Origin of the sequence: Pseudomonas sp. 1928-m (assembly GCF_029269135.1) — a bacterium.
Lineage (GTDB): Bacteria > Pseudomonadota > Gammaproteobacteria > Pseudomonadales > Pseudomonadaceae > Aquipseudomonas.
Map to the genome: position 1 here is coordinate 1 of NZ_JARIXO010000001.1, position 113,031 is coordinate 113,031.

General features: G+C 61.1%; 104 protein-coding genes (1 of these 104 only partly in view). 48 read left to right on the forward strand and 56 right to left on the reverse strand.

Annotated features, from left to right (window positions below):
• From P3C18_RS00005 to P3C18_RS00050, 10 genes are all read left to right on the forward strand, one after another.
• Positions 1 to 227: hypothetical protein (locus P3C18_RS00005; protein ID WP_275959838.1), on the forward strand; the 227-nt coding region annotated here is incomplete at its 5' end.
• Between the two features lie 682 nt (positions 228 to 909).
• Positions 910 to 1,332 (forward strand): VOC family protein, encoded by a 423-nt coding sequence (locus P3C18_RS00010; RefSeq protein ID WP_275959839.1) that lies wholly within the window; start codon positions 910 to 912, stop codon positions 1,330 to 1,332.
• Between the two features lie 131 nt (positions 1,333 to 1,463).
• Positions 1,464 to 1,721, forward strand: a complete 258-nt coding sequence (locus P3C18_RS00015; protein WP_275959840.1) for a type II toxin-antitoxin system Phd/YefM family antitoxin — start codon at positions 1,464 to 1,466, stop codon at positions 1,719 to 1,721.
• Complete coding sequence (locus P3C18_RS00020) at positions 1,709 to 2,011, forward strand: type II toxin-antitoxin system RelE/ParE family toxin (protein ID WP_275959841.1); 303 nt, start codon at positions 1,709 to 1,711, stop codon at positions 2,009 to 2,011. The genes P3C18_RS00015 and P3C18_RS00020 overlap by 13 nt, the downstream gene beginning before the upstream one ends.
• Before the next feature lie 73 nt (positions 2,012 to 2,084).
• Entirely contained in the window at positions 2,085 to 2,570 is a 486-nt protein-coding gene (locus P3C18_RS00025; protein WP_275959842.1) for a hypothetical protein, read from the forward strand.
• 261 nt (positions 2,571 to 2,831) lie between these two features.
• Positions 2,832 to 3,608, forward strand: a complete 777-nt coding sequence (locus P3C18_RS00030) for a Crp/Fnr family transcriptional regulator (RefSeq protein ID WP_275959843.1) — start codon at positions 2,832 to 2,834, stop codon at positions 3,606 to 3,608.
• A gap of 76 nt (positions 3,609 to 3,684) precedes the next feature.
• A complete protein-coding gene (locus P3C18_RS00035; protein WP_275959844.1) occupies positions 3,685 to 4,089 on the forward strand; it encodes a DUF1801 domain-containing protein in 405 nt (134 codons plus the stop codon).
• 55 nt (positions 4,090 to 4,144) lie between these two features.
• Positions 4,145 to 4,594, forward strand: a complete 450-nt coding sequence (locus tag P3C18_RS00040) for an NUDIX domain-containing protein (RefSeq protein WP_275959845.1) — start codon at positions 4,145 to 4,147, stop codon at positions 4,592 to 4,594.
• Between the two features lie 237 nt (positions 4,595 to 4,831).
• The gene (locus P3C18_RS00045) at positions 4,832 to 7,036 is read left to right on the forward strand and encodes an OsmC domain/YcaO domain-containing protein (protein WP_275959846.1); all 2,205 of its coding nucleotides are present in this window, start codon (positions 4,832 to 4,834) and stop codon (positions 7,034 to 7,036) included.
• A 129-nt stretch (positions 7,037 to 7,165) separates the two neighbouring features.
• Entirely contained in the window at positions 7,166 to 7,552 is a 387-nt protein-coding gene (locus P3C18_RS00050; RefSeq protein WP_275959847.1) for a hypothetical protein, read from the forward strand.
• 121 nt (positions 7,553 to 7,673) lie between these two features.
• Here the strand turns inward: P3C18_RS00050 and P3C18_RS00055 are convergent, their stop codons facing one another.
• The 9 genes from P3C18_RS00055 to P3C18_RS00095 form a co-directional block, all read right to left on the reverse strand.
• The gene (locus tag P3C18_RS00055; RefSeq protein ID WP_275959848.1) at positions 7,674 to 8,612 is read right to left on the reverse strand and encodes a sensor domain-containing diguanylate cyclase; all 939 of its coding nucleotides are present in this window, start codon (positions 8,610 to 8,612) and stop codon (positions 7,674 to 7,676) included.
• 143 nt (positions 8,613 to 8,755) lie between these two features.
• Positions 8,756 to 9,649 (reverse strand): ABC transporter permease subunit, encoded by an 894-nt coding sequence (locus P3C18_RS00060; RefSeq protein WP_275959849.1) that lies wholly within the window; start codon positions 9,647 to 9,649, stop codon positions 8,756 to 8,758.
• A gap of 82 nt (positions 9,650 to 9,731) precedes the next feature.
• Positions 9,732 to 10,613: an ABC transporter permease subunit gene (locus tag P3C18_RS00065; RefSeq protein WP_275961549.1), complete on the reverse strand. Its 882-nt coding sequence runs from the start codon at positions 10,611 to 10,613 to the stop codon at positions 9,732 to 9,734.
• 26 nt (positions 10,614 to 10,639) lie between these two features.
• Complete coding sequence (gene potA / locus P3C18_RS00070; protein WP_275959850.1) at positions 10,640 to 11,782, reverse strand: polyamine ABC transporter ATP-binding protein; 1,143 nt, start codon at positions 11,780 to 11,782, stop codon at positions 10,640 to 10,642.
• A gap of 113 nt (positions 11,783 to 11,895) precedes the next feature.
• Complete coding sequence (locus P3C18_RS00075) at positions 11,896 to 12,987, reverse strand: polyamine ABC transporter substrate-binding protein (RefSeq protein WP_275959851.1); 1,092 nt, start codon at positions 12,985 to 12,987, stop codon at positions 11,896 to 11,898.
• Positions 12,988 to 13,055: 68 nt separating this feature from the next.
• The gene (locus P3C18_RS00080) at positions 13,056 to 14,153 is read right to left on the reverse strand and encodes an extracellular solute-binding protein (RefSeq protein ID WP_275959852.1); all 1,098 of its coding nucleotides are present in this window, start codon (positions 14,151 to 14,153) and stop codon (positions 13,056 to 13,058) included.
• 157 nt (positions 14,154 to 14,310) lie between these two features.
• Positions 14,311 to 15,684: an aspartate aminotransferase family protein gene (locus P3C18_RS00085; RefSeq protein ID WP_275959853.1), complete on the reverse strand. Its 1,374-nt coding sequence runs from the start codon at positions 15,682 to 15,684 to the stop codon at positions 14,311 to 14,313.
• Between the two features lie 97 nt (positions 15,685 to 15,781).
• A complete protein-coding gene (locus P3C18_RS00090; protein WP_275959854.1) occupies positions 15,782 to 17,140 on the reverse strand; it encodes a glutamine synthetase family protein in 1,359 nt (452 codons plus the stop codon).
• Between the two features lie 43 nt (positions 17,141 to 17,183).
• Complete coding sequence (locus P3C18_RS00095) at positions 17,184 to 17,936, reverse strand: gamma-glutamyl-gamma-aminobutyrate hydrolase family protein (RefSeq protein ID WP_275959855.1); 753 nt, start codon at positions 17,934 to 17,936, stop codon at positions 17,184 to 17,186.
• A gap of 276 nt (positions 17,937 to 18,212) precedes the next feature.
• On the opposite strand from P3C18_RS00095, the gene P3C18_RS00100 reads away from it, so the two are divergent.
• Entirely contained in the window at positions 18,213 to 19,589 is a 1,377-nt protein-coding gene (locus P3C18_RS00100) for a glutamine synthetase family protein (RefSeq protein WP_275959856.1), read from the forward strand.
• A 150-nt stretch (positions 19,590 to 19,739) separates the two neighbouring features.
• Complete coding sequence (locus P3C18_RS00105) at positions 19,740 to 20,798, forward strand: polyamine ABC transporter substrate-binding protein (protein WP_275959857.1); 1,059 nt, start codon at positions 19,740 to 19,742, stop codon at positions 20,796 to 20,798.
• A gap of 138 nt (positions 20,799 to 20,936) precedes the next feature.
• Here the strand turns inward: P3C18_RS00105 and P3C18_RS00110 are convergent, their stop codons facing one another.
• Positions 20,937 to 22,301: a CYTH domain-containing protein gene (locus P3C18_RS00110; protein WP_275959858.1), complete on the reverse strand. Its 1,365-nt coding sequence runs from the start codon at positions 22,299 to 22,301 to the stop codon at positions 20,937 to 20,939.
• A gap of 112 nt (positions 22,302 to 22,413) precedes the next feature.
• Here P3C18_RS00110 and P3C18_RS00115 point away from each other — a divergent pair, with 112 nt between their 5' ends.
• The 4 genes from P3C18_RS00115 (at position 22,414) to argA (ending at position 27,041) form a co-directional block, all read left to right on the forward strand.
• On the forward strand, positions 22,414 to 23,091 hold the full coding sequence (locus P3C18_RS00115) for a TIGR00153 family protein (protein WP_275959859.1): 678 nt from the start codon (positions 22,414 to 22,416) through the stop codon (positions 23,089 to 23,091).
• Positions 23,092 to 23,130: 39 nt separating this feature from the next.
• Positions 23,131 to 24,393, forward strand: coding sequence for an inorganic phosphate transporter (locus tag P3C18_RS00120; protein ID WP_275959860.1), 1,263 nt, complete (start codon positions 23,131 to 23,133; stop codon positions 24,391 to 24,393).
• 67 nt (positions 24,394 to 24,460) lie between these two features.
• Positions 24,461 to 25,639 (forward strand): acetylornithine deacetylase, encoded by a 1,179-nt coding sequence (gene argE / locus P3C18_RS00125; protein ID WP_275959861.1) that lies wholly within the window; start codon positions 24,461 to 24,463, stop codon positions 25,637 to 25,639.
• Positions 25,640 to 25,742: 103 nt separating this feature from the next.
• Positions 25,743 to 27,041, forward strand: a complete 1,299-nt coding sequence (gene argA, locus P3C18_RS00130) for an amino-acid N-acetyltransferase (RefSeq protein WP_275959862.1) — start codon at positions 25,743 to 25,745, stop codon at positions 27,039 to 27,041.
• A gap of 139 nt (positions 27,042 to 27,180) precedes the next feature.
• Here the strand turns inward: argA and P3C18_RS00135 are convergent, their stop codons facing one another.
• From P3C18_RS00135 to trpB, 3 genes are all read right to left on the reverse strand, one after another.
• On the reverse strand, positions 27,181 to 27,813 hold the full coding sequence (locus P3C18_RS00135) for a TetR/AcrR family transcriptional regulator (RefSeq protein ID WP_275959863.1): 633 nt from the start codon (positions 27,811 to 27,813) through the stop codon (positions 27,181 to 27,183).
• Between the two features lie 213 nt (positions 27,814 to 28,026).
• Positions 28,027 to 28,836, reverse strand: coding sequence for a tryptophan synthase subunit alpha (gene trpA, locus P3C18_RS00140; RefSeq protein ID WP_275959864.1), 810 nt, complete (start codon positions 28,834 to 28,836; stop codon positions 28,027 to 28,029).
• The gene (trpB, locus tag P3C18_RS00145; protein WP_275959865.1) at positions 28,836 to 30,050 is read right to left on the reverse strand and encodes a tryptophan synthase subunit beta; all 1,215 of its coding nucleotides are present in this window, start codon (positions 30,048 to 30,050) and stop codon (positions 28,836 to 28,838) included. Before trpB ends, trpA begins: the two co-directional genes overlap by 1 nt.
• A 153-nt stretch (positions 30,051 to 30,203) precedes the next feature.
• Here trpB and P3C18_RS00150 point away from each other — a divergent pair, with 153 nt between their 5' ends.
• The 4 genes from P3C18_RS00150 to P3C18_RS00165 all read left to right on the forward strand — a co-directional run bounded on the left by P3C18_RS00150 (position 30,204) and on the right by P3C18_RS00165 (position 33,031).
• Positions 30,204 to 31,091, forward strand: coding sequence for a LysR family transcriptional regulator (locus P3C18_RS00150; protein WP_275959866.1), 888 nt, complete (start codon positions 30,204 to 30,206; stop codon positions 31,089 to 31,091).
• 66 nt (positions 31,092 to 31,157) lie between these two features.
• Positions 31,158 to 31,373, forward strand: a complete 216-nt coding sequence (locus P3C18_RS00155; protein ID WP_275959867.1) for a dodecin — start codon at positions 31,158 to 31,160, stop codon at positions 31,371 to 31,373.
• 149 nt (positions 31,374 to 31,522) lie between these two features.
• On the forward strand, positions 31,523 to 32,518 hold the full coding sequence (locus tag P3C18_RS00160) for an LLM class flavin-dependent oxidoreductase (RefSeq protein ID WP_275959868.1): 996 nt from the start codon (positions 31,523 to 31,525) through the stop codon (positions 32,516 to 32,518).
• Positions 32,519 to 32,599: 81 nt separating this feature from the next.
• The gene (locus P3C18_RS00165) at positions 32,600 to 33,031 is read left to right on the forward strand and encodes an OsmC family protein (RefSeq protein WP_275959869.1); all 432 of its coding nucleotides are present in this window, start codon (positions 32,600 to 32,602) and stop codon (positions 33,029 to 33,031) included.
• 244 nt (positions 33,032 to 33,275) lie between these two features.
• Here P3C18_RS00165 and P3C18_RS00170 read toward each other — a convergent pair whose 3' ends face one another.
• Positions 33,276 to 33,695 carry a hypothetical protein gene (locus P3C18_RS00170; RefSeq protein ID WP_275959870.1) on the reverse strand — a complete coding sequence of 140 codons (420 nt, stop codon included), beginning with the start codon at positions 33,693 to 33,695 and terminating at the stop codon, positions 33,276 to 33,278.
• Between the two features lie 108 nt (positions 33,696 to 33,803).
• Here P3C18_RS00170 and P3C18_RS00175 point away from each other — a divergent pair, with 108 nt between their 5' ends.
• Both P3C18_RS00175 and P3C18_RS00180 read left to right on the forward strand, forming a co-directional pair.
• On the forward strand, positions 33,804 to 34,856 hold the full coding sequence (locus P3C18_RS00175) for an aminopeptidase (RefSeq protein WP_275959872.1): 1,053 nt from the start codon (positions 33,804 to 33,806) through the stop codon (positions 34,854 to 34,856).
• Between the two features lie 64 nt (positions 34,857 to 34,920).
• Entirely contained in the window at positions 34,921 to 35,151 is a 231-nt protein-coding gene (locus P3C18_RS00180) for a DUF1161 domain-containing protein (protein WP_275959874.1), read from the forward strand.
• A 168-nt stretch (positions 35,152 to 35,319) separates the two neighbouring features.
• Here the strand turns inward: P3C18_RS00180 and P3C18_RS00185 are convergent, their stop codons facing one another.
• Together P3C18_RS00185 and P3C18_RS00190 are read right to left on the reverse strand one after the other, a co-directional pair.
• Entirely contained in the window at positions 35,320 to 35,967 is a 648-nt protein-coding gene (locus P3C18_RS00185) for an HAD family hydrolase (protein ID WP_275961550.1), read from the reverse strand.
• Positions 35,968 to 35,981: 14 nt separating this feature from the next.
• The gene (locus P3C18_RS00190; protein ID WP_275959875.1) at positions 35,982 to 36,524 is read right to left on the reverse strand and encodes a gamma carbonic anhydrase family protein; all 543 of its coding nucleotides are present in this window, start codon (positions 36,522 to 36,524) and stop codon (positions 35,982 to 35,984) included.
• 172 nt (positions 36,525 to 36,696) lie between these two features.
• Between P3C18_RS00190 and prlC the strand changes: the two genes are divergently transcribed.
• Together prlC and P3C18_RS00200 are read left to right on the forward strand one after the other, a co-directional pair.
• A complete protein-coding gene (gene prlC, locus P3C18_RS00195) occupies positions 36,697 to 38,745 on the forward strand; it encodes an oligopeptidase A (RefSeq protein ID WP_275959876.1) in 2,049 nt (682 codons plus the stop codon).
• The gene (locus P3C18_RS00200; protein ID WP_275959877.1) at positions 38,742 to 39,020 is read left to right on the forward strand and encodes a YheV family putative zinc ribbon protein; all 279 of its coding nucleotides are present in this window, start codon (positions 38,742 to 38,744) and stop codon (positions 39,018 to 39,020) included. Before prlC ends, P3C18_RS00200 begins: the two co-directional genes overlap by 4 nt.
• A 45-nt stretch (positions 39,021 to 39,065) precedes the next feature.
• Here the strand turns inward: P3C18_RS00200 and P3C18_RS00205 are convergent, their stop codons facing one another.
• From P3C18_RS00205 to recC, 4 genes are all read right to left on the reverse strand, one after another.
• Positions 39,066 to 39,830: a transporter substrate-binding domain-containing protein gene (locus P3C18_RS00205; protein ID WP_275959878.1), complete on the reverse strand. Its 765-nt coding sequence runs from the start codon at positions 39,828 to 39,830 to the stop codon at positions 39,066 to 39,068.
• 79 nt (positions 39,831 to 39,909) lie between these two features.
• A complete protein-coding gene (gene recD, locus P3C18_RS00210) occupies positions 39,910 to 41,736 on the reverse strand; it encodes an exodeoxyribonuclease V subunit alpha (RefSeq protein ID WP_275961551.1) in 1,827 nt (608 codons plus the stop codon).
• Positions 41,737 to 41,910: 174 nt separating this feature from the next.
• Positions 41,911 to 45,456: an exodeoxyribonuclease V subunit beta gene (recB, locus tag P3C18_RS00215; RefSeq protein ID WP_275959879.1), complete on the reverse strand. Its 3,546-nt coding sequence runs from the start codon at positions 45,454 to 45,456 to the stop codon at positions 41,911 to 41,913.
• Entirely contained in the window at positions 45,453 to 48,707 is a 3,255-nt protein-coding gene (gene recC / locus P3C18_RS00220) for an exodeoxyribonuclease V subunit gamma (RefSeq protein WP_275959880.1), read from the reverse strand. The genes recB and recC overlap by 4 nt, the downstream gene beginning before the upstream one ends.
• A 207-nt stretch (positions 48,708 to 48,914) precedes the next feature.
• Between recC and P3C18_RS00225 the strand changes: the two genes are divergently transcribed.
• The 4 genes from P3C18_RS00225 (at position 48,915) to P3C18_RS00240 (ending at position 53,542) form a co-directional block, all read left to right on the forward strand.
• The gene (locus tag P3C18_RS00225) at positions 48,915 to 50,561 is read left to right on the forward strand and encodes a Na/Pi cotransporter family protein (protein ID WP_275959881.1); all 1,647 of its coding nucleotides are present in this window, start codon (positions 48,915 to 48,917) and stop codon (positions 50,559 to 50,561) included.
• A 152-nt stretch (positions 50,562 to 50,713) separates the two neighbouring features.
• The gene (locus tag P3C18_RS00230) at positions 50,714 to 51,703 is read left to right on the forward strand and encodes a hypothetical protein (RefSeq protein WP_275959882.1); all 990 of its coding nucleotides are present in this window, start codon (positions 50,714 to 50,716) and stop codon (positions 51,701 to 51,703) included.
• A 1-nt stretch (position 51,704) separates the two neighbouring features.
• A complete protein-coding gene (locus tag P3C18_RS00235) occupies positions 51,705 to 52,955 on the forward strand; it encodes a peptidyl-prolyl cis-trans isomerase (protein ID WP_275959883.1) in 1,251 nt (416 codons plus the stop codon).
• Positions 52,952 to 53,542, forward strand: coding sequence for a hypothetical protein (locus tag P3C18_RS00240; protein ID WP_275959884.1), 591 nt, complete (start codon positions 52,952 to 52,954; stop codon positions 53,540 to 53,542). Before P3C18_RS00235 ends, P3C18_RS00240 begins: the two co-directional genes overlap by 4 nt.
• A gap of 117 nt (positions 53,543 to 53,659) precedes the next feature.
• On the opposite strand, the gene P3C18_RS00245 is transcribed toward P3C18_RS00240, so the two are convergent.
• From P3C18_RS00245 to P3C18_RS00285, 9 genes are all read right to left on the reverse strand, one after another.
• Positions 53,660 to 54,685: a hypothetical protein gene (locus P3C18_RS00245; protein ID WP_275959885.1), complete on the reverse strand. Its 1,026-nt coding sequence runs from the start codon at positions 54,683 to 54,685 to the stop codon at positions 53,660 to 53,662.
• Between the two features lie 491 nt (positions 54,686 to 55,176).
• The gene (locus tag P3C18_RS00250; protein ID WP_275959886.1) at positions 55,177 to 55,779 is read right to left on the reverse strand and encodes a hypothetical protein; all 603 of its coding nucleotides are present in this window, start codon (positions 55,777 to 55,779) and stop codon (positions 55,177 to 55,179) included.
• 91 nt (positions 55,780 to 55,870) lie between these two features.
• Positions 55,871 to 56,947, reverse strand: a complete 1,077-nt coding sequence (locus P3C18_RS00255) for a hypothetical protein (protein ID WP_275959887.1) — start codon at positions 56,945 to 56,947, stop codon at positions 55,871 to 55,873.
• 3 nt (positions 56,948 to 56,950) lie between these two features.
• Positions 56,951 to 60,763 (reverse strand): toxin VasX, encoded by a 3,813-nt coding sequence (locus P3C18_RS00260; protein ID WP_275959888.1) that lies wholly within the window; start codon positions 60,761 to 60,763, stop codon positions 56,951 to 56,953.
• Positions 60,760 to 61,563, reverse strand: a complete 804-nt coding sequence (locus tag P3C18_RS00265) for a DUF4123 domain-containing protein (RefSeq protein WP_275959889.1) — start codon at positions 61,561 to 61,563, stop codon at positions 60,760 to 60,762. Before P3C18_RS00265 ends, P3C18_RS00260 begins: the two co-directional genes overlap by 4 nt.
• Positions 61,560 to 63,641 carry a type VI secretion system tip protein TssI/VgrG gene (gene tssI, locus P3C18_RS00270; RefSeq protein ID WP_275959890.1) on the reverse strand — a complete coding sequence of 694 codons (2,082 nt, stop codon included), beginning with the start codon at positions 63,639 to 63,641 and terminating at the stop codon, positions 61,560 to 61,562. Before tssI ends, P3C18_RS00265 begins: the two co-directional genes overlap by 4 nt.
• 189 nt (positions 63,642 to 63,830) lie before the next feature.
• Positions 63,831 to 64,349 (reverse strand): Hcp family type VI secretion system effector, encoded by a 519-nt coding sequence (locus P3C18_RS00275; protein ID WP_108490538.1) that lies wholly within the window; start codon positions 64,347 to 64,349, stop codon positions 63,831 to 63,833.
• Between the two features lie 303 nt (positions 64,350 to 64,652).
• The gene (locus tag P3C18_RS00280) at positions 64,653 to 67,211 is read right to left on the reverse strand and encodes a TRAP transporter permease (RefSeq protein WP_275959891.1); all 2,559 of its coding nucleotides are present in this window, start codon (positions 67,209 to 67,211) and stop codon (positions 64,653 to 64,655) included.
• Between the two features lie 181 nt (positions 67,212 to 67,392).
• On the reverse strand, positions 67,393 to 68,364 hold the full coding sequence (locus tag P3C18_RS00285) for a TAXI family TRAP transporter solute-binding subunit (RefSeq protein ID WP_275959892.1): 972 nt from the start codon (positions 68,362 to 68,364) through the stop codon (positions 67,393 to 67,395).
• 182 nt (positions 68,365 to 68,546) lie between these two features.
• Here P3C18_RS00285 and P3C18_RS00290 point away from each other — a divergent pair, with 182 nt between their 5' ends.
• Both P3C18_RS00290 and P3C18_RS00295 read left to right on the forward strand, forming a co-directional pair.
• Positions 68,547 to 69,572, forward strand: coding sequence for an AraC family transcriptional regulator (locus P3C18_RS00290; RefSeq protein WP_275959893.1), 1,026 nt, complete (start codon positions 68,547 to 68,549; stop codon positions 69,570 to 69,572).
• Between the two features lie 23 nt (positions 69,573 to 69,595).
• Entirely contained in the window at positions 69,596 to 70,465 is an 870-nt protein-coding gene (locus P3C18_RS00295; protein ID WP_275959894.1) for a DUF5677 domain-containing protein, read from the forward strand.
• Positions 70,466 to 70,563: 98 nt separating this feature from the next.
• Here the strand turns inward: P3C18_RS00295 and P3C18_RS00300 are convergent, their stop codons facing one another.
• Positions 70,564 to 71,514 (reverse strand): SDR family oxidoreductase, encoded by a 951-nt coding sequence (locus P3C18_RS00300; protein ID WP_275959895.1) that lies wholly within the window; start codon positions 71,512 to 71,514, stop codon positions 70,564 to 70,566.
• A 206-nt stretch (positions 71,515 to 71,720) separates the two neighbouring features.
• Between P3C18_RS00300 and P3C18_RS00305 the strand changes: the two genes are divergently transcribed.
• Together P3C18_RS00305 and P3C18_RS00310 are read left to right on the forward strand one after the other, a co-directional pair.
• A complete protein-coding gene (locus P3C18_RS00305) occupies positions 71,721 to 72,068 on the forward strand; it encodes a VOC family protein (RefSeq protein ID WP_275959896.1) in 348 nt (115 codons plus the stop codon).
• A gap of 13 nt (positions 72,069 to 72,081) precedes the next feature.
• Positions 72,082 to 73,095 (forward strand): DUF5924 family protein, encoded by a 1,014-nt coding sequence (locus P3C18_RS00310; RefSeq protein ID WP_275959897.1) that lies wholly within the window; start codon positions 72,082 to 72,084, stop codon positions 73,093 to 73,095.
• Between the two features lie 108 nt (positions 73,096 to 73,203).
• On the opposite strand, the gene P3C18_RS00315 is transcribed toward P3C18_RS00310, so the two are convergent.
• The 7 genes from P3C18_RS00315 to P3C18_RS00345 all read right to left on the reverse strand — a co-directional run bounded on the left by P3C18_RS00315 (position 73,204) and on the right by P3C18_RS00345 (position 80,756).
• Positions 73,204 to 74,433 carry a spore maturation protein gene (locus P3C18_RS00315; protein WP_275959898.1) on the reverse strand — a complete coding sequence of 410 codons (1,230 nt, stop codon included), beginning with the start codon at positions 74,431 to 74,433 and terminating at the stop codon, positions 73,204 to 73,206.
• Between the two features lie 359 nt (positions 74,434 to 74,792).
• Positions 74,793 to 76,166 carry an exosortase Q gene (xrtQ, locus tag P3C18_RS00320; protein ID WP_275959899.1) on the reverse strand — a complete coding sequence of 458 codons (1,374 nt, stop codon included), beginning with the start codon at positions 76,164 to 76,166 and terminating at the stop codon, positions 74,793 to 74,795.
• Between the two features lie 3 nt (positions 76,167 to 76,169).
• A complete protein-coding gene (locus tag P3C18_RS00325) occupies positions 76,170 to 78,194 on the reverse strand; it encodes a VIT domain-containing protein (protein ID WP_275959900.1) in 2,025 nt (674 codons plus the stop codon).
• A 345-nt stretch (positions 78,195 to 78,539) separates the two neighbouring features.
• Entirely contained in the window at positions 78,540 to 78,998 is a 459-nt protein-coding gene (locus P3C18_RS00330; protein WP_275959901.1) for an inhibitor of vertebrate lysozyme family protein, read from the reverse strand.
• A 10-nt stretch (positions 78,999 to 79,008) separates the two neighbouring features.
• Positions 79,009 to 79,173, reverse strand: a complete 165-nt coding sequence (locus P3C18_RS00335; protein ID WP_090379030.1) for a DUF1328 domain-containing protein — start codon at positions 79,171 to 79,173, stop codon at positions 79,009 to 79,011.
• 78 nt (positions 79,174 to 79,251) lie between these two features.
• Positions 79,252 to 79,686 (reverse strand): PA2169 family four-helix-bundle protein, encoded by a 435-nt coding sequence (locus tag P3C18_RS00340; protein WP_275959902.1) that lies wholly within the window; start codon positions 79,684 to 79,686, stop codon positions 79,252 to 79,254.
• A 233-nt stretch (positions 79,687 to 79,919) separates the two neighbouring features.
• A complete protein-coding gene (locus tag P3C18_RS00345; protein ID WP_275959903.1) occupies positions 79,920 to 80,756 on the reverse strand; it encodes a BON domain-containing protein in 837 nt (278 codons plus the stop codon).
• A 252-nt stretch (positions 80,757 to 81,008) separates the two neighbouring features.
• On the opposite strand from P3C18_RS00345, the gene algB reads away from it, so the two are divergent.
• The 3 genes from algB to P3C18_RS00360 all read left to right on the forward strand — a co-directional run bounded on the left by algB (position 81,009) and on the right by P3C18_RS00360 (position 84,628).
• Complete coding sequence (algB, locus tag P3C18_RS00350) at positions 81,009 to 82,361, forward strand: sigma-54-dependent response regulator transcription factor AlgB (protein WP_275959905.1); 1,353 nt, start codon at positions 81,009 to 81,011, stop codon at positions 82,359 to 82,361.
• Positions 82,358 to 84,133, forward strand: a complete 1,776-nt coding sequence (locus P3C18_RS00355) for a KinB sensor domain-containing domain (protein ID WP_275959906.1) — start codon at positions 82,358 to 82,360, stop codon at positions 84,131 to 84,133. The genes algB and P3C18_RS00355 overlap by 4 nt, the downstream gene beginning before the upstream one ends.
• A 90-nt stretch (positions 84,134 to 84,223) precedes the next feature.
• Entirely contained in the window at positions 84,224 to 84,628 is a 405-nt protein-coding gene (locus P3C18_RS00360) for a DUF1330 domain-containing protein (protein WP_275959907.1), read from the forward strand.
• A gap of 8 nt (positions 84,629 to 84,636) precedes the next feature.
• Here P3C18_RS00360 and P3C18_RS00365 read toward each other — a convergent pair whose 3' ends face one another.
• Together P3C18_RS00365 and P3C18_RS00370 are read right to left on the reverse strand one after the other, a co-directional pair.
• On the reverse strand, positions 84,637 to 85,413 hold the full coding sequence (locus P3C18_RS00365; RefSeq protein ID WP_275959908.1) for an N-acetylmuramoyl-L-alanine amidase: 777 nt from the start codon (positions 85,411 to 85,413) through the stop codon (positions 84,637 to 84,639).
• The gene (locus P3C18_RS00370; protein ID WP_275959909.1) at positions 85,410 to 86,003 is read right to left on the reverse strand and encodes a MarC family protein; all 594 of its coding nucleotides are present in this window, start codon (positions 86,001 to 86,003) and stop codon (positions 85,410 to 85,412) included. Before P3C18_RS00370 ends, P3C18_RS00365 begins: the two co-directional genes overlap by 4 nt.
• Before the next feature lie 181 nt (positions 86,004 to 86,184).
• On the opposite strand from P3C18_RS00370, the gene P3C18_RS00375 reads away from it, so the two are divergent.
• Positions 86,185 to 87,603 (forward strand): DASH family cryptochrome, encoded by a 1,419-nt coding sequence (locus P3C18_RS00375; RefSeq protein WP_275959910.1) that lies wholly within the window; start codon positions 86,185 to 86,187, stop codon positions 87,601 to 87,603.
• A 6-nt stretch (positions 87,604 to 87,609) separates the two neighbouring features.
• Here the strand turns inward: P3C18_RS00375 and P3C18_RS00380 are convergent, their stop codons facing one another.
• The 5 genes from P3C18_RS00380 to P3C18_RS00400 form a co-directional block, all read right to left on the reverse strand.
• On the reverse strand, positions 87,610 to 89,481 hold the full coding sequence (locus P3C18_RS00380) for a diguanylate cyclase (protein ID WP_275959911.1): 1,872 nt from the start codon (positions 89,479 to 89,481) through the stop codon (positions 87,610 to 87,612).
• A gap of 15 nt (positions 89,482 to 89,496) precedes the next feature.
• Complete coding sequence (locus P3C18_RS00385; protein ID WP_275959912.1) at positions 89,497 to 90,360, reverse strand: endonuclease/exonuclease/phosphatase family protein; 864 nt, start codon at positions 90,358 to 90,360, stop codon at positions 89,497 to 89,499.
• Positions 90,361 to 90,383: 23 nt separating this feature from the next.
• Positions 90,384 to 91,013: a thiol:disulfide interchange protein DsbA/DsbL gene (locus P3C18_RS00390; protein WP_275959913.1), complete on the reverse strand. Its 630-nt coding sequence runs from the start codon at positions 91,011 to 91,013 to the stop codon at positions 90,384 to 90,386.
• Positions 91,014 to 91,166: 153 nt separating this feature from the next.
• Positions 91,167 to 91,772 carry a c-type cytochrome gene (locus P3C18_RS00395; RefSeq protein ID WP_275959914.1) on the reverse strand — a complete coding sequence of 202 codons (606 nt, stop codon included), beginning with the start codon at positions 91,770 to 91,772 and terminating at the stop codon, positions 91,167 to 91,169.
• Between the two features lie 46 nt (positions 91,773 to 91,818).
• Entirely contained in the window at positions 91,819 to 92,109 is a 291-nt protein-coding gene (locus P3C18_RS00400) for a c-type cytochrome (protein ID WP_275959915.1), read from the reverse strand.
• A 247-nt stretch (positions 92,110 to 92,356) separates the two neighbouring features.
• On the opposite strand from P3C18_RS00400, the gene yihA reads away from it, so the two are divergent.
• Positions 92,357 to 93,010, forward strand: a complete 654-nt coding sequence (gene yihA, locus P3C18_RS00405; protein ID WP_275959916.1) for a ribosome biogenesis GTP-binding protein YihA/YsxC — start codon at positions 92,357 to 92,359, stop codon at positions 93,008 to 93,010.
• A 405-nt stretch (positions 93,011 to 93,415) separates the two neighbouring features.
• On the opposite strand, the gene polA is transcribed toward yihA, so the two are convergent.
• Positions 93,416 to 96,262, reverse strand: coding sequence for a DNA polymerase I (polA, locus tag P3C18_RS00410; protein ID WP_275959917.1), 2,847 nt, complete (start codon positions 96,260 to 96,262; stop codon positions 93,416 to 93,418).
• Positions 96,263 to 96,336: 74 nt separating this feature from the next.
• Here polA and P3C18_RS00415 point away from each other — a divergent pair, with 74 nt between their 5' ends.
• Together P3C18_RS00415 and P3C18_RS00420 are read left to right on the forward strand one after the other, a co-directional pair.
• Positions 96,337 to 96,621 (forward strand): DUF2782 domain-containing protein, encoded by a 285-nt coding sequence (locus P3C18_RS00415; protein WP_275959918.1) that lies wholly within the window; start codon positions 96,337 to 96,339, stop codon positions 96,619 to 96,621.
• A 15-nt stretch (positions 96,622 to 96,636) separates the two neighbouring features.
• Positions 96,637 to 97,587: a homoserine kinase gene (locus P3C18_RS00420; protein WP_275959919.1), complete on the forward strand. Its 951-nt coding sequence runs from the start codon at positions 96,637 to 96,639 to the stop codon at positions 97,585 to 97,587.
• Between the two features lie 15 nt (positions 97,588 to 97,602).
• On the opposite strand, the gene znuA is transcribed toward P3C18_RS00420, so the two are convergent.
• Complete coding sequence (gene znuA / locus P3C18_RS00425) at positions 97,603 to 98,553, reverse strand: zinc ABC transporter substrate-binding protein ZnuA (RefSeq protein WP_275961552.1); 951 nt, start codon at positions 98,551 to 98,553, stop codon at positions 97,603 to 97,605.
• Positions 98,554 to 98,646: 93 nt separating this feature from the next.
• On the opposite strand from znuA, the gene P3C18_RS00430 reads away from it, so the two are divergent.
• The 7 genes from P3C18_RS00430 (at position 98,647) to P3C18_RS00460 (ending at position 104,588) form a co-directional block, all read left to right on the forward strand.
• Complete coding sequence (locus tag P3C18_RS00430) at positions 98,647 to 99,132, forward strand: Fur family transcriptional regulator (RefSeq protein ID WP_275959920.1); 486 nt, start codon at positions 98,647 to 98,649, stop codon at positions 99,130 to 99,132.
• Positions 99,129 to 99,935: a zinc ABC transporter ATP-binding protein ZnuC gene (gene znuC / locus P3C18_RS00435; RefSeq protein WP_275959921.1), complete on the forward strand. Its 807-nt coding sequence runs from the start codon at positions 99,129 to 99,131 to the stop codon at positions 99,933 to 99,935. The genes P3C18_RS00430 and znuC overlap by 4 nt, the downstream gene beginning before the upstream one ends.
• Positions 99,928 to 100,716, forward strand: a complete 789-nt coding sequence (znuB, locus tag P3C18_RS00440) for a zinc ABC transporter permease subunit ZnuB (protein WP_275959922.1) — start codon at positions 99,928 to 99,930, stop codon at positions 100,714 to 100,716. Before znuC ends, znuB begins: the two co-directional genes overlap by 8 nt.
• A 282-nt stretch (positions 100,717 to 100,998) precedes the next feature.
• Positions 100,999 to 101,853: a PA5502 family lipoprotein gene (locus P3C18_RS00445; protein WP_275959923.1), complete on the forward strand. Its 855-nt coding sequence runs from the start codon at positions 100,999 to 101,001 to the stop codon at positions 101,851 to 101,853.
• A 201-nt stretch (positions 101,854 to 102,054) separates the two neighbouring features.
• Positions 102,055 to 103,062, forward strand: coding sequence for a methionine ABC transporter ATP-binding protein (locus P3C18_RS00450; RefSeq protein WP_275959924.1), 1,008 nt, complete (start codon positions 102,055 to 102,057; stop codon positions 103,060 to 103,062).
• Positions 103,062 to 103,739 carry a methionine ABC transporter permease gene (locus tag P3C18_RS00455; RefSeq protein WP_090254404.1) on the forward strand — a complete coding sequence of 226 codons (678 nt, stop codon included), beginning with the start codon at positions 103,062 to 103,064 and terminating at the stop codon, positions 103,737 to 103,739. The genes P3C18_RS00450 and P3C18_RS00455 overlap by 1 nt, the downstream gene beginning before the upstream one ends.
• Positions 103,740 to 103,817: 78 nt before the next feature.
• Positions 103,818 to 104,588 carry a MetQ/NlpA family ABC transporter substrate-binding protein gene (locus P3C18_RS00460; protein ID WP_275959925.1) on the forward strand — a complete coding sequence of 257 codons (771 nt, stop codon included), beginning with the start codon at positions 103,818 to 103,820 and terminating at the stop codon, positions 104,586 to 104,588.
• A gap of 55 nt (positions 104,589 to 104,643) precedes the next feature.
• On the opposite strand, the gene P3C18_RS00465 is transcribed toward P3C18_RS00460, so the two are convergent.
• On the reverse strand, positions 104,644 to 105,513 hold the full coding sequence (locus tag P3C18_RS00465; RefSeq protein WP_275959926.1) for a LysR substrate-binding domain-containing protein: 870 nt from the start codon (positions 105,511 to 105,513) through the stop codon (positions 104,644 to 104,646).
• A 110-nt stretch (positions 105,514 to 105,623) separates the two neighbouring features.
• On the opposite strand from P3C18_RS00465, the gene P3C18_RS00470 reads away from it, so the two are divergent.
• A complete protein-coding gene (locus P3C18_RS00470) occupies positions 105,624 to 106,049 on the forward strand; it encodes a VOC family protein (protein ID WP_275959927.1) in 426 nt (141 codons plus the stop codon).
• Between the two features lie 44 nt (positions 106,050 to 106,093).
• Here P3C18_RS00470 and P3C18_RS00475 read toward each other — a convergent pair whose 3' ends face one another.
• The 6 genes from P3C18_RS00475 to P3C18_RS00500 all read right to left on the reverse strand — a co-directional run bounded on the left by P3C18_RS00475 (position 106,094) and on the right by P3C18_RS00500 (position 110,772).
• The gene (locus P3C18_RS00475; RefSeq protein WP_275959928.1) at positions 106,094 to 106,618 is read right to left on the reverse strand and encodes a transposase; all 525 of its coding nucleotides are present in this window, start codon (positions 106,616 to 106,618) and stop codon (positions 106,094 to 106,096) included.
• Positions 106,619 to 106,701: 83 nt separating this feature from the next.
• On the reverse strand, positions 106,702 to 107,337 hold the full coding sequence (locus P3C18_RS00480) for an SCO family protein (RefSeq protein WP_275959929.1): 636 nt from the start codon (positions 107,335 to 107,337) through the stop codon (positions 106,702 to 106,704).
• 160 nt (positions 107,338 to 107,497) lie between these two features.
• Positions 107,498 to 108,391 (reverse strand): heme o synthase, encoded by an 894-nt coding sequence (cyoE, locus tag P3C18_RS00485; RefSeq protein WP_275959930.1) that lies wholly within the window; start codon positions 108,389 to 108,391, stop codon positions 107,498 to 107,500.
• A gap of 24 nt (positions 108,392 to 108,415) precedes the next feature.
• Positions 108,416 to 109,456 (reverse strand): COX15/CtaA family protein, encoded by a 1,041-nt coding sequence (locus tag P3C18_RS00490; RefSeq protein ID WP_275959931.1) that lies wholly within the window; start codon positions 109,454 to 109,456, stop codon positions 108,416 to 108,418.
• A 25-nt stretch (positions 109,457 to 109,481) separates the two neighbouring features.
• A complete protein-coding gene (locus P3C18_RS00495) occupies positions 109,482 to 110,066 on the reverse strand; it encodes a hypothetical protein (RefSeq protein ID WP_275959932.1) in 585 nt (194 codons plus the stop codon).
• Positions 110,041 to 110,772 carry an SURF1 family protein gene (locus tag P3C18_RS00500; protein WP_275959933.1) on the reverse strand — a complete coding sequence of 244 codons (732 nt, stop codon included), beginning with the start codon at positions 110,770 to 110,772 and terminating at the stop codon, positions 110,041 to 110,043. The genes P3C18_RS00495 and P3C18_RS00500 overlap by 26 nt, the downstream gene beginning before the upstream one ends.
• An 88-nt stretch (positions 110,773 to 110,860) precedes the next feature.
• On the opposite strand from P3C18_RS00500, the gene P3C18_RS00505 reads away from it, so the two are divergent.
• Complete coding sequence (locus P3C18_RS00505; RefSeq protein ID WP_275959934.1) at positions 110,861 to 111,064, forward strand: twin transmembrane helix small protein; 204 nt, start codon at positions 110,861 to 110,863, stop codon at positions 111,062 to 111,064.
• 5 nt (positions 111,065 to 111,069) lie between these two features.
• On the opposite strand, the gene P3C18_RS00510 is transcribed toward P3C18_RS00505, so the two are convergent.
• The 3 genes in view from P3C18_RS00510 to ctaD are tightly spaced (at most 12 nt apart) and all read right to left on the reverse strand, a layout consistent with a single transcriptional unit that may run on beyond the window.
• Positions 111,070 to 111,966: a cytochrome c oxidase subunit 3 gene (locus tag P3C18_RS00510; protein ID WP_275959935.1), complete on the reverse strand. Its 897-nt coding sequence runs from the start codon at positions 111,964 to 111,966 to the stop codon at positions 111,070 to 111,072.
• Between the two features lie 12 nt (positions 111,967 to 111,978).
• Complete coding sequence (locus P3C18_RS00515) at positions 111,979 to 112,545, reverse strand: cytochrome c oxidase assembly protein (RefSeq protein ID WP_275959936.1); 567 nt, start codon at positions 112,543 to 112,545, stop codon at positions 111,979 to 111,981.
• A protein-coding gene (ctaD, locus tag P3C18_RS00520) for a cytochrome c oxidase subunit I (RefSeq protein WP_275959937.1) crosses the window boundary here: on the reverse strand, positions 112,538 to 113,031 show its 3' portion. Its footprint extends 1,147 nt past the window's final position; 494 of the gene's 1,641 nt are visible here — the last part of the coding sequence; the start codon falls outside the window, past its right edge — the gene reads right to left on this strand; its stop codon occupies positions 112,538 to 112,540. Before ctaD ends, P3C18_RS00515 begins: the two co-directional genes overlap by 8 nt.

The window sequence follows — 113,031 nt, forward strand, 5'->3', positions numbered from 1 at the left end:
CTATATGCCACCCTGAATTTTGCGCATCAATAGTAACTTACGAATTATTCGACACCAGCAACATCCAGGATCAAAATATTAAAAAACACGCCAAGGGCGATATTGAGAAAAAAGTTTTCACTCTCACTAACACCAATAATGAGTGGCGCATTAAAACAGGCATGGGAAATCCATATATTCTTAGCGAGGTATACAACAAAAAAATTGCCATGCGAAGCGGCCTCTAACAATGCGCTCAAATCGCTCACTTCGTTCGCTGGGACGGGCTAAAGCCCGCCCCTTACCTTAATCGTTAGGCAACACACTAATCTATGAATCACTGAAATGAATTCACCTTTCATTAAAAATTCTATTTTTTGCGCAATAATTTTTGCACATATAGCCTTTAGCTTCCATTTCAACTGGCCTATAGCAAACATATACAAAAGCATTAAATACAAATATGATCAAGTATATGAGGGCACAGTAATCTCCACAAAGGTGCATGGTGGTACCCTCAGGAGCTGCTCAAGAATTAAAGTAAGTTACAGGTATGAAATAAATGAAATTCCATATTTTTCAAGTGATTTATGGAATAAGAGCACATGCAAGAACGAAGAGAGTAGTAGAGAATTTCTCTCACTGACTGAAAACCAAAAAGTAAGTGTCTACAGTAGCGAGAAAAATCCAGACCATTCGGTTTTGAAGGTCGTGACCCCTAGTATCTGGCAATGGTTTATACCTGTTTTTTTTACAGCTTTCACAACCTGGGTATTTCCGCCGGTTCTACCTAGATTTCGCAGGTCATAAAGTATTTATGCTTGAACGCCTAACTAGTGGTTCAAATCGTTCGCTTCGCTCACTAGGACGGGCTAAAGCCCGCCCCTTAACCAAACGTTAGACGCTGCACAGCCACCGCAGGGAGCCCTCATGTATTCGCATATATTTTTTGGTGTCACTGACTTTGAGCGTGCTTTAGTTTTCTATAACTCTTTAATGTCTTGCTTGGGCTTAGAAACTCGTTTTTGTGATCGAAATAGGCCTTGGGCCGGCTGGCATAGCGCTGGCGGCACTCAACCCCTCTTCCTTATAGGAAAACCATACAATGAAAAACCGCATAGTTGTGGCAACGGCAGCATGGTGGCTTTTCAAGCAAAAAACCGTGCAATAGTTGATGCCGCCCATAAAACAGCGCTAATCAATGGTGGTATTTGCGAGGGTAAACCAGGCTTGCGCCCTGAGTATCATGAAAATTATTACGGCGCATACTTCAGAGATCCTGATGGCAACAAAATCTGCATTGCTTGTCACACACCTGAAGGCGAAGTTAATGTCCTAGTAAGCAACGTCTAACAATGCGCTCAAAGCGCTCACTCCGTTCGCGGGGACCGGCGAAGCCGGCCCCTTAACCAAACGTAGCCTTGCTTGCCTCATTTTGGGAGTGACACTATAGTATCACTCCCGCATAGACTATGGGTGCCACCATGAAAGTTGAGCTCGTTACCAATCTCAAGCGCCAAGCCACGAAAATCCTCGCAGATCTGCATGTTTCAAAGGAGCCGGTACTGATCACCGAGCATGGCCAGCCATCTGCGTATCTCGTCGATGTACAGGATTACGAGTTTATGCAACGCCGACTGGCACTGCTTGAAGCGCTCTCGCGTGGAGAGCGCGCTGTACTTGAAGGGAGAACGTACACCCAAAGTGAGGCCATGGAGAAAATGAGCAAATGGCTGAAGTAATCTGGACGGAGCCCGCCCTCCAAGAGCTGGAAGCCATCGCTGAGTACATTGCCCTAGATAATCCCACAGCAGCAAATCAGTTAGTCAGCGCTGTTTTCGAAAAAACCAAACGTCTGGAAAGCTTTCCCCAATCAGGTCGAACTCCGCCAGAACTTCCAAACTCCGTTTATAGAGAGCTAGTGACACCACCCTGCCGGGTTCTTTATCGTGAAGACGGCAACCATGTTTTCATCCTCTTTGTTATGAGAGAAGAGCGGCAGCTTCGCGCTTATATGTTTGAGAATAGCTAACCGCTTTTTTCGCTCACTGGGACGAGCTAATGCCCGCCCCTCAGCTTAATCGCTATACCTGAAAGGAAACCCCATGAAACTTATACTTCTTGGAAATGCCGGCTCAGGAAAGAGCACACTTTCAAAAAAACTTATTGCTAGAGAGCCGGCAGCACGCTTATCACTTGATGAGGTTGCATTTCATAACGGCGCAGAGCGCCGCCCGCTCGAAGAAAGCATTGCTGATGTTGAAAAGTTTATACAGTCACATAATCACTGGATAATTGAAGGCTGTTATGCCGACATAATCGAGGCTGTCGTACATGAATGCGATGAGCTCATATTTCTGAACCCAGGAATAGATACCTGTATTGCCCACTGTCGCTCAAGGCCTTGGGAACCTGAGAAATTCAACTCCCGCCAAGAGCAAGATGAAAATCTAGACAATCTGATCGACTGGGTTAAATCATATGAAAGTCGAGTAGATGAGTACGGCCTTAGTCGACACAGGCGTCTGTATGATTCATATAGCGGAAAGAAGCGTGAACTGAAACACACCACGCAGTATGAAACGCTATAAAAAATATTTTGAACCGTTCACTCCGCTCACTGCAACTGGCCAGGCCCCTCTCCTCTGCAAGCGCTTTACTTTCAACTATTGCATAGCGCAACGGCCAACTCCCGCCACGCCGAACTGCTAAGGTCACGCATGGGCTCGTCTCATGTGGGCTAGCAGAGCCCAAGCCTTTGTGGGCTGCTGCACTGAATCCACAGGGTCAACACGTACGCTCAGGCCGCTTTGAGCGAGTAACCGCCACCGATTCAGTTGCAGAGCACCGAAATGTCCGCCAAACCCCAGCCCGAACCCCAGCAGAATCATCTGCTGGCAGCCTTGTCGCCCGAGGTGCAATCCCGGTTGTTCCCGCACCTGGAACTGGTGCCATTGCCGTTGCGCGCAGTGTTGTATGAATCCCGCCGGCCGATGCGTCACGTTTACTTCCCGACGGACTCCATCGTCTCGCTGCAGTACGTGATGGAGAACGGGGCGTCGACCGCCATCCTGGTGGTGGGCAATGAGGGGTTGCTCGGCATCAGCCTGCTGATGGGCGGGGAAAGCACGCCGAGCCGTTCGCTGGTGCAGAGCGCCGGCTACGCCTATCGGCTCCCCAGGCAGCGGGTGAAAGAGGAGTTCAACCGGCATGGCCAGCTGTTGATGCTGATGCTGCGTTATACCCAGGCGCTGATTACGCAGGTCTCGCAGACGGCGGTCTGCAACCGGCATCACTCGATCGACCAGCAGCTCTGCCGCTGGTTGCTGCTCTCCATGGATCGCCTGTCACACAACCACTTGACCATGACCCAGGAATTTATCGGCAATATGCTCGGCGTTCGCCGCGAGGGCGTCACCCAGGCCGCGTTGAAGTTGCAGCAACTCGGCGTGATTTCATATTCACGCGGCTTGATCAAAGTACTTGATCGGCCAAAACTGGAAGCGCTGACTTGCGAGTGCTATTCGGTGGTCAAAAAGGAAACAGACCTGCTACTTGATTACATACCGCAGCGCCAAATCATCACCGATACCGACGCCATTCCCACTGCAACGCTGCCCACGCTGTAGCACTGCGCTGATCACAGCCGCCAAGCGCCGGGGAAACGCAGCCTCTACCGCTTATTGGCATGCCATACGACTACCTATGAACCCAGAGATTCAGGCCAGATTTGATAGTTACCCTATAGCGGCTAAGCAGCAGCTTGAGCGGGTACGCGCGCTGATTCTGGCCATTGCCGCTGAGTACAAGCTGGGCGACGTCGAGGAGACGCTGAAGTGGGCCGAGGCCAGTTATTCAGTCAAGGGCGGTTCGCCGATTCGCATCGACTGGAAAGCCAAACAGCCGGATGCGATCAAGGTGTTCTTCCATTGCCAGACGCGCCTGGTGGCCACCTTCAGGGAAATCTACCGCGATGCGTTCGTCTATGAGGGCAACAGAGCTGTAGTGATCCCTCTGGATAGCGATATTGAGCAGGTGCCGCTCCGGCATTGCCTGCTGCTGGCGCTGCAGTATCAGAGCCTGAAACACTTGCCACTGCTGGGCGCATAGGCTGACTGGCCGCCTATCAACCGCCCAATTCCTCTTCAATAAATCCGAGACAAACATGGACGTCAGAAAATCCGCACGCTTATTGATCGTCGATGCCGATGGCCGGCTGCTGCTGTTTAACTACAAGGACGAGCATCAAGCCCCCTTTTGGGCGACCGCTGGCGGCGAGTTGAAGGCGGGTGAAGATTACCGGGCTGCAGCCGCCCGCGAGCTGTATGAGGAAACTGGGCTCAGGCTGGAAATCGGCGCGTTATTGAAAGAGCGCGATGAGGTTTACGCCGTAGCCCGTTCGGTGCCGGCCAGATGGCTTGAGCAGTACTTCCTGGTGGAGTGCCCGGCCAATACACCGGTGTTTGCCGCCGACTGGACGGAGGAAGAGCAGAGCACGATTCAGCAGTGGCAATGGTGGGCTCTGGCGCATCTGCAGCAAGCGCCGCCGTCACTCTTGAAACCCGAATGGCTACCCGAACTATTGCAGGCCGTACTACTTGCTCGTCAGCCCTAGCAGGCTGTTGAAAAACTACCTGCGTTGCCATTGCGGCGTTAAAAACAGGCCGGGACACGACGTCTCAAAATGCTCATTTACAACTCGTAAACTCCGCTTTTTCGCCTGCTTTTGCCTTGCACTGGCTGCCACGCCAACGTTTTCCAACGGCCTGCTAAACCCGCGCCGCGCAAGACTTCCCGCTGAAAACCCGGATAATGGCCGCCATTCGTTTAGCCCGTATTCTGGTAATCCCGCATGGAAATCAAGGTCAAGTTTCTCGACAACCTCCGACTTGAAGCCAAGTTCGATGACTTCACGGTGGTGGCTGACCAGCCCATCCGCTACAAGGGCGATGGCTCGGCGCCGGGGCCGTTCGATTACTTTCTGGCCTCTTCGGCGCTGTGTGCGGCGTACTTTGTGAAGCTGTATTGCGACACGCGCAGTATCCCCACTGACAACATCCGCCTGTCGCAGAACAACATCGTTGACCCGGAAAACCGCTACCAGCAGATCTTCAAGATTCAGGTCGAGTTGCCGGCGGATATCTCCGAGAAGGACCGCCTGGGCATTCTGCGCTCCATCGACCGCTGCACGGTGAAGAAGGTGGTGCAGGCCGGGCCGGAGTTCGTAATCGAGGAGGTGGAAAACCTCGATGCCGATGCCCAGGCGCTGCTGATGCCTGCACTGACTGCCGGCGAGGGCACGCGCATTCTCGGTAAGGACCTGCCGCTGGAGCAGACCATCGCCAATATGTCGGGGATTATGGCCAAGCTCGGCATGAAGATTGAGATCGCCTCGTGGCGCAATATCGTGCCCAACGTATGGTCGCTGCATATCCGCGATGCGCATTCGCCGATGTGTTTTACCAACGGCAAGGGCGCAACCAAGGAAGGCGCACTGGCCTCGGCGCTGGGCGAGTTTATCGAGCGGCTGAACTGCAACTTCTTCTACAACGATCAGTTCTGGGGCGAAGAGATCGCGGGGGCTGCGTTCGTGCATTACCCGGACGAGCGCTGGTTTAAACCGGGGCCCAAGGACGCGCTGCCGGCGGAGATTCTCGACGACTACTGCCTGGCGATTTACAACCCGGACGACGAGCTGCGCGGTTCGCACCTGTACGACACCAACTCCGGCAACACGCTGCGCGGCATCTGCTCGCTGCCCTTTGTGCGTCAGTCCGATGGCGAGGTGGTGTACTTCCCCTCCAACCTGATCGAGAACCTGTTCTTAAGCAACGGCATGAGCGCCGGCAACACCCTGGCCGAAGCCCAGGTGCAGTGCCTGTCGGAGATTTTCGAGCGCGCGGTCAAACGCGTAATCCTCGAAGGCGAGCTGTGCCTGCCTGATGTGCCGCAGGAGGTGCTGGCCAAGTACCCGGCCATTCTCGCCGGCATTCAGGGCTTGGAAGCTCAGGGCTTCCCGGTGCTGGTAAAAGATGCGTCCCTGGGCGGCGAATTCCCAGTGATGTGCGTAACCCTGATGAATCCACGCACTGGCGGCGTGTTCGCCTCGTTCGGCGCGCACCCAAGCTTTGACGTGGCGCTGGAGCGCAGCCTGACTGAGCTGCTGCAAGGCCGCAGCTTCGAGGGTTTGAATGACCTGCCGCCGCCAACCTTTGAAAGCCAGGCGCTGATGGAGCCAAACAACTTCGTCGAGCATTTCATCGATTCCAGCGGCGTGGTGTCGTGGCGCTTCTTCAGCGCCAAGGCCGATTACGAATTCGTCGAGTGGGACTTCTCTGGTCAGGGCGCAGACTCGAACGAGCAGGAGGCCGCAACCCTGTTCGGCATCCTCGAAGAGCTGGGCAAAGAAGCCTATATGGCGGTGTATGAGCACCTGGGCGCCACGGCCTGCCGCATCCTGGTGCCGGGTTACTCCGAAATTTATCCGGTCGAAGACCTGATCTGGGATAACACCAACAAGGCACTGCTGTTCCGCGCGGACATCCTCAACCTGCACAGCCTGAATGATCGCGGCTTGAAATCCCTGCTGCGCAACCTGGAAAACAGCGATGTCGACGATTACACCGATATCACCACGCTGATCGGCGTCGAGTTCGACGACAACACAGTGTGGGGCCAGCTGACGATTCTTGAGCTGAAGCTGCTGATCCACCTGGCGCTGAAGAAGTACGACGACGCCAAGGAGCTGACCGAGGCCTTTCTGCAGTACAACGACAACACTGTCGAGCGCGGCCTGTTCTATCAGGCGTTGAACGCAGCGTTGGAAGTGCAGTTGGACGATGAATTGGAGATGAGCGACTTCGAGCCAAACTTGCGCCGTATGTTTGGCAATGAGCGGATGGATGCGGTGCTGGGCTCGCTAGACGGCAGCGTGCGCTTCCACGGCCTGACGCCGACCAATATGCAGCTGGAGGGGCTGGACCGCCATCTGCGCTTGATTGAGAGCTACAAGAAGCTGCACGCGGCACGGGCCAAAGTGGCCGCTGTATCGGGTTGAGCGCAGAAGATACCCGCGAGTACGACTGCAACACTGAACGGCTATATCGCTATGTTTAAGCAGCCTCCGGCTCACTGAACCACCTACGCTGAACGCCACGCACACCAACCACAACACACGAGGGAACGTATGAACTTTGTACTAGGCAACTTCAAATGGCTGATGCTGGTGTCCGGCGTGCTCACCGCCAGCATGTTCTACGGCCTGTTCGCGCCGCAGGCTGCGCTTGAATCGATGTTTGGGGCGTCGTTTACCGGCCAGCTGGAGTCCATCGTGATTCGCAGCTGGTCAGCACTGGTTGGCCTGATGGGCGTGATCCTGATTTATGGCGCGCTGAACGAAAACCACCGAGCCTTCTGCGCCGCCATCGCGGCAACGAGCAAGGCGATTTTCGTCACCCTGGTGCTGATTTATGGCCAGGCGTTTCTGAGCAAGGCCGCTGCAGCGATCATCATGGATATCCTGGTGATCAGCGCCACGCTGATCTTCCTGCTGGCGCTACGGATCAAGCGCTAGAGCGCTTAGCGTCATGTAATCCTGAAATGTCTGAGCACTGTAGGGTGGATGACGCTGTTTTCATCCACCACGATTGTGCGGCTGGTGGATGGGTAAAGCGTCATCCACCCTACGCTCTGGCTTATGGCGCTGCGGCCAGCACCGCGCAGTTGCGGCCCTGGTGTTTGGCTTTGTAGAGCAGGCGGTCCACTGTTTCGAGAAAGGCCTGGGGCTGATCGAGCGGGCCGGGGGTCAGGGTGCCGACGCCGAGGCTTAAGGTCAGCAGGGGGCTGACCTGAGAGTGGGCGTGCTGGATGTTCTGCTCGCGAATCAGCTGGCGGCAGCGCTCGGCGACCTGGGCGGCGGCCTGGGCATCGGTTTCCGGCAGCAGCAGAACAAACTCTTCACCGCCATAGCGGGCCATCAGATCACGCGGGCGCACGGCTGCGCCGCTCAATGCCTGGCCGACACTTTTCAGACAATCGTCGCCCTGGATATGGCCGTAGTGGTCGTTGTATTCCTTGAAATAGTCGATATCCAGCAGGATCAGTGACAGTGGCTGACCGGTGCGCTGGGCGTTGCTCCACTCCACCTGCAGGCGGCTGTCGAACATGCGCCGGTTGGCCACGCCGGTGAGACCGTCGAGGTAGGACAGTTCTTCGAGCTGTTGCTGCAATTGCAGCAGCTGCTGCTCGGTCTGCTTGCGCTGGCTGATATCAAACATAAAGCCGATCAGCGACTCGACTTCGCCAGCCTCATTGCGCAGTACGTGCACCACATCGCGAATCCACACGTAGTCGCCATCGCGGGTCAGGGCGCGGTAGTCGGCTTCATGGTCGGTGCCGGCTTGGGACTGCGACACGCAGAAAGCCACGACGCTGTCGCGGTCTTCGGGGTGCATGCGCTCGGCCCAGTCGTTGGCGCTGACCCAGCTGGCCTGCGGCCAACCGAGCAGGGTTTCGATCTGCGGGCCGATATAGGCGAAGGTCATGCTGGCCCAGTCGATCTTCCAGGGGATGGCCTTGGTCGACTCCAGCAGGGTCTTGTACACCGCGCTATCGGTAATCATCGAGTTAGGCATGGCGAGCAATCCGGGCGAGGTATAGCGCAGGTTGTAACCAAGATCGGCAACCGACGCAACCGCAGGGCGGATGACTGGCCAGTACTGCCGCAGAATGCACAAGGGCCGCTAATGCGGCCCTTGTGGGTTACGCCGAGGTGCGATCAGGCATGCACCTGGGATGGGTCACGACGGCTGTCCGGGCCGTTCATCAGCGCGGCACCGGTGGTTTCATCCATGGCCTGCTGCAGGGCTTTCTTGCGCTTCTCTTCGGCGCGGTGGGCGAAGAACCACACCAGGAAGGTGGCGAAGGACACCGCCAACAGGATCAGACTAGCCACCGCGTTGATTTCCGGCTTCACGCCCAGACGCACGGCAGAGAAGACTTCCATCGGCAGAGTGGTCGAACCCGGCCCGGAAACGAAGCTGGCGAGTACCAGGTCGTCCAGCGACAGGGCGAAGGACATCATGCCGCCGGCTGCCAGCGAAGGCGCAATCATCGGAATGGTGATCAGGAAGAACACCTTCCACGGTTTGGCACCCAGGTCCATGGCCGCTTCTTCGATGGACAGGTCCAGCTCACGCAGCCGCGACGACACCACCACCGCCACATAGGCAGAACAGAAAGTGGTGTGGGCGATCCAGATGGTCAGCACACCACGCTCGGCAGGCCAGCCGATCAGCTGGGCCATGGCCACGAACAGCAGCAACAGCGACAGACCGGTGATCACCTCGGGCATTACCAGCGGCGCGGTGACCAGGCCACCGAACAGCGTGCGGCCCTTGAAGCGGGTAACGCGGGTCAGCACGAAGGCGGCCATGGTGCCCAGCGCTACGGCGGCAATCGCGGTGTAGCAGGCGATTTCCAGCGAGCGCATCACCGAGTTCATCAGCTGGGTGTTGTCGAGCAGGCCGACGTACCACTTCACCGACCAGCCACCCCACACCGTTACCAGCCGCGAGGCGTTGAACGAGTAGATGACCAGAATCAGCATCGGCAGGTAGATAAAGGTCAGGCCGGCCCACAGCATAAAGTTGGAGAAACTGAAACGCTTCATGGTCGACCCTCCATCTCTTTGGCCCGATTCTGGGTGGAAAGCCGGTTAAACAGAATGATGGAGGCTATGCCAGGGAACTGCTTCATGGCCGACCCTCCATTTCTTTAGCCTGGTTGCGGTTAAACAGAATGATGGGGACGATCAGGATCGCCAGCATCACCACAGCCAGAGCGGAGGCAACAGGCCAGTCGCGGTTGTTGAAGAACTCCTGCCACAGCACCTTGCCGATCATCAGAGTTTCCGGGCCGCCGAGCAGTTCTGGAATCACGAACTCACCCACCACCGGGATAAACACCAGCATGCAGCCGGCGATGATGCCGTTCTTGGCCAGCGGCACGGTGATTTTCCAGAAGCTGTTGTAGGTGCTCGAACCCAGGTCCGCGGCCGCTTCCAGCAGGCTCTGGTCGTGTTTAACCAGGTTGGCGAACAGCGGCAGGATCATAAAGGGCAGGTACGAATAGACGATACCGATGTACACCGCCAGGTTGGTGTTGAGGATCTGCAGCGGCTCGTTGATCAGCCCCAGCCACATGAGGAAGCCATTGAGCAGGCCATTGTTGCTGAGGATGCCCATCCAGGCATACACGCGGATCAGGATCGCCGTCCAGGTCGGCATCATGATCAGCAGCAACAGCACCATCTGCTTGTCCTTGTCGGCACGGGCGATGGCGTAGGCCATCGGGAAGCCGATAACCAGGCAGAGCAGCGTGCTGATCGTGGCCATCTTCAGCGAGCCCATATAGGCCGCCAGGTACAGCGCATCCTCACTGAGGAAGATGTAGTTGCCCAGGTTGAGCACCAGGGTGAATTTGTTTTCCACCCAGGTGTACACGTCGGTGTACGGCGGGATGGCCACGTCGGCTTCGGCGAAGCTGATCTTCAGAACGATGAAGAACGGCAACATAAAGAACAGGAACAACCAGAGGAACGGCACCCCGATAACCAGGTGCCGGCCCGTGGGCATGCGGCGGCTGATGCTTCGGATAATGTTCATGAGCGCAATGCCACCCCGCTATCGTCCTCCCACCAGACGAACACTTCATCGTCCCAGGTAGGCCGAGCGCCACGCCGTTCGGCGTTGGCAACGAAGGATTGCACCACCTTGCCGCTTGGCAGCAGCACGTGGAATACCGAGTGGCCGCCAAGGTAGGCGATGTCATGCACGGTGCCGCGCGACCAGTTGTGCTCGCAGGTTGGCTGCTCGGTGGTGACCAGCAGTTTTTCCGGGCGAATGGCGTAGGTGATGCTCTTGTCCTGCACCGAGGTGCTGACGCCGTGGCCGACGAAAATATTGCGTTCCAGGTCCGGGCTGGCGATCAGCGCATGGCCTTCCATGTCCTCGACCACCTGGCCTTCGAACAGGTTGACGTTGCCGATAAATTCGCAGACCAGGCGGCTGGTCGGGGTTTCGTAGATGTCCACTGGGCTGCCGATCTGGGCAATCCAGCCCAGGTGCATGATGGCGATGCGCTGGGCCATGGTCATGGCCTCTTCCTGGTCGTGGGTCACCATCACGCAGGTCACGCCGACGCGTTCGATGATCTCGACAAGCTCAAGCTGCATCTGCGAACGCAGCTTCTTGTCCAGAGCACCCATGGGTTCGTCGAGCAGCAGCAGTTTCGGCCGTTTGGCCAGCGAGCGAGCCAGGGCCACGCGCTGACGCTGACCACCGGAAAGCTGATGCGGCTTGCGCTTGGCGTACTGGGTCATGTGCACCAGCTTGAGCATTTCTTCGACGCGGGCGTCGATTTCGGCTTTCGGCAGTTTGTCTTGCTTGAGGCCGAAGGCGATGTTGTCAGCCACGCTCATGTGCGGGAACAGCGCGTAGGACTGGAACATCATGTTGATCGGCCGCTCGTAGGGCGGCAGGTCGGTGATGTCTTCACCGTCGAGCAGGATGCGCCCTTCGGTCGGACGCTCGAAGCCGGCGAGCATGCGCAGCAGGGTCGATTTACCCGAGCCGGAGCCGCCGAGCAGGGCGAAGATTTCACCCTTGTTGATGGTCAGCGAAACGTCTTCGACAGCAATCGTTTCGTCGAATTTCTTGGTCACGCGCTCGATCTTGACCAGCACCTCTTTCGGTTGCTGATCACCCTCGAGAACCTTTTTATAGGCACTGGAAGCAACTGCCATTACCAAAACTCCCGCAAAGAATGGGTCGTGGACCCGAATATAATCTGCCGCGCGTGGCGCAGCGGGCCGTACGGTCAGGCCAGGCCTGCCGTACGCTGTGTTGCAGTTTCCGCTTAGCGACCCGACTTGATCTTCGACCAGGCGCGCGTCATCGCACGCTGGATCGTCGGTGGCAGCTCAGCAGAGATGTAGAGTTTGTCCAACACGGCCTGCTCTGGATAAACCGAAGGGTCGTTACGCACCTCCTGGTCCATCAACTCACCCGCCTTGAGGTTAGGGTTGGCGTAACCGACATAGTCGCTGACCTTGGCAATCACCGCCGGGTCGAGCAGGTAGTTGATAAAGGCGTGCGCTTCCTTGACGTTCTTCGCATCGGCTGGAATGGCCATCAGGTCAAACCACAGGTTGGCGCCTTCCTCGGGGATGCTGTAGGCAATTTCGATGCCCTTGCCCGCTTCCTCGGCGCGAGCGGCCGCCTGGAATACGTCGCCGGAGTAGCCGAACGCCACACAGATGTCGCCGTTGGCCAGGTCGCCGATGTACTTCGAGGAGTGGAAGTAGGTGACGTAAGGACGCACGGCCATCAGCTTGGCCTCGGCCTTCTTGTAGTCTTCTGGATCGGTGCTGCGCGGGTCGAGGCCCAGGTAGTTGAGTACGGCAGGAAACATCTCATCGGGCGAGTCCATAAAGGCCACGCCGCAGGCGTTGAGCTTCTTCAGGTTCTCTGGCTCGAAGAGCGTGGCCCAGGAGTCGATTTCGTCGATCCCGAGCACTTCCTTGACCTTGGCCACGTTGTAGCCAATGCCGTTGGTGCCCCACAGGTACGGCACCGAATACAGGTTACCGGGGTCGTTGACATCCAGCTGCTTGAGCAAAGCCGGGTCAAGGTTTTCCCAGTTCGGCAGCAGGCTGCGGTCGAGCTTCTGGAACGCGCCCGCCTTGATCTGCTTGCCGAGGAAATGGTTGGACGGCACCACGATGTCGTAGCCGGAACGGCCCGCCAGCAGTTTGCCTTCCAGGGTTTCGTTGGAGTCGAACACGTCGTACATGGCTTTGATGCCAGTAGCCTTCTGGAAATCGGCCAGGGTGGTTTCGCCGATATAGTCAGACCAGTTGTAGACATTGACCACAGGCTCAGCGGCTTGCACGGCGCTGATGCTGACGGCGGCGGCCAGCAGGCCGGCCAGAAGTGGAGTACGACGCATAGGAGCTTCCTTATTGTTGTGGGTGAATGCGGCGGAGCAACCCGCCGCACACCATTAGGGCTATGGCATTACTTACCCGATTTGATCTTGGTCCAGCTGCGGTTCATCGCGCGCTGCGCGTTAGCTGGCAGATCCGGGAAGGTGTAGATCTTGGCCATGGTGGCCGCGTCCGGGTAGATGCCCGGATCGTTACGCAGTGCTTCGTCAACCAGCGGGGTGGCCGCGGCGTTGCCGTTAGGGAACTGCACGAAGTTGGTGATGTTGGCCATGACGTCTGGCTTCATCAGGTAGTTGAGGAACACGTGAGCGGCTTCGACGTTTTTCGCATCAGCTGGGATGGCCATCATGTCGAAGAAGCTGCCAGCACCTTCTTTCGGGATGCTGTAGGAGATGTTCACGCCGTTCTTGGCTTCTTCAGCACGGGACTTGGACTGATACAGGTCGCCCGAGTAGCCGATGGCCACGCAGATGTTGCCATTGGCCAGGTCGCCGATGTACTTGGAGCTGTGGAAGTAGGAGGTCGAGGAACGGATCGAGAGGAACAGTTCTTCGGCTTTCTTCAGCTCGCCGGCATCGGTGCTGTCGGGCTTGAAGCCCAGGTAGTTGAGCGCTGCCGGGATGATTTCGGTCGGCGAATCAAGGAAGGACACGCCGCAGTCTTTCAGCTTGGCGATGTTTTCCGGCTTGAACACCAGGTCCCAGGAATTGACCGGAGCGTCTTCGCCCAGTGCCGCCTTGACCTTGTCGACGTTGTAACCGATACCGATGGTGCCCCACATGTAGGGAATCGAGTACTGGCTACCCGGATCGCTTGGGTCGAGCGCCTTGAGCAGACCCTTGTCGAGGTTTTCCCAGTTTGGCAGCTTGGATTTGTCCAGCTTCTGGAACACACCGGCCTTGATCTGCTTGGCCAGGAACGGGTTGGACGGCACGACGATGTCATAACCGGAGCTGCCAGCCAGCAGCTTGGCTTCCAGGGTTTCGTTGCTGTCAAAGACGTCGTAGACGACCTTGATGCCGGTTTCCTTCTGGAAGTTGTCGAGGGTGTCTTCTGCGATGTAGTCGGACCAGTTGTAAACGTGCAGGACCTTGTTATCCGCGTGCGCGGCACTCACTACAGCCCCAGCAAGGGACAACGCGAGAAGGGTTTTGCCGAATGTGTTCATGCGTACAGCTCCTGTTGTTGTAGTCGTTTCCGGAAGATGCGCAGCCATCTGCAGCACCTTCCGGCGAGCCTGACCTACGCACTGGCGCAGTCTGGCAAGGTCACCCTCGGTTGACAACTTTCAGACGTAAGCATCTGAAACCAAAGATTATTAAACCTTAAACCAGCACCTCTGCAGCGGTCAGGTCGAGGCATTTACGGGCCTTTTCCAGCAGTTCGTCGATCTCCGCATGGCTAATTACCAGCGGCGGCGAAATGATCATGGTGTCGCCCACGGCGCGCATGATCAGACCGTTAGTAAAGCAGTGCTTGCGGCATACCATGCCCACGCTGACATCGGCGGCGAAACGCGTGCGGCTGGCCTTGTCCTGCACCAATTCAATGGCGCCCAACATGCCAACGCCGCGCACTTCACCGACCAGCGGGTGATCGGCCAGCTCACGTAGACGCTTTTGCAAATACGGTGCCGTTTCTGCCTTGACCCGCTCAACAATCTTTTCTTCGCGCAGGATGCGCAGGTTCTCCAGGGCCACCGCAGCGGCCACCGGATGCCCGGAATAGGTAAAGCCGTGGTTGAAGTCGCCGCCCTGGTTGAGCACCTCGACGATATCGTCGCGCACGATCAGCCCGCCCATCGGGATGTAGCCGCTGGTCAGGCCCTTGGCGATGGTCATCATGTGCGGGGTGTTGCCGAAGTAATCGCTGCCGAACCATTCGCCGGTACGGCCGAAACCGCAGATCACTTCATCGGCAATAAACAGAATGTCGTACTTGGCGAGGATTTCGCGGATGCGCGGCCAGTAGCTGTCCGGCGGGATGATCACCCCGCCTGCGCCCTGGATCGGCTCGGCAATAAAGGCGGCCACGTTCTCTTCGCCGACTTCAAGGATCTTCTGCTCCAGCTGGTCGGCGGCCCAGATACCGAACGCTTCGGGGCTCATATCGCCGCCCTCACCGAACCAGTACGGCTGCGGGATATGCACGATGCCGGGAATCGGCAGATCGCCCTGCTCGTGCATGTACTTCATGCCGCCCAGGCTAGCGCCGGCCACGGTGGAGCCGTGGTAGCCGTTGACCCGGCTGATGATGACCTTCTTGTTTGGCTGACCTTTGACCGCCCAGTAATGGCGCACCATGCGCAGCATGGTGTCGTTGCCTTCCGAGCCCGAACCGGTGAAAAACACATGGTTCATCCCTGTCGGGGCCAGCTCAGAAATCGCCTTGGCCAGCTCCAGCGCCGGCGGCGTGGCGGTCTGGAAGAACATGTTGTAGTAGGGCAGCTCTTGCATCTGTTTCGCGGCGGCGTCTGCCAGTTCCTTGCGACCATAGCCGATTGCCACACACCAGAGCCCGGCCATGGCATCGAGGATCTTGTTGCCCTCGCTGTCCCACAGGTACACGCCGTCGGCCTTGGTGATGATGCGCGGCCCATTTTCCGCCAGCTGTTTGAAATCGCTGAACGGCGCGAGGTGGTGATCACGGCTCATGGCCTGCCACTCGCGGGTTTTCGGGTTGGTCACTTGACTGTTCATAACAACACCTTGATTACACCGGCTACGTGTTGCCGCAGCCGCAGAAAATTCTTGGCAGTGGCTGGCGCAGGGATCACCCGCGCCAGCCGCCTGAGGATTACACCGACAGCAGCAGGAACTCACGCTCCCAAGAGCTGATGACCCGCTTGTAGTTCTCGTGCTCGGCGCGTTTTACCGCGACATAGCCGCGCATAAACTTGTCGCCCAGGTACTTCTCCGCTTCCTTACAGGCTTCCATGCGCTCCAGCGCGTGCTCGATGGTGATCGGCAGACGCAGGTTGCGGCGCTCGTAGCCACGGCCTTTGACCGGGACGCTTGGCTGCAGGCCATCGACCATGCCCATATAACCGCACAGCAGGGAGGCGGCGAGTACCAGGTAAGGGTTGGCGTCGGCACCGGCCAGGCGGTTTTCCACGCGGCGGTTCTGCGGCGTGGCTTCCGGTACGCGCAGGCCCACGGTGCGGTTCTCTTCGCCCCACTCGACGTTCACCGGCGCCGAGGTGTCCGGCAGGAAGCGGCGGAACGAGTTGACGTTCGGCGCGAACAGCGGCAACAGCTCGGGGATGTACTTCTGCAAGCCGCCGATGTGCTGCATAAACAGTTCGCTCATGCTGCCGTCGGCATTGGAGAACAGATTCTGCCCGGTCTTGATGTCCACCACGCTCTGGTGGATGTGCATCGCGCTGCCCGGCTGATCGGTGATCGGCTTGGCCATAAAGGTGGCGGCCACGTCGTGCTTGAGCGCCGCTTCACGCATGGTGCGCTTGAACACGGTGATCTGGTCGGCCAGGTGCAGGGCCTCGCCATGGCGGAAGTTGATTTCCATCTGCGCAGGGCCGTCTTCGTGGATCAGCGTGTCGAGGTCCAGGCCCTGGATTTCGCACCAGTCGTAGACGTCTTCAAACAGCGGATCGAATTCGTTGGCGGCATCGATGGAGAACGACTGACGGCCCACTTCCGGACGCCCGGAACGGCCCATCGGCGCGACCAGGGGGAAATCCGGGTCGCTGTTGCGCTTGGTCAGGTAGAACTCCATTTCCGGCGCGACGATTGGCTTCCAGCCCTTGTCAGCGTAGAGCTTGAGCACATTCTTGAGAATGTTGCGTGGCGACAGCTCGATCGGGTTGCCCTGCTTGTCGAAGGTGTCGTGGATCACCATCGCAGTCGGCTCAATGGCCCAAGGCACGAGGAACACGGCGTTCTCGTCCGGGCGGCAGAACATGTCGATGTCCGCCTCGTCGAGCAGGTCGTAATAGATGTCGTCCTCGACGTAGTCGCCGGTTACGGTCTGCAGCAGCACACTCTCGGGGAGGCGCATGCCTTTCTCGTCGAGGAACTTGTTGGTCGGCGAAATCTTGCCACGGGCAATGCCGGTAAGATCGCTGATCAGGCATTCAACTTCGGTGATTTTGCGTTCTTTCAGCCAGCTCGAAAGCTGGTCTAATTTGGTGCTCATAGAGACCTCAGGGTTGGTTAGAGCCGACCTATATATAGTCGGCTCAGCGTTGCCCCGCCGTCTTCCTGCAAGCCTCACCAAAGGCCTGGAAGATGGCGAGATAATTCGGGTTGGATCGTACCTGCCATTCAGGGTGCCATTGCACCCCCAATGCGAAGCTTTTGGCACCTTCGACGGAGAAGGCTTCGATCAACCCGTCAGGCGCCAGTGCTTCTACGCGAAGGCCCGGCGCCAGACGCTGAACGCCCTGGCCATGAATGGAATTGATAAGAAACTCGTCCGGCAAGCCGATGCCGGCGAGCAGCCCGCCCGGCTGCACATGCAGCGCGTGACGCAGGCCATATTGCTGATCCGCCGGCAGCCCTTCAGGCTCGCGGTGATCCATATAGCCTTCGACCTCCTGCACCTTCTGATGCAGAGTGCCGCCAAAAGCTACGTTCATCTCCTGAAAGCCACGGCAAATGCCGAGCACCGGGATACCGGCGGCAATTGCTGCTTTAATCAAGGGAAGGGTTGTACTGTCACGCGCCGGGTCATGGGCGGTGCCGGGTTCGCTGGCATCGCCAGCATAGTGGTGCGGTTCAACGTTGGATGGCGAGCCGGTAAACACCAGGCCATCGAGGTGCTGCAGCAGGTAAGCCTGATCAAGCTGCTCGCCCAGTGCGGGAATGATCACTGGCATACCGCCAACCACCTGAACGATGGCCTGCAAGTATTTATCGCCTGCGGTGTGGTAGATGTTGTGCCCGATCTGCTTGGTGCAGGCACTAACGCCGATAATCGGCTGGCGCGACATGAGACACCCGTTTTATTGCTGTTATGGGTTTCGACCGAGCTTAGCCTTGTTCATTTTTTTTCACAATAGTCATGTAAAAAATTGAACACACCCGACTGAGCACCCCGGCAGACAAGGCCTCCAGCAGGGCTGCATTGCCCTGTAATGCCCTAAAACTGGCCATCGAGCCCCCTTTTGGGGCAAAATGCGCCTCTCTTGACAGCATCTGGTGTTTAAGATTGACTCACACCCGTGCAGTTGCATGATTGATATTTTTAACAAAAAAGGTGTTGCATCATGTCGGTACCCCCGCGTGCCGTTCAGCTTAACGAAGCGAACGCGTTCCTTAAGAAACATCCTGAGGTCCTGTTCGTCGACCTTCTGATCGCAGATATGAATGGTGTGGTGCGCGGCAAGCGTATCGAGCGTGCGAGCCTGCATAAGGTTTACGAACGCGGCATTAATCTCCCGGCTTCTCTGTTCGCCCTGGATATCAACGGCTCGACGGTGGAAAGCACCGGCCTGGGTCTGGATATCGGCGACGCCGACCGGGTCTGCTTTCCCATCCCCAACACCCTGAGCAATGAGCCCTGGCAGAAGCGCCCAACCGCGCAACTGTTGATGACCATGCATGAAATGGAAGGCGAGCCGTTCTTCGCCGACCCACGGGAAGTGTTGCGCCAGGTGGTTGCGAAGTTCGACGAACTGGGCCTTACCATTTGCGCAGCCTTTGAAATCGAGTTCTACCTGATCGACCAGGCCAACGTGAACGGCCGTCCACAGCCGCCGCTGTCGCCACTGTCGGGCAAGCGCCCACAGTCGACCCAGGTGTACCTGATCGACGACCTCGACGAATATGCCGAGTGCCTGCAGGACATCCTCGAAGGCGCCAAGGAGCAGGGCATCCCTGCCGACGCCATCGTCAAGGAAAGCGCCCCGGCGCAGTTCGAGGTCAACCTGCACCACGTCGCCGACCCGATCAAGGCCTGCGACCACGCGCTGCTGCTCAAGCGCCTGATCAAGAACATCGCCTACGACCATGAGATGGACACCACCTTCATGGCCAAGCCCTACCCCAACCAGGCGGGTAACGGCTTGCACGTACACATCTCGATTCTCGACAAGCAGGGCAACAACATCTTCGCCTGCGACGACCCGGTACAGAATGACGCCCTGCGCCACGCCATCGGCGGTGTGCTGGAAACCATGCCGGCCTCGATGGCCTTCCTCTGCCCGAACGTCAACTCTTACCGTCGTTTCGGCGCGCAGTACTACGTGCCGAACTCGCCGTGCTGGGGCATCGACAACCGCACCGTCGCACTGCGCGTACCGAATGACACGGCCGATGCCGTGCGCATCGAACACCGCGTTGCCGGCGCCGATGCCAACCCCTATCTGCTGATGTCGGCCGTGCTGGCAGGCGTGCACCACGGCCTGACCAACAAAATCGAGCCAAGCGCACCGGTGGAAGGCAACTCCTACGAGCAGAACGAACAAAGCCTGCCGAACAACCTGCGCGATGCCCTGCGCGAGCTGGACGACAGTGAAGTGCTGGCGCGTTATATCGACCCGAAATACATCGATATCTTCGTCGCCTGTAAGGAAAGCGAGTTGGCCGAGTTTGAAAACTCGATCTCCGACCTCGAATACAACTGGTACTTGCACACGGTTTGATGCAACACCCAAACGCCGGCCTTTGAGCCGGCGTTTTCTATTTCACACGTTGCGTAGCACCTGCCCTTTTATTCACGCCTCGGCGCGATGACGGGCAACCTGCGCCGCGAATTCCTGCTGACGCGACATCAACCTATTCAGGAGATCTCCATGCCTCGCCTGCTTGCCTCACTGCTGCTTGCCCTGACGCCGCTGCTGGCCAGCGCCGAAGAGGTGATTCGCGTCTACAACTGGAACGATTACATCGCCCCGCAGGTGCTCAAGGATTTCGAGGCGCAAACCGGCATCCGCGTCGACTACCAGACCTACAGCACCGCCGAAGAACTCGAAGCCGTGCTGGCCAGCGGCGAGGCCATCGATGTCGCCGTGCCGTCGCATGACGCCCTGCCGGCGATGATCAAGAACGGCACCCTGCAGCCGCTGGATTTCAACCTGCTACCCAACCGCAAGCACCTCGACAAGCAGCTGCTCAGCACCCTGGTCGCCCTCGACCCGGCCAACCGCCATGCACTGCCCTACCTGTGGGGCGCCGTAGGCCTGGCGATCAACACACCACAGGCCGAAGCCGCCTTTGGCGGGCCGTTGCCCAATAGCTGGAGCCTGCTGTTCGATGCCGAGCAGAGTTCGCGCCTGGCCACTTGCGGCATCAGCGTGCTGGACGCTCCTGACGAGACCCTGACCCTGCTGCTCAACTACCAGGGCCGGAGCCTGGCGCGCAGCGCACCTAGCCGCATCGAACGCTCCAGCCAGGTGCTGCATGACCTGCGGCCGAACCTGCGCTACGTCGACAGCGAGCGTTATATCGACGACCTCAACCAGGGCAAGCTGTGCGTGGCCATGGCCTGGGTCGGTGATGCACTGGCCGCCGCCGATGCGGGTCAACCCGTGCGTTTTTTAGTGCCGGATGAAGGCTCGATCCTGTTTATCGACAATCTGGTAATCCCCAGCAGCGCCAAGCGCGTCGACCTGGCACACCGCTTTATCGACTACCTGATGCAGCCCAAGGTTGCCGCGCTGATCACTGCGGAAACCCTGTACCCCAGCGGCAACGCCGATTCCCGCGAGTTTCTCGACGAAGCCCTGCGCAACCAGCCAGACCTCTACCCGGACCGCGACACCAAACGCCGCCTGCACCCGCTGGAAACCCTGCCAGAAAAGCACAGCGCGACCCGCGATGCCGTATGGACGCGTTTTCGTGATGGCAGTTGAGTGATGTGGAAGGAGCCCGGATGTAATCCGGGCTAGCAACTGTAGGAGCCAGCTTGCTGGCGATCAGCGGATCAACAGCATCGCCAGCTAGGACTAGGCGCCCCTGACTCCTACAAAAAGCCTACAGCGCCGTGGCAGTTACTTGACCAGCTGACGCCAGGCCTTTAACGAACCGATGGTCAGCAACTGCGCCTTGCGCGCAGCCAGTACTTCCGGGTCGATGGGCTGATTGGCCAGTTCCGCCAGCTTGTTCAGTTCACCGTACAGACGGTCGACTTCCGCCACGTCCAGCACCTCGCGGGCCAGATGCAGCCAGACCAACAGGCGCTCGATGCGCGGCAGCTGTTCGGCCAAATCTTCCGGCTGCTGCTGATAACGACGCAGTTGCAGGGCCGCGCCTTCTTCGGCAATCAGCGTCGGCAGCCAGTTGCCCAGCGGCGCAGCGCCCTGGCGATTGCCACGGTTATTGCGCTCCGCAGTCCAGCTGCGGGCCAATAGCCAGCGCGACAGGTTCAGCGAGAACAACCCCCAGCGATTGCCCTGCAGTTCGGCGGCGAACAACGCCGGGGCGTTCTTGCGCAGGCTGTCATCGTCCTGCCCTGCCAGCACGCGCGGGCGCCACTCCAGCAGCAAGGCATCCAGCAATTCACGCAAGGCATGGCTGCTGGCACGCGGCGCGGCCTGACCAAGGCTGCTGAGCAGCGCACGCAGACCGATCAGTTGCTCCAGCCAGTCGACCAGCAAACGCCAGTGACCATTGAAGCGGTACTGCTCGGCCAGACGCTGGCTGCTGCCCAGCAGGTGCCAGGCCAGTGCCGCGACACTGTCATCCAGGCTGGTTTCCGCGCTCAGGCTCGGCGCCGGCAGGCTCAGGCTGTAGCTGCCGGCATCGAACAGGCGGTAACCGCGCTCGGCCTTGCTGATATCACAAGGCATCAGCGCCAGGTCGGCGGCCAACTCGGCGGCCAGTTCCAGCAGCGCCTCAGGCTCACCCTGACGCAGCTCCAGCTCCAGCTCGCAGATTTCTTCTTCGCCTTCGCCAGCAATCACCTTGCCCAGGTCCAGCGCGGCCTCGATTACCACGCGGGCCTTGCCGCGACCCCAGGCGATTTCCGCCTTCTCGCGGATAAAGTCGGTGGTGAAGATCGGCACCAGCTGCTTCTTGTCCAGGTCGGCCAGGGTCGCCGGCCAGCAGCTGTCATCGAGTTTTTTCAGGTCCAGCTTGGCCTTGGCCAGGTTCCAGTCCCACTCATTGCGCTCGGACAAACCGGCCACGCTTTGCCCACGGGTTTTCAGGGTCTGGATAAACTGCTCGCCATCACGGCGCACGCGCAGGGCCACCTTGGCGGCGGCCAGATCGCGCTCGGGGGTATCGAAGTACTGATTGAACAGTTCGCGCTGCTCCCAACCACTCTTGTTGCGTTTCTTCAGCAACGGGTGATCACGCAGGGCGGCCAGGGTTGCACGGCTAACCCGCAGTTTAATTTCGGTTTCTTTGTTCATGATGGTGGGGATCAACGCCTACTATGAAATTGTGACAGTCCGATTACCTGCGCTGGCGAGCCTGCGGACTGATCCGTATACTTGCCGCCTTCTTAACGCCGGGGTTCACCCTATGCCAGTCAATCCATTTGCCAGCCTGTTTGGCCGCTCACCGATTGGGCCGATGCAAAAACATTTTGCCAAAGCCCACGAGTGCGCAGCCAATCTGGTGCCCTTCTTCGAAGCCGTGATGGTGGAAGATTGGGCCAAGGTGGAACAGGTACAACAGGAAATGGCTAGCCTCGAACATGAGGCCGACAAGCTCAAGAAAAGCGTGCGCCTGCACCTGCCCAAGAGCCTGTTCCTGCCCGTACCGCGCTCGGATCTGCTTGAGCTGCTGAGTGTACAGGACAAAGTCGCCAACCGCGCCAAGGACATCGCTGGGCTGATGCTCGGCCGTGAAATGGCCATTCCGCAAGCTCTGCAGCCGCTAATGCGGGCCTTTGTGCAGCGTACCGTGGATGCCAGCACGCAAGCGCTGAAAGCCATGAACGAGCTCGACGAGCTGCTGGAAACCGGCTTTGGCGGCCGTGAAGCAGCGCTGGTCGAATCCATGGTCATGGAGCTGGAACAGATCGAACGCGACACCGACAAGATGCAAATCGAGGTCCGTCGTGCGCTGTTCAAACTGGAGAAGGACCTTCCCCCTGTCGATGTGATGTTCCTCTACAAGATCATCGAATGGATCGGCGACGTAGCCGATCGTGCCGAACGTGTCGGCAACCGACTGGAACAACTGCTGGCGCGCTAAGCGCCAGTGTCCTTTCTGGAATCTACGGATTAATTATTTATGTCTCTGATTGCGGACTACGGCCTCGTATTGCTGCTGCTTGCCTGTCTCTTCGGCTTTTTCATGGCCTGGGGCGTAGGCGCCAATGACGTGGCCAACGCCATGGGCACCTCGGTGGGCTCACGCGCACTGACCATCAAACAGGCGATCCTGATCGCCATGGTCTTCGAGTTTGCCGGCGCCTACCTGGCCGGTGGCCAAGTCACCGAAACCATCAAGAGCGGCATCGTCGATGCGTCGATGATCACCCCGGACCTGATGGTCCTGGGCATGATGTCGGCGCTGCTGGCAGCCGGCACCTGGCTGCTAGTAGCTTCTACCAAGGGCTGGCCGGTTTCCACCACCCACTCCATCGTCGGCGCGGTCATCGGCTTTGCGGCCGTCGGCGTGTCCATGGACGCGGTGCACTGGGGCGGCGTTGGCCCCATCGTGGCCAGCTGGGTAGTCTCCCCGGTGCTGTCCGGCATCGTCGCCTTCGGTCTGTTTGTCAGCGTACAGAAGCTGATCATCGACACCGACAACCCGTTCCAAAACGCCAAGCGCTTTGTACCGCTGTATATGTTTGCCACCGGTTTTATGGTCAGCGTCATGACCCTGACCAAGGGCCTCAAGCATATCGGCCTGAACCTCTCCAGCTCGGAAGGTTTCTTCCTTTCTCTGGGCGTCGGCGGCCTGATCATGCTGCTGGGTATCGTCCTGCTTAGCCGGATCAAGATCGACGTCGAAGCGGACAAGGATTTCCACTACGCCAGCGTGGAGAAGGTCTTCGCCGTGCTGATGATCTTCACCGCCTGCGCCATGGCCTTTGCCCACGGCTCCAACGACGTGGCCAACGCCGTCGGCCCACTGGCAGCGATTGTCGGAGTGATCCAGTCCGGCGGCGAAGCCGTCGGCGCCAAAGCCGCCCTGCCTGCCTGGGTGCTGCTGCTCGGCGCCGTGGGTATCGTCATCGGTCTGGCCACCTACGGCTACAAGGTGATCGCCACCATCGGCAAGGAAATCACCGAGCTGACCCCAAGCCGTGGTTTTGCCGCTGAACTGGCCACCGCCACCACTGTGGTTGGCGCTTCGGCCATCGGCCTGCCGGTGTCCACCACCCACACCCTGGTCGGTGCGGTACTCGGTGTCGGCCTGGCGCGCGGTATCGGCGCGCTGAACCTGGGCGTGATCGGCAAGATCTTTATGTCCTGGCTGATCACCCTGCCCGTGGGTGCTGCGCTGTCGATTTTCTTCTTCTATATCCTGCGCGGCGTTTTCCTCTAAACACCCGTAGCGGTTTTATCTGCGCAAGCGATGGCCCTATGATGGGCCTCGCTTGCGGAGATGACCGATGCCCCTGCCTTCCTTCAAAGAACAGTTCGCCGCCCTGATCGCCGCCCCGTCGGTGAGCTGCACTCAGGCGCATTGGGACCAGTCCAACCGCGCGGTGATCGAACTGCTGTCGAGCTGGCTCGGCGACCTCGGTTTCGCCTGCGATGTGCAGCAAGTCGCCCCCGGCAAATTCAACCTGCTCGCCAGCTATGGCAGCGGCCCAGGCGGCCTGGTGCTGGCAGGACACAGCGACACCGTGCCCTTTGACGCAGCGCTGTGGCAGACCGACCCGCTCAAGCTCAGCGAAGTCGATGGCCGCTGGGTGGGCCTCGGCAGTTGCGATATGAAGGGCTTTTTCGCCCTGATCATCGAAGCCGTACAACCCTTGCTGGAGCAGCGTTTCCAGCAGCCGCTGCTGATTCTCGCCACCTGCGATGAAGAAAGCTCGATGTCCGGCGCACGCGCCCTGGCGCAAGCCGGACGGCCGCTGGGCCGCGCGGCAGTGATTGGCGAGCCGACTGGCCTCAAGCCCATCCGCCTGCACAAGGGCATCATGATGGAGCGCATCGATATTCTCGGGCAAAGCGGCCATTCCTCCGACCCGAGCCTCGGCCACAGCGCCCTGGAAGCCATGCAGGACGTGATGTTTGAGCTGCGCGGCCTGCGTGCGCAGTGGCAGCGTGAGTACAACAATCCTCAATTCAGCGTGCCCAAACCGACCCTGAATTTTGGCTGCATCCATGGCGGCGACAACCCCAACCGCATCTGCGGCCAATGCTCGCTGGAATTCGACCTGCGCCCGTTGCCGGGCATGCAGCCGGAAACCCTGCGCGCAGCGATCCGCCAGAAGCTGCAGCCGCTGGCCGAGCAGCATCAGGTGCAGATCGATTACGCCCCTCTGTTCCCCAGCGTGCCGCCCTTCGAGCAGAACGCCGACAGTGAGCTGGTGCGCATTGCCGAACGTCTGACCGGGCATACGGCCGCCGCAGTGGCATTTGCCACCGAAGCGCCTTATCTTCAGCAGCTTGGCTGCGAAACCCTGGTGCTCGGCCCCGGCGATATCGACTGCGCCCACCAACCGGGGGAGTACCTGGAAATGTCACGTTTGCAGCCTACTGTGCGTCTGCTGCAACAGCTGATCCAGCATTACTGCCTACAAGCCAAACAACCTGAGTCATCCGGAGGAGAGAACGCGTGAAGCTGCCCCAACTGCGACGATAAAACCGCTGCTCTCGGCTGCCGCCTGGCGCAACTCTGCGCCGTTCCCATGCGTTCCGTCTTCGACACAGGTTCTTCAAACAATGCACGATCACGTCAACTGGCTCCGCCACGCTTCGCCCTATATCAATGCCCATCGTGACTGCACCTTTGTGGTGATGCTGCCGGGCGAGGGCGTTGCCCACCCGAATTTCGGCAATATCGTCCACGACCTGGTGCTGCTGCACAGCCTCGGCGTGCGCCTGGTGCTGGTGCATGGCTCGCGCCCGCAGATCGAGGCGCGCCTGGCCAGCAACGGCCTGACCCCGCGCTTTCACCGCGACCTGCGGATCACCGACAGCCCGACCCTGGAGTGCGTGATCGACGCCGTCGGCCAGCTGCGTATCGCCATCGAAGCGCGCCTGTCGATGGACATGGCGCGCTCGCCGATGCAGGGCTCGCGCCTGCGCATCACCAGCGGCAACTTTGTCACCGCGCGGCCGATTGGCGTGGTCGATGGCGTCGACTATCACCACACCGGCGAAGTGCGGCGCATCGACCGCAAGGGCATCAACCGTCAGCTGGATGAGCGCAGCATCGTGCTGCTGTCGCCGCTGGGTTATTCGCCCACCGGGGAGATTTTCAACCTAGCCTGCGAAGACGTCGCCACCCGCGCCGCCATCGACCTGGACGCCGACAAGCTACTGCTGTTCGGCGCCGAATGCGGCCTGCTCGACGAAGCCGGCAAGCTGGTGCGCGAACTGCGCCCACAACAGGTACCGGCGCACTTGCAGCGCCTGGGCAGCAGCTACCAGGGCGAACTGCTCGACGCCGCCGCCGAGGCCTGCAAGGCCGGGGTACGTCGCAGCCATATCGTCAGTTATGCGGAAGATGGGGCGCTGCTTAGCGAACTGTTCACTCGCACCGGCAACGGCACCCTGGTGGCCCAGGAGCAGTTCGAATCGCTGCGCGAAGCGACCATCGAGGATGTCGGCGGGCTGATGGAGCTGATCACCCCGCTGGAAGACCAGGGCATTCTGGTGCGCCGCTCGCGTGAGGTGCTGGAGCGCGAGATCGAGCAGTTCAGCATTGTTGAACGTGAAGGGCTGATCATCGCCTGCGCCGCGCTGTACCAGATTGCCGACTCGGATTTCGGTGAGCTGGCGTGCCTGGCGGTGAACCCGGCCTACCGGCATGGCGGCCGTGGTGATGAGCTGCTCGAACGCATCGAAGAACGCGCGCGCGCCCAAGGCCTGAAAACCCTATTCGTGCTCACCACGCGCACCGCCCACTGGTTCCGCGAACGCGGCTTTATGCCCAGCAGCGTCGACCGCCTGCCGGCCGCCCGCGCCTCGCTGTACAACTACCAGCGCAACTCGCAGGTGTTTGAAAAGGCGCTGTGAATCCAGCGGTACATAACCATTGTGCCAACCCACCCGTAGCCCGGATAAGCCCTAGCGCAATCCGGGAAACATAACGCCGCCAAAACCATGCCCCGGACTGCGCTGCGCTTGTCCGGGCTACTCCTCATCAGCGGGTGCTTTACTGGCTGCGTTTCGGTAGATGGGGCGGCAGATACAAACCCAGATAAGCATCAAACACGCGCATGCCTTCCTCGGCCATACGCGGGGTGATTTCGCCGTGCAGCTGCACCGAGCGCGCATACACCCTGTCGCCCAGCTCCATGGCCAGGGCGAATACATCGACATCATCCGGCAGTTGCGGCAGCGGGAAGTGGCGGTCGAACAACTGCTGCATTAGCTGGCCCAGCTCGATGTCGTGCTGCCTATCCGCCTGGGTCACTTCCGCCAGGCCATGCTGCGCCAGGATTAACTGCCGTGCGGCGGCATCAGCGGCATAGATCGCCAGCATGCGCTGCTCGACCAACTGCGACAGATCGCGCCAGTCACGCAGCTGCGTATGCTCAATCGGCTCCTGCAGGCAGGCGCGAAACGCACTGTGGATATCCGCCGTCAGCCCTTCCAGCAAAGCCGGCACGCTGGCGAAGAAGTGATAGACCGAAGACGGTGGAATCTGCGCGCGCTCAGCCACGCTGTAGATCGACAGACTGGCTACGCCTTGCTCGGCGAGCAATTCACGGGCAGCTGCCAGAATACCGGCAATGCGGCTTTGGCTACTGGCGCGGGGTTTGCGAGCAACAGGCGGACGTGACATGGCGAGACTCGGAGCAAGGAAATAGGGCGGATGACATTTCGCCGCCTACCCTACACCGAACCCGTAGCCCGGATAAAATCCGGGAAGGGTTTTACTGGCACTAAATGCTGCGGATTGCACCCGGGCTACCAGGAACGTAGGGTGGATGACGCTTTTTTCATCCACCAATGCACTGGTGGATGGGTGAAGCGTCATCCACCCTACAAGCCCGCGTTAACCACGCGCGCCGCGCACTCCTTCAGCCAGCGCCGCACACAGGCTCAGCACGCCATCCACCGCCTGCTCGTCGCTTGTTGCGTTGGCAATCTGGTCGATCAGCGCCGAGCCGACTACCACGCCTTCGGCCAGACGGGCGATAGTCGCGGCATGCTCCGGGGTGCGGATACCGAAGCCGATGCACAGCGGCAGATCGGTGTGGCGACGCAGACGGACAACCGCCTGCTCGACATGATCCAGGGTGGCCGAGCCAGCACCGGTCACACCGGCCACCGAGACGTAGTAGACGAAGCCGGAGCTGCCGTTAAGCACTTTGGGCAGACGCTTGTCGTCGGTGGTCGGGGTGGTCAGGCGGATAAAGTCCAGGCCCGCGACCTGCGCCGGGTCGCAGAGGTCGACGTTATGCTCTGGCGGCAGATCGACGACGATCAGGCCATCGACGCCAGAGGCCTTGGCCTCGGCAATAAAGCGCTCGACGCCGTACTTGTGGATCGGGTTGAAGTAACCCATCAGCACCAACGGCGTGGCCTGCTCACCTTCACGGAACTCACGGACCATCTGCAGGGTTTTCGCCAGGTCCTGACCGCCGTCCAGAGCGCGAATGTTCGCCAATTGGATCGCCGGGCCATCGGCCATCGGATCGGTAAACGGCATGCCCAGCTCGATCACATCGGCGCCAGCCGCCGGCAGGCCCTTGAGGATGGCCAGGGAGGCGTCATAGTTCGGGTCGCCAGCGGTGACGAAGGTCACCAGGGCGGCGCGGTTCTGCTGTTTCAGTTCGGCAAAGCGGGTTTGCAGGCGGCTCATCAGTGTTTCTCCTGCGAAGTGTTTTCCATGTGGTGCATAACGGTCTGCATATCCTTGTCGCCACGGCCGGACAGGTTGATCACCATCAGGTGCTCCTTGGGCAGGGTTGGCGCGCGCTTAAAGGCTTCGGCCAGGGCATGGGCACTTTCCAGGGCTGGGATAATGCCCTCCTGACGGCAGCAGGTGTGGAAGGCGGCCAGGGCTTCGTCGTCGGTTACCGAGGTGTATTCAACCCGGCCAACGTCGTGCAACCAGGCGTGCTCAGGGCCGATGCCGGGGTAATCCAGGCCGGCGGAAATCGAGTGGGCGTCGATGATCTGGCCGTCGTCGTTCTGCAGCAGGAAGGTGCGGTTGCCGTGCAGCACGCCCGGTACACCGCCGTTGAGGCTGGCGGCGTGCTTGCCGGTTTCGATGCCGTAGCCGGCCGCTTCAACGCCGACGATTTGCACATCCTTGTCATCAAGGAAGGGGTGGAACAGGCCGATGGCGTTGGAGCCGCCGCCGATGCAGGCCACCAGGCTGTCGGGCAGACGGCCTTCCTGGGCGAGGATCTGCTCGCGGGTTTCCTTGCCGATCACCGCCTGGAAGTCGCGCACCATCGCCGGGTACGGGTGCGGACCGGCCACGGTGCCGATCATGTAGAAGGTGTTGTGCACGTTGGTCACCCAGTCGCGCAGCGCTTCGTTCATCGCATCCTTGAGCGTGCCGGTGCCGGCGACCACCGGAATTACGGTGGCGCCCAGCAGCTTCATGCGGAACACGTTGGCCTGCTGGCGATCGATGTCGGTGGTGCCCATAAAGATCACGCATTCCATGCCGAAACGCGCCGCAACAGTGGCTGTAGCCACGCCATGCATGCCGGCACCGGTCTCGGCGATGATGCGTTTCTTGCCCATGCGCTTGGCCAGCAGGGCCTGGCCGATGCAGTTGTTGATCTTGTGCGCACCGGTGTGGTTGAGCTCTTCACGCTTGAAGTAGATCTTCGCGCCGCCGCACATCTCGGTCAGGCGCTCGGCGAAATACAGCGGGCTCGGCCGGCCGACGAAATCGCGCTGAAAGTAGGCCAGTTCTTTCTGGAACTCGGGGTCGAGCTTGGCCTTCTCGTACTCGTCGGCCAGGTCGTGGATCAGCGGCATCAGGGTTTCGGCAACATATTGGCCACCGAACGAGCCGAACAGGCCGTTGGCGTCAGGGCCAGTGCGCAAGGAAGTCATGGCGTTCTCCACAGCAAGATAAAAAGGGTAGGAGCGGGCCATGCCCGCGAATCGCGCCCATGGGGCGCTCCTACAGCAATGAGCACAGGATAAAGCTGTGGCACGCCCGGCAAAAGCGATAAGATCGCCGCAACCTGTCAGGAAAAATCACAGATGAGCCAGGACCTTCCACCGCTTAACGCTCTGCGCGCCTTCGAAGCGGCCGCGCGGCTGAACAGCATCAGCCAGGCCGCCAATGAACTGCACGTCACCCATGGCGCGGTCAGTCGGCAGGTGCGTGCCCTGGAGGAACACCTGGGTGTGGCGCTGTTCAGCAAGGAAGGTCGCGGCCTTAAACTCACAGATTCGGGCATTCGCTTGCGCGATGTCAGCGCCGATCTATTCAGCCGCCTGCGCAGCACCTGCGCCGAGCTGCAACAGGGCAAGGCCGATGCGCCCTTCGTTCTGGCCTGTCCGGGTAGCCTGCTGGCACGCTGGTTTATCCCGCGCCTGGACCGGCTCAACCGCGAGCTGCCGGAACTGCGCCTGCAGTTGTCCGCCAGCGAAGGCGAGCTGGACCCGCGCCGCAGCGGCGTGGACGCCACCCTGTGGTTCGCCGAACCGCCCTGGCCGGCGGATATGCAGGTCTATGAATTAACTGTGGAGCGCATCGGCCCGGTGCTTAGCCCGCGTTATGCGCAGTTCGCCGAATTGCATCAGGCCCCTGCCGCCGCGCTGCTCGGTGAACCCTTGCTGCATACCAGCTCGCGCCCGCAGGCCTGGCCCAGTTGGGCCAGCAGCAATGCCTTGGATGCCAGCGCGCTAAAGCTCGGCCAGGGCTTTGAGCATCTGTATTACCTGCTGGAAGCCGCTGCCGCTGGCCTGGGTGTGGCCATTGCACCGCAACAACTGGTGGCCGACGATCTGGCCGCCGGTCGCCTGGTCGCGCCCTGGGGCTTTGTCGAAACCTCGGCTCGCCTGGCCCTGTGGGTGCCGGCACGCCGCCTGGACAAGCGCGCCGAGCAATTGGCCAAGTGGCTGCACCACGAGCTGGAAGGCTAAGCGACTGAGCGGGCAGAACTGCGGCGACTCAACTAGCGTTGAATCATCAACCTGTGGAGAACGCCCATGTCTGATCATCACACCTACAAGAAAATCGAAATCGTCGGCTCCTCGAAAGTCAGCATCGAAGATGCCATCGAAAATGCCCTGGCCGAATGCGCCAAGTCGGTACGCAACCTCGACTGGTTCGAGGTGGTGGAAACCCGCGGGCATATCGTTGATGGCAAGGTCGGCCATTATCAGGTCACCCTGAAAATCGGTTTCCGCCTGAGCAGTAGCTGACCCACACCACGGGCCGTCGCTTGCGCACGGCCCGGTTATCGCCGCTGGACCACCTGCCCCTTGGAATCTGCAGAACAAGCCCCACTATCTAACTCAGGTATTGGCGCTTTGTTGCGCCCGAACAAGCGGATAACCAACAGGTAGGCTCGATGAGCGCACTCGCACAGAGCAAGTTTTCCACCCTCGATCTCGCCCCGGTGCGTGACGACGGCAACGCCGCCCAGGCCCTGCATAACTCCCTGGCGCTGGCGCAGCATGTCGAGCGCCTGGGGTTTGAGCGCTTCTGGGTGGCCGAACACCACAATATGGATGGCATCGCCAGCTCGGCCACCGCCGTGCTGCTGGGTTATCTGGCCGCCGGTACGTCGAAGATTCGCCTGGGCTCTGGCGGAGTGATGCTGCCCAACCATGCGCCGCTGGTGATTGCCGAGCAGTTCGGCACCCTGGCCACGCTCTATCCCGGCCGTATCGAGCTGGGTCTGGGCCGCGCACCGGGTGCCGATCACTTCACCGCCCAGGCGCTGCGCCGCGACCGGATTGGCAACGCCGATGACTTCCCCGCAGATGTCGAAGAACTGCAACGCTACCTCGGCCCGCGCACGCCGGATCAGCGGGTGATCGCCATGCCTGGCACTGACACCAATGTGCCGATCTGGCTGCTCGGCTCCAGCCTGTTCAGCGCCCAACTGGCGGGCGAAAAGGGCCTGCCCTACGCCTTCGCCTCACACTTCGCGCCGCGCTATATGCATGAAGCGATTCGCGTCTACCGCAATCACTTCAAGCCCTCGGCAGTGCTCGACAAACCCTACGTGATGCTCGGCGTACCACTGATTGCCGCCGACAGCGATGAACAGGCCGACTACCTGGCCACCTCGGCCTACCAGCGCATCCTCGCGCTGATTCGCGGCCAGAGCCTGGTGCAGAAACCGCCCGTTACCAGCATGCAGGGCCTGTGGTTGCCGCATGAGAAAGAGGCGGTGAGCAGCTTCCTCGGCATGGCGATGATCGGCGGCCCGGACAAAGTCCGCGCGCGTCTGGAGCTGTTGCTGGAACAGACCGGCGCCGATGAGCTGATCTTCACCTGCGACCTGTATGACTTTGCCGACCGTCTGCATGCGTTCGAGCTGGTCACGCAACTGCGTTAACCGACTGCCGGGACTTATTTTTCGAACTTGTGCCGCCCCAGCCTGCTCTCAACCTTGTAACCCACGCACTGGAGTACTCGGATGAAGAAGACAGCCTCAGCTCATTGGCAGGGTGGCATCAAGGACGGCAAAGGTACGATCTCGACCCAGAGCGGCGCCCTGGCAAACGCGCCCTATGGTTTCAATACCCGCTTCGAAGGGCAGCCGGGCACCAACCCGGAAGAACTGCTCGGCGCCGCCCACGCCGGTTGTTTCTCCATGGCCCTGTCCAAGGAACTTGGCGAAGCCGGGATGACTGCCGAGAGCATTGAAACCAGCGCCGAAGTGACTCTCGATAAACAAGATGGCGGCTTTGCCATCACCGCCGTGCACCTGACGCTCAAGGCACGCATCCCCGGCGCCGACCGTGCGGCCTTCGAGAAGGCCGTGGCAATTGCCAAGAACGGCTGCCCGGTGTCCAAGGTGCTGAACGCCGAGATCACCCTGGAAGCGGTGCTCGATAGCAGCCTCTAATTCAGAACCTGCTCACGATCTAGCGAGCTAGAGCACTGCAAGGCGCTACGTTAGTAACAGCCTCCGGCTGGTCAAAACAGGCGAGGAAGCGGACTGGGCTCGCACACGAGTGTACTGTTGTACATGAGCATTACTCGTTTCACTCGCCCCTTCGGGGGCGCGCTGAAGCGCGTTAGCCGTAAGCGGCTTCCGAGCCTGTTTTTAACGCAGCAGGGCCGACGCGCAGCAGATCGTGGGCAGGTTCTTAGAAGGTGCCGCAGCGCAGTACCTTACCCCGCGCCAGCACATTGCGCTGCTCATCGTAGAGCCAGGCCTGCGCCTTCATTAGCAAGGGCCTGGCTTCCAGCCGGTAGCGCTGGCCGGCGACAAAGTTGTCATGCCGCACGCGAATTTCGCAGGTCACCTGGCGGGGCTCATAGGCGCCATCCAGGCCACCGCCGCTGTTCACTTCAAACTGAAAGCTTGCCAGCAACTCATGGGCCCCGGCGGGCACCTGAAAGTAGCGGCCATCGCTCAAACGCTGACCATCGAGCCGATCCGCCATCAGCAGCGTGCCGCCGCTACTGCGCAGCTCAACCCAAGCCTGGTTTGGGTCAGGCGCTGGTACGGGTGATGCGCAGGCACTGAGCACCAGCACAGCACCCAGCAAAGCCAGAGAACGCATGGGAACCTCCACAAATCACAACAACCCTTAGCCTACGCCGATCCCGTGCTGGAGGCAGCAGCGCTGATGCGCTAGCGTGGCAGCCTGTTTACTCACGGGGACTGATCCATGTTCGACGCCCTGCTCTGGCGCTGGGTTCCACTGGCCGCTGCGCTGCTGCTGAGCGGTTGCAGCACCCTGGACTACTACAGCCATCTGGCTGGCGGGCATCTGCAACTGCTGCAGGCGCGCGAGCCGATTGCCGAGCTGCTGGAGAACCCGGCGGCCGACCCTGAACTCAAGCAGCGCCTGGCCCTGGCTCAGCAGGCACGGGATTTCGCCAGCGCCCAGCTGGCCCTGCCCGACAACGGCAGCTACCGCCTGTATGCCAATATTCAGCGGCCCTTTGTGGTGTGGAATGTGTTCGCCACCCCGGAGTTTTCCCTGTCGCCTGAGCTGCACTGCTTTCCGATTGCGGGCTGCGTGGCTTATCGCGGCTTCTACAGCCAAGATCGGGCGCGGGGCGCTGCGGCACTGCTCAAGCAGCAAAGCCTGGATACCTATCTGGGCGGCGTCGAGGCCTATTCCACCCTCGGCTGGTTCGATGACCCGATTCTCAACACCATGCTGCGCTGGAGTGACGAGCGCCTGGTGGCGGTGATCTTCCACGAACTGGCGCACCAGCAGCTGTATGTGGCGGACGACACCGCGTTCAATGAGTCTTTCGCCAGCTTTGTCGAACGCGAAGGCCTGCGCCAATGGCGCGCCAAGCAGGGCCTGCAGCCCAACGACCCGCAAGGCGAACAGCAGCGTGAGCAATTTATTGCCCTGGTGCTGGCCAGCCGGGCGCGGCTGCAGCAGCTCTACGCCAGCGACCTGCCGCCCACGCAGATGCGCAGTCGCAAGCAGGCCGAGATCGCCCGCCTGCGCGCCGAATACCATGCGCTAAGCGCGCGCGAGTGGGGCGACAACGGACGTTACGACGACTGGATCAACGCGCCGATAAACAACGCCAAGCTGCTGCCGTTTGGCCTCTATGATCAATGGGTGTCGGCCTTCGCCGCGCTATTCGAGCAGGTTGAGCGCGACTGGCCACGCTTCTATCAGCGTGTCGCCGCCTTGGGCAAACTGCCCGAGGTAGAACGGCATCAGGCACTGGCCGACTTATCTTCAGGCTCTTAGAACTTACGTACCTAAAAACCACTCCAACCCCTGTAGTTTCTGTTCACGCAAAAGGAGCGATGCAATGAACAAATTCACCCTGGCCGTGCTGCTTGGTCTACTTAGCACCAGCGTATTGGCCGCACCCAAGCCCTGCGAAGAGCTGCGCGCGGAGATTGAAGTGAAAATCCAGGCCGCCGGCGTTGCCAGCTACACCCTGGAAATCGTGCCCAACGCAGAAGCCCAGGATCCCAATATGGTGGTCGGCAGCTGCGACGGCGGCACCAAGAAGATCATCTATCAGAAAAATGGCTGACTCGCGGATGGGTGACGTCTGCGGCTAACCCATACGGTCTGTAAAAGACCGGAATGCAGCCCGGATAAGCGCAGCATCATCCGGGGTGCCGTGATCCCGGATTGCGCCAAGGCTTATCCGGGCTACAGGGGGTTCGTAAAAGCGCTGGGAACGCCGCCCATCACCGATTTAGCCCACAAACGCCTGGTGCAACTCGGCCAGGCTGTGGAAGTGATAGGTCGGCGCCTCGGCCTGCAACTCAGCAAAGCTGCCAAAGCCATAACCCACCGCTGCCGCATCCAGGCCATTGCGCCTGGCGCCGATCAGGTCGTGCTTGCGATCACCGATCATCAGCGTCGCCTCTGGCGCAAGCTGTTCCTTTTCCAGCAGATGAGCGATCAGCTCGACCTTGTCGGTGCGCGTGCCATCCAGCTCGCTGCCGTAGATCACCTTGAAGTGCCGGGCAAAGCCGAAATACCGGGCAATCTGCTCGGCAAACACCGTCGGCTTGCTGGTGGCGATATACAGCGTGCGCTGCTGGTTCTGCAGCAGCTGCAACAGCTCACCCACACCGTCGAACAGCTGATTCTCATACAGCCCCACTTCACGAAAACGCTCGCGATAATGATTCACCGCCTGCCAGGCCGTGGCCTCGTCGAACTGGTAGGTCTGCATAAAACACTGCAAAAGCGGCGGGCCGATAAAGTGCTCAAGCGCCTGCAGGTCAGGCTCATCAATGCCCAATTTGGCCAGCGCATGCTGCACCGAACGGGTAATCCCCTCACGCGGGTCGGTGAGGGTGCCATCGAGGTCAAACAGGATGGTCGAGTAATGCAAAGCCGCTTGAGTCATCAGCTGCCGTAACCTTCCATCAGGTGCTGATCCTTCAGCCGTACATAGTTGTCGGCGCTGTAACGGAAGTAGCTACGCTCCTTCTCGCTCAGCTCGCGAGCTTGTTTGGCCGGGCTGCCGACGTACAGATAGCCACTTTGCAGATGGCTACCCGGCGGCACCAGGCTGCCGGCGCCAAGCATCACTTCGTCATCGATCACCACGCCATCCATGATGATGCTGCCCATGCCGATCAGTACCCGGTTGCCAATGTTGCAGCCGTGCAGGGTGACGTTATGGCCGATGGTCACATCGTCGCCGATATTCAGCGGGTAGCCGCGCGGGTTGAAGGGCCCGGCGTGGGTAATGTGCAGCACGCTGCCATCCTGAATGCTGCTGCGCTCGCCAATGCGGATGCTGTGCATGTCGCCACGGATCACCACCAGCGGCCAGACCGAGCTGTCCGCGCCGATTTCCACATCGCCGAGCACCACGGCTGAGGCATCGACAAAGGCCCGTGAACCGAGCAATGGGGTGAACTGTTGGTAAGTACGAATCGCCACGATAGAAACCTCTTAGGCTGCGTCTGGCCTTGATTGTAATTAAGATGGCACCCATGTTCAGGATATGCGCGCTGTTTTGTCGATGGCGGTATCCACTCAAGCCTGCCCCTGGGAGCCTTTTGCGCCCGCCGGGGTCACAGCTGCAAACCCATTTCGTTACAGGTGACCTGTCGTGACTGCCAACAATCCACTGCTGCAAGCCTTCGATCTGCCGTCCTATGCCGCCATCCGTCCGGAGCATGTCGAGCCGGCGGTGGACAGCATTCTTGCCGACAACCGCGCGGCCATGAGCCGGCTACTGGAGCAACAGTCTGGCACACCGAGCTGGGATGGCCTGGTGCTCGCGCTGGATGAGCTGGGCGCACGCCTGGGTCAGGCCTGGAGCCCGGTCAGCCACCTGAATGCCGTGTGTAACAGCCCCGAGCTGCGCGCCGCCTACGAGGCCTGCCTGCCGAAGCTGTCCGAGTACTGGACCGAAATCGGCCAGAATCAGCCGCTGTTCCAGGCCTATCAGGCGCTGGCCGAAAGTCCCGCAGCCGCAGGTTTCGACGTGGCGCAGAAGACCATTCTCGAACACGCCCTGCGCGACTTCCGCCTGTCCGGCATCGACCTGCCAGCCGAGCAGCAGAAGCGCTACGGCGAAATCCAGATGAAGCTCTCCGAGCTGGCCAGCAAGTTCTCCAACCAATTGCTCGATGCCACCCAGGCCTGGACCAAGCACGTCACCGACGAGGCCGCGCTGGATGGCCTGACCGACTCGGCCAAGGCGCAAATGAAGCAGGCTGCCGAAGCCAAGGGCCTGGACGGCTGGCTGATCAGCCTGGAATTCCCCAGCTACTTCGCGGTGATGACCTACGCCAACGACCGCGCCCTGCGCGAAGAGCTGTATGCCGCCTACTGCACCCGCGCCTCCGATCAAGGGCCGAATGCCGGGAAAAACGACAATGGCCCGGTGATGCTGGAAATCCTCGCCCTGCGTCAGGAGCTGGCCAAACTACTGGGCTTCGGCAACTACGCCGAGCTGAGCCTGGCCAGCAAGATGGCCGAGACCACCGATCAGGTGCTGCACTTCCTGCGAGACCTCGGCACACGCGGCAAACCCTTTGCCGAGCAGGACCTGCGCGAGCTGCAAGCCTTCGCCGCCGAACAGGGCTGCAACGATCTGCAAAGCTGGGATGTGGGCTACTACAGCGAGAAACTGCGCGAGCAGCGCTACAGCATTTCCCAGGAAATCCTCCGCGCCTACTTCCCCATCGACAAGGTGCTCAGCGGCCTGTTCGCCATCGTCGAAAAGCTTTACGGCATCCAGATCGAGGAATTGAGCGGCTTCGACAGCTGGCACTCTGATGTGCGCCTGTTCGAAATCAAGGAGAACGGCGCGCACGTCGGGCGCTTCTTCTTCGACCTCTACGCCCGCGCCAACAAGCGCGGCGGCGCCTGGATGGATGGCGCGCGTGACAAGCGTCGTTCAGCCCAGGGTGAACTGATCAGCCCGGTGGCCAACCTAGTGTGCAACTTCACTCCAGCCGTCGGCGGCAAGCCAGCGCTGCTGACCCACGATGAAGTCACCACCCTGTTCCACGAATTTGGCCACGGCCTGCATCACCTGCTGACCCGCGTCGAACATGCCGGCGCGTCCGGCATCAACGGCGTGGCCTGGGATGCGGTCGAGCTGCCAAGCCAGTTTATGGAGAACTGGTGCTGGGAGCCGGAGGGCCTGGCGCTGATCTCCGGCCATTTTGAGACCGGCGAGCCGCTGCCGCAGGACCTGCTGGACAAGATGCTGGCGGCGAAGAACTTCCAGTCCGGGCTGATGATGGTGCGGCAGATCGAGTTCAGCCTGTTCGACTTCGAACTGCACGCCACCCACGGCGACGGCCGAAGCGTGCTCGACGTACTCGAAGGCATCCGCCAGGAAGTCTCGGTGCTGCGCCCGCCGGCCTACAACCGCTTCCCCAACAGCTTCGCGCATATCTTCGCCGGCGGTTACGCGGCCGGTTATTACAGCTACAAGTGGGCCGAAGTGCTGAGCGCCGATGCCTTCTCCAAGTTTGAGGAAGAAGGCGTATTCAACAGTTCCACCGGCCGCGCCTTCCGTGAGGCGATCCTGGCCCGTGGCGGTTCGCAGGAACCGATGGTGCTGTTTGTCGACTTCCGTGGCCGCCCGCCCTCCATCGACGCCCTGCTGCGCCACCTCGGTCTGAGCCAGGAGGCCGCATGACAGATGCACCTGTAAATATCAGCGCAAAACGCTTTATCGCCGGGGCGGTGTGCCCGGCGTGCAGCGAAATGGACAAGATCCAGATGTGGAATGTCGACAACGTGCCGCACCGCGAATGCGTCGCCTGCGGCTACGCCGACACCCTGGATGAACGCGGTAACTCGGTGCCGCGCGAGCTGCCCACGCGGGTCAATATCAGCGCGCTAAAACCCAAGGTCGCCGACCCCAAGGTGCAAGTTGTGCAGTTCTTCCCCAATCCAAAGCTGAAAAAATAGCGAGTGGCCGCCAGGGATGTCAGGTCATAAAGCCGCTACGCCAGCTCAAGGCGTAGCGCTTTCGCCCTGCTGCTGATGCCGATCAAGCAGACGTTGGTAATCGCCACTGGCACGCAATTGCGCCAAGCCCTGATTGAACTGCGCAATGATCACCGCCGCCTGCGGATGGCTGCGCGGCACGATCAGGTGCAAGGTACTGCTGCTGATCGCACTGTTGGAGCGGCGAAAGCGTTCGCTAGGCACTCCGGTCAATTGCAGCGCGGTTTCACCCAGGCGCCGATCGGAGATAAAGAAATCATCGCGATCCATCAATAGCAGGCGTGCGCACTCATTCAGCCCGGTCGGGGAGTGCCGGTTTAACTGCCCATCATCAAGCAACTGCTGAATGATCGGCGGTGGCTGCCAACCGAGTGGATAGCACAGGCGGCGGCCCTGCATACTCGATACATCGTCGACCTCGATCACCTCACCAGCACGGCTGAAAATATGCTGTTCGGCGATAAACAGCGGCTCCGAGTAGAGAAATACCTCTTCGCGCTGTGGGGTGCGTACGTAAGGGAAAGTCGCGTCGTACTGCCCGCGCAGGGTTTTCAGGTAGCCGCGGTTCCATGGCTGCCAATCCAGGCTGCTGTCGATACTGCTGCGCTGCAATGCCGCGCGCACCACCTGCGTCAGCATGCCACCTGCAGGCAGCGCCCTACCGGTAAAGGGCGCGTAGTCATCGCCAGTAACCAGACGCAACGGCGCCGCCAGGGCGCTGGTGCAGAGCGCTAGGCTTAAGAACAGACAGATAAGTGTTCGTGCAGGCATCAACCTGACCTTAGCGCGGGACGCGCAACGCAGAGCAGCAGTGATCCTGACTCCAGTGTAGGCGGCACTATGCGCATAACTAGTCAAATAACCCTAGCTGGCCATTGGTCGCGGTGGGGGCATGTACCTGTGCGGCTGCATATGTTGTGGCCAACCGCTCAGCCAACCCCGCTGCCCGTTCCGCGCGGGTGGCCACGGCTTCACCGAGGCGGGCGGGTAGGGCCCAGATTTCCACCTTGTGTTTGGCGCGGGTGATGCCGGTGTAGAACAGGCTGCGACTGAGCAGTGGGCTGGGTTGTTCGGGCAGCACCAGCAGCACTTCGGCGAATTCCGAGCCCTGGCTTTTATGTACGGTCATGGCGAAGGCGCTGTCGTGGCTGGGCAAGCGCGCCGGGGCGAAGGGGCGGTAGCCTTCTTCACCCTCAAAAAACACTCGCAGGCCGTACTCAGTGTGTAGGCAGAGGCCGATATCGCCATTGAACAGACCCAAGGCGTAGTCGTTCTGCCGCACCATAATCGGCCGACCAACGTACCAGCGCTCGCGGCTGGCAACATGACTGCGGCGCTTGATCCGTGCCTCCAAGGCCTCGTTGATCCCGGCCACGCCCCAGGCACCTTCACGCTGGGCGCAAAGCGCGCGGAAGGTATTGAACGCGGCGAAAGCCGCTGCAGGGTCGGCGCTTTTGGCGGCGTTGATATAGGGCGCATAGCCTTGATCCAGACGCTCCAGCAGCTCGTTGGGCGTTGGTTGGGCCGTCCAATCCAAATCGCTGCGGTCTTCCTTGAGCAGGTTGAGGGTACCGCTGACATCGCCACCGTTGATCCGGCGCGCCAGCTCGCCGATGCCGCTGTCGCCGGCAAAGCGGTGGCTATGAGTCAGTAGCACCACGGCGTCGCCGAGCTGTGAACTGGGCTCGCTGACCGGCACCTGCTGGCCGGTGATGCGTTGTAGCTCGCTGGCGGCCTGGGCATCGAAACCACGGCCCTCGCAGAGTTCGGCGAATACAGCACCGGCTTCCACGGCGCACAGCTGGTCCTTGTCGCCGAGCAGAATCAGCCGCGCAGTGGGCGGCAGGGCATCGAGCAGCTTGGCCATCAGCGCCAGGTCGACCATCGAGGCTTCGTCCACCACCAGCACATCCAGCGCCAGCGGGTTGGCCGCGTGATGGCGCACCTGCGGGCTGTCGCCCCGGCTGCCGAGCAGGCGGTGCAAGGTGCGCGCCTCATCGGGCAGCGCGGCTTTGATCGCCTCGCTGACCGGCAATTCGGCTTTGGCATTACGAATGGCCTCAGCCATCCGTGCCGCCGCCTTGCCGGTGGGTGCGGCCAGGCCAATGGCCAAGTGCTCGCAACCGGGCTGCTCTAATAACGCGGCGAGCAGACGCACCACAGTGGTGGTTTTGCCGGTGCCGGGGCCGCCGGAGATCACTGCCAGCTTACGCCGCACCGCCTGAGCGGCGGCCAGGCGCTGCCAGTCGGGTTGCTGCTGGTTAAAGGCAAACAACCGGGTCAGGCTTTCACTGAGCTGGGCCTCATCCACTTCGGGCAGGTCGGCGGCACGTTGCAGCAACTGCTCGGCCAACTGGCGCTCATAGGCTTGATAACGCGCCAGATAGAGGCGGCCGTGCACAAGAATCAGTGGGGTGAAATCACCGTCGCCACCCACCAGGCTTGAGGCCTCAAGCTGAGCCTGCCATTCAGCCAACGCCGGCACGTTAAACGCGTGCTCGGGCCAGGGCCGCTGCCCGGCCAATCGCGCCAGTGGCAGGCAGACATCGCCCTTATCCAGGGCCGTGCAGAGCAGCGCCGCCGAGGCCAGCACCACGGGTGAGGCCGCCGGATCAAGGCGCTGCAAGCTGTCGACCAGCGCGCGTTCCAATGGGCCAAGGGGTAGATCAGACAGCATGGCGATACCCCTGTAGGAGCGGGCCATGCCCGCGATGTTTTTGCGCCGCCACATTTTCGCGGGCATGGCCCGCTCCTACGCAAGATCCATAGCCCGTAGCCCGGATGCAATCCGGGGAATGCGTGAGGCGGCACGATGACCTTTCCCGGATTGCATCCGGGTTACGAAGCGGCATCATCGGCCCTCCGCAAACAAGGTATCCAGCGCATCGAGCAGCCTATCGCTCGGCCGCGAGAAATACACCCCGGCGCTCGGCATGCCGCGCAGAAACAGGTAATAGACACCGCCCAACTGTTCATTGTCGAAGTCGTCCAGACGCTGACGCAGAAAGCGTCGCAACGCCACCAGGTAGATCAGATATTGCAGGTAGTAATGCTCGGCGGCCAGGGCCTGCAGCAGGCGTTCGCCGCCGTAGTAACCAGCATCCGGGCCGAGCCAGTTGGATTTGTAGTCGGCGATATACCAGCGCCCATCGTGCTCGAAGGTCAGGTCAATAAAGCCCTTGAGAAAGCCCTTGAGGCTGTCGAACTCCAGCCGCGCTGCCGCCTCGCGCATCGGCTCGGCCAGGCCATGAGCCGGGTCGCAGAGAATCGCGCGCAGGCGCTGCACATCCAGCCCGGCCAGGGGGAAGGTAAAGCCCAGCTCAGGCAAACGCCGCGCCGGGTTGAGGCCGGCGAGGGTCAGACCCTGGCCATCCAGATCGGCGTCGATCACCTGTTGCAGATGCTCAAGCGCCACGGCCTGCCAGTCGCTGCTGATACCGTGGCCGCTTAGCCCCGGTTCGATCAGTTCATTCAGCGCAGCTTTACCGCGCGCCCAGTCTTCCAGAATGGCATGCAGACAGGTACCGGCCCGCGCGCCGCGGGGAAAGGCAAAGAAGCCGCTGCCCGGTTCGCTGGCATCCGGCAGCACCAGGCCGTCGCGATCCGGCGCTTCCATATGCATACCGGCGGCCAGCCCGGAGAAGCTGCCGATACGCCAGGCGCTGTGCAGGCTGCGCTGCAGCGTGGCGAGTTGCTGCGGGGCCGGGGCGCGCTGCTCGCCGGCGGCACTGGCCTCGCTTTCACGCAACGGTTGAATGGCCATCTGGCCTTGGCTGCTGGCGATCAACTGTTCGACTTCCGCACGCAAACCCTGCGGACTGAGATTTTGCAGATGGACAGCAAGCTCGGCCAGGGCATCCTCACCGGGCAATTGGCGACCGTGCAGCAGCCAGGCCAGGGCGCTGCTATGCAGGCCGCTGTCAGCGAGGGTGCCGTCCTTTTTCGGCTTGCAGTCCACCGGCCCCCAGTGCAGCCACAGGCGATCCCGGGCGCGGGTCAGGGCCACATAGGTCAGCCGCAGTTTTTCGGCGAAGCGTTCGTGACGGGCGCGCTCACGGTGTGTGTCGAGCTGCTCGCTGCCCAGGTCCAGCAGTGGTGTGCCGTCGTCAGCGTGGCAGCTGATGTCCTCATGCTGGCGCAGCAGCGCGCCGTCCCACAGGTAGGGGCAGAACACCAGCGGGTATTCCAGGCCCTTGGAGGTGTGGATGGTGACAATCTGCACCCGCTCGGCATCGCTTTCCAGGCGCAGCAGGGCGTCCTCGCCGTGGGCCTCGGCGCTGCGCTGGGCATTAAACCAGGCGAGCAATTGCTCCAGGCCGGGGCGTTGCAGGCTTTCGGTTTGCAACAGCTCGGCCAGGTGCAGCAGGTTGGTCAGGCGCCGCTCGCCGTCGACCAGCGCCAGCAGCCGCTGAGCCACTTGCTGCTCATCCAGCCAGGCGCGGAAAGCGCGCATAAAGCCCTGCTGCTGCCAGAGTTGGTGGTAGCGTTCGGCGGCTTCACGCTCGCGGTCCCAGGCCTGGGCATCTTCGCTGCAGGCGGCCAGATCGGCGGCGCTACGACCCAGCAAACGGCTGGCCAGGGCATAACGCAACGCACCCTCGCGGCCCGGTTCGGCGTAGGCGGCGAGCACGGCGGACAGCTCATCGGCCTCCTCGCTATGCCAGACGTTCTCCTTGCCGCGGCGCACACTGGGCACGCCACGGGCGGACAGCTCGGCGGCCACTTCGCCGGCCTGGCGGTGACTGGCGACCAGCACGGCGATATCACCACCTTTGAGCGGTGTGCGCGTGCTGTTCTCCTCGAAATATGCCTGACCTTGACTGCTGGCGCTCAGCACCGCCGCAATGCGCCGCGCCGTGTCGCGAGCGACTAACGCCCCCGCTTCGCCCTTGCCCAGGTAGTCGTTATCCAACCAGACCAAGGCCAGCGGTGCGTCGGTTTCATCCTCAGCAGGCGGCAGCACCAGCTGCGCCCGCGCCTTGTTGCTGGCCCCGACCTGCTGGTAATCCAAGCCTTTCTCGGCAAAGGGCATGGGCCGGCCGAACAGCTGATTCAGCGCGGCGATCAGCTCAGGCGTGGAGCGGTGGTTGGTGGCCAGGCTGTACTGGCGCGCGGCTTCACTGCGGGCCTTGAGGTAGGTCGCCAGATCCGCACCACGGAAGGCGTAGATGGCCTGCTTGGGGTCGCCGACAAAACACAGGTCGCCGGCGTCCTGATAAATACGGTGAAACACCCGGTACTGCACCGGATCGGTGTCCTGAAACTCGTCGATCAGCGCCACCGGGTATTGCGTGCGCAAGGTGCTAGCCAGGTGTTCACCACCCTCTCCCTGCAGCGCCTGCTGCAGCTTGTTAAGCAGGTCATCGAAGGCCAGCAACCGCTGCGCCGCCTTGCGCGCCGGCAGTTGCTCGTTGAGCTGGCCGATCAGGCGTACCTGCAGGTCGATCAGGCGCTGCTCGGCCTCGGGCTGTGCCGCATCCAGGGCATCGCAGAGTTCCTGCAGCGCGGCGGCCAGCGGATTGGCCGGGGCTTCGCAGCCCTTCTTGCTGGCCTTGTTAAGCCCCTCGCGAGCCAGGCGGCGGTGCGCTTCGGTCTTGCTGAACAGCGCCGCGGCATCACTGAAATAACCATCCAGCTCGGCTTGCCAGACGCCCAGCTTGGCCGGGTTGCACATATTGCTCTTGAAGCCGTCGAAGGCCTTTAGCTGCGCCAGCCAGGTGGCGCTTTCGCTTAGCCAGCAGCGCTGTGCCTGCTGCCAGGCGGCGCGCAGGGCGCTCATCTCACTGCGCGTGCCCGGCTGCGGTTCGATGCGCAGATACGGCTTGCCCAGGTGATTGCGCAAACGCTGGCGCAGCACCTGCGGGGTGATCTTCTGCTGCACCAGAAACGCCGCCCATTCCGGCTCGGCGGCGGCCAGCTCATGCCGCCAGAGGTCGGCGAGCAGGGCGTCGATAATCTCGCGGTCGTCATGGGTCAGTTCGTTGTCGAAATCGCCACCGGCCTCGAACGCAGCGTCCTGCAAAGCACGCTGGCAGAAGCCGTGGATGGTGAAAATCGCCGCCTCATCGAAGCCATGCACGGCCAAGAGCAAACGCCGATGGCTGGCCGGGCCCGGATACTGGGCATGCAGATCATTGAGCAACTTATCGCCGCCCGGGCCGTTGTCATACACCGCCAGCAGCTCGGCCAGGCGCTTGCGAATGCGCTCGCGCAGCTCGGCGGTGGCAGCGGTGGTAAAGGTCACCACCAGAATCTGACTGACGCTGAGCTGCTTCTGCAGCAACAGGCGGGCGTACAGCGCGGTCAGGGTCCAGGTCTTGCCAGTACCGGCACTGGCCTCAATCAGCGAGCGGCCGGTGAAGCTGTCGTGCAGCAGGTTAAGGCTGGCGCTGCTCATGCTCCGTCCTCTTCACTGCCTTGCAGGGCATCCAGCGCTGGGCCGTAAAGCTGCTCGGCGAGGGCTTCGAAGCGCTCGTCCAACGCCTCACGGTCGCGGAAGGCCAGGGCATTCCAGGGGTCCTGACCTTCGCCGGTCATAAAGTCATTGCCTTGCCACATCAACCGCGCTTCGCTGCGGGCGGCGTCAATAGGCTCCTTGCGCCCGGGGTTGCGCCATTTGCGAGCAAAACCGTGGCTGCATTTGGCGAACAGCGGCAGCGGCTCGCACAGCGCGCTTTTGTAGGCTTCGAGCCAGGGCTGCAGCAGCTCACGGGCACTGGCCAGCGGGCCCAGACGCCATTCGCTTTTCGGCGAGAGCAGGCGACTATCGCGGCTGATCTCGGGGGTGGCAGCGCAGTTAAGCAGCAGATGGCGCAGCCAGAAGGGCGCCAGCTCCCAGGCGCCGAGATCCCGCAGGCGGTAGTCGAACAGCCCGGCACTGGTCACGCCATCCAGCCAGCCGTGGATGCGTACGCCGGCCAGCTGCAGATCCACCAACAGCGGTTGCGGTGCATCCTCCGGACGTTCGTCGAACAGCGTCGGCGCAAAGGCGCGGATCGGCCCGCGAATCTGCCCCCAGTGCGCCTGACCCAGCTCGCCCACCGGCAGCCAGCCAGAGGCCGCCGCTACGGCGCGCTCCTGGCGTTCGCTCCAGCCGTTCTCGATGGCCTGCAACGCCAACTGGCGCAGACCGTGCTGGCTGGTCCACTCGACGCTGAACGGCTCGTCGCCGGCCAGGGTTTCTTCGGTCTGCGCCAGGCGCAGGCCGAGGCGCTGTTCCAGCAGGTAGCGCGCCGGGTGTTTAAAACAGTGAATCAGTTGGCTGGGTTCGATGTTCAGCCAATCTTGATCCGGTGCATCCAACGGACTGGCAAAGGGCGCGGGTGCTTGCACCGCCTGACTCAAGCGCTGCGCAGCGTAGAACCAGGGCGCGGCAAAGCCGGCATGGCGGTTGCCGGCGAAGTTGCCGGGGGCGAAGGGCTGCAAGGGGTGGTGATGGGTGATATGGGCGCTGGCCGGGCCGTTGTCATCTATCGCCGTGAGGTCGACCACATCCAGCAATTCGCTGACCAACACCGACGGCGGCAGCTCGGCATTGCTGCGCGGGTCGCGGCCGACGTAGCTGAGGTACAGGCCGCCACGCGCCGAGAGCAGGGTTTCCAGCAGCAGATAGCGGTCATCCAGACGGCGTGCGCGGTCGCCACGGCGGGGCTTCTGGCTGATCAGGTCAAAGCCCGCTGCCGGGGTGCGGCGCGGCAAGGCGCCATCATCCAGGCCAAGCAGGCAGACCAGACGGAACGGCAGGCTACGCATCGGCACCATGGTGCAGAAGGTCACCGCACCAGTGAGAAAACCCGAGGCGGCGCTGCCCTGTTCCAAGGCAGCGGTAAGTTGCTGGCGGATCAGCGCCAGCTCGATTGGTCGCTCAACACCCGAGGCATCGCCCTGTTCCTTGAGCGCCGCGCAGGCCTTGGACAGCAGCAACAGGGTCTCGCCGGCCTCGCGCTCATCAAACAGCTGATCGATCAGCCCTTGCAGGCTCTCGGCCCATTCGCCCAGGGCGCGTGGCCGTTGCAGGCTCTGCGCCAGCGCGGCCAAGCGCTCGACAAAACCGGCCAGGCGCCCGAGCAGTTGCGCGCGGCCGCCTTCCAGCGCATCCAGCGGCCAGCTATCGCCCAGCAGCGGGGCTTGCAGGCCGGCCAGCTGCGGCGGCGCGGCAAAGCCCAACAGCAGGCGATCCAGGCCCTGGCGCCAGGTAAAGGCCGCATCCGCCGGCAGGCCCAGTTGCTCACGGTGCGTTGCATCGCGGCCCCAGCGCACGCCGGCGTCACGCAACCAGTCGCGCAGCAGCGGTAAGTCTTCTGCCTCAATACCGACGCGACGGGCGATGGCGGGCTGTTCCAGCCAGGCGAGAATTTCCTCGGCGGCAAAGCGGCTATCCGGCAGCGCCAGCAGGTTGAGGAAGGCTTCCAGCAGGGGGATTTCCGCGCGCAGGCTGCGGTCGGCAAGGCTGAAAGGAATGCGCGGTACGCCTTCACGCGGGGCGAACACCGCTTCGATATAGGGCGCATAACGCTCGATATCCGGGGTCAGCACCACCACCTGATCCGGGGTCAGGCTAGGCTCGGCGGCAAAGCGCGCGAGCAGCTGGTCATGCAGAATTTCCACCTCGCGCAGCGGCGAGTGGGCGACGTGCAGCTCCAGCGAACGGTCGTCTTCGCGCAGCAGCAAACGCTCATCAGCAGTGCGGGTGCGCAGGCGCAGGATGTCGTTCTGCAATGCCTGCAGCAGGCTGGCGTCGTGCAGGTCAGCATCTTCGGAATACAGGCCGATTTCCTGACTGCCCTCGCTGGAAGCAAGGCTGAACAGGCTGTCGAAAAAGTCGCGGCCCTGCTTGCCCAGGCTGGCCAGCAGCGGATGGCCAACATCCAGATACCAGTCTTCGGGGCTGGCTTCGGGTTGCCGCACCAGTTCGCGGATATCGCGAATTTCCCCCCAGGCTTCACGGCATGGGTTAAGGGCGAAAACAATCACCTGGGTATGCCGCGCCAGGCCTTCGAGCACACGCATGTGGTGTGGCGGCAGCGAGCTGATACCGAACACCAGCATGCGTTCGGGCAGGCCGGCGATGGGCTCGGCTTGGTAGAGGCGGGCCAGCAGTTCTTCAAGCAAACGCGCGCGATGTGGATGGCCGTCTTTGGTCAGCTCGCGCCAGAGCAGCGCTTGCCAGGCTTCATCCGGGCCGAGATCGAGCAAGTCGTTGCGCTCCCAGCTGGCCAACCAGTCGTCGCGATACAGCAGGTATTGGTCGAATACGTCGGCGATCTTAACGGCTAATGACAGCCTTCTGCGTTCATCGCCACCGTCCAGATAATGCGCCAGACGCGGCGCTTCGACCAGGTGGGCCGGTTCGCACAGCCAGTCATACAGGCGCCAGCTCAGGCTGCTGGGACTGAACGCCGATTGCTCCGGCAGCTGGCCCAAAGCCAGGCGCGACAAGTCCCAGACAAACTTGGCCGGCAGCTGCACCTCCAGCTGCATGGCGATGCCCTGCTTGCGCGCCAGCTCCAGGGTCAACCAACGGCCCATGCCCTGGCTCGGCACCACCACCAACGCCGGCGCAAAAGGCTCACGCATCGGCGTGGCGAGCAGGGTGGTGGCCAGCTCGCCAAGGGTTTCCAGGTCAGGGGCGTGGTAGAGAGTGAGCATCAGCGGGCATCCGTTCAGTAGCGAGCAAGGTTATCAGCTCACGCAGCCTGGCGGGATTACGCGACAGTCTGTGTCGCGCGCTGGCGCGGATGGCCAACCCCAGCTAAAGCTAATTACAGGGCCTGCGCTTCTACAAGATGGGCCTTTATAACAAGTAAAAACCACGCGTCACGCTGCAACCGGGCTGACGCGCCAGGGAGCAGCACCATGCTCACCCTGCTTAATCTTCTGTCTGCCGTCGCCTTGCTGATCTGGGGCACCCATATCGTCCGTACCGGCATCCTGCGGGTGTATGGCTCGCATCTGCGCAAGGTACTCAGCCATAACGTCAGCAAGCGGCCGCTGGCCTTTGCCGCCGGAATCGGCGTGACCGCGCTGGTGCAGAGCAGCAACGCCACCGCGCTGCTGGTTACCTCATTTGTCAGCCAGGGGCTGATGGCGCTGACCCCAGCGCTGGCGATCATGCTCGGCGCGGACGTCGGCACCGCGCTGATGGCGCGGGTGCTGACCCTCGACCTGAGCTGGTTGAGCCCACTGCTGATCTTTCTCGGCGTGGTGTTCTTCCTCTCGCGCAAGCAAACCCGCGCCGGCCAGCTTGGCCGCGTGGCCATCGGCCTGGGGCTGATGCTGCTGGCCTTGGAGCTGATCGTTGCCGCCGCCACACCGATTACCCAAACCCGCGGCATCCAGGTGCTGTTTGCCTCGCTGACTGGCGACCTGCTGCTGGATGCCCTGGTCGGCGCACTGTTCGCGCTGATTTCCTACTCCAGCCTGGCCGCCGTGCTGCTCACCGCCACCCTGACCGGTGCCGGTCTGATCAGCCTGCCCGTGGCCATCGGCCTGGTGATTGGCGCGAATATCGGCAGTGGCGTGCTGGCCTTTCTCACCAGCAGCCTGCAAACCCCAGCCGGGCGACGCGTGGCCCTGGGCAGCCTGCTGTACAAGCTGATCGGCCTGCTGCTGGTGATGCCGTTCCTCGACCCGCTGGCCAACTGGCTGGACAGCCTGAACTGGCGCCCCGAAGAGCTGGTGATCGGCTTTCACCTGCTCTACAACGGCCTGCGCTGCCTGTTGATGCTACCCACGGTCGGGCTGATGGCGCGCTTCTGCAACTGGCTGCTGCCGGATCGCCCGGACGAAAACGGCGTCGCCCGCCCGCGCCATCTCGACCCCACCGCGCTGGCCACACCGAGCCTGGCGCTGGCCAATGCGGTGCGCGAAACCCTACGCATCGGCGACCTGATCGAGACCATGCTCAACCATTTGCTGGAAGTGCTGCACGGTGGGCAAACCGCCCTGGGCAAGGAACTGCGCCGCCTGGATGATGATGTCGATGCGCTCTACAGCGCGGTCAAACTCTACCTGGCGCAGGTGCCGCGCGAAGTGCTGAGTGAGCACGACAGCCGGCGCTGGGCGGAGATCATCGAACTGGCGGTCAACCTGGAGCAGGCCGGCGACATCATCGAACGCATGCTCGGCAAAGTGCAGGATCAGAAGACCGCGCAGCGCCATTCCTTCTCGGACAGCGGCCTGGAAGAACTCACCGCCCTGCACGCCCAGCTGCTGGCCAACCTGCGCCTGGGCCTGTCGGTGTTTCTCTCCGCAGACAAGGAAAGCGCGCGCCAACTGCTGCGCGAGAAACGCCGCTTCCGCGCCCAGGAACGCCGCCTGGCCCACGCCCATGTCAGCCGCCTGCACCATCAGGTGGTGCAAAGCATCGAAACCAGCGCCCTGCATATGGAGCTGATTGCCGACATGAAGCGCCTCAACTCACTGTTCTGCGCCAGCGCCTATGTGGTGCTGGAAAGCAGCGAGACAGGGGCTCTGCATCACGAGGACGGCGGCGCGGAGTAACAGCACAAGCAAATTGGTCTATACCACCAAACCTTAGTTGGGTTGAGGCAATCCAGGGCATAGGCTTTAAGTTGGAGTGCGGCATTGCAACAGTTCTGCCATCAATGCTCGCTAATACTGCTCAACTCCAACAACAAAAGAGCGCCTTCCCTATGAAAACCCTCACCTCCCTGGTCGTTGGTCTAGTCCTGGCTTTTAGTGCCAGCCACGCCAGCGCCTGGTCGCAACCTACGCACAAAAATATCGTCAAGGACGCCCTGGCCTTCCTCAACTCGGCCCATGCCACGCCCGAGATGAAGCGCGCCTACCAGTTCTACGTCGGCGCAGCTGGCAGCGAAGCCCGCGCGGGCGAAATCCTCGGCCAGGCCGCCTACGACGTCGACGACTTCCAGGACACCCGCCTGGGCGGCTGGTGGGTCGGCTACGAGCACGCGCCGGTGTATGGCGCAGCGGCTTCGCTGGTCAACTACACCTCCTATTGGCACTTTATCAACATGGCCCGCCAGGGCGACGCCCACGGCAACGACCACGGTGGCTACGACTACCGCTACCGCAAGGTGGACGGTAGCTGGAGCGGCGACGTTGACTGGTACGCCATGGTTTATCTGTACAACCGCGAGCTGAAGAAGAGCGACTTCGACACCACCGAAGCGCATTACCGTCAGGGCACCTACTCCAACTGGCAGACGCACTACGGCGACTTCCAGACGGCGGCCTTCCAGCCCATCGATAACCTGGCCAAGTACTGGTTCGATCAGTTCAAGAACGCGCCCTCGCTGCAGACCATCGGCTACTCACTGCACACCACCGGCGATGTCGCACAGCCGCACCATGCCTGGGTCACTTCGGGCAATGGCCACTCCGGCTGGGAAGGCTGGGTGGACGACCACTACTTCAGCGAAGGCCTGAACAATATGGCGGCCGTGGCCAACCGGGTCGGCAGTTACGATCCGCAAAAGCCGATCCGCGATCTGCTGACCCAGACGGCCCAAGTCGCCTACCAGCGCCCCGAGCCGCTGTACGACACCAGCTACGCCACCCGCCTGCGGGTGGCCAAGGAGCTGATTCCGGAGTCCATCGCCCTCACCGTCAGCGTGCTGACCAAGGGTGCCAACACCTTCTACGGCCAGGGTGGCCTGTAAGGTGCGCGGGCTTATCCAGCGCAGTTTGCTGGTACTGGGGCTGACCGGCATCTGCCTGTCAGCCCTGGGCAGCCAGGACATGCGTATCAACGGTGAACGCCTGCCCGGCAAAAGCATCGGCCTGCTGGAGCAGGCCATGACCCGGGTCAAATTCAACACCGACCTGCGCCTGCTGCGCACGGGGCTGGCGGAAAACCACCTGCTGGCCCGTGAGGTGGAAGCCGAACTGAGCAGCAAATACAGCAGCGACCTAAATGCCTTGGTCGAGCGTGAGGCGAGCAATCTGATTGAGCAGGTCTACGGCCGCCAGTTCGACCACGATGTACGGCCCTTTCTGCGCCAACCGCAAGCGCTGAGCAGTGCACGGCTACGCCAGGTGCTGACCACGCAGACGCAAGGCGTGGTGCTCGATAGCCTGCAACTGAGTCCCCAACAGCAAGCCGACGCCGCGCAGGTGCAACTGATCAGTTGGCAATTCCCCGGTCAGGCCGAACAACGCCTGAATCTGCTCGAGCTGTATCAGGGCGATAACGTACAAGGTCGAGTGGAATTGCAGCAGGGCAACCTGGTGTACCTGGCCGAACAGGTGCGTCAGCAGGCGCTGCGTGACTACCTCTGGTATCAACTCGGAGAGAAAGGCTTCAGCGCGGACGACCAGGCCGGCATCCGCCAGCTGGTGCGCGACAAACTCGTCCGCCACAAATACCTGCACCAGCTCGGCCTGCACAATGACTTCCACCATGAAACCGCCAGCCTGCGCGAGCGCGCAAGCCGGGTCAGCGATGCGGATGCCGAGGCCTACTACCAGCGCAACCTGCAGCTCTACCTGAACGTTGCTCAGGTGCAGGCCAGCCATATCCGCCTGGCTGATCAAGCCAGTGCCGACCGGGTATATGCCGAACTGCAAAAGGGCCTGAGCTTCGATGAAGCCGTGCGCCGCTACTCACTGGCCGAAAACAAGAATCAAACACCGCCCGGCGACCTCGGCCTGATTCGCCCGCAGGATGCGCAGCTGGACTTTCTGCGCAAAACCGCCCTGCTGCAGAAGGCCAATAGCATTTCCCAGCCGATGCTGATCGACGGCGCCTTCGAGATCGTTCAGGTACGCAGCCGTGAGGATAAGCAACTGCCACTCAGCGATCCGAGCGTGCGTTATGAGGTCAACCAGGCCGTCGCCAAGGAACAGCTGACCCAAGCCTTCCAGGCCCGCGTCGACGCTCTGCTGACCAACGCCAAGGTAGAAGGGCTATGAAGGCCTGGCTCAGCATCGGCATGCTCGGAGTGATCACCGCGGTGACCATCGTCGTTATGCGCATGCCCCAGGCCGACACCGCGCCAGCCGTTGCAGCAGAGGCCGCAACACCGACCAGCCAGCCCATCCGCTTGCCCGATATGCCCGCCGCTCAGCCGACACAGCAGCCGGCAGCAATCCCAGCGCCTGCAGAAAAACCGGTGGAAGAACCGCCCAGCGAACCGCAATTGAATGCCCAGGAAGCGCAAATGCTGATCCAGCTAATGGCCGACCAAGGCGACCCACGCAGCCCCGCCCTCGGCCAACTGAAACCGCGCCAACCCGCATCCGCCGCCCAGCTTGCCGACCCGGCGCAATACAGCGCCTTCGAAGACCAGCAAACCCGCGACCAGATCATGGCCTACGCCAGCGGCGTCCAGCAGATCCCCGCAATCCGCGAGCGCATCGAACAAGCCGCGCAATCCGGCGAACGCAGCCCAAGCGAACTCATTGAGGCCCGCGCCGCGCTGGAGCAGCTGGAAATGCTGCAGAACAAACTGCAGAGGGAGAGGCCGGAGTTGTTGCCGGGCTCAGCAAAATTACCCTAAGGGTAATTAGCCCGAAAACAGGACTGAGGTGGAAATCTTACAAGGCTAAACCCTATACGCGACTCACAGACAAACGCCCCATTAACGGGGCGCCTGTTCAGGAGTGCTGAGCGTCGATTAGGGTCGCTTAGTGAAAGGGATATCGTGATTAAACTGTTCTCCGGTCACTTGGTTGACCACCACCATTCGTGCCTTGTAGTCACCAGCGGGGAACCATTTGGAGATGTAAAAGGAACTTTGCACTGTGGCCACACTGGCGCCCGCCTGCAGGTTTACGGAGTGGGCCTGTTGCAACGGAAAACCGGTGCCGTCGGGTAAGTCGACAGTGATCCAGGTGAAGAGATTCAACGGCGCAACACCACGGTTTTGAATACCTCGACGGTAACTGAGATAGCCCCCATTAGCCGATACTGAGGTCGGATAACCTGACGCCAGATTAAAGGTCACCCCGATGTTCTGTGGAGGAAGCACCTCGATGTCGCTTGGCTCCTCGTAAATCAGGATATTGCTGACGGCGGTGGCGGCGTCATTGCATTGAGTCGCCCCACCCTTCCAGGGCGAGAGAGTCATACGCACGCTAGTAAGGTCGGAGCTGCCAAACGTCCCGCTATACACCGGAGTACCGTCAATCAAAATTTCAAGCAGATCGCTGGCCGCATCCACCCGAGCCAGCATGCGATATTTCTTCAGGTTGGTAAGGTTGGCAAGAGTTGCCGATTTGCCGAAATTGAATAGCTGAATATTATTCAGCCCGCCATGCATCGACAGGCTACGAGCGCCATAACCCGTGCTGTCCAGATGCACGTTGAAGGCACTGTCGCTGTTATTAAGCATGCTCGGAAACATGTCCCAACTAACATAGGCTTTGGACATCCCCGCCGGTAGGTTGAACTGAATCTGGTCGTAGCTGCAGCTTGGCGCATTGAAGACCGCCCAGTTACCCGGCTGGCCAGCGAAACCCGAACGCATCTCCACTGCACCCATGGTGACTCGGCTTGGCGTTTGCGGGGTACCGTCAACAACGATGGACTGCCCTTCGATATTTGGCGGCGAGGCAAAGCGAGCATCGTATAAAACAGCTGAATAGGAAAACTGGCTGAACAGCGCCAAAGAAATAATCGCAAGTGATGGTTTTGTACGCATCGATATCATCCATGTTGTGGGTGTTGAGGAAATCCTTAATACCATCCGATCTGGCGCTTACTTTAAACAAAGAAACCTGCATATCAACAACTCATTAAAAGCGAAGTCATATTCACCCTACCGACCGCTCTAAACTTTCGTTCCTACAAGAAAGCAACCACTTAGTTGCTCGACAGGAGGCGGGGGTTTTTTCGGCTGCTGGTGCGAGCTCACAAATAATTCTGTCCCATTGGATTCCAACCCCGCGCCGCGCTGGAATAGCTGAAAATGCTGCAGAGCAAACTGCAGAGGGAGATGCCGGAGTTGAGTAAATATCTACAGGAAAAGCAGATACAGCGCCAGTTCGTAAGCGATGAGGTTACCACTAAAGACATTAACCCCGGAGGCTGACCCTAGTATTGTTTCGCAGGGCCCGCTTACCCTATTTCAGATCAATCAACCCGTGCTTAGTACTAGTGACTGCACCCGAGATAACAAATTAAGCATCCTGCCTACTCAGTGATGAGTGCATCGAGTTCTTCTTGAGGAGCAACCAGATGCTTGTCGATACGACCAAAACCAGGCAGCGCAGATAACCGCTGTAGATCTTTCAAAACTAAATGCATCGGCCGAAAAGTATTGATCAACAGATGCGGCGTTTCGCCAGAGCGGGATGTCCGAATTCGATACTGCCGCCAGCGATGGGTACCGAGGCGCCCCTCATGTACCACTTTTGACTCCAGAGTAATCGAGTCAATCTCGGCAAATGGAACTCGGATATCGACACTGAGCTCAGGAAATCGGCCGCACTCAAACGTGAGCAGCAACCCACCTTGCTCTGCATACACTTCAACCTTGTCTTCGGGAACTCCACGACCAAGCAAATACAGCACTACGAATGGCATAATTGGCGTTGCAATTCCCGTGATCCCTGCCAACCAGTCGCGCTCGGTTACCACGCTAAATGTGAACAAAAAAAGTAGGGTTGCGGCGCATAACAAGACGAGCTTTCCATGATGAGTACTAGGCTGACGCACCAGCGGCTCATACCGGTTGAACTCATCATCGGTGAACTGAACATTGTTAGCGAAGAGGCGAATCCGTTTCTGCTGCATAGGCATTCCTTTAGCATATTTATGCAACCGGCCCGATTTCTCGACTCGGATCGCAAACCCCTGCTCTACCTTTTGACCCTACTTTCGCCTATCAATCGACATACTCAACATACTGCGCCATGAGGTTTGGGCGGTGCATGGTGTCGATAAGACGAATACGGCCATCCATCTCCTTGAGTTTTTCCGCGAAGGTCTCGTCGTCCATATCGATCCAGTAACGCGGCGCGCGCGCCGTCTGTTGATCATGCGCAACAGTAACCGGGTCGAGGTGGCGGTATTTCTCGAAGCAGGGCAGCTCCTGCAAGGGGCGGCTGGTGTCCATGTAGTTCTGAAAGAAGTCCCACAGGGCGAGCGGTGGTTGCGCAAGGCGATCAGGTGCCATCAGCGAGGCGAAATTGATGGTGATATCGCGGTAACGGTGGGCCAGGTAAAGAAAGTTCATCGGCAGGCCCTGGCGGTCCGGCGAGGTGGCGAGGTAGGCGTCAAACTCGTGGAAGGGCGCGGTGACTTCACCAATAGTGCCGTTTTCTTTGTACTCGCCGTTATTGTCATAGTCGAAAACAGTGACCAGGCCTGTACGCCGGCTGAGCTCCCAAAGAGGGCCACGAGAGGGTTTAAACCATAGGTGGGGAAATTTATGGATAACTAATGAACCGAGGGCCCAGCAAAGTAGTGGTGCACCTATGAAAAAGGCAAAAAACGGGGCGGTATCAACTGTTGTTTTTAGCCAGGGGTCGTTTAGTGCACTTACAACCATTGCATAGGTGAAAATTGATATCACAGTATTGAAATAAAATAGAAACCGCCCCCCCCCACATAAATACATCCAAAAATGCGAACGCTTGGATAGCACTGCATAACGATAACGCTCGTGGTCATAAACCCAATGCAGGTCAATACTTTCCATGGGCCTCTTTTTATACGTGCCCAGGGCCTTTTCTTCTTCACGCTTTTTATCAGCCTGCTCCCAGAAGCGCATGCTTTTGGGAGTAGGATCGGTCATGATTTTTTCCGGCGCCACCTCTTGGGTATTACCCCAAGGCAGGCGACTGCCGCCCAGCTTGCGCCACCAGGCGCGTTCGGCTGAAGCGGGTTGGCCAGGAATTTTGGTCGGGCTATAGGCGGTGCTGGCGTAGTAACTGTTGTCGTGTGGCACGGTGGTATCCAAAACTTATTCGCAGGCCCAGAAGGGTTGCTCGCGGTTGCTAAAGTCGGGCTGTTTGTGCGCTTCGCTGGCCAGCACCACGGTTTTGGGTGAGGGCGCAGGAAAGTACCAGGTTTTACCCTGTGCATCGCTCACGCGGAACTGCGCCTTGACTGCCCAGCTGTAGGAGGTGCGGTGCAGGTAACCCATATTCGTGCGCTGCTGAGCGGTTGGCGTGGTGAAGTAGAGTTCTAGCGCGTTGGGCCAGGGCCGCTGGGCCACTGGTTTGGTGGCGCTGCCGACCTGCGAACTCTCAACATGGCCTGCGCGGCTGGAGGTTGAGGTGGTGGTGCGCAGGCGGGCCTCGCTCTTGAGGCTTAGGCTGCCCAGCTGCCCGACCAGCCCTGGCAGATTGCTTTCGATACGCACTACAGTGGTAGCAGTACTGATGCGATAGGGCAGAGCCACATGGACATCCAGCTTAGCCTTGGGGTCGTAGTCAGGGTTGGGGCCGACCTGGATACGGATGCCGGCGAACAGCCCAAGCAAGCGGTAGAAAGCCTCTTGCGGGTCACGCAAGTGCGCCGTGGCGGCTTTATTGCCAGTGCCGAAAGGGCCATTGACCATCCAGTCTTCGATGGGGTTACTGCTGAGCCAATAGGCCACACCGGCACCCGCGACGATCATGATCAGGGCCACCCAACCTAGGGGGGTAAGACCCAGCACAGGCGTGGCGGTAAACAACCCGGCGGCCACCCCGACTGCACCACCACCGGCCATCAGCAGGTAGCCCCACATGGCCTCGTCGCCCCACTGCCAAGCATACCAGGCGTCGTATAGGTTAAGGCCGAGGAAGATAAAGCCCGCGAAGGTTTGGCCGACCAGGCGGCCAGTAAATTCTTTGGCGAATTTCGCCCCGAGCGTCGAACCCAACCTACGGTTAGCGGCATCATCGGAAACTGTAAACAACACCTTGCGCGCCGAAGCGAGAATGGACTGATTGCTGACGAACTTGACGGTAAGGGCTTCCATGGCAATTGCGAGGTCAACTAGTGCACCTGCACCTCCCCCAACAGCACGAAAAACACCTTTCTCCACAGCCGTTGCTTTAAGTGAGTTCCACTCCGCCCGCACATTCCAAAGTTCCAACATCAGCACCCCCGCCGCAAAGGGCCGCGCGTTAAGCACCCGGTAGGCAGTGGAGCCGTTTTGCGCGGTGAGGTCATCGACAGCCTGCTGCAGCCCCCCTTGGCCTTGCACTAGACGGGCTTGGGTGCCCTGGGCCTGGGTAGCCGCCTGGCTGGCCTGGTTGAACTGCTGGTTCAAGGTACTAATCATGCGGGACGTCGTACTGTTACGCGGGATGGCCACCAGTACATGGTCACTGGTCTGATCCAGGCCGGCACGAGTGGCTTGCCGCCCGTTGGTGGTGGCCAGCAAATTGCCCTGCGCGTCCAAATATTGACCATAAAAGCGCGTGGCTTGATGCGTCGGGGCGCTGGGCAGATCCTCCAAACCAAAAATGTAATGCTCCCTAACATTGACCCGGCCACTGCGGATAAATACAGCCCCGCCAAACAGCTGCGGCAAGGTACTGCGCAGCAAGCCGAGCCCCTGCCCATGCAAGGTCACGTTGATGCGCCGGCCCTGGCTGGCGAGTGCATTGCGCTGCTGCTCATATGCTTGGTTGGCTTGCGCATGCTTACGGGCACTGGCCTGAGCGTCTTTTTGCATGGGTTTTAGGGCATCACTGGCGCTATCCACTGCGGCCTGCGCGTTATCGACCGCACCCTGAATGCGCTCGTAGAGACTTACCAGTGCGCTTGCGCCTGCTTTGAGCTGTATGGTTAGAGTACTGTTTAAACTGCCGGAGGCCATCAAGCCGATTAGCACACTGGTATCCAGCGTGTCGTCAGGTTTAGCCGCAGGTGCGCCCTGGCTTTCAAACTGCGCCAATTCCGTTGCTCGAAAGCGTCCGTCACCCTGGTTTTCTTCTTTCTTCACAGGCGCCTTGTAAGGGGCGTATAGAGCATCCAGATCGAAAGTCGGCCAGAGCATTGCGTACAGCGGGTGCTGCTTATTATTGGCCAGTTTGCTGAGAAACACCTGACCTTGACTGGCTTTCGGGCTGTAGAGGCTATAACCCTTAAGAGCATCAGTCAGATCACTGTTCACTGCCAACGGATCACTCTGCGCGGGGCTGGCGGCGAGTGCGGCCAGTACGCTGGTAATGGCAAACGAGGCCGCCAGGTAGTCAAAGCCATCCAGACTTAGGTGATCAGCGAGGGCTTGTTGATAGTCGACCTTGCCCAGGTAATCGCTCAGGTTGCTCTGCATGTAAGCCAGTTCGCGCCACAGCAGGATTCGCTCCGGGGTCGCGGTACAGCGGTTGATCTCACGCTTGCCTTGCTCGTTGATCTTTTCCAATGCCTGGTGCAGCGGGTTGCGCTGCCCCTGCAAACTGTTTGGCACCACCAACTGTTGTAGCAACAAGGCACTGCTATGGTTGCGATGCAAGGCAGCACGTTGTGCACAAAACGCTAGGGTGTTTTGCAGGCCCGTGATACGTGACACCAGATGACGAATGCGGTGCATATGGTCATCCAGCAACACGCCACAGAGCTGACGACTACGCATACTGCTTAGTACATCGGTTGTCGCAGCCTGTGCTGTCCATAGCACCGCGCCATCCGAGGTCGTGTCTTTATCGCTGCTCGCAAGCTGCTTGGACTTGACGAGCGTCACCACACAACTGCTCCACGCCTCGAGTTCGAGCAAACGAGTATCTTCTTGCGGAGTGCCCTTCTCACAGCTATCGAGATAAGCCTGGGCGGCCTTCTTACTCTGGACGGGAAATTGGCCGCTGAGGTCGCAAATATACCGGCCAGGGTGATCCAAAAACCGCTCATAGCCTGGCTCACGAGCACGCTGTGGTGCCACCAGACTCACCGGGAACGCGTTGCTTTCGAGGTTAAGCCGCACCACTCGCGCTTTAGCTACTGAACTCTGGTTGGCATAGTCACGCACATCAAAAGCTGCAAAGGCCTCAAGCATATCCTTACCGTTGGACTGCCCCTCGAACAGGCGCTTAAGCCCACGCTGGGAAACCCGCAAATCGGGGCTATGGCAGCGCTGTTTGCGCAAGCCCTTGTCCTGCTCCAGGCGCTTGAGACGAGCCGCGCTGAGTTGCACCTCCGAAAAGCACAGCTGCAGATCGGTTTGTTGCGTATTGTTCCACTGCGAGGGCAGCCAGATGTCATCTAGAGCTTGTCCGGTGGCTTTGCGTGCACCGTTCTTGAACGCTTTGCCTTGTCGATAACGCTCAACATGGACATCGTGGTAGGTGGTTTTATTGTCCTTGACCCGCACCTCCAGTTCACGCCAGAGAGCGCTCCGATAGAACACGTAGATATAGCCACTGCGCAATAAAACCGGGGTGCCCAGATCATAGAAACTTTTAGTTCCAGGTAAAGCTGTCATGGGCACTATGGGTACGATCTGATTCCACTGCTGCTGATGCTCGTCCTGACGTGGAGTAGGGCGAACATCATCGAATAACGGAATTCGTATCGGGCCGCCTTCGCTCGCTGCAATTTCAAGCCATAGGCGGCGTTTGGGCTGACCGTCCCAAGTCCACACATGCAACACGCTACTGAAGATGGCGCTTTCTTGCTGTTCGGGTTTGTCCTGCTTGGTCAGCCACTCCTGCTGCTCCTGGCCGGTTTCGTCATAGATAACCAGGCGCTGGCTGTCCGGGTGATCCTTACCAACGACCTGAACAATCAGTTTGGCGGGTTCGCAGGCTGCACCTGCACTCAGGGAGGATACATTTGCGCTCATGCGTGGCGTTCCTTGTCAGTCGCACTGCGTTCCAGGCTGGTTTTGAGGTAATCCAATCGGACTTCGTCACCGCCATGCGGCAACGTGATTGGGGGCATAGCGACCTGATAGATGCTGCGTATTTCCAGATACCTGCTCAGTGAATCCGCAGAAAGAAAGCCGTGCTGCATGCCTTCATCCAGATAAACAAAGGCTTCATCAAAGGAAAGCCGGGATTGTTTCTGCCACCAATAGAACAGGAATTTCTCGACTTGCTGGTGTTGCAGCGCTTCAGTCTGGCTCTTGCCCAAGTGAAGACCGTCTCGTTCAGCGAGCGGTCGCCATTGATCTGCATCCAGGTTTTCTACACTGCACCAATGCGTTTGCTGCACTGCGCTTTCGCGCCAGGTAGCAGCATGCCAGCAGAGCCTACGAATAGGGCCTAGCCAAATAGGTAAAGCGCTCTCCTCAACAGCAGGAAAGAAGTAGCTTGCAGTGCGTGGGCTGGAATAACGCAGCACGCCTTTCCGCTCACCATCAAAACCGATAACCAAGATATGCCGCAGATGCTGCAACACCGCTTGCACAGGCTGAGCACTGTCGATCTGCAAGCCCGCCCAACTTTCTGGCTGCGCAATAAAGTCGGCGGCGACTGAAAGGTTTTCGGCAGCACTGATCAAGAGCGGACTTTGATCTGCACACGAGGCAAGTTCAGTATCGTCGAATAGGCGATGCGGATCAGGGTTACCACCCGCGCGATAAAGCCTTTCCGCCAGGTCATCGCGGTAATCAAGTAACAGCCAGCGTTGAGAACCTGTCATGCGCCAGCACCTGCATTTAAAGCAGCTCGGCATGGACAGTCCGTCAGCGGGCATTGCAAAGGGGTTCCGCCTACCGGCTTCTGACACAGCTCTACGATTGGAACATCCTCACGCAGACGTTGCTTAAGCAACGCTCCCGGCACATCCGCATCCGCCGGCTTAACCTTGCCCGGCAACACCGGCGCCGCCCCCGACCCACTTCCCGGCGCGCCGCCGGAGTTGAATTTGATGATCGGGCCGATCATGGTGATGCCGCCAGCATCCAACTTGATAAAGCTGCCGGCGGCTTTGAAGGTCAGTTCGCTGCCGGCTTCGAGTACGACTTTCTGGCCGCTGGACAGGTGGATTTCTTGGCCTGCGTTGATAAATTGGCCGGTGCCGATTTTGATGTGCTGGTTGTTGCCGACGGTGAGGTGGTCGTTAGCTTTGACCTCGCTTTTGCGGTCAGCATGAGTGGTGCGGTGTTCTTCGGCTTTGAATTCGCTGTAGCTGTTGGCTTCTACGGTGTCGTGGCGTTCGTTGCCGATGCGGATTTTCTGGTCGTGCTCGATGTTCTCATCCCAATCGCGCTCGGCGTGGATGTAGATCTGTTCGGCGCCCTTTTTGTCTTCGATACGCAGCTCGTTATAGCCGCCACCGCCGGGGCTGCTGAGGGTCTTGAACAGGCTGCGGGTCTTGTTCGCCGGCAAGGCGTAGGGCACCACGTGTTCGGCGTGGTACAGGCAGCCGGTGACCAGCGGTTGATCGGGGTCGCCTTCGAGGAAGGTGACCAGAACCTCCATGCCCACGCGCGGGATGGCGATGCCGCCGTAGCGGTCGCCGGCCCAGCTTGAGCTCACGCGTAGCCAGCAACTGGCTTTGTCGTCGGCTTGGCCTTCACGATCCCAGAAGAATTGCACCTTGATCCGGCCGTACTCGTCGCAATGAATCTCTTCACCCGCAGGTCCGGTGACCACCGCGCTTTGGCTGCCGAGGATGCGCGGTTTCGGGTGGTTGAGCGGTGGGCGATACAACACGGTCCAGGGTGTGGCGGTAAAACGGTTGCGGTAGCCCTGCTGGAAACCGTCGCTAACTTCGGTGTGACTGGTCACCGACTCTTCCAACACCTGCGGCTGTTTGCCCTCGTGGTGGATTTCGGTGAGCAGCCAGAGGTCGTTCCAGCTCGAACGCGGGTGCTCGGTCAGGGCCAGGAAGTGGCCGCTGACCAGCAGGGGCTGATCGCCGTCGCCTTGCGCCAGTTCGAAGTCGTGTCGATGGCGTTCGAGAATGCGTTGGCTCAGGTGTTTGCCGCGCTCGCGGTCGACAAAACGGCCGGGGTAGTCGTAATCCTCAAGGTCGGGTTTGAACGCGCTCTTGGCGTCCGCCTCCATCAGCAACTTGGGTTTTTCAAAGTCGTAATCACGGCGGGTCACCCGGCTTGAACGGGTTTCCACGCGCACGCCGAAGCGCTTGATCACCGGCTTATCAGCGACCAAACCGCTGTCCTGCTGATAAGCGGTAGGAGCGAGCTTGGGGAACGGCGTCTGGTCGTCGCCGAAGACCACTACATGGCCTTGTTCGCTGTGCTGGAAGTGATAGTGAATACCCTCTTCCTCGCACAGGCGCTGGACGAAGTGCAGATCGGATTCGTCGTACTGCACGCAGTACTCACGCTCGGGGTAAATCGAGCCGAATTGGAATTGGTAGGCGTTGGCCTGAATGCCGTGCTCTTGCAGCACTTGACTGATGATCTTCGCAACCGAAAGGTGCTGGAAGATGCGTTGATTGCTGCGGTGTGCCAGGTACGCCAGTTGTGGGCGCAAGGTTACGTGGTAGCGGGTCAGGCGTTTACCGGATTCGCCCTGGGCGACGCGGTAGATCTGCCCGTGAATGCCGTGGCCGGTCTGATCGAACGCGAGGAAAGCGGCCTGATGCAGCAGGCTTTCCAGATCCAGATCGGGACGTTCGCTGACCAGTTCCAGCTCGAACTCGAAGGGCTGACTGATCGCCTCGCGACCGGTGAATTCGAGCACCTGCAGGTCGTGGCTTACACCTTCGATCGTCAGGCTGAAATGAGTCTGGTTGGCGGGGGCGAACATTCGTTGTTCCTCTTGTTTCGTTCCATGAATCGAACCACTGCGCATTTCTAACCCAGGCCAAGCCCGGCAGCCGTGCGTGTTCGCGGTTTTGCGCGATGCCTGTCAGTGTTTGGCGAAGCAGGTCTCACTGAAAACGCAGCGGCCAGGACAAGCCTGGCCGAAGCGGTATTGCGTGAACTCAGCCAATGCTTAGGCGGAGATCGGGGTACGCCAGTCGTCGGAACCGGAAGTACCGGAGACTTCGTGGGTCCAGACGATTTTGCGGTAGGTGAAGTACACGTCTTCCAGGTGAGTGAAGTGCGACATGTTCGGGTCCTGGCAGTTCGGCATACGCGACTGCACATCAACGATCACGGCATCTTCCAGCTCGATGGTGAAGTAGTGCTCTTGAGTACCGGTGGAGGAAGTGCGGTACCACTCCAGACGGCACTTGGACAGACGCTCACCGGAGGTCAGGGAGTTGAAGATCAGCGGCGAGGATTTGTCGAAGACTTTGGTGATCATCAGCGGCTTGTGCACGCGCTGACCAGTCGGCTGACCGGACTGCGGATCACGCGGGATGATGACCTGGTGGTTGAAGGCTTGAACCAGGATCTGGTCTTCATGACCTTCCTGGAAGATGTTACCGACGGAATCTTCGGTGAAGGTGCCAGCGGTGATCAGGCCTTGTTTGGTGCCTTCGAGGGACAGATACGCGGGTGTTGGCATGAGTGCTTTCCTTGCCTTGGGTCATGGATCTGCAGTGATCCGGGAACTACCCCTATAGCGATAAGCATGCCAATTAAATAAACTCCTTATAAATCAGCGACTTAGTGAAAATAAATTTATATAGCTCAAGACAATGCGCACTGGATCACTGAAAGCTGAGCAAGTTGTTGCGCAAGGCTGCGCAATTTTCTGCGCAGCAGGCTACACGTCAGTATCAGCAAGGCCTGTAGATGGATACCCACAGACTTACCAACAGCCTGTTGCGCAATAAACTGCGCAGCAGGCTGGCACCTCAGGCTCGGCTCACGCCGTGCCGTTAGCCCGGCGACGCCGCTGCAACCAGACCACCAGGGCGAACAGCAGGAAGCCCGGAATCCACATCAGCTCCTTGGTCCAGCGATCCGTTGGCGCGCGAACGCTGATGATTTGCTGATCGAACTCCAGTCCGGCTTCGGCTGCTGGGCTGCCGAAGGTGACGCTGTCGACCAACACCTTGCCGCCCTCTTCATAGGTCAGCAGGCCGAGTTTCTCCAGGCGTTCTTCGCCACTGGCACCGTCCGGCACAGGCAGCAGCAGGCTGAACTCACGGGCATCGCCCACCGCATTCTCCCCCTTAATGCGCAGGCGCAGCTGGCTGCCGTCGGCCACATCACCCAGGGCCTGGGCCAGTTGTGCTGGCGGGATGTCGCGGTAAGGGTCGTGCACGATGTCCATCCAGAAGCCCGGACGGAACAAGGTAAAGGCCACCAACAACAGCAGCACGCCTTCATACCAGCGACTGCGTACCAGGAAGTAGCCCTGGGTGCCGGCCGCGAAGATCAGCATGGCGATGGTTGCCACGATGAAAATCAGCACGCCGTGCCAGAAGTCCACGTCGATCAGCAGCAGGTCAGTGTTGAAGATAAACAGGAACGGCAACACCGCCGTGCGCAGGCTGTAGTAGAAGGCCTGAATGCCGGTCTTGATCGGATCGCCCTTGGACACTGCAGCAGCGGCGAACGAGGCCAGGCCCACCGGCGGCGTCACGTCGGCCATGATGCCGAAGTAGAAAACGAACAGGTGCACGGCGATCAGCGGCACGATCAGGCCATTCTGCTGGCCGAGGGTGACGATCACCGGCACCAGCAGGCTGGATACCACGATGTAGTTGGCGGTGGTCGGCAGGCCCATGCCCAGCACCAGGCTGAAGATCGCCGTCAGTACCAGCATCAGCAACAGGTTGCCCATCGACAGCAGCTCGACCAGATCGGCCAGCACCAGGCCAACCCCGGTTTGCGATACCGCGCCGACGATAATCCCGGCGGCCGCCGTGGCAATACCGATACCGATCATATTGCGCGCGCCAGCAATCAGGCCCTCGCGCAGGTCGATTACGCCATCGATAAACGAGCCGTGGGCATGCGTGCCATCGGTGCGCAACCAGCTCAGCAGAGGACGCTGAGTGAGCAGGATGATTACCAGCATGACGCTGCCCCAGAAGGCCGACAGGCCGGGAGACAGGCGCTCGATCATCAAGCACCAGACCAGCACCACCACCGGCAGCAGAAAGTGCAAGCCAGAGAGCAAGACGGCGCGGGTTTGCGGCAGCTTGTCGAGCGGCGCGTCCGGGTCTTCAGCCGGCAGCACCGGCACGCTGGCGGCGATTTTCAACAGGCCCAGGTAGACCAGCGCCAGCAGCGCGCCGATCCCCGGCAGGGCGTATTCACCCAGCGCCGGCTTGAGCCAGCCGAGGCCGTAATACACCGCCAGCGACAGCCCGCTGATCAGCGCCGCACCGAAGGCGAAACCGGTCAGGCGGCGCAGCCAGGGCTTGGGCTGATGCCCGGGCACCGGCTGCAGGCCGAGCTTGAGGGATTCCAGATGGACGATATACAGCAGGGCGATATAGGAAATTGCTGCCGGCAGGAAGGCGTGCTTGATGATCTCGACATAGGGCATGCCGATGTACTCGACCATCAGAAAGGCCGCCGCGCCCATCACTGGCGGCATGATCTGGCCATTCACCGACGAGGCCACTTCCACCGCACCGGCCTTCTCGGCCGAGAAGCCGGTGCGCTTCATCATCGGGATGGTGAAGGTGCCAGTGGTCACTACGTTGGCAATCGACGAACCGGAAATCAGCCCGGTCAACCCCGATGCCACCACAGCCGCCTTGGCCGGGCCACCGCGGAAGTGACCGAGCATGCTGAAGGCCAGCTGAATAAAGTAATGCCCAGCGCCTGCGCGCTCGAGCAAGGCGCCGAACAGCACGAAGAGAAACACGAAGCTGGTGGACACGCCGAGGGCGATGCCGAACACCCCTTCGGTGGTGATCCACTGGTGGTTGGCCATGGCATTGAAGCTGACCCCACGGTGCGCCAGCATCCCCGGCATATAGGGCCCGGCCAGGCTGTAAACGAGGAACAGCAGGGCGATGATCGCCAGTGGCGGGCCGAGCACGCGGCGGGTGGCTTCCAGCAGCAACGGGATGCCGATGCACGCGGTGAGCATGTCCGCAGTGGTCAGGCTACCGGGGCGCAAGGCCAACTGCTGGTAAAAAATAAACAGGTAGGCGGCGCTGGCGGCAGCGACCAGGCCCAGGGCGATATCCAGCAGCGGTATGCGGTCACGCGGCGATTTGCGAAAGGCCGGGTAGGCGAGAAACGCCAGCAACAGGGCAAACGCCAGGTGGATAGAGCGGGTTTCGGTGTCATTGAACACGCCAATGCCGAACACGAAAGGCAGCGGCGAGGCGATCCACAGTTGAAACAGTGACCAGAGTAGAGCCAGGCCGGTGATCACCTGGGCCATGGCCCCCAGCGGGGTGCGCGCACCGACATCCTGGGCGATCAGTTCTTCGGTGGACAGTTGCTTGTCATGCATGGGTTGAACCTGCATTCGAGAGTACGGAAAACGGCAAAACCCGCAGCCTTGCAGCTGCGGGTTTGCTTATCTGAAAACACTAGCCCGTTTGCACGGGCAGTCACGTAGCCCGAATAAGCCTAGGCGCAATCCGGGTAACGCGGTCCCGGATTGCGCTGGCGCTTATCCGGGCTACACAGGCTTACAGCCAGCCGCGCTCCTTGTAGTAACGCACTGCGCCTTCGTGCAGCGGGGCGCTGAGGCCAACCTTGATCATGTCTTCTTCTTTCAGGTCGGCAAATGCAGGGTGCAGACGCTTGAAGCGATCAATGTTGTCGAATACCGACTTAACCAGCTGGTAGACCACTTCCGGGCTGGCCTTGGCCGAGGTGGAAAGTACCGCCTTGCCGCCAATCGACGGGGTTGGCGCATCGTTGCCCTTGTACACGCCGCCGGGAATATCGGCCTTGGTGTAGTAGCTCTTCTCAGCCAGCAGCTTGTCGATTTCTGCACCCGTCACCGGCACCAGCACCGCGTCGGTGGTGGTGGTGGCTTCCTGGATCGCGCCATTTGGGTGGCCAACGAAGTAGGTCATCGCATCGATATTGTTGTCGCCCAGGGCAGACGCCTGCTCGGCCGGCTTCAGCTCGGCAGCCAGGGAGAACGCCGAGCGGTCCCAGCCTTTGACCTGCATGATCTCTTCCAGGGTGTCGCGCTGACCGGAACCTGGGTTGCCGATGTTGACGCGCTTGCCTTTGAGGTCATCGAAGCTGGCGATCTTGGCATCACGGCGGGCGAGGATGGTGAACACCTCACTCTGCAGCGAGAACACCGCACGGATGTCCTCCATGGCGCCTTCTTTCTCGAACGGCGCAACGCCCTTCATGGCCTTGAACTGGTGGTCCGACTGCATGATGCCGAAGTTGAACTCGCCACTGCGGATGCCGTTGACGTTGGCCACACCGCCACCGCTGGCTGGGGCGTTGCACTTGATACCGTGCTCAGCCGCACCGCGATTGAGGAAACGGCAGATCGATTGACCGGCAACGTAATAAACGCCGGTTTGACCACCGGTGCCGATGGTGACGAATTTCTCTTCGGCCTGTACGGCGCTGCTCAGGGTAATACCTGCGAGTGCAGCCGACAGGGCCCATGCCAGGGATTTACCTTTCATGGGAGTTCTCCTTTTCTGTTTATTGTTGAGCCGGTCGCACCTTTTGAGTGCGCCCGGAAGGACAAGAGTCTAACCGCTCAGCCACAGGTTGCACGGAGTAATACCGGCCGCAGCAGTAACCAAGTGTTTAGCTAGACGTCTTAACGCTACCGCCAAGCCACAGCTTTGGGCAGAATCAGGCCATGTCCAAGCACACACTCGAGTCACAACACACCTCGGTCAGCGCCAGCATCACCCTCGCGGTGCTGCATGCCGCCAGCCGCCTGGGCGTTGATCGCGCCCAACTGATGAGTACCTGCGAGCTGCATGACAATCAGCTTAGCGACCCCGATGCGCGCGTGCCCTTCGCCACTCAGGAACAGCTGTGGCAACAACTTAGCCGTATCGAGCATGCCGAACCCGGCCTGGCCCTGGGCTGCAACCTCGCCCCCGGGCCGTTCAGCGTGCTCGGTTACCTGCTGCAGAGTAGCCCGACCCTCGGGGACGCGCTGGCCGCCGGGCTGCGCTATCAGCGCCTGGTCGGCGAAGGCGGCGAGGTGCAACTGCGTGAACAGGGCGATGAACTGCAACTGCTGTATCGCCCATTGCATCCCGAACTGCCGGCCACCCGCACCCGCGTACTGGCGCTGATGGCCTGCTGGGTACAGATGCTGCATCCGTTGCTGGATAACTGGCAGCTGTTGCGCGCGCAGTTTGTTCACCCAGAGCCGCCGACGCTGGACAGCTACCGCGACACCTTCGCCTGCCCACTGCAGTTTGCCGCCAGTGATTACGGCATCGTCCTGCCGCGCAGTCTGGCCCGCGCGCCGCTGATCCAGGCCAACCCGCCACTGCAAAACCTGCTGCGCCAGCACGCCGAAGCCCTGCTCGCCCGTTTGCCCAGCGAAGGGCTAAGCGCCCGCGTGGTGGCTTTGCTCGGTGAACAATTGGCGCGCGGCGAGCCGGATCGCAGCGAACTGGCGCGCCATCTGCACCTGAGCGAACGCACCCTGCAACGACGCCTGGCCGACGAAGGCTGCAACTACCAGCAACTGCTGAATGACACCCGCCAGCAACTGGCCGAACAACACCTCAGCAGCGGCGACTTACCCGCCGCAGAAATCGCCCTGCTGCTGGGCTACTCGGAGCCCAGCGTATTTTTTCGCGCGTTTCGCCAATGGACTGGGCTAACGCCGGGTGAATATCGGGCGCGGCAGAAAGCTCAGTAACTCGCTGTTAGGGAAGACAACTTATGGACGCTGAAGAGGAATTATCACTACTGGATGCACTTCGAGGCCTGGCAATGCTTCAGCTAGAGTTCTTGCGCCTTGCACTTTTCGTGGCATCCCAAGGCCCCAGTACCTACGAAGGTGAAACGCTAACTTGCAGCCTTCCAGACGCACAACGACGCACAAGCACGCTACTAGCAATGGGAGCAGGGCAATCCGTCCAGTCACTCCTGCACATTGCTAAACAACGCGGAATTCCTGTCCGCGACGCCTACCCAATCGCACGCTCGGCAATCGAGTCTTTCGTGAATGCCAGCTACCTCCTTGCAGAGTCAAATGTGGTTGCAGACCGAGCCATTAGGTACATCGAATTCGCCACTTGGCGGCAACACAATCGAAAATTTGGAAGTGGTGAATACTCGATTGAAGTTCGCTCAGACCCTGACCCAGCATCAACACTCGCTACCAAATTTCCCGAATTCACGGGCAAAGGAAACGGAAGCTGGACCAACCTAGATATGCCAAGCCGTATCAGACGGGTAGGCGAACTTGCGGGGCGTAAAGCTGGATCGCGGTTACTCGCGGCATATGGGCTGACCTACTCACTCTCATCAGAGATTATTCACGGTTCTCCCTTTGGCGCGAGCTTCTTTTACTCAGCCCACCTCAATGGAGAGCACTCCACCGAGGCATTCGTTGCAGGAACGGTTCGGCAGCTGGAGGAGGTATTCATTGCAGTTCTTCACGCTGGATGTGGTTACCTGGCCGCCTTCTTCGAAAAGCAACAAATGCGCGCGCCGCTTGAGGCAGAAGAGAAGCTTTTCAAACGGCTCATGGAGCTGAGCACCAAATCCGCATCAGTGTTTCCTCAGTCGTCGCCTTCTCAGAACTGATTTCGGCCTTCATAGATACAGCGCTTAACAGAAGGAATGGGAAATGCTGTGGTTCAAATCGCTCTCTGGGCGGGCTAAAGCCCACCCCTCACAAATCCTTAAATCCCCTGCGCCCGCAAAAACGCCAGAAACGCCTCGCGCGAGCTATAGCGTGGGCTAAAGCCGAAGTCCTGTTTTAGCCGGCGGTTGCTCAGTACCGGGCGATAGCGCAGAAAATCCACCTGCTCCGGGCCGTAGGGGCTTAGGCCCAGGGGTTTGAGCACGCGTAACGCGGTGCGAATCAGCCAGGCCGGTAAGGCGCGGTAGGGTTTGTTAAGCAGCTCGGCGATTTCCTTGAGCGATAGCGCGCCATCACCGGCCAGATTGAAGATGCCGGCGCTCTGCTGGCGCAGGCCGCGGCAGATGATGTCCACCACATCCTGATCCCAGATAAACACGAAGCGGCTGTCGCTGCCGCGAATGCCCAGCACTGCGGGTTTCTTGAACAGCTCGGTGATCTGGTTGTTCACCTGTTTGCCGAGGATGGTGCCGGGGCGCAGCACCAGCTGTTTGAGTTGCGGATGCTGCACCCGCGCTTCGGCCAGCAGCAACTCGACTTCACGTTTGTGCTTAGCGTAAGCGAACTGCGCATGGCCACGCAGCGGCTGGTCTTCATCCAGCCATTCGGCATTCTGCGGGTCATAGCCGTAGGCGGCGCCGGAGCTGGTAACGATCAGCTGCTCGACGCCATGGGCCGCAGCCGCCTGGATCAGCGCCTGGGTGCCGCCGACATCGATGGCATGCAACTGCGCCTCGCTCATACCCGGCGGCGGCGTGACCACCGAGGCCAGGTGAACAATCGCCTGCGGCTGCCAGGTCGCTACGCAGTCTTCCACGGCCGCCGGCTGGCTGATATCGAGCAGCACCGGTTCGATATTCAGCTTCATCCCCGCGCGGTTCTGCGGGCGGATATCGGCGGCAATCAGCAGCCACTGCGGATGCTGAATGGCCAGTTGGTTAAGCAGCTGCTGGCCGATATAACCGGCTGCACCTGTGATCAAGACGCGCATGTAACTCTCCATAACGCAGCGCGGCCCCATGGCGCGGGCGCTGTGTTTTCAGCGAATGTGTTTACCCATTGCAGGCTATCCGCTGGGTTATGGGGCGGCAGTGGCAAGGCTGGCCAAACAGCGTGGCCAAAGGCGACAGATGCGTGTGCCCTGGCCGGCTGGGCGCGCTATGCTCTGCGCCCGCCATTCGCCCAGGTATGCCCGCCATGAGCCAAGCCGAACAGAACCTGCGTATCGACTACATCGAGTTCGCCGCCGTCGACCTGCCGACGCTTAAGCAGTTCTATGCACAGGTTTTCGGCTGGCGCTTTACCGACTACGGCCCGCACTACAGCAGCTTTACCGACGGGCGCATGACGGGCGGCTTTACCACCGACAGCGCAGCAGGTGTCGGCCCTTTGGTGGTGATTTACGCCACGGATCTGGAAGGCGTGTGTGCCCAGGTGGCCGCAGCGGGTGGGCAGATCACTCAGGCAATCTTCAGCTTCCCCGGCGGGCGACGCTTTGAATTCAGCGACCCAAGCGGTAATCGCCTGGCTGTCTGGTCGGAATAATCGAGTTCAATTTATGCCTGCGTGGAAACAACTGATCTTCAAGCTGGTGGCGCTGATTCAGCGCAACCCCGGGCTGGTCGCGATCTTTGGCTTTGCCTCGGGCTTGGCGAGCTTTCTGCTGGTCGAGCGGCATGCCGAACTGGCGCAGATTTTGGCGCTGGTGATGCTGGTCAGCTGGTTGTGGCTGATTCTGGAAAACATCCTGCGCGAGCGTATCGCCCAGTGGTTCGGCTTCGAGTTGCCGCCGCCGCTGCTGCGCTACGCGACGCAGATGATCCACCAGGAGAGCCTGTTCTTCGTTCTGCCGTTCTTCTTTATCACCACCACCTGGAACAGCGGCCAGCTGCTGTTCAGCGGCCTGCTGGCCAGCGCGGCGCTGATTTCGATTATCGACCCGCTGTACTACCGCTGGCTGGCGCCCAAGCGCTGGCTGTTTCTCGCCTATCACACCCTGGCGCTGTTCGCCGTGCTGCTCACGGCGCTGCCGATCATCTTCAAGCTGACCACGCCGCAGAGTTATCAACTGGCCCTGGCGGCAGCGGTGTTGCTGTCGTTCCCTTCGCTGTTTGCGATCATCACCGTGCAACGTTGGTGGCGCGGCCTGCTGTTGGTGGGCATGACCCTGGCCATCGGCGCGGGCGGCTGGCTGGCGCGCGCCTGGGTGCCGCCGGCAACCCTGTGGCTGACCGAGGTGGCGGTGACCAGCGAATTCGACAACCTGAAGCGCGCGCCGGGCGAAAGCATCAAGCAGCTGAGCGTGGCGCAACTGCGCAGCCAGGGCCTGTTCGCCTACACCGCGATCAATGCGCCGCGCGGCCTGAACGAACGGATTTATCACGTCTGGCGCCGCGATGGCGGTGAAGTCGAGCGCATCGCCCTGGATATCCACGGCGGGCGCAAGGAAGGCTACCGTGCCTGGACCCACAAAAAGAACTTCCCCGCCGACGCCGTGGGCCGCTGGCAGGTGCAGGTGCTGACCGAAGCCGGGCAGATGATCGGTGTGCTGCGGTTTAAGGTGGTGGAATAACCACCGATAAACCTATTTGAGCGTCGTAGCCCGGATGCAATCCGGGAAGCGCTGTCAGCAGAACAATCGCTCCCCGGATTGCATCCGGGCTACAGGGTTGTACTGGCTTTAGCCGAAGAACCAGTAGCAGACGAAGATGGCCGCCACCACGCCGGCAAACTCGGCGAGCAGTGCGCAGCCCACGGCGTGGCGCACGCGCTGGATGCCGACCGCGCCGAAGTACACGGCCAGCACATAGAAGGTGGTTTCCGTGCTGCCCTGGATGGTCGCCGCCACCAGTGCGGCAAAGCTGTCGACGCCCTGGGTCTGCATGGTTTCAATCAGCATGGCGCGCGCGGCGCTGCCGGAGAAGGGTTTGACCAGCGCGGTGGGCAGCGCGTCGACAAAACGCGTATCCCAACCCACCACCTCGACCAGCCAGCGAATGCCATCGAGGCCGAATTCCAGCGCACCGGATGCTCGCAGCACGCCAATCGCGCAGAGCATCGCCACCAGGTAGGGCAGCAGGCTCTTGGCCACGTCGAAGCCTTCCTTCGCGCCTTCGACAAACTCCTCGTACACCGCCACCTTCTTCAGCGCGCCGAGCAGCAGAAATAGCAGGACGATGCCGAACAGCGTGAGGTTACCGGCCAGCGACGAGAGGGCCGCCAGCGCTGTGGCGGACATGGTCGCCAACACGGCCATAAAGCTGCCCAGCAGCAGCGCGCCGGGAACCAGATACGCCAGCACCACCGGGTCCCAAAGACGCAGGCGCTGCATCAGCGCCACCGACAGCAGGCCGACCAGGGTCGAGGCACTGGTGGCCAGCAGGATCGGCAGAAACACCAGGGTCGGATCAGGCGCACCTTGCTGGGCGCGGTACATAAAGATGGTCACCGGCAGCAGGGTCAGCGACGAGGCGTTGAGCACCAGAAACAGGATCTGCGCATTACTCGCCGTGGTGCTGCTGGGGTTGAGGGTCTGCAGGGCGCGCATGGCTTTCAGGCCAATCGGCGTGGCGGCGTTGTCCAGGCCCAGGCCATTGGCGGCGAAGTTCATGGTGATCAGGCCGAGGGCCGGGTGGCCGCGCGGCACTTCCGGCATCAGCCGCGCAAACAGCGGACCGAGCATGCGCGCCAGGGCATCGACCAAGCCGGCTTTCTCAGCGATGCGCAGCAGGCCGAGCCAGAGGGTTAAGGTGCCGAACAGCAGCACCATAACCTCAACCGACAGCTTGGCCATGGCAAACAGGCTTTCGACCATGGCGGCGAATACCGCCGGGTCGTCACCGAGCAACCAGCGCGACAGCCCGGCCAGCGCCGCCACCACGAAAAACCCCAGCCACAGCCAATTGAGCATGCCGTATCTCCCCCAGATCAATGGGCGCGATGATAGCGCGGCTTAGCAGGCTGTTGAAAAACTACCTGCGTTGCCATCGCGGCGTTAAAAACAGCCTCGGCAAGCCGCTTGCGGCTAACGCGCTTTAGCGCGACCCGAAGGGCGAGTGGAACGAGTAATGCTCATTTACAACTCGTAAACTCCGCTTTTTCGCCTGTTTTTGCCTTGCGCTGGCTGCCTCGCCAACGTTTTTCAACGGCCTGTTAAGAGAGGCTGGGGTGGGGGGTTAACCGATATGCCGCGCTTAAGCCGCGAGCCATACAACCACTAGCAATCGGAGGGCGGAGATGGCGAAGCTTTGTCCGCCGCAGCGGGCGCTTTCACAACCGCTCAGCCGTACTCACAGCGCGCCATGGCCCCACCGAACGCCCACTAAGCGCCGACCAGTACCAAGCTGAGTTATCGCTAAAACTCTGCCCGGCGGCGTCCTCGATGTACTCGCATACACGCAGATCGACGCCACGACCACTGGCGACAAAACAGCGCTGCAAGCCGGCGCCATCACTGCGTTGCTCCAGATGGATGGCCTGAATGCGATAACCCAAACCGCGGTAGCAATCCGCAGCCGGATGCAACTTACGCGTGGGGCGAGTCACATGGCGCAGCGTGACCGCCCGCGCGCCCGTGCTAAAACGGGCGATAGCGCCGGGAAACTGCGCGGCGAAACGCTGCTCCACCGCTGACAAGGCCAACGGTTGCAATGGCTCACCAGCGTATTGCGCCGGCCACTCGACAAAGCTGCCGTACCTTGGCTCAACAGCCGCAGGCGCTGCCAACAGCGGCCATAGCGCCACGGCCACGAACGCCGTGAGCAACACCACTTGCAACGCCGGCTGCAGCGACGGCCGGTGGCCCGGCAGCTCAGTCGCCTGTGGCGCAAGCGTGACTTCGTGGGCCATGCCATTCGCCATCATATAGCGCAGCACCAGCGCACAAACGCCGACGAACACCAACAAGCCGGTGCCTTCGTGCATCCAGCTCGGCCAATCCAAACGCCCGGTTTCCTGCAGAATCAGCAGGCTATTGCGCAGAATATTGCCGGCCAGTATCAGCACCCCGAGCAGCGGCAAACGGCGCAGTAACTGGCGATCACCCATGCGTAGCCAGGCGGCGGTGGCGAACGCGGTGAAGTAGGCGACCCAGGCCATCTGAATGCCCGAACAGGGCGCATCGACCATGATGAGTTGTCCGGCCACCTCCAGGGTGCTGCCTTGGCGTTGTACCTCGAGCCCGCCGGCGCGCAGCAACCAGGCGCTGACCTCGGCGGTCAGCACCCGCAGCGGATAACCGATAAAGAACTGCAAGGACGACATGATCGGCAGCGCCAACAAGCCCAACCCCAGCCAGGCCAGCAGCGCCTGACCCGGCGCGCGCAGGGCCAACACCGCGACGAATAGCGTCAGCACCGCCAGCACCGCGCGCAATAGCGGCGGCAAGCCTGGCGCCAACCCGGTCGCAGCACAGAGCAGCAATGTCAGCAGCAGCCAGGGCAGCCGCGGAGCGTCCAGCAACTGACGGCGCTCGCGCCAGAGCATCAGCACTAACGCAAGCAGCGCGACTATGCCGAACGGATCGTCGGAGCCATCGCTCATGCGCCGCGCGCTCCACTGCCACACCGGCCATAGCGCCAGGGTCGGCAGCAGCAACCACAGCCACGCCGGCGCGCGCGACCAAGCCACGGGGAGCTCGCGCATCATTTACACCTGCTCCTGGCGGGCATGCTGGCGCGCCAGCATGCCCAGGGCCAGGGCCGCGACCAGCAACATCAGCCAGACGCTCGGTTCAGGCGTACTCGACACCAGCGCACCTATTGCCTGGTTGCTCACGCCCTGAGGCAGCGGCAAAGGCTGTTTGACGCTGGCGGCAGCGGCCGGATCGGGGTTGCGCACCTGTTCGTCCACGGCGATAAACGAGGTGTAGGCCGTCAACAGGTTGTATTTCAGACCCAGGTCGAGAATCGCCTGGCTATGGGCGTAGTCGCCTTCGAGGGTTTCCTGATCGGTAAGGCTGGCAACCTTATGCCGTGCCCATAAATAGCCCAGCGCCTGATTGCTCGCGCTGGCCATCTCGGGCCTGATCGGCACTTCAACTCGATACGGCCCGGCAGCGCCGCGCCCTTCCACCTGCAGGCTGCCGCGCGCCTCGCCGCGCCATTTGCCGAACACCACCAGCGGCCGTTGGGCGAACAGATCCGGTAAGGCCACGGGTTCGACGTCATAAACCTCCAAGCCATCGAAGCGCACCTGGGGGTTGGCCAGCACAGGCGCATCAATCATCTGCCGAAAGCGCTCGGCCTGCTCGTCCGCCGCCGCATCATTGAGGACTACGAAGGGCTCGCCTTGCCCGGCCCGCGCGAGGCCCTCGATCAGCTGACGATTGACCGAGCTACCAATACCGAAGGCGAACATATTGGCCTTGTCTAGATTGTTGCGCACCAGCTCGAAGGCCTCGCGTTCCACCGACACAAAACCATCGGTGACCACGACAAAGCTGCGCGCCCGCTCGGGATCGCTCGGCACCGCCAGAGCCTTGCGCAACGCCGGCAGCAACTCGGTGCCGCCCGAGCCCATCTGGGTATCGAGCATATCCAGCGCAGTCGCGATATTCGCCGAGGTGGCCGCCTGGGACTTGTCGGCGAGCATGCTGCTACTGCCAGAGAACAACAGCACATTGAAGCTGTCGACCGGGCGCAAACGCCCGAGCAGATTCTTCAGCAGGCGCTTGGTGGTATCCAGCGGGAAGCCATGCATGGAGCCGGAAATATCCACCACGAAGATATATTCGCGCGGCACCAGCATCTTGCTTTGCACCTTCGCCGGCGGTGCGATCAGCGCCAGAAAGAAGTTCTCCTCGGCGCCCGTGGACAGCAGCACACCGCTCTCGAAACTGGCGCTGCTCAAGCGATAGTCGAGGACGAAATCGCGGTTGTTGCTCTGCCCCGCGTCGGCGCCCAGGCTGACGGTAGCCTCGCTCGGCTTGGCCTGCAGCACCTTGATCCTGTGGCTCGGCGAGCGGATATCGGACAGCGGCACCGGCGATTGCAACTCGACCGAGAGCGAAAAAGCATCACGCGTCGCTTCGCCTTCGGCCAGATAAGGCGTGCTGACCCAGGGCCCGGCCTTGTGACTCTCGCTGCCGGCACTGCCGTTGTAGCGCGGCCCGACTACGGTGGGAAAGACGAAACTGTATACGCCATCGGTGGGCAGCAGCAGCTCGGTATAACGCAGCTCCACATCGACCACATCGCCGGGCAGGATATTGGCGACATTCATCTGGAATACATTCTCGCGGTGCTGTTCGAGCAGGGCCGCGGTCTTGCCAGCGCTCTTGGCCTCTTGGTACTCCTTCTGCGCCTTCTGCTTCTCGCGGATCTGCGCGCGCAGCTCGCGATCGCCCAGGCGTACGGTCATGCCGTACACCGCCGCGCGGGTCGAGCCGGGAAACACATAACGCGCCTCAAGCGCCCGCGTGCCCTCGTTGCGGTATTGCTGAACGACCCGCACATCGGCGATCACCCCCAATACCCGCACCTCGACTTTGGTGGCCTTGAGCGGTAAACGATCCACTGCGGGATCGTCGCTCTGTACCGCGAAATAAGGACTTTCGCTGTGCTCGGCGGCGGATTGCTCACTGGCCAGCGCGGGCTGCGACAGAACCAAGACGATCAGCAGTACAAGCCGGCGACCGACGCTGACCTTAGGAATGGATAAACAATGAAACATGGCGAAGCTCCCCGTAAGTTATGCACACACGGGAGCCATGCTGAGGTCGCTTTGTGGTGGGAGTTTGCAGTCACTATGGCGATTGTGTGGATTCTTGCATCCATAGATCGCCATAACGCAGCTGCGCCGCTTAGCAGGCCGTTGAGAAACGTAGACGAGACAGCCGAGACAAGACAAAAAATCTAGGAAGCGCAGTTCACGTGTTGTACATGAGCATTACTCGCTCTACTCGCCCTTCGGGCCGCGCTAATAGCGCGTTAGCCGCAAGCGGCTTCCGACCGGGCTGGCGCACCAGCCTGTTTTTAACGCAGCAGAGCCGACGCGCAGCAGATCGGAAAGAGAGTCTTAGTACCAGTTCGGGTCACTTCTCAGCTGCTCTTGCAGCAACTGTTGGGTGGCTTCGTCCGGGTCGCCGAGCCAGCGCAGGGTGGCGTGCTGGCTGGGGGCCTTGTCCGTCGGCAGGCCGTCGGGCAACTGCACATAGAGGGCGTAGGCGTCCTCCTTGTCCCAGCTGAAGGCTACATAGAGGCGCTGATTGAAGCAGTTGTGCTCTTCACACAGCTGGCCGACCAGGTACTTGTCACCGTCGTCATCCAGGCCCTGCATGGGGCTGGCGATGCCGTTGAGGTTCATCACCCAGTCCGGCAGACGGCTTTCCTCTTGCACCAGCTCCTGCCAGCTTTGCTGATAAGCAGGGTCGCTGGCGAGCAATTCATTGAGGCGGAATTGGCCATCGGTGTCCGCGGCCAAAGCCGCCGCACTGCCGCCCAGTAACAGGGCGGCAAGCAGCGTCTTGATGGTCATGGCGGCTCCTCTATCCACGTGGGCGACGACCCATGATGAACGAGACGATAAACATCACCAGGAACACCACGAAGAGAATCTTCGCGATACCCGTGGCGGTGCCGGCGATACCACCGAAGCCCAGGACTGCAGCGATGATGGCGATAATCAGAAAGGTAATGGCCCAACTCAGCATGGCGATACTCCTTGTTTACTCAGGTGTGCGCCGCAGCGCGTGAAGACCCGGTGTGGCACACACCACACCGGAACGGACTCACTGCATGGACTGTTTCAGGGTGCGCATGCGGTCATGGTTGGCGCGTACTTTCGGCATTTCTGCAGTCAGTAGGGCTTGCACGTCCGGCTCAGCGCTTTCCAGAGCATCCTCGAAGGCATGCAGGATGCGGTCTTCGGCTTCTTCCAGCTGCGCCACGTAGGTGGCTTCGGTGTCGCTGACCAGGGTCGCCTTGGTATCGGCGTAAACCTGACGTAGCTTGCCGACAAAGGTGCCGCCGCTGGCCGGGATTTCCTGGTTGGCGGCAACTTTTACCGACAGCGCGCGGATCAGCTCGCTCTTGCTCTGCGACATATCGCGGAACAGCACCTGCAGGCGCACGTCCTTCACTTCATCGTGGGCGTGCTGATAAAAGCGCTGGCCGTCACGGGTGATTTCGATCAGTTCGTTGAGTTGCTCGGTGGTAGTACTCATGGTGATTCTCCTGTGAGTTGTAGCGGCTGCCCAGATGACGGGGCAGCCTCAGACAACAGGTAGCGGCCGCCATGGCCGCTGCCCGGATGGATCAACAAGCCGTTGAAAACGTAGGCGAGGCAGCCAGCGCAAGGCAAAAACAGGCGAAAAAGCGGAGTTTACGAGCTGTAAATGAGCATTTTGAGCCTGTTTTTAACGCTGCGATGGCAACGCAGGTAGTTTTCAACAGCTTGTTAGCTGGCGACGCGCAAAGCATCGGCATCAACGCCGCGCACGCCACGGATGTTGCGTGCGGTCTCAATCGCCAATTGCTTCTCGGCGTTGCTCATCACGCTGCCGCTGAGGCTGACCATGCCCTTCTGGGTGTCGACCGAAATATTCAGGCCGTCGAGGTTGCGGCTGTAGATAAAGCTGGATTTCACCTTGCTGGTGATCCAGGCATCGCTGATCGCCACAGCGGTGTCATCGGCAGCGTTCTGCGCCTTGGCCGCTGTGCTATCGGTGGCGCTGACGCTGAGCAGGTTGTTCACCTCACGCACGCCATCGGTGTTGGCCGCCAGGCGACCGGCCAAGTCCTTGGCTTCGGCGCTCTGCGCGCTACCGGTCAGGCTGATCATGCCGTTAGCCGCTGCGACCTTGATGTCCAGACCTTCGGTGTTGCTGTTCCACAGCAGCTTGGATTTCACCGTGGCGGCCAGGGTGGCGTCGTCAAAACGCTGCGACAGGCTCGGCTCAGTGCTGGCCTTGGCTTCGAAGGCCGGGTCGAGGGTCAGCTGGTTGTCGACCTTTTTCACCCCGTCGATACCCAGGGCGATCTGCTCGGCCAGGTCACGTTCGACATCGGTTTCCACCTTGCCGGTCAGCTTGGCGCTGCCGTTCTCCACATCCACATCGATGGTGAAGGGGTTGAGATGGCGGTTCAGGGCAAACGCGGTCCAGATCGAGCCTTCCTGGCGCGCCTCGCTCAGCTCACGGCTGGTATCGCCCTCGGCAGCATAGGCAGCGAAAGGAGCCAGGCCGATAAGGCCGGCGGTCGCAGTGGCCAGGGCCAGAGTTTTCAGTTGATGCATGGCAGTTCCTCCAATGGATAACGATCAAGCTGGCAGCCGTTTGTCGCTGCCGTTACTGATAGATCGCAAGCCCCATGCCAGCTTCTTGAAACACAATAAACCATTAAATATCAATCACTTATAAACACTAGCCAGGTATGCCATGCGTGCACCTTGCATGATCGCCGGCGAACGGCCGTGCAACTTGCACGACGCCGCGCGGACTAACCCTGTGCACGCAATGACTGGGTGCGGGATAAGAAGGAGATGGCTATGCACGCAAGCACAGAGGAACACAGCCTGGGGCGCATTCTGCTGGTGGATGACGAGACGGCCATCCTGCGCACCTTCCGCTATTGCCTGGAAGACCAGGGCTATCAGGTGAGCACCGCGAGCAGCGCGGCCCAGGCCGATGCCTTGTTGCTGCGCCAGGTCTTCGATCTGTGCTTTCTCGACCTGCGCCTGGGCGCGGATGACGGCCTGGAGGTGCTGGCGCAGATGCGCTTGCAGGCGCCCTGGATGCGCGTAGTGATAGTCACCGCGCACTCGGCAGTGGACACCGCCGTGGATGCCATCCAGGCCGGCGCGGCGGATTATCTGGTCAAGCCCTGCAGCCCCGAGCAGCTACGTCTGGCCGCCGCCAAGCAGCTGGAAGCACGCCAGCTGATCGAACGCCTGGAGCGTCTGGAAGGCTATGTACGCAAGCCCGGCGACGGCCTCGACTCGCAGAGCCCGGCGCTGATGGCGGTGCTGCAGACGGCCAAACAGGTGGCCGATACCGACGCCAATATTCTGATTCTCGGCGAGTCCGGTACCGGCAAGGGCGAGCTGGCGCAGGCCATTCACCGCTGGAGCAAGCGCGCGAAAAAGTCCTGCATCACCATCAACTGTCCCTCGCTCAGCGCCGAGCTGATGGAGAGCGAGCTGTTCGGGCATAACCGCGGGGCCTTTACCGGCGCCAGCGAAAGCACCCTGGGGCGGGTTAACCAGGCCGATGGCGGCAGCCTGTTCCTCGACGAAATTGGCGATTTCCCGCTGGCCCTGCAGCCGAAACTGCTGCGCTTTATTCAGGACAAGGAGTACGAGCGCATCGGCGACCCGGTGACCCGTCAGGCCGATGTGCGGATTCTTGCGGCAACCAACCTCAATCTCGATGAGATGGTGCAACAGGGGCGCTTTCGCGAAGACCTGCTGTATCGCCTCAACGTCATCACCCTGACCCTGCCGCCGCTGCGTGAGCGCCGCGAGGACATCCTCGACCTGGCCGAGCGCTTTCTCGCGCGCTTTGTCGTCGAGTACGCACGCCCGGCGCGCAACTTCAGCGAGGAGGCGCGCGAGGCGCTGCTGACTTACGCCTGGCCGGGCAATATCCGCGAGCTGCGCAACGTGATCGAGCGCGCCAGCATCATCTGCACGGAAGCGCTGGTGCAGGTCAGCCACCTCGGGCTGAATGCTTCGAGCAGCCAATGCGCACCGCAGATCGGTGACCAGCTAAGCCTGGAGGCCCTGGAAAAAGCCCATATCAGCGCCGTGATGGCCAACAGCGAAAGCCTCGACCAGGCGGCGAAAACCCTCGGCATCGACGCCTCGACCCTGTACCGCAAACGCAAGCAGCTCAGCCTGTGAACCTGCGCAGCCGGCTGTTTATCAGCAGCAGCGCGTTGCTCACCGTGGCCCTGGTCGGGCTGTTGCTGGGGATGTTCAGCGTGCTGCAGCTGACTCAGGTGCAGAGCCAGGCGATGACCCGAAATCTGCAGATCATCGACGCCAGCCTGGGCCTGCGCCAGGAGCTGGGCAAGCAGGTGATTCTGCTGCTCGCCGAAGAACTCGACCGCGAGGCCCTGCAGGCCTCCGATCAGCAGTTCAAGGTCTGGCTGCAACGCGCCACCGAGAGCGCCACCAATGACAGCGACCGCCAGGCAGTTAGCGAGATCGAGCGCGCCTACGCCAACTTCGATGACCTGCTGGCCAAACCCCTGACCGTGCGCCGCGAGCTGCTGCGCAATGACGGCTTCGGCCGCGCCATCGAAGCCCTGCGTGACCGCATCAACGCGGTGCAAACGCGCTACGTCAAAGCCGTGGAGCAGGAAGAAGCGCGCGCCCGCGAGCGCGCCTGGCTGATCGCCGGCCTGCTCGGGATGATCGGCCTGGCGGTGCTGGTGATCGGCTTTGTCACCGCGCATAGCATCGCCCAGCGCTTCGGCCGGCCGATTGAGGCCCTGGCGCGGGCTGCTGACCAAATCGGCCAGGGCGACTTTCAGGTCACCCTGCCGCTGACCCCGGTGGCGGAAATGTCCGCCCTGAGCCAGCGTTTCGGCCTGATGGCCGAAGCCCTGCGCGAATTCAAGAACAGCGATGTCGAAGCCCTGCAAGCCGGCCAGCAACGCCTGCAGGCGGTACTCGACAGCATTGATGACGGCCTGCTGATCTTCGATTGCGCCGCGCGCATCGAGCACATCAATCCGGTGGCACAGCGCCAGCTGAACTGGGGCGACGAGCAGCTTGGACAGAAACTGGACGTGGCCATGCAACGCCCCGACCTGGCCGAGCAGCTGCACAAGGTGCTGCAAGGCGAAAGCCTGGACGAGGTGCTGGATGATGTGCAGACCGAGGTCGACGGCGAGCAACGTGTGCTGGCCTACAGCCTGTCCGGCGTTCACCACAGCGAAGGGCGCTTTATGTGCGCGGTGATGGTGCTGCGCGATGTCACCGAACAGCGCGCCTTCGAGCGCGTGCGCAGCGAATTCGTGCTGCGCGCCTCGCATGAACTGCGCACCCCGGTGACCGGCATGCTGATGGCGTTCTCGCTACTGCAGGAGCGCCTGCAGTTCAGCGCCGAAACCCGCGAGGCCGACCTGCTGAATACCGTGGATGAGGAAATGCACCGCCTGTTGCGGCTGATCAACGACCTGCTGAATTTCTCGCGCTACCAGAACGGCCTGCAGACCCTGGAACTCTCCGCCTGCGCCCTGGCCCCGCTGCTGCAACAGACCCAGGAGCGCTTCGGCGCCCAGGCCGCCGAGCTGCAGGTCAGCCTGGCCTGTGAGGTACACGGCGAACTGCCGGACGTGCAGATCGACCCGCTGCAGATCGAACGGGTGCTCGACAACCTGATCGGCAACGCTCTGCGCCACAGCCACCCCGGCGGGCATATCCGCCTGCAGGCGCGGCAGCAGGATGATCGGGTGGTACTCAGCGTGGAAGACAACGGCGAGGGCATCCCCTATCGCCAGCAGACGCGGATCTTCGAGCCCTTCGTCCAGGTCAGCCGCAAAAAAGGCGGCGCCGGCCTGGGCCTGGCGCTGTGCAAGGAGATCGTCCAGCTGCATGGCGGACAGATCGGCGTGCACTCACGCGCAGGGCAAGGTGCGCAGTTCTATGTGGCACTACCGGTGTAAGGCATTCCCGGGTATCAGCCTGGCTGATGGCGATTGCCTGTTGGCCAATGCTTGCCGACACTGCAGTGTCGCCAAGAGAGGAGCGCCGCCATGCCGAGCATCAATCCCAGCCCCGCCCAACTGGCTGCATTCACCGCCAAGGTGGCGGATGACACGCCGCTGCTGATGCTCAACCTGCTGCGTTTCCAAACCCAGGCCAGCTATGCCAGTGGCAGCAGCCATGCGCCGTGCAGCGGCCGCGAAGCCTATGCGCGCTACAGCCAGACGGCGCTGCGCAAGGTCCGTGGCGTGGGCGGCGAGGTGCAGGTCATGGCCGCCGCGCAGGCCGCCCTGATTGCCCCGGCCGATGAGCAGTGGGATGAACTGTTGCTGGTGCGCTACCCATCCAAAGCGGCTTTTCTCAGCATGCTCGCCGACCCGGAGTACCGCGCGGCAACCGAACACCGCACGGCCGCCCTGGCTGACTCGCGCTTGATTGCCACCACTCCGCGCTAACGGCCTGCTTACTGCTGGCGGTTAAGCACTAATAGCAAAGCCGCCGTCTCGGCATCCGGCTCGCCGTCATAGCGCGCCGGGCGGTATTTCATCTGCAAGGCGGCGATCACGTTGCGCGTGGCCTGGTCCAGCTCGCCATGGCTGGGCACGGCATAGCCTTGGCGCGCCAACTGCTCCTGAAACCACTGCACGCTCGGCAGGCTGGCACTGAACAGCGCCTGCTCACGCGCCACCTCGGCAGCATCCGGCCAAGGCATCAGGCCGGCATCGGCCAGGCGCTTCCAGGGGAACAGCGGGCCGGGGTCGACCTTGCGCTGCGGCGCGACATCGCTGTGCGCCAGGATGCTGCCGGGAGCCAGCTGGTGGCGCTGCATGATGTCCTTGAGCAGCACGATCAGCGCATCGATCTGCGCCGGGGCAAAGGGCTGCCAGTAGCGGCCACTGGGGGTGTCGTAGAAACCCTGGTTGACCAGCTCGATACCAATCGTGGTGCCATTGAGCCAGGTGCGCCCTTGCCACTGGCTATCGCCGGCATGCCAGGCGCGGCGGTTTTCATCGACCAGGCGGTAAATGGTCGGCGGCGCTTCGCCGATCAGGTAGTGGCTGCTGACGTCGGTCTCGGTCAGTAGCTGTAGCGAGCGCGCCAGATCGGTGGAGGTGTAGTGCAGCACGATGTACTGCACGCGGCTGTTCTGCCCGCTGGCGGTATGGCTATCGTCGATGCGTAAACCGCTGCTGCAACCGGCCAGCAACAAAACCAGAAAACTTAAACACAGAACTTTCATGGGCTGATATGCAACACGCTTTGCAGGTTATCCAGCAGCATGTCGACGCTGAGCATGATCAACAGCATGCCCATCAGCCGCTCCACTGCGGTCAACCCGCGAGGTCCGAGAAAACGCTGCAGCAACGAGGCCTGCAACAGAATAAAGGCGGTCGCCGCCCAGGCCAGCAGCACCGCGGCGTAGAGTTCCCAGAGCGGCCCGTCATGGGTATTGCGCAGGGTCATCAACACCGCCAGGGCGGAAGGCCCGGCCACCGCCGGGGTGGCCAGCGGCACCAGCATCGGTTCGCCATCCGGCACATCACCCAACACCCCTTGTGGGCCGGGGAAGATCAGGCGCATGGCGATCACGAACAGGATGATACCGCCGGCAATCGCGGTTGCCTCCCGCGACAGGCCCAGGGCGCTGAGCACTTTGTCACCAAAGGTAAGAAACAGCAGCAACAGCGCCAGGGCGAACAACAGCTCACGCGCGGCGACCCACAGGCGGCGCTTGGCCGGCACGTTCTTCAGCGCGGCGATAAAGATGGCGATATTGCCGAAGGGGTCGGTGACCAGAAAGATCAACGCGGCGATGCCGAAAATTTCCATGAAACGCTCCTCAACAGATCGGCAGAGTTTAGTGCGTATGCCGGCAGAAAACGCCTTTGATCAGGCAGAAACGCCACGCTGGTCTATTGCCTGGGCAAGGCGTGATGGACGCTGCTAGACTGAAATCTGTACAAATATGGAGATTCTGTACAGCTTTTGTATTGATTAGGAGATCACCACCATGCGCGCACTGCTGTGGTTCAAACAGGATCTACGCCTTGATGACCACCCCGCCCTGCAGGCGGGCCTGACCGCCGAATGCCTGCTACCGGTGTATGTGCTGGACCCGGCACTGCTGCAGCTCAACGAATTTGGCATGCGCCGTATGGGCGTGCACCGCGCGCGCTTTCTGCTGGAAAGTCTGGTGGCGCTTGAGGGCGAATTGCGCCAGCGCGGCTCGCACCTGCTGCTGGTGATCGGCTCGGCGGAGCAGGCGATTCCCCAGCTGGTTGCCCAGTTCAACTTGAACCAGGTGCTGACCCTGGAGGAAATTGCCCCCGACGAGCGCGCCCAGGTGGCCCGCGTAGCCCGGCGTCTCGGTGACATTCCCCTGCAGCAGGCGCCGGCCAACAACCTGTTGCGCACAGATGAACTGCCTTTCAGTGTCGAACAACTGCCGCATGTGTTCAGCCGCTTCCGCAGTCTGGTGGAGGAACGCCTGCAGGTGTTCCAGCCACGTCATGCGCCGGATCGTTTACCAGGGCTGCCCGATGGTGCGCTGGCGCTGATGCAACCGTTGCCGACGCTATCGCAATTGGGCCTTGGCGAGCCGCTTAGCGTGCCAGCCAGCGCCTTCCCCTTCTCCGGCGGCGAGCCCGCGGCGCTGGGCCGGCTGCGTGACTACCTGTGGAAAACCCAGGGCGTGCGGCAGTACAAGGACACCCGCAACGGCATGATCGGCAGCGAATACTCATCGAAGTTTTCGCCCTGGCTGGCCAATGGCAGCCTCTCTGCACGCCGTGTAGTGGCCGAGCTGCGGCGGCATGAGGCGCAGTTCAAACGCAACGACTCCACTCACTGGCTGTGGGTGGAAATGCTCTGGCGCGACTTCTTCCGCTGGACCCTGATTCGCCACGGCAGCGCGCTGTTCAAGGCCGGTGGCCTGAAAGCCACCGAACGGGCACCGCAGCAGCTGGATCAACGCTTTCAGGACTGGTCACGCGGGCGCACCGGCATGCCGCTGGTGGATGCCAATATGCGCGAATTGGCTGCCACCGGTTTTATGTCCAATCGCGGCCGGCAGGTGGTCGCCAGCTATCTGATCAATGACCTGCAGCAGGACTGGCGCCACGGTGCGGCTTGGTTCGAGGAACACCTGATCGATTACGACCCGGCCAGCAACTGGGGCAACTGGGCTTACCTGGCTGGCGTAGGCAACGACCCACGGCACAACCGGGTGTTCAATGCCCTGCGCCAGGCCCGTGAATACGACCCCGAGGCGCAGTACGTCAGCCTCTGGCTACCGGAGCTGCGCGATGTACCGCAGGCGCTGCGGCATACGCCCTTCCTGCTCGCTGGCGGGCATCTGCGCAGCCTCGGCTACCCGCAGCTGGACAGCATTCCGGAGAGTTGGAAGCCTTACCTGCACGCAGTGGCGTGAACCGAGTTAGCTCAACTCGACTCGATTGCGCCCGCCGCTCTTGGCGCGGTACAGCGCCTGATCGGCGCGTTCGAACACCTTGTCACTGCCTTCATCACCAACAAAGGCGGTCAGCCCAGCCGACAGGGTGATGGTCACGCGCTCACCACGAAAGTGGAACGGGCACTGTTCGACGCCATCGAGCAGGGTTTGCAGCAGCTGGTGACCGCCTTCCATAGGCGTGGAGGGAATCAGCAGCACAAATTCCTCGCCACCGAAACGGGCAATAAAGTCAGTCTTGCGCAAGCGCTTGGCCAGCTCGCCGGCAATGATCTTCAACACCTTGTCGCCGGCCAGGTGGCCGTAACCGTCGTTGATTCGCTTGAAGTGGTCGATATCCAGCACCGCCAGTAGCAGCTCGCCGCCATAACGCTTCCAGCGCGCCATTTCCAGCTCCAGACGCTCGCTCCAGCCGGCACGGTTGGGCAGGCCGGTAAGCGGGTCGATCATCGCCTTCTGCCGCTGTTCTTCGAGGTGATCGCGGAAGCTCTGCGCTTCCTGCTCCATATCGGCGACCTTCTGGGTCAGGCTTTGCAGGCGCTGCGCCACCTCTTCCTCATGGCCGTCACGGTGCTTCTGGTGCTCGCTGACCGTGCTGAGCAAACCCTCCAGGCGCGCCTCCAGGGATTGCTTAAGGGTTGGCAAATCGACCGCATCCTGCACGCTGGCCTGCAAACCACTGACCTGCTCGCGCAGCTCCAGATTAAAGCTGCGCGCACTTTCCACCGACTCGCTGTAGCCCTCATGGGCCTCACTGAGGGTGGTGAGAAATGACGCCAGGCGTTCGTTGAGCTGTTTCAGGTAGCTGGCAAACTCGCGCTGGCCGCTGTCGGTCACGGCCAGCACCAGCACCGCCAGGTCATCCAGCACCGACACCAGCTCATACCAGTTCAGGCCGCCCTGCACGCGCTGGCGCAAGGCTTCGCCCTGAGGCTGATGACGCTCCGGCAGCTCCAGTTCATCAAGCAGGCCCATCAGGCTGTCGCCGATATGCGGGGCAACGGCGCTGTAACCCGGCTCAGGAATTTCCGGCAGGGCGTAGGCCGGATCAGCAGAACCCTGGGCTGCTGCAACGATTGCAGGCGCTGCTGCTGTGCTGGGCACTTCGGCCGCCACAGGCTGTGCTTCTGCCGCAGAACCCGGGGTGACCGGTGCGACGGGCGCAGGCGCCTCGTTGTTCGGCTTTACCACCGCTTCAGCAGCCGCTGGGGTGGTTTGCGGTTGAGATTGCGCGGCAACAGTCGGGGCAGGCGCTGCGGGTTGCGTTATATCGACCAGAGCCAGCTCGCTAGCGGCAGGGCTGCCAGATGCAGGCTCCTTGCCGCCGAACAGACGCTGGAGGAACCCCGGCCGCGCCTGGTTGGGCTCAGCCTCAAGCGCGGCCAGGGCCTGCTGCTGCAGGCTGCTTAATTCGCTGAGCAGCGCCGGCAGTTCGCGCGGTTGGCTGGCACGTTCCTCAATGCGCTTGGCAAATTGCTTGAGCGCCTTGCGCACCTCGCGCGGCGGCTCCAGGGCGAGCAGCTGATCGGTCAGACTGGTGACCCCGGAGATGTTCTGCTCGACCCGGTCCTGGCGGCGCTTTTCCGAATCCAGCACGGCTTTTTCCAGGCGCGGAATCAGCGCCGACAGGCCGGCATCGATATCGTCGCGACGCAGAATATCGCGCAGCTCCTGCATGCACTGGTCAACCGACTTATCACTGCCCTCGGCGGCCAGCGAGCTGCGCACCAAGCCGCGTCTTAGCAGGTCGAGTCGGGCATCCCAGCTGCGTTCGAGTTTCTCTTGCTGTTCCAGGCTTTCCAGGTACTTGCTTTTCCAGCGCTGGGCATCATCGGTCATGGTTGCAGTCCACGTTCAGGGCTCAATCAGCATAGGCGCTGCCGGCCCATACAGTGAAGTGGGCAGCCGAATTTGCACCGCCACCGGCAGGTGATCAGAAATCGGCTGCGACAGCACTTCACAGCGCTCCAGCGGCAAGCCGGGGCTGAGCAGAATGTGGTCAAGGCAGCGCTGCGGCCGCCAGCTGGGGAAGGTCGCCTCGATCTGCGGGGCGAGCAGGCCAAGATCGCGCAGTGGCGAATGCTGCAGCAGGTCATTGGCATGGGTGTTCATATCCCCCATCAGCACCATGTGCCGATAGTCGCTCAGCAGTTCGCGAATATAGGCCAACTGGCGCGTGCGGGTACGCGCGCCCAGAGACAGGTGCATCATCACCACGGCAACTGCATCCGGCCCTTCGCCGAGGCGCAGCAACATCGCGCCACGGCCGGGTGGGCCGGGCAGCGGATGATCCTCCAGCAAACTGGGGCGCAAACGGCTGAGCACGCCATTGCTGTGCTGCGCCAAGCGGCCAAGATTGCGGTTGAGTTGCTGGTACCAGAAAGGGAAAGCACCGAGGTGCGCGAGGTGTTCGACCTGATTGACGTAGCCCGAACGCAGGCTGCCGCCATCGGCTTCCTGCAGCGCGACCAGGTCAAAATCACCGAGCAGATCGCCAATCCGTTGCAGATTGCCGCTGCGCCCGGCATGCGGCAGCACATGCTGCCAGCTGCGCGTCAGGTAGTGGTGGTAGCGCTGGGTGCTGATGCCCACCTGGATATTGAAACTGAGCAGCCGCAGGCTGCCGTTCTGCGGCCAATCATCTGCTGGCGCGCAACGTGGATTGACCTGTGGATCGCACAGGTCAATCGCCCGCCTGGCCGGCCAGCGCCTGAGCATTACGCGTTATCCGCGCACGCCAATTACTGCGCGGCGCGTTCTTTGGCGATCAGGTGATCAGCCACTTGCAGAGCCTGCTGCGGACCGCCCGAGCTGCTGATGTCGAAGCGGTATTTGCCATTGACGATCATCACCGGCACGCCAGTGATCTGGTAGGCCATGGCCAGTTTCTTGGCCTTTTCCAGCTGGCTCTTCACGCCGAAGGAGTTGTAGGTCTTGAGGAAGGCGTCCTTGTCGATGCCTTCGGCCGCCAGGAAGCTGGCCATCTCTTCAGGGGTCGCGAGCTTCTTGCCCTGCACGTGGATAGCGTCGAACACTGCGGCATGCACCTTGTGCTCAGCTTTCATCGCTTCAAGGGTGATAAACAGCTGGCCATGGACGTTCCACATACCGCCGAACATGGCAGGGATGCGCACGAAATTGACATCTTCCGGCAGGGTGTCGATCCACGGGTTGATGGTTTCTTCAAACTTGTAGCAATGGCCACAGCCATACCAGAACAGCTCCACCACTTCGATCTTGCCTGGCTTGGCAACCGCGACCGGGTTGTTCAGCTCGACGTACTGCTTGCCCGCTTCAATCGGCTCGGCATGAGCGCTCAGGCCAAACAGGCTGGCGGTGACGAGAGTGGCACTGAGGATCAGGTTACGCATGCGTTACTCCTTGGCTATAAACGGTGCGTGATGACGAACCGAAGTTCGACCCGCGAAGCAATCTGGGGTTCCGTGCATTGTAGCGATGCGCACAACGAAAAAGGGTGGCCTGAGCCACCCTATTTCATTACGACATGTCGCGGTGTTAGCGGATCAATGCAGACCCTGGATAAAGCTGGATACCGCTTCGATATCCTTGTTGCTCAGCTTGGCTGCGATGGAACGCATGATCATGCTGTCGCCGTCATTGGTACGGTCGCCTTCGCGGAAGTCCGTTAGCTGCTTGGCGATGTAGGTTGCATGCTGGCCACCCAGCTGTGGGTAACCGGCGGCATCCAGGCCAGCGCCGTTCGGCGAATGGCAGCCGGTGCAAGCAGGCATGCCTTCAGCCAGTTTGCCGCCGCGGAACAGCTCGCCACCACGCTCGACCAGTTTCGGATCGGCTGCGCCAACGCTCATCTGCTGGCTGGCGAAGTAGGCGGAGATGTCTTCCAGGTCCTGGTCGCTGAGGTTATCCAGCAGACCGGTCATTTCCACGATAGGGCGCGCGCCGGACTTGATGTCCTTCAGCTGTTTGAGCAAGTAACGCTCGCCTTGACCAGCCAGTTTCGGGAAGTTCGGTGCAGCGCTATTACCATCGGCAGCATGGCACGCACCACACACAACAACCTTACCCTGACCGGCTTCAGCATTGCCTGCGGCATGTGCCAGGCCGGTGATGCCCAGGGTCAACAGCAGACTCACGAGTACTTTGTTCATCAGCTAATCCAATTTACGGCTAAGAGAAAGAGTTTATAAGCCGGGCTTACTCGGTCATCAACTTGATGACGGCTTGGTAATCCTCGGCCGAGCAGTCCATGCACAACCCACGTGGCGGCATGGCACCCAAACCATTGGTGACGCTCTGTACCAGTGCATCGGTGCCTTTGGCCAGGCGCGGTTCCCAGGCAGCCTTGTCGCCTTTCAGCGGCGCAGTGGGAATCGCCCCGTTATGGCACACCCCACAAGAACGCGCATAAACGGCTTCCGGGTCCTGTGCAGCCTGAGCACTCAACGACAGCATCAATACACTGGCTGCAATCAGCAAGTTTTTCATCAGATCAACCTCATCAGGGAGGGGAACGTACTGCTTTCTAGGGGCAGATGATCTAAATCGTTCCCGTGAACACTTATCCAACAGCGGGAGAAAGCGCACACAAAATCTGCGCCATTATATACTGGCGTCATTGAAACGGAAACGACGCAGCTTGCCGCGCTATGCGCCAACAGGCAGGCTGCGCGCAAATGTCGCAAGGGCATCGCGCCTGTAACGTCACTCTACGCTCGCCCTCACGGATACCCAGATGCAAGCCAAGAACCCCATTATCGGTCTGTGCCAACAGGCTACTTTCCTTATCAGCGCGGCCAAAGTTGATCAGTGCCCTGAAGATTTCGGCCACGAAGTGGCCTTTGCCGGGCGCTCCAACGCCGGTAAATCCAGCGCCCTGAACACCCTGACCCACGCCAGCCTGGCACGCACCTCGAAGACGCCGGGGCGCACCCAGCTGCTCAACTTCTTCAAGCTGGATGAAGAGCGCCGCCTGGTCGACCTACCGGGTTATGGCTACGCCAAGGTGCCCATCCCGCTGAAACTGCACTGGCAGAAACACCTGGAAGCCTATCTGGGCAGCCGCGAATGCCTGCGCGGCCTGATGCTGATGATGGACATCCGCAAGCCGCTGACCGAGTTCGATATCCTTATGCTGGACTGGTCAGTTGCCAGCGAAATGCCCATGCATATCCTGCTGACCAAGGCCGACAAGCTGGCTTTTGGTGCAGCGAAGAACACCTTGCTCAAGGTTCGCCAAGATATTCAAAAGGGCTGGGGTGATCGCGTGAGCATCCAGTTGTTCTCTGCGCCCAAGCGCATTGGCATCGAAGACGCTCAGGAAGTACTGGCGCAATGGATGCAACTGGGTGAGTTTGCCCTGCCGGAAGACGAAGAAGTCGACGCCTGATTAAAGACGCCACGAATGAAACGGCGTGTCCGATGGGCCTGCCATGAATCACTGGCATAAAAAATGACCGGGAGTCATTTTTAACGTCGCGCAGCGACGGCCCGGAGGGTGGCTGCCATGGATGGCAAGCCATAAAAAAACCCCGAAACTTCTTATGGGGGAGGGAAGTTTCGGGGTTCAACATCTGAACCGCTAGGGCGGGGTCCAGAATCTGCCAACACTTAACACAACAAAGGAGCATCGAATGGCGGTCTAGGCCATTCATAAACTCTGAGTGGTTAAGCCGAGGCAAAGTTCAGGATCGTGGCGTAATTAATTAGTTATAAGCAGCCCCGTATTGATACTCATGCGCCTTTAGCGCCCGCCATCCGGGCGCTGCAGCTGGGCTGTGGGGCGCAAATCAATTCAATGGGCTTCATCCCAGTTATCGCCCACACCCACCTCCACCAGCAACGGCACATCCAGCGCGGCGGCATTGCCCATCAGCGGTTTGATCTGCTCGCTCACCTGCTCGACCAAGTCCTCGCGCACCTCCAGCACCAGTTCGTCGTGTACCTGCAGGATGACTTTGGCATCCAGGCCGGATTCGCTCAGCCAGTTATCCACGGTGACCATCGCACGCTTGATGATGTCCGCTGCCGTGCCTTGCATCGGCGCGTTGATCGCGGTGCGCTCGGCGCCTTTGCGCAGCGCCTGATTCTTCGCATGGATATCCGGCAGGTACAGACGACGGCCGAACAGGGTTTCGACAAAGCCCTGCTCGGACGCCTGCTCGCGGGTGCGCTCCATATAGGCCAGCACACCGGGATAGCGGGAGAAATACACATCGATATAGGCCTGCGCCTGCTTGCGGTCGCAACCGATCTGCTTGGCCAAGCCGAAGGCGCTCATGCCGTAGATCAGGCCGAAGTTTATCGCCTTGGCGCTGCGGCGCTGATCCCCCGTAACCTCATCCAGTGGCACGCCGAACACCTCGGCAGCGGTGGCCTTGTGCACATCACGGCCGTGGCGGAAGGCATCCAGCAGGCTTTCGTCCTTGGCCAGGTGGGCCATGATACGCAGCTCGATCTGCGAATAGTCCGCTGCCAGCAGCTTATAGCCCTTGGGTGCGACAAAGGCCTGGCGGATACGCCGGCCCTCGGCCGTGCGGATCGGGATGTTCTGCAGGTTCGGGTCGGTGGACGACAGGCGTCCGGTGGCCGCCACCGCCTGGTGATAGCTGGTGTGGATACGCCCGGTGCGCGGGTTGATCTGCTCCGGCAGGCGGTCGGTGTAGGTGCTTTTCAGTTTACTTAAGGAACGGTACTGCATCAGCACCTTGGGCAGTTCGAAATCCTGCTCGGCCAGTTCGGCCAGCACCGCTTCGGCGGTCGAGGCCTGGCCTTTGGCAGTTTTGCTAAGCACCGGCAAACCCAGTTTTTCGTAGAGAATCACGCCGAGCTGCTTGGGTGAGGCCAGGTTGAATTCTTCACCGGCAATCTCGAAGGCCTGACGCTCCAGCGCCACCAGCTTTTCGCCCAGCTCGTTGCTTTGCAGGCCGAGCAGCTTGGCATCCACCAGCGCGCCCTGGCGTTCGATACGCGCCAGTACCGGCACCAGCGGCATCTCGATCTCATGCAGCACCTTGGCCAGGCTCGGCTCGGCCGACAGCTGGGCCCACAAGTGCTGGTGCAGACGCAGGGTCACGTCAGCATCTTCGGCGGCATAGGGCGCAGCCTGAGCCAGGTCGATCTGGTCGAAGGTCAGCTGCTTGGCGCCTTTGCCGGCGATGTCCTCGAAACGGATATTGCTGTGATCCAGGTACTTGAGCGCCAGGCTGTCCATATCGTGACGGGTAGCGGTGGAGTCCAGCACATAGGATTCGAGCATGGTGTCGAAAGCCACGCCCTGCACCGCAATTGGCGTCGAGGCATTGGCAAGAATATTGATGTCGTACTTGGCGTGCTGACCGACCTTGGCTTTGTTCGGGTCTTCGAGAATCGGCTTTAGCGCCTTGAGCACCGCATCGCGATCCAGTTGGGTCGGCACGCCCATATAAGAGTGGGCGACCGGAATATAGGCTGCTTCGCCGGCCTTAACCGCAAAGGACAGGCCGACCAGTTGCGCCTGTTGCGCATCCAGGCCAGTGGTTTCGGTGTCGAAGGCAATCAGCTCGGCGTTGCGCAATTTCTCCAGCCATTGATCAAACTGCGCCTGCTCCAGGATGCACACGTAATCACCCAAGGCGGCCGGCGCGGGCAGCTCGGCGCCGGGCGCTTCGACTACCGGCGCTGCAGCGGCCGATGCCGCGACAGGTGCCGCACTGGCGCTAGGCGCCAGAGCAAACAGGTCATCGACAGGCGCTGCGGCCGGAGCTTTGACCGCAGGCGCCGGATTGCTACGCAGCAACTCATCGCGCCAGGTCTTGAATTCCAGCTCGGCGTACAACTCGACCAGGGCTGGCACATCCATCTCGCCCGGGTGCAGCGAGTCGATGGCGATATTCAGCGGTACATCCAGCTTGATGGTCGCCAGGGCATAGGACAGGTAGGCCATGTCCTTGTGTTCGGCGAGTTTGGCCGGCAGGGTCTTGGCGCCGCGGATCGGCAGTTCCGGCACTTTATCGAGGTTGGCATAGAGCACATCGAGGCCACCACCGACGCCGACCAGCAGGCCCAGCGCGGTCTTTTCGCCCACGCCCGGCACGCCGGGAATGTTATCGACCTTGTCGCCCATCAGCGCCAGGTAGTCGATGATCAGCTCAGGACCGACCCCGAATTTCGCTTTCACGCCATCGATGTCGTAGACGCTACCGGTCATGGTGTTGACCAGCGTAACGTGCGGGCACACCAGCTGCGCCATGTCCTTGTCGCCGGTGGAGATCACCACGTCGCGACCCTCGGCGGCGCACTGACGGGCCAGGGTGCCGATCACGTCATCGGCCTCGACGCCCTCGACGCACAGCAGCGGGTAACCCATGGCCCTGACGCTGGCGTGCAGCGGCTCGACTTGAACGCGCAATTCATCGGGCATCGACGGGCGATTGGCCTTGTACTCGGCGAACATTTCATCGCGGAAGGTCCCGCCCTTGGCGTCGAACACCACGGCAAACGGGCTTTTCGGGTACTGCTTGCGCAGGCTCTTGAGCATGTTCAGCACGCCCTTCACCGCCCCCGTGGGCAAGCCCTTGGAGGTGGTCAGCGGCGGCAGCGCGTGGAAGGCTCGGTAAAGGTAAGAAGAACCGTCAACCAGAACGAGAGGGGCTTGGCTCATGAGCAGGATCAACCTTTTCGGCGGGGGCAGCGGTAGAATGGCTGCACCATTGGAATCAAAGGGACAAGGTTATCATGCGCGCACTCAATCGCCTGTTGCTCGCCAGCCTGCTGGCATTCACCACCCTGGTCGCCCACGCCGAAGACCCGGTTTCGGCCGACCCGGATGTAACCATTCGCCAGGACGGCGACAAGACCATCCATGAATACCGGGTCAACGGTTTTCTCTACGCGGTCAAGGTCATCCCCAAAGGCGGCAAACCTTACTTCCTGGTACGTGCCGATGGCAGCGATGGCAACTTCGTCCGTTCGGACAGCCCGGATATGTTGATTCCGGCCTGGGAAATTTTCAGCTGGTAAGAAGGCAGTTCTGCAATGTCGGTGTTTACCCCGCTTGAGCGCCACGAGCTCGAGGCGTTTCTCGCCCCCTATGGCCTGGGTCGCTTGCGCGACTTCCAGGGCATTGCTGCGGGCAGCGAGAACAGCAATTTCTTCGTCAGCCTGGAGCAGGGCGAATTCGTGCTGACCCTGATCGAGCGCGGCCCAAGCGCCGACCTGCCGTTCTTTATCGAATTGCTCGACGTGCTGCACGACGCCGGCCTGCCGGTGCCTTACGCCCTGCGCACGACCAGCGGTGAAGCACTGCGCAGCCTGGCGGAAAAGCCGGCGCTGTTGCAGCCGCGCCTGGCCGGCAAGCATGTGCATGAGGCCAATCCGCATCACTGCCAGGAAGTCGGCGCACTGCTGGCGCGCATCCACCTGGCCACACGCAACCAGCCGCTGCCGCGCAAGAGTGATCGGGGTCTGGACTGGATGCTCGCCGAAGGGCCAAGCCTGGCGCTGAAGTTGCCTGATGCGCAGTTGCCGCTACTGCGCGATGCACTGGCGGAAATCCACACGCTCAAGCCACGCATCCTCGCCTTGCCGCAGGCCAATCTGCATGCCGACCTGTTCCGCGACAACGTGCTGTTCGACGGCAATCATCTGGCCGGAGTAATCGACTTCTACAACGCCTGCTCAGGGCCGATGCTCTATGACCTGGCGATTGCCCTGAACGACTGGTGCTCACGGGATGACGGCAGCCTGGACAGCAAGCGCGCACAGGCGCTGCTCGGTGCCTACGCCGGCTTGCGGGCATTTACTGCGACAGAAGCCGAGCTGTGGCCGGCCATGCTGCGCATCGCTTGCGTGCGCTTCTGGCTGTCGCGCCTGATCGCCGCCGAATCCTTCGCTGGCCAGGAAGTACTGATCCATGATCCAAACGAGTTCCAACGCCGCCTGGCCCAGCGCCAGCAGGTTGATCTGGCGTTACCGTTCGCGTTCTAAAGAACCGGGCGCTGACTACAGCGCCTCCAGACAACCCGCCAGCTCACCCGCCAGATTCTCCAGCAAGGCCTCATAGCCGTTTGCATTCACCGGCAAGGCGCCACCTATTGCGTCCAGTTCAGCCAGGGTCACCGGCAGGCCGGCGGTCAGGGTTTGCGCCAGACGTGGGCGGAATGGCGGCTCACTGAAAACGCAGGTCGGCCCGGCTTGTTGCAGGCGCTCGCGCATGGCGGCGACGTGCTGGGCGCCCGGCTGTACTTCACCCAGTACGCTGAACACGCCGGCGTGCTTGAGGCCATAGGCGGCCTCGAAGTAGTCGTAGGCTTCGTGGAAAACGAAGTAGGGCTTGACAGCCAGACCATTCAGGCGACTTTTCAGGCGCTGATCCAGGGCATCCAGACGCTCGCTGAACGCCTTGGCATTGGCCTGATAACGCGCGGCATTGGCCGGATCGGCTTGTGCCAGGTCGGCGGCGATCTTGCCGGCAATCACCCGGGCATTGGCTGGCAGCAACCACAGGTGCGCATCCAGGCTGCCGGGGCGGTGAGCGTGGTCGTGCTGGTCGGCGGCGTGCGCGTGATCTGCGTGATCTGCGTGATCTGCGTGATCTGCGTGATCATCTTGATGCTCGGCGCTATCGCCAAAATGGCGCAGGGACATGCCCGGCACATCCTGCACGGCCACGCTTGGCTTGTCGCGACCGGCCAGCACGCGCGGCAGAAAGCTTTCCAGATCCGCGCCGATCCAGTACAGCAGGTCGGCATCACGCACGCGGCGCACATCGGAGGGGCGCAGCGCGTAGTGGTGCGGTGAAGCGCCTGGCGGCAGCAGTACATCGGGCTGGCCAACGCCGTCCTGCACGGCAGCGGCAATCAGCTGCAGCGGCTTGATACTGGTCAGCACGCGCAGCTGGCTTTGCGACTGGGCCTGAACCGCGCAACTCAGGGAAAAACTGATCAACAACAGGGCAAAGGCCGGAAAAAGACGCAACACGGGGAGCACTCAAGCGGGAAGGAACAGGTAATATAATAACGTCTCTCACCTTATTCGTCGTTGCCCATGACTCAAGCGCCCCTGGCTTCACGCCCACACGACCATTCCCACTGCGTCAATCATGCCCTCGCCGAGGCGGAAAGCATCTGCACGCGCCAGGGGCTGCGCCTGACCACCTTGCGTAAACGCGTGCTGGAACTGGTCTGGGCCAGCCATAAACCGCTGGGCGCCTACGACATTCTCGGCGTGCTGAGCGATGAAGACGGCCGCCGCGCCGCGCCGCCCACGGTGTACCGCGCCCTGGATTTCCTCCTGGAAAACGGCCTGGTGCACCGCATCGCCTCACTCAACGCCTTTGTCGGTTGCAGCCACCCGGAACATGCCCACCAGGGCCAGTTCCTGATCTGCCGGGGCTGCAATGCGGCCATCGAGCTGGAACAGGCGACGATCAGCGACGCCATTATCAGCAGCGCAGCCGGGGTCGGTTTCGCCGTGGAAAGCCAGACCGTGGAAGTGGTCGGCCTCTGCGCAGGCTGCCGGGAGCAGGCATGAGCGACGCCCTGATCCGCCTCGCCGGCGTGGGCGTGACTTTCGCCGGGCAGAGCGTGCTGCAGGATGTGCAGCTCAGCGTAAAGCCGGGTGAAATCGTCACCCTGATCGGCCCCAACGGCGCCGGTAAAACCACCCTGGTGCGCGCCGTGCTCGGCCTGCTCAAGCCCGACACTGGTAGCGTCTGGCGCAAGCCCAAGCTACGCGTCGGCTATATGCCGCAAAAGCTGCATGTCGATGCCACGTTGCCGCTCTCGGTGCTGCGTTTTCTGCGGCTGGTGCCAGGAGTCACGCGCGCGGATGTACAAGCAGCACTGGCCGAAGTCGGTGCCGAGCAGGTGATCGACAGTCCATTGCAAAGCATCTCCGGCGGCGAACTGCAGCGCGTGCTGCTGGCCCGCGCCCTGCTGCGCGAACCGGAACTGCTGGTGCTGGATGAACCGGTGCAGGGCGTCGATGTCGCCGGCCAGGCCGAGCTATACCGCCTGATCACCCAACTGCGCGACCGCCATGGCTGCGGCGTGCTGATGGTGTCGCACGACCTGCATCTGGTGATGAGCACCACCGATCAGGTGGTCTGCCTCAACCGTCACGTCTGCTGTTCCGGCCACCCGGAGCAGGTCAGCTTTGATCCGGCCTTTGTCGAGCTGTTCGGCGAGGACGCCAAGAGCCTGGCCGTCTACACCCACCACCACGACCATGAGCACGACCTGCATGGCGCGGTGGTCACTGAAACGCCGGCCGGCCTGAGCATCAAAGGCCCGGTAAAACCGCATATCCATGGAGATGGCTGCAAGCATGGCTGATTTTCTGCTCAACGCCCTGCTCGCCGGCCTGGCCCTGGCGCTGGTTGCCGGCCCACTGGGTTCCTTTGTGGTGTGGCGGCGCATGGCCTATTTCGGCGACACCCTGTCGCATGCCGCGCTGCTCGGCGTCGCCCTCGGTCTGATGCTCGACGTCAGCCCGACCCTGGCGGTAACCGTCGGTTGCGTACTCCTGGCTGTGCTGCTGGTGACCCTGCAAAGCCGCCAGCCGCTGGCCTCCGATACATTGCTCGGCATCCTCGCCCACAGCACCCTGTCGCTGGGCCTGGTAGTGCTGAGCTTTATGCAGGATGTGCGCATCGACCTGATGGGCTATTTGTTCGGCGATTTGCTGGCCGTCGGCCCGACCGACCTGGCCTGGATCATCGGCGGCAGCGCCCTGGTGCTGGTGCTGTTGGCGCTGCTGTGGCGGCCGCTGCTGGCGATTACCGTGCATGAAGAGCTGGCCAAGGTCGAAGGCCTGCCGGTGGCGGCGATTCGCCTGAGCCTGATGCTGCTGATCGCCGTGGTAATCGCCGTGGCGATGAAGATAGTCGGCGTACTGCTGATCACCTCCTTGCTGATCATTCCCGCCGCCGCCGCCCAGCGCCATGCGCGCACCCCGGAACAGATGGCCTTCGGTGCCAGCCTGCTGGGCATCGTCGCGGTGTGCGGCGGGCTCAGCCTGTCGTGGTTTCAGGACACTCCGGCCGGGCCGTCGATCGTGGTCAGCGCGGCAACCCTGTTTTTACTGAGCTTTGCCCTGCCACGGCGAACCGCCTGAAACCTGCGGTTAAACGGCTTCTCGTCGGGTGGGTTAGGCGCTTGTTACAAGCTGAATGGCCGGTGCGATTTGCCGTTGCGCCGTAACCCACTATCGACGCAACACGGCAGATCATCTGGTGGGTTACGCGACGCGCCAAAGGGGCGATGCCTGGAAGTACGAGGCATGGCGTCGCTAACCCACCCTACGCAGCCTGCCAAGGCGAACCGCCTGAAAGATTGGTGATGCCCCCGAGCGCAGTGTAGACTTGCGCGTTTTTTGCACAATTCGAGACGCGCAGTAATGAAATCGTTCGTTTTCCGTGGATTTCCCCTGATTCTGGTTCTGCTGCTGGCCGGCTGCCAAAGCGCGCCGCAGCAACCGGCCAACCTGCCGGTGGATGACCTGGTCAGCGCCTTTCGCCAGCTCGACCAGAGCCTCGCCAGTGGCGACCTGAGCGGCGCCGAAAGCCAGCTCGCCAACCTGCAGCAACGCGCAGCCGGCGATACGCGCCTGGAGCAATACCAGCGCCAGCTCGCCGAAGCCCATCTGCAACAAGGCCAGAAAGCCCTGCAGTCCGGTGATCTGGACAACGCCACCAAAGCCCTGAGCCGCGCCCGCAGCCTGATGCCACAGGCGCCGGCGCTGACCACCGGCTTGGATGGTGCAATCGCCCAGGCCCGTGAAGCCGAACTGGCCGCCGCCGAACAGCAGCGCCGTGCTGCTGAGCAGGCCGACGCCCGTGCCGAAGCCGCCCGCCTCGAGCAGGCGCGCCAGCTGCGTCTGGCTGCCGAACGGCAGGCCGCCGCAATTCAGGCGACTCAGCTGCCCAATACCCCGCCCGCAGAAAAACCAGCGCCAGCCAAACCGCAAGCGCGCATGATCGACCCAGCCGCCGCCAGCAGCGTGATCGGCATGCCGATGCTGGATAACCAGGACAACGAGCGCCTGCGCAGCCTGCTCGACGGTGTCGCGGCGGATATGGTCGCGTTCAATTGCGCGGTGCGCATCGAAGTGCGCCAGGCCAAGGACTTCCCCTGGGTCGCCTCCCTGCTCAATGCGCGGATCAAACGCCTGGACCCAAATTTCAACCCACGCATGAGCCAGGTGATCAAGCCCGCTCAGGTGCCGCAGCTGGTGCTCACCCCCAAGCGCTGACACGGCTTGGGCAGCACAACGACCGGGCTTGCCCGGTCGTTTGCATTGGCGCTGGCTACACTGCCCAGAGCAGTTAACCATCTAATGCAATTTAGCTATAACCATAGGTCTACAAAGATTTTTGCGACCTAAACAGCGCCGGGTAGACTAGCCGCCGTTTCGGCCTACCCGGCAGCCCGAAAAACCCAAAAGGTTTATCCCGTGATCAATTTTCACCAGGTCCACAAGGCGTATCGCGTCAGTGGTCAGGACATCCCCGCGTTGCAACCGAGCGATCTGCAGATTGCCCGGGGCGAAGTGTTCGGCATCATCGGTCACTCCGGGGCCGGTAAAAGTACTCTGCTGCGCCTGATCAACCGCCTGGAACAGCCCTCCGGCGGGCGCATCGAGATCGACGGTGAAGATGTCACCGCGCTCGATGCCACAGGCCTGCGGCGTTTCCGCCAACAGGTCGGGATGATCTTCCAGCACTTCAATCTGCTGTCTTCCAAGACCGTTGCCGACAACGTCGCTCTGCCGCTGAAACTGGCCGGCGAGTTGCCGCGCAGCGCGATCAATGCCCGCGTGGCTGAGTTGCTGGCACGGGTCGGCCTGCAGGATCACGCCAACAAGTACCCGGCGCAACTCTCTGGCGGGCAGAAACAGCGCGTCGGCATTGCCCGCGCCCTGGCCACCGAACCGAAGATTCTGCTGTGCGACGAAGCCACCAGCGCCCTTGACCCGCAAACCACCGCCTCGGTGTTGCAGCTGCTGGCCGAGATCAACCGTGAGCTGAACCTGACCATTGTGCTGATCACCCACGAGATGGACGTGATCCGCCGCGTGTGTGACCGCGTGGCGGTAATGGATGCCGGCGTTATCGTCGAATCCGGCCCGGTGGCCGAGGTGTTTCTGCACCCGCAGCACGCCACCACCAAGCGTTTCGTGCAGGAAGCCGAGCAGATCGACGAGAACGAACAGCGTGACGATTTTGCCCATGTCGCCGGGCGCATCCTGCGCCTGACCTTCCAGGGCGAGGCCACCTACGCACCGCTGCTGGGCACCGTGGCCCGCGAAACCGGAGTGGATTACAGCATCCTCGCGGGGCGTATCGACCGCATCAAGGACACCCCCTACGGCCAGCTGACCCTGGCCCTGACCGGCGGCGACTTGGACGCCGCACTGGCGCGCTTTGAAGCCGCCGACGTGCACCTGGAGGTGTTGCGCTAATGGAAGCCTTACTGACTCGCCTGCTACCCAACGTCGATTGGGCGGAAATCGGCTACGCCAGCCTGGATACCCTGAGCATGCTCGGCGGCTCCATGCTGTTTACCGTTCTGCTCGGCCTACCGCTGGGTGTGCTGCTGTTTCTCACCAGCCCACGGCAGATGTTCGAGCAGAAAGCCTTCTACGGCTTCCTGTCGCTGCTGGTGAATATCCTGCGCTCGGTGCCGTTCGTGATCCTGCTGATCGTAATGATCCCCTTCACGGTGATCGTCACCGGCACCTCACTGGGCGTCGCCGGGGCCATCCCGCCCCTGGTAGTTGGGGCCACGCCGTTCTTCGCACGCCTGGTGGAAACCGCCCTGCGTGAAGTCGACCGCGGCATTATCGAAGCGACCCAGGCGATGGGCGCAACCACCCGGCAGATCGTGGTCAACGCGCTGTTGCCCGAGGCGCTGCCCGGCATCATCGCGGCCATCACCGTGACGGCAATTACTCTGGTGTCCTACACCGCCATGAGCGGCCTGATTGGCGGCGGCGGCCTCGGCGACCTGGCCGTGCGTTACGGTTATCAGCGTTATCAGCCGGACGTGATGGCAGTGACGGTGATCCTCCTGCTGGTGCTGGTACAGATTCTGCAAACCGTCGGCGACAAGCTGGTGGTGCACTTTTCCAGAAAATAAGGTGCCCCACGGGCACACAAAATCGCGGAATACCGGTTACCTGCCGGCCTCCGCACACATCCCACAAGGAGCTTTACGATGAAAAAACTGATCGCTGCATTCGCTGCCCTGGCAGCCTTCTCCGCCCAGGCCGAAAGCCTGAGCGTCGCCGCCACTGCCGTACCCCACGCGGAAATCCTCGAGTTCGTTAAGCCGGCCCTGGCCGCCGAAGGTGTTGAGCTGAACATCAAGGTGTTCACCGACTACGTGCAGCCGAACGTACAAGTTGCCGAGCAGCGCCTGGATGCCAACTTCTTCCAGCACCAGCCGTACCTGGATGAATTCAACAAGAGCCGTGGCACCGAGCTGGTCAGCGTAGCCGGCGTGCACGTCGAGCCCTTCGGCGCTTACTCCAGCCAGCACAAGAATCTCACTGACCTGCCGCAAGGCGCCAACGTGGTGATCCCTAACGACGCCACCAACGGCGGCCGCGCCCTGTTGCTGCTGCAAAAGGCCGGGGTGATTACCCTGAAGCCGGAAGCCGGCATCCTCGCCACGCCAAAAGACATCGTCGAGAACCCGAAAACCATCAAGGTGCGTGAGCTGGAAGCGGCTACTCTGCCGCGCGTGCTGACCCAGGTCGACCTGGCGCTCATCAACACCAACTACGCCCTGGAAGCCAAGCTCAACCCAACCAAGGATGCGCTGATCATCGAAGGTAACGACTCGCCGTACGTCAACATCCTGGTTGCGCGTGCCGATAACAAGGACAAAGCGGCCCTGCAGAAACTGGCCAAGGCGCTGAACAGCGCCGAAGTGAAAGCCTTTATCGCTGAGAAGTACCAGGGCGCCGTAGTTCCGGCGTTCTAAGACGCCGCGTTAGCTGCACCCCCTGCCAAACCCCGCCTCGTGCGGGGTTTGTCGTTTAGGGCCAGGCGGCCGCGTCACGCAGGCACTCCAGCAGGCAGTCCAGAGCGGGCTGACGCTGAGCGCGGCGCAATATCGCCACCAGTTCGCGGTGGAAGGTCAGCTCGCCCAGCTCAATCACCCGTAACTGTGTTGGCCGCTGCAGCCACAGACCCGCGCGCGGAATCAGTGACACACCAAGCCCGCACTCGACCATCCTTACGATGGCCTCCAGCTCATCCAGTTCCAGCGCTTCCTGCACCACCAGACGCTGCTCGCGGAGGAACTGGTTGACCCGTCGCCCGCCAAACGAGCGTCGGTCGTAACGCACGAACGGCTGCTCGGCGAGGATCTGCAATGGATCATCCGCCGTTACGCCGAGCGGAGTGATCAGCACAAACGGCTCGCGCGCCAAGCTGATCTGCAGCAGCTCCTTGGGCAGCTCAAACGGCGGCTTGATCAGCAGCGCCAGGTCCAGTTCGCCGGCATCGATCTGGCTCAGCAGGTTCAACGACACCCCCGGCACCAGCTTCAGCTCGACGCGTGGCGCGGCTGCACGAAATCGCGGCAAGGCCTCGGGCAGCAAACCGGTCTGCAGCGTGGCAATCGCGCCGACCTTGAGCTCGCCCTGCCACTCGGCCGCGCTGGTCGGCAGGGCCATCTGCGCATAGAGCCCAAGCATCTGCTCCGCCAGCGGCAAGGCATGCCGACCGGCCGCATTGAGCACCGCCGAGCGTCCACTGCGCTCGAACAGGCGGACGCCCAGCCCCTGCTCCAGCACACGCATCTGCGCGCTCACCGCCGACTGAGTCAGGCCAACCTGCTGACCCGCCGCCGCGAAGGTGCCATGCCGCGCCACCGCCACAAAGGTTTTCAACTCGCGCAGCATCGACGCCTCGACTGATCAATTTTGTTTGTGCTTGCGAGCAAGGATATTCGCTTTTAATCAGAATCGCTGTTGCTGAGAATCAACAGACCGTCCTTTCAAGGAATCTCAGCATGGCGCTCGCACCCTTTCACCTGGCTATTCCCGTCTACGACCTGGCTGCCGCACGGCATTTCTATGGCGAGGTGTTCGGCTGCGCGGAGGGTCGCAGCAGTGCGCACTGGGTGGATTTCGACTTCTTCGGCCACCAGTTGGTGATTCACCAGGCGCCGAAGATGACGTATCAGGAAGCCGCACACAGCAACCCGGTGGACGGCCACGACGTGCCGGTACCGCATTTTGGTGTGGTATTGAGTTGGGAGGATTGGCAAACGCTGGCGGCGCGGCTACAGGCCAAGGGCATGCAATTTGTAATCGAACCCTATGTGCGCTTCGCCGGCCAGGTCGGTGAGCAGGCAACGTTGTTCCTGCTCGACCCGTGCGGCAACGCCCTGGAGTTCAAGGCGTTCAAGGACATCAGCCAGCTCTTTGCCAAATAGCGCGTTACGGGCGGGGACGTAGGATGGGTGATAACCCATCAAAATCATTCGCCGGCCTGAAATGCTTCCGCCTGATCACTGGCCCAGTCCCGTGGATAAATGCCCCGGTCGACATAGGCATGAAAGGATGAATGCGGCCAGTCGATCACCCGCTGCACCTGACCGTGCTTGACCGGGTTGTAGTGGATGTAATCGAAGTGCTGTTGCCAGTCCCGTTCATCGCGAATCAGATGTTCCCAGAAGCGTCGCTGCCAAATACCTCGCTCACCCTTTAGCAACTGGCTCATGCGTGCATCATTTCTCGGTAACTGCCGGGAAAAGTTGCCTTTGATTCGTCGGAGACGGTTGGAAAAATCGCGATCACCATCAGGCAAGCGCATCAACAGGTGCAAGTGCTCAGGCATCACCACCCAGGCTTGCAAGCTGAAAGGCGCGCGCTGCTGTTCAAGGCGAACACTCTGCTTAAGTGCAGCGATATGGGAAGTCAGCCAGTCCTGACGGCGGTCAGCGAGGGTCAGGGTAAAGAAGTAGATACCGCCGGGGCGGTAGATTCGCCGGTATTCGGTCATGCGTTCCCATCCATGGGTCGGCTGATGGGTTATCACCCATCCTACGGTCTTGGCCTTTGTAGGGTGGGTGGCAACCCATTAAGTCAATTCACCGTATTGAGCAGGCCGGGCAGCTGCGCGGCCAGCTTGGTGTTGTTGATCGGTGCACGGATAAAGCCGCGCTGCTTGCCGTCGGGGCCGATCAGCACCAGGTTGCCGCTGTGGTCGACGGTGTAGTTTTCTTTGCTGGTGTCGGCCGGAATAAACGGAATGCTGACGCCGTTGGCCAGTTTCTGGATGGTCGCTTCCTCGCCTGTCAGGCCGATAAAGCCGGCATCGAAATAATCCAGGTACTTCTTCAACTGCTCCGGCGTGTCGCGATTGGGGTCAACCGTGACCAGCACGATGCGTAACTTAGCCAGGGTTTCCGGCGGTAGCTGACCTTGCAGTTGGCGCAGCTGGGCAAGGGTGGCCGGGCAAATGTCCGGGCAGAAGGTGTAGCCGAAGAACAATAGGCTCCACTGATCCTTGAGCTGATCGACCGCCACTGTCTGGCCATCCTGATTGGTCAGGTTCAACTCCGGTAGGCTGCGGCTTTGTGGCAGCAGGACGATGCCGGCATCGAGCAGAACGGTGGGATCACCCTGGCCCTTGCTGGTCAGCACCTTGTTGACGGTCAGGCCCAGCACCAGGGCGACGATGGCAACGAGAACAAAAACGGTGATCTGGGTTCGGGTCATGGCACCAACGATTACAGGTTTAACAGCAGAGTCTGGTCATTTAGAAGCGTCGCGAGCGACGGTTATGCAAGGCGAAATCAGCCGAGGAAGCGCAGTGTACGAGTTGTACATGAGCATTCCGAGGCTGATTTCAACGCAGCAGAACCGAGCGCAGTAGCTTCTACATGATCAGATAGTGATCGACTAGCAGGGCGATAAAAAGCGCGAAAAGATACCAGATGCTGTACTTGAAGGTGCTGATCGCCGCATGCGGTTTGCTGTCACGGTACAGCACCACCGCCCAGTACAGAAAGCGCCCGCCCAGCAGCACGGCGCAGGCGAGATAGAGCAGCCCGCTCATATGGATGGCATAAGGCAGCAGGGTCACCGCAAACATCACCAGGGTGTACAGCAGGATATGCACCTTGGTGTAGTGCTCGCCATGGGTCACCGGCAGCATGGGAATATCGGCCTTGGCGTACTCCTCCTTGCGGTGGATGGCCAGGGCCCAGAAGTGCGGTGGCGTCCAGGCGAAGATGATCAGCACCAGCAGCAGCGGTTCGGCGCTGATATGCCCGGTAACCGCGACCCAGCCGAGCAGCGGCGGCGCAGCGCCGGCCAAGCCGCCGATGACGATATTCTGCGGCGTGGCGCGTTTGAGAAAGCCGGTGTAGAGCACCGCGTAGCCGAGCAGCGAGGCCAGGGTTAGCCAGGCTGCGAGTTCGTTGGTAAAGGTCAGCAGTAGCGCCATCCCCGCCACCGCCAACAACAGGGCAAAACCCAGCGCAGCGGTCGGCGACAAACGCCCGGCCGTCACGGGCCGTTTATGGGTGCGCGCCATAATCGAATCGATACGCCGGTCCACCACATGGTTGACCGCAGCCGCCGCGCCGGCACACAGACCGATGCCGAGGTTGCCGAAGATCAACACCTGCCAAGCCACGCCCGCCCGTGTGGCGAGGAACATGCCGACCAAGGAGGTGATCAGCATCAGCACCACCACCCGCGGCTTGGTCAGCTCCAGGTAGTCGCGCCAGCTGGCGTGGGCTTGGTGTTCGCGCGCTAGAGTAGCCATAGGGTCTCTCCTCGATTGTTCTTGTTATTTGCCGGGCAGCGCGGCAAAACCAGCCTGCGCACTTGTCACCGGGGATGCCAGCCGTACGCGGCTGCGCAGCCGATAATTGATCAGCACCAGGGTTAGCAGCAAAGCAGCGCCGCCGAGGTTATGCGCCACCGCCACCAGCAGCGGCAGATGGAATACCACGTTGCTGATGCCCAGGCTGACCTGCACCACCAGCGCCAGCAGCAGCAAGCCGGCCAGCCGCAACTGACCATGGCGCTTGAGTTGCCAGGCCAACAGCAGCAGCGCCAGGGTCACCAACAGCGCACCGATACGATGGGTCATATGAATAGCGGTGCGCGCGTCGCTGTCGAGCTGGCCGCCGAGGTAGTTGGGGCCGATATGCTGGGTCAGGTGAAAGCCATTGGCGAAGTCCATCGCTGGCCACCATTCGCCATGACAGGTCGGCAGATCTACGCAGGCCACTGCCGCGTAGTTGCTGCTGACCCAACCACCGAGGGCGATCTGCCCAACAACCAGCAGCAAACCAAGCGCCGCCAGGCTGCGCAGTCGCGCGGGCAGATTGGCCAAGGCGGCCGCCTTACCGGATAGACGCAGCGTTAGAAGAAACAACAGACTAAGGGTGGCGAAACCACCGAGCAGGTGCGCCGTCACCACCTGTGGCCAGAGCTTGAGGGTCACCGTCCACATGCCAAAGGCGGCCTGCAACGTCACCAGCCCGAGCAACAGCAGGGGCAGTTTGAGTGGCTGATCCACCTCGCCACGGCGGCGCAGCGCCTGTATCGCCAAGCCGAGAATCACCAAACCCAGGGCGCCGGCAAAATAGCGATGGATCATCTCGTACCAGCCCTTGGCGACTTCGACCGGCGCTTCGGGGAAACGCGCCTCGGCCAGGGTCTGTTTATGCTCACTCATCGGCACGCCGATAAAGCCGTAGCAGCCGGGCCAGTCCGGACAACCGAGGCCGGCGTGGGTCAAGCGGGTATAGGCACCGAGCAGCACCACCACGACCGCCAGCAGAGTGGCGAACAGGGCAAAACGGTAACCGGGCTTGCTCATCATCAGTCCTTAGCCGTGGGCAGCATTAACCAATTTGCGAGATTTTCAGCAGGTGCCGCAGGTCGTTGAGAATCTCCTTGCCCTTGCTGGTGGCGTCATAACGCAGCACCAGGTTGCCGCGCGGGTCGACAATCCACAGCTGCGCGCCGGAGGCGGAGCCGGCGGTTTTTCCGTAGGTATCCAGCTGCAGCTGATAGCGCGCCAGTTGCGGGTATTCGCGGCGCAGCTGGGCGTCATAGTCGCCCGCGATGGGCTGGGCAGTGGCCAGGCCATGGGCGGCGCGGGCGACATCACGGTTTAGGCCGATATGCACCTGGCGGGCGAGAAACACCAGTTCTTTGCAGGCGGCATCGCAGACATCCGGCACGGTCACCAGCAGTTGCCAGCGCTGCTCATCGGCACCGACCACGCCGAGGTCGGCGCGGGTTTGTCCGGTACCGATCAGTTCGCCGTGGTAGCTGCGGGTTTCCGGCACCCAGAAGCGCCACTGATACATGGCGCTGGCGAGGATCATCGGGCCGATAACCACGGCCAGAATCAGGATCAGTTGCAGCCGCCCACGGCGACGCTGGCTGGGCGACACTTCAGGCAGGGCGATGGCTGGGTTCATGGCGAGTCTCCCGCGCGTTAGATAGACCTAAATAGATAAACAGGCAGAGCAAGGCCGCCGCCAGGGCGAACCATTGCACGGCATAACCAAGATGTTTGTCGGGGCTCATGGCGATAACCGGCCAATCGCTCTGAAATGACGCTGGACCCGGTTCGAGGCGCACCTCATAGCTCAGGCCACCACGCCCCAGTTGCTGCCAGAGGTCATCCGGTTTGACCTCACTGATCACCTGCGGCCAGCCAGGAGCCGGTTGCGCCCCCTGCAGCTGAAACGCTTCACCCAGCGGCACATACACCGTGGCTTGCAGGCGTAGCGGCGTATCCGGGGTGGCGAAGGTTGGGCTGATGCGACGGTCCGGCCAAGGCAGCCAGCCGCGATTGAGCAACAGCCAGAGGCCGCTGGCTTGGTCATAGAAGGGTTGCAGCACTTCCACACCCACCTTGCCGTCGCGGGTGCGGTTGTCCAGCAGCAGGGTATGCCGCGCATCGAAGAAGCCCTGCAGCTGCACGCGCTGGTAAGCCGGGTTGGGATGCCGCTCCAGCTCAGCGATGCTGATCGGTGCGGTCTGTTGCTGGGCTTGATGCGCGGCCAACAGCTCGCGCTTTTCTTCAGCCCGTGCCAGCTGCCAGAAGCCCAGGGCGACCAGGCAGGGAAATAGCAGCAGCACCAGTACGCTAGGCAGCCAGCCAGGACGGAAGGCGCTCATAGCAACCTTCCTAAAGCCCTGAACAAGCTGGCTATACTGCAGCTGAAGCGCATTTCCCTTCCCCCGAAGTTCCGCTTGGGAGTCACGCATGCTCAAAGCCGCGATCGTCCTGTTACTACTGGCTACTCTGGTCAGCCTATTCAGTGGCCTGTTCTTTCTGGTCAAGGACGAAGGTAAAACCTCCCGGGTGGTCAACGCGCTGACTGTGCGCGTGACCCTTACCGCGCTAACCGTTGCCCTTATTGCCTGGGGCTTCTATAGCGGCCAACTGGTTTCCCAAGTCACCTGGTGATGCCGTTAAATCACATAAACGAAGACGAACAGACCAATCCACACCACATCGACAAAGTGCCAATACCAGGCCGCCGCCTCGAAGCCGAAGTGCTGCTCGGGGCTAAAATGGCCGCGGATAACCCGAATCAACATGATGCTCAGCATCAGCGCGCCCAGGGTCACGTGAGCACCGTGGAAGCCGGTGAGCATAAAGAAGGTCGCGCCATAGATGCCCGAGCCCAAGGTCAGGCCCAGTTCGGTGTAAGCGTGGATATATTCCTCGACCTGCAGCACCAGAAAGGCGATGCCGAGAATCACCGTCAGCGCCAGCCACAGGGTCAGCGGCTTACGGTGGTTCTTGCGCAGCGCGTGATGGGCGAAGGTCAGGGTAAAGCTGGAAGTGACCAGCAGAATGGTGTTGATCAGCGGCAAGCCCCAAGCGCTGATGGTGCCACTCGGCGCCGGATAGAGTTTCGGGTCAGGCGTATTGAGCAGCGGCCAGCTGTATTCGAAGCCCGGCCAGAGCATATTGCTCACCCCTTTGTCGCCCTCGCCGCCGAGCCAAGGGCCCGCCCAGGTGCGCACGTAGAACAGCACGCCGAAGAAGGCGGCGAAGAACATCACCTCGGAGAAAATAAACCAGCTCATGCCCCAGCGGAACGAGCGGTCCATCTGCGGGCTGTACATGCCGGAGCGGCTTTCCTTGATCACATTGCCGAACCAGCCGAACAGCATATAGGCGAGAAACAGGCCGCCGATAAAGAAGATCAGTGGGCCGTTGGAGTCGGCGCGATCGGCCTTCATATCGTTGAACCAGGTGCCTACGCCGTACACCGAGAACAGCATGCCCAGGGTGGCGATGATCGGCCACTTGCTCTGGGCCGGGACGTAATAGCTTTCGTGACTTTCGTGACTCGACATTTATTGTTCTCCTTATGGAGTCGCCCGGGTAAGGGTCGCTTGTGCCACCGGCGGTTTGCGCGCGGTGATATCGAACAGGGTGTAGCCCAAGGTCAGGTGCTTCACGTCCTTGGGCAAGTCTCTGTCGACGATAAAGCGCACCGGCATTTCGATGCGCTCACCGGGTTGCAGTACCTGCTGGGTAAAGCAGAAGCATTCGGTCTTGTGAAAGTAGGCAGCCGCTTTGGACGGCGCCACGCTGGGGATCGCCTGGGCGCTCATCGGTTTGTCCGTGGGGTTGTAGGCCACATAGACCATCTCGGTGCTCTGACCGGGATGAACCGTCAGCTCATCGGCCAGCGGACGGAATTCCCAGACCATCTCGGCTGAATTGGTGGCGAGAAACTGCACCCGCACCTGACGCGATTGATCGGTGCTTTGCAGCCCAGCCTCATAGGCACCAGCGGTCTTGCCGTTGATGCCAAAGGCCTGGCACATCACGTCATAAATCGGCACCAGAGCGAAGCCGAAGCCGAACATGCCGACCACCACCAGTGACAGACGGATAACCAGGCGGCGGGTCAGACGCTCCTCAGTCATGAGCCAGACCTTTGCGATGCTCGTGTTCGCCACTCATATCCGGCGGCGTGCTGAAGGTGTGGTAAGGCGCGGGCGACGGCACTGTCCACTCCAACCCTTCGGCACCATCCCAAGGCTTGGCCGCAGCGGGTTTGCCGCCACGGATGCACTTGATGACGATAAACAGGAACAGCAACTGGGTGGCGCCGAACATAAAGGCACCGATGCTCGAGACCATATTGAAGTTGGCGAACATCATGTTGTAGTCCGGGATACGCCGCGGCATGCCGGCCAGGCCGACAAAGTGCATCGGGAAGAACGCCAGGTTCATACCGATAAAACTCATCCAGAAATGCAGCTTGCCGAGGGTCTCGTCATACATATGCCCAGTCCACTTCGGCAGCCAGTAGTAGGCCGAGGCGAAGATGCCGAAGATCGCCCCAGGCACCAGCACATAGTGGAAATGCGCCACCACGAAGTAGGTGTCGTGGTACTGGAAGTCCGCAG

What these genes read in the sequence shown, in the direction of transcription:
- recD (WP_275961551.1), bottom strand. Translation starts at nt 41,736, where the DNA reads ATGCTGTCTGATCTACCCCTTGGCCCATTGGAACGCGCGCTGGTCGAC.
- P3C18_RS00085 (WP_275959853.1), bottom strand. Translation starts at nt 15,684, where the DNA reads ATGAACAGTCAAGTGACCAACCCGAAAACCCGCGAGTGGCAGGCCATG.
- P3C18_RS00075 (WP_275959851.1), bottom strand. Translation starts at nt 12,987, where the DNA reads ATGCGTCGTACTCCACTTCTGGCCGGCCTGCTGGCCGCCGCCGTCAGC.
- P3C18_RS00460 (WP_275959925.1), top strand. Translation starts at nt 103,818, where the DNA reads ATGAAAAAACTGATCGCTGCATTCGCTGCCCTGGCAGCCTTCTCCGCC.
- P3C18_RS00445 (WP_275959923.1), top strand. Translation starts at nt 100,999, where the DNA reads ATGAAATCGTTCGTTTTCCGTGGATTTCCCCTGATTCTGGTTCTGCTG.
- P3C18_RS00515 (WP_275959936.1), bottom strand. Translation starts at nt 112,545, where the DNA reads ATGACTGAGGAGCGTCTGACCCGCCGCCTGGTTATCCGTCTGTCACTG.
- trpA (WP_275959864.1), bottom strand. Translation starts at nt 28,836, where the DNA reads ATGAGCCGCCTGCAAACCCGCTTTGCCGAACTGAAACAGCAGAACCGC.
- P3C18_RS00465 (WP_275959926.1), bottom strand. Translation starts at nt 105,513, where the DNA reads ATGCTGCGCGAGTTGAAAACCTTTGTGGCGGTGGCGCGGCATGGCACC.
- P3C18_RS00345 (WP_275959903.1), bottom strand. Translation starts at nt 80,756, where the DNA reads ATGCATCAACTGAAAACTCTGGCCCTGGCCACTGCGACCGCCGGCCTT.
- P3C18_RS00260 (WP_275959888.1), bottom strand. Translation starts at nt 60,763, where the DNA reads ATGAGCGCAAATGTATCCTCCCTGAGTGCAGGTGCAGCCTGCGAACCC.
- P3C18_RS00165 (WP_275959869.1), top strand. Translation starts at nt 32,600, where the DNA reads ATGAAGAAGACAGCCTCAGCTCATTGGCAGGGTGGCATCAAGGACGGC.
- P3C18_RS00225 (WP_275959881.1), top strand. Translation starts at nt 48,915, where the DNA reads ATGCTCACCCTGCTTAATCTTCTGTCTGCCGTCGCCTTGCTGATCTGG.
- P3C18_RS00250 (WP_275959886.1), bottom strand. Translation starts at nt 55,779, where the DNA reads ATGCAGCAGAAACGGATTCGCCTCTTCGCTAACAATGTTCAGTTCACC.
- P3C18_RS00025 (WP_275959842.1), top strand. Translation starts at nt 2,085, where the DNA reads ATGAAACTTATACTTCTTGGAAATGCCGGCTCAGGAAAGAGCACACTT.
- P3C18_RS00480 (WP_275959929.1), bottom strand. Translation starts at nt 107,337, where the DNA reads ATGACCCGAACCCAGATCACCGTTTTTGTTCTCGTTGCCATCGTCGCC.
- P3C18_RS00505 (WP_275959934.1), top strand. Translation starts at nt 110,861, where the DNA reads ATGCTCAAAGCCGCGATCGTCCTGTTACTACTGGCTACTCTGGTCAGC.
- P3C18_RS00475 (WP_275959928.1), bottom strand. Translation starts at nt 106,618, where the DNA reads ATGACCGAATACCGGCGAATCTACCGCCCCGGCGGTATCTACTTCTTT.
- P3C18_RS00510 (WP_275959935.1), bottom strand. Translation starts at nt 111,966, where the DNA reads ATGTCGAGTCACGAAAGTCACGAAAGCTATTACGTCCCGGCCCAGAGC.
- P3C18_RS00120 (WP_275959860.1), top strand. Translation starts at nt 23,131, where the DNA reads ATGTCTCTGATTGCGGACTACGGCCTCGTATTGCTGCTGCTTGCCTGT.
- P3C18_RS00305 (WP_275959896.1), top strand. Translation starts at nt 71,721, where the DNA reads ATGAGCCAAGCCGAACAGAACCTGCGTATCGACTACATCGAGTTCGCC.
- P3C18_RS00335 (WP_090379030.1), bottom strand. Translation starts at nt 79,173, where the DNA reads ATGCTGAGTTGGGCCATTACCTTTCTGATTATCGCCATCATCGCTGCA.
- P3C18_RS00010 (WP_275959839.1), top strand. Translation starts at nt 910, where the DNA reads ATGTATTCGCATATATTTTTTGGTGTCACTGACTTTGAGCGTGCTTTA.
- P3C18_RS00420 (WP_275959919.1), top strand. Translation starts at nt 96,637, where the DNA reads ATGTCGGTGTTTACCCCGCTTGAGCGCCACGAGCTCGAGGCGTTTCTC.
- argA (WP_275959862.1), top strand. Translation starts at nt 25,743, where the DNA reads ATGCACGATCACGTCAACTGGCTCCGCCACGCTTCGCCCTATATCAAT.
- P3C18_RS00300 (WP_275959895.1), bottom strand. Translation starts at nt 71,514, where the DNA reads ATGCGCGTCTTGATCACAGGTGCAGCCGGTTATATCGGCCAGCAGCTG.
- P3C18_RS00285 (WP_275959892.1), bottom strand. Translation starts at nt 68,364, where the DNA reads ATGAAAGGTAAATCCCTGGCATGGGCCCTGTCGGCTGCACTCGCAGGT.
- P3C18_RS00500 (WP_275959933.1), bottom strand. Translation starts at nt 110,772, where the DNA reads ATGAGCGCCTTCCGTCCTGGCTGGCTGCCTAGCGTACTGGTGCTGCTG.
- P3C18_RS00110 (WP_275959858.1), bottom strand. Translation starts at nt 22,301, where the DNA reads ATGAACAAAGAAACCGAAATTAAACTGCGGGTTAGCCGTGCAACCCTG.
- P3C18_RS00455 (WP_090254404.1), top strand. Translation starts at nt 103,062, where the DNA reads ATGGAAGCCTTACTGACTCGCCTGCTACCCAACGTCGATTGGGCGGAA.
- recB (WP_275959879.1), bottom strand. Translation starts at nt 45,456, where the DNA reads ATGAGCAGCGCCAGCCTTAACCTGCTGCACGACAGCTTCACCGGCCGC.
- P3C18_RS00275 (WP_108490538.1), bottom strand. Translation starts at nt 64,349, where the DNA reads ATGCCAACACCCGCGTATCTGTCCCTCGAAGGCACCAAACAAGGCCTG.
- algB (WP_275959905.1), top strand. Translation starts at nt 81,009, where the DNA reads ATGCACGCAAGCACAGAGGAACACAGCCTGGGGCGCATTCTGCTGGTG.
- P3C18_RS00380 (WP_275959911.1), bottom strand. Translation starts at nt 89,481, where the DNA reads ATGACCGATGATGCCCAGCGCTGGAAAAGCAAGTACCTGGAAAGCCTG.
- P3C18_RS00490 (WP_275959931.1), bottom strand. Translation starts at nt 109,456, where the DNA reads ATGAGCAAGCCCGGTTACCGTTTTGCCCTGTTCGCCACTCTGCTGGCG.
- P3C18_RS00160 (WP_275959868.1), top strand. Translation starts at nt 31,523, where the DNA reads ATGAGCGCACTCGCACAGAGCAAGTTTTCCACCCTCGATCTCGCCCCG.
- P3C18_RS00060 (WP_275959849.1), bottom strand. Translation starts at nt 9,649, where the DNA reads ATGAAGCGTTTCAGTTTCTCCAACTTTATGCTGTGGGCCGGCCTGACC.
- argE (WP_275959861.1), top strand. Translation starts at nt 24,461, where the DNA reads ATGCCCCTGCCTTCCTTCAAAGAACAGTTCGCCGCCCTGATCGCCGCC.
- P3C18_RS00495 (WP_275959932.1), bottom strand. Translation starts at nt 110,066, where the DNA reads ATGAACCCAGCCATCGCCCTGCCTGAAGTGTCGCCCAGCCAGCGTCGC.
- P3C18_RS00080 (WP_275959852.1), bottom strand. Translation starts at nt 14,153, where the DNA reads ATGAACACATTCGGCAAAACCCTTCTCGCGTTGTCCCTTGCTGGGGCT.
- P3C18_RS00115 (WP_275959859.1), top strand. Translation starts at nt 22,414, where the DNA reads ATGCCAGTCAATCCATTTGCCAGCCTGTTTGGCCGCTCACCGATTGGG.
- P3C18_RS00150 (WP_275959866.1), top strand. Translation starts at nt 30,204, where the DNA reads ATGAGCCAGGACCTTCCACCGCTTAACGCTCTGCGCGCCTTCGAAGCG.
- tssI (WP_275959890.1), bottom strand. Translation starts at nt 63,641, where the DNA reads ATGTTCGCCCCCGCCAACCAGACTCATTTCAGCCTGACGATCGAAGGT.
- P3C18_RS00020 (WP_275959841.1), top strand. Translation starts at nt 1,709, where the DNA reads ATGGCTGAAGTAATCTGGACGGAGCCCGCCCTCCAAGAGCTGGAAGCC.
- P3C18_RS00415 (WP_275959918.1), top strand. Translation starts at nt 96,337, where the DNA reads ATGCGCGCACTCAATCGCCTGTTGCTCGCCAGCCTGCTGGCATTCACC.
- potA (WP_275959850.1), bottom strand. Translation starts at nt 11,782, where the DNA reads ATGGCAGTTGCTTCCAGTGCCTATAAAAAGGTTCTCGAGGGTGATCAG.
- P3C18_RS00390 (WP_275959913.1), bottom strand. Translation starts at nt 91,013, where the DNA reads ATGCGTAACCTGATCCTCAGTGCCACTCTCGTCACCGCCAGCCTGTTT.
- P3C18_RS00325 (WP_275959900.1), bottom strand. Translation starts at nt 78,194, where the DNA reads ATGTTTCATTGTTTATCCATTCCTAAGGTCAGCGTCGGTCGCCGGCTT.
- P3C18_RS00265 (WP_275959889.1), bottom strand. Translation starts at nt 61,563, where the DNA reads ATGACAGGTTCTCAACGCTGGCTGTTACTTGATTACCGCGATGACCTG.
- znuC (WP_275959921.1), top strand. Translation starts at nt 99,129, where the DNA reads ATGAGCGACGCCCTGATCCGCCTCGCCGGCGTGGGCGTGACTTTCGCC.
- P3C18_RS00385 (WP_275959912.1), bottom strand. Translation starts at nt 90,360, where the DNA reads ATGCTCAGGCGCTGGCCGGCCAGGCGGGCGATTGACCTGTGCGATCCA.
- xrtQ (WP_275959899.1), bottom strand. Translation starts at nt 76,166, where the DNA reads ATGCGCGAGCTCCCCGTGGCTTGGTCGCGCGCGCCGGCGTGGCTGTGG.
- P3C18_RS00105 (WP_275959857.1), top strand. Translation starts at nt 19,740, where the DNA reads ATGCCTCGCCTGCTTGCCTCACTGCTGCTTGCCCTGACGCCGCTGCTG.
- P3C18_RS00340 (WP_275959902.1), bottom strand. Translation starts at nt 79,686, where the DNA reads ATGAGTACTACCACCGAGCAACTCAACGAACTGATCGAAATCACCCGT.
- P3C18_RS00205 (WP_275959878.1), bottom strand. Translation starts at nt 39,830, where the DNA reads ATGCCTGCACGAACACTTATCTGTCTGTTCTTAAGCCTAGCGCTCTGC.
- P3C18_RS00365 (WP_275959908.1), bottom strand. Translation starts at nt 85,413, where the DNA reads ATGAAAGTTCTGTGTTTAAGTTTTCTGGTTTTGTTGCTGGCCGGTTGC.
- P3C18_RS00155 (WP_275959867.1), top strand. Translation starts at nt 31,158, where the DNA reads ATGTCTGATCATCACACCTACAAGAAAATCGAAATCGTCGGCTCCTCG.
- P3C18_RS00040 (WP_275959845.1), top strand. Translation starts at nt 4,145, where the DNA reads ATGGACGTCAGAAAATCCGCACGCTTATTGATCGTCGATGCCGATGGC.
- P3C18_RS00430 (WP_275959920.1), top strand. Translation starts at nt 98,647, where the DNA reads ATGACTCAAGCGCCCCTGGCTTCACGCCCACACGACCATTCCCACTGC.
- P3C18_RS00050 (WP_275959847.1), top strand. Translation starts at nt 7,166, where the DNA reads ATGAACTTTGTACTAGGCAACTTCAAATGGCTGATGCTGGTGTCCGGC.
- yihA (WP_275959916.1), top strand. Translation starts at nt 92,357, where the DNA reads ATGCAAGCCAAGAACCCCATTATCGGTCTGTGCCAACAGGCTACTTTC.
- P3C18_RS00055 (WP_275959848.1), bottom strand. Translation starts at nt 8,612, where the DNA reads ATGCCTAACTCGATGATTACCGATAGCGCGGTGTACAAGACCCTGCTG.
- P3C18_RS00045 (WP_275959846.1), top strand. Translation starts at nt 4,832, where the DNA reads ATGGAAATCAAGGTCAAGTTTCTCGACAACCTCCGACTTGAAGCCAAG.
- P3C18_RS00095 (WP_275959855.1), bottom strand. Translation starts at nt 17,936, where the DNA reads ATGTCGCGCCAGCCGATTATCGGCGTTAGTGCCTGCACCAAGCAGATC.
- P3C18_RS00290 (WP_275959893.1), top strand. Translation starts at nt 68,547, where the DNA reads ATGTCCAAGCACACACTCGAGTCACAACACACCTCGGTCAGCGCCAGC.
- P3C18_RS00470 (WP_275959927.1), top strand. Translation starts at nt 105,624, where the DNA reads ATGGCGCTCGCACCCTTTCACCTGGCTATTCCCGTCTACGACCTGGCT.
- P3C18_RS00310 (WP_275959897.1), top strand. Translation starts at nt 72,082, where the DNA reads ATGCCTGCGTGGAAACAACTGATCTTCAAGCTGGTGGCGCTGATTCAG.
- P3C18_RS00135 (WP_275959863.1), bottom strand. Translation starts at nt 27,813, where the DNA reads ATGTCACGTCCGCCTGTTGCTCGCAAACCCCGCGCCAGTAGCCAAAGC.
- P3C18_RS00170 (WP_275959870.1), bottom strand. Translation starts at nt 33,695, where the DNA reads ATGCGTTCTCTGGCTTTGCTGGGTGCTGTGCTGGTGCTCAGTGCCTGC.
- trpB (WP_275959865.1), bottom strand. Translation starts at nt 30,050, where the DNA reads ATGACTTCCTTGCGCACTGGCCCTGACGCCAACGGCCTGTTCGGCTCG.
- cyoE (WP_275959930.1), bottom strand. Translation starts at nt 108,391, where the DNA reads ATGGCTACTCTAGCGCGCGAACACCAAGCCCACGCCAGCTGGCGCGAC.
- polA (WP_275959917.1), bottom strand. Translation starts at nt 96,262, where the DNA reads ATGAGCCAAGCCCCTCTCGTTCTGGTTGACGGTTCTTCTTACCTTTAC.
- P3C18_RS00315 (WP_275959898.1), bottom strand. Translation starts at nt 74,433, where the DNA reads ATGCTCAATTGGCTGTGGCTGGGGTTTTTCGTGGTGGCGGCGCTGGCC.
- P3C18_RS00175 (WP_275959872.1), top strand. Translation starts at nt 33,804, where the DNA reads ATGTTCGACGCCCTGCTCTGGCGCTGGGTTCCACTGGCCGCTGCGCTG.
- P3C18_RS00090 (WP_275959854.1), bottom strand. Translation starts at nt 17,140, where the DNA reads ATGAGCACCAAATTAGACCAGCTTTCGAGCTGGCTGAAAGAACGCAAA.
- P3C18_RS00035 (WP_275959844.1), top strand. Translation starts at nt 3,685, where the DNA reads ATGAACCCAGAGATTCAGGCCAGATTTGATAGTTACCCTATAGCGGCT.
- P3C18_RS00360 (WP_275959907.1), top strand. Translation starts at nt 84,224, where the DNA reads ATGCCGAGCATCAATCCCAGCCCCGCCCAACTGGCTGCATTCACCGCC.
- P3C18_RS00370 (WP_275959909.1), bottom strand. Translation starts at nt 86,003, where the DNA reads ATGGAAATTTTCGGCATCGCCGCGTTGATCTTTCTGGTCACCGACCCC.
- P3C18_RS00030 (WP_275959843.1), top strand. Translation starts at nt 2,832, where the DNA reads ATGTCCGCCAAACCCCAGCCCGAACCCCAGCAGAATCATCTGCTGGCA.
- P3C18_RS00015 (WP_275959840.1), top strand. Translation starts at nt 1,464, where the DNA reads ATGAAAGTTGAGCTCGTTACCAATCTCAAGCGCCAAGCCACGAAAATC.
- P3C18_RS00200 (WP_275959877.1), top strand. Translation starts at nt 38,742, where the DNA reads ATGACAGATGCACCTGTAAATATCAGCGCAAAACGCTTTATCGCCGGG.
- P3C18_RS00240 (WP_275959884.1), top strand. Translation starts at nt 52,952, where the DNA reads ATGAAGGCCTGGCTCAGCATCGGCATGCTCGGAGTGATCACCGCGGTG.
- P3C18_RS00400 (WP_275959915.1), bottom strand. Translation starts at nt 92,109, where the DNA reads ATGAAAAACTTGCTGATTGCAGCCAGTGTATTGATGCTGTCGTTGAGT.
- P3C18_RS00180 (WP_275959874.1), top strand. Translation starts at nt 34,921, where the DNA reads ATGAACAAATTCACCCTGGCCGTGCTGCTTGGTCTACTTAGCACCAGC.
- P3C18_RS00230 (WP_275959882.1), top strand. Translation starts at nt 50,714, where the DNA reads ATGAAAACCCTCACCTCCCTGGTCGTTGGTCTAGTCCTGGCTTTTAGT.
- P3C18_RS00375 (WP_275959910.1), top strand. Translation starts at nt 86,185, where the DNA reads ATGCGCGCACTGCTGTGGTTCAAACAGGATCTACGCCTTGATGACCAC.
- P3C18_RS00295 (WP_275959894.1), top strand. Translation starts at nt 69,596, where the DNA reads ATGGACGCTGAAGAGGAATTATCACTACTGGATGCACTTCGAGGCCTG.
- recC (WP_275959880.1), bottom strand. Translation starts at nt 48,707, where the DNA reads ATGCTCACTCTCTACCACGCCCCTGACCTGGAAACCCTTGGCGAGCTG.
- P3C18_RS00330 (WP_275959901.1), bottom strand. Translation starts at nt 78,998, where the DNA reads ATGACCATCAAGACGCTGCTTGCCGCCCTGTTACTGGGCGGCAGTGCG.
- P3C18_RS00280 (WP_275959891.1), bottom strand. Translation starts at nt 67,211, where the DNA reads ATGCATGACAAGCAACTGTCCACCGAAGAACTGATCGCCCAGGATGTC.
- P3C18_RS00100 (WP_275959856.1), top strand. Translation starts at nt 18,213, where the DNA reads ATGTCGGTACCCCCGCGTGCCGTTCAGCTTAACGAAGCGAACGCGTTC.
- znuB (WP_275959922.1), top strand. Translation starts at nt 99,928, where the DNA reads ATGGCTGATTTTCTGCTCAACGCCCTGCTCGCCGGCCTGGCCCTGGCG.
- P3C18_RS00245 (WP_275959885.1), bottom strand. Translation starts at nt 54,685, where the DNA reads ATGCGTACAAAACCATCACTTGCGATTATTTCTTTGGCGCTGTTCAGC.
- P3C18_RS00065 (WP_275961549.1), bottom strand. Translation starts at nt 10,613, where the DNA reads ATGCCCACGGGCCGGCACCTGGTTATCGGGGTGCCGTTCCTCTGGTTG.
- P3C18_RS00395 (WP_275959914.1), bottom strand. Translation starts at nt 91,772, where the DNA reads ATGAACAAAGTACTCGTGAGTCTGCTGTTGACCCTGGGCATCACCGGC.